Origin of the sequence: Jiangella sp. DSM 45060, assembly GCF_900105175.1 — a bacterium.
In the GTDB taxonomy this organism is placed as follows: domain Bacteria; phylum Actinomycetota; class Actinomycetes; order Jiangellales; family Jiangellaceae; genus Jiangella.
The window spans coordinates 3722828-3837522 of sequence record NZ_LT629771.1; the positions used below are offsets into that span (position 1 = coordinate 3722828).

The 114695-nt window shown below is 72.9% G+C and carries 105 protein-coding genes and 2 pseudogenes (2 of these 107 running past the window's edge); 47 read left to right on the forward strand and 60 right to left on the reverse strand.

Annotation, left to right across the window (positions count from 1 at the left end; genetic code table 11):
• Positions 1-1981 carry the 3' portion of an acyltransferase family protein gene (locus BLU82_RS16755; protein ID WP_370246322.1) on the forward strand. The gene continues 110 nt to the left of window position 1, outside the view, so only the last 1981 of its 2091 coding nucleotides appear in the window; its start codon lies off the left edge, out of view; the stop codon is at positions 1979-1981.
• 148 nt (positions 1982-2129) lie between these two features.
• Here BLU82_RS16755 and BLU82_RS16760 read toward each other — a convergent pair whose 3' ends face one another.
• Both BLU82_RS16760 and bla read right to left on the reverse strand, forming a co-directional pair.
• Complete coding sequence (locus tag BLU82_RS16760) at positions 2130-4148, reverse strand: penicillin-binding transpeptidase domain-containing protein (RefSeq protein ID WP_197682996.1); 2019 nt, start codon at positions 4146-4148, stop codon at positions 2130-2132.
• Between the two features lie 47 nt (positions 4149-4195).
• Positions 4196-5083 (reverse strand): class A beta-lactamase, encoded by an 888-nt coding sequence (bla, locus tag BLU82_RS16765; RefSeq protein WP_092622301.1) that lies wholly within the window; start codon positions 5081-5083, stop codon positions 4196-4198.
• Between the two features lie 114 nt (positions 5084-5197).
• Between bla and BLU82_RS16770 the strand changes: the two genes are divergently transcribed.
• Both BLU82_RS16770 and BLU82_RS16775 read left to right on the forward strand, forming a co-directional pair.
• The gene (locus tag BLU82_RS16770) at positions 5198-6088 is read left to right on the forward strand and encodes a LysR family transcriptional regulator (RefSeq protein WP_157741060.1); all 891 of its coding nucleotides are present in this window, start codon (positions 5198-5200) and stop codon (positions 6086-6088) included.
• Positions 6085-7005: a serine hydrolase gene (locus tag BLU82_RS16775; protein ID WP_157741062.1), complete on the forward strand. Its 921-nt coding sequence runs from the start codon at positions 6085-6087 to the stop codon at positions 7003-7005. The genes BLU82_RS16770 and BLU82_RS16775 overlap by 4 nt, the downstream gene beginning before the upstream one ends.
• Here the strand turns inward: BLU82_RS16775 and BLU82_RS16780 are convergent.
• A complete protein-coding gene (locus BLU82_RS16780; protein WP_092622303.1) occupies positions 7002-7409 on the reverse strand; it encodes a VOC family protein in 408 nt (135 codons plus the stop codon). The two genes, BLU82_RS16775 and BLU82_RS16780, sit on opposite strands and share 4 nt — an antisense overlap.
• 47 nt (positions 7410-7456) lie before the next feature.
• Entirely contained in the window at positions 7457-7612 is a 156-nt protein-coding gene (locus tag BLU82_RS34220; protein WP_157741064.1) for a hypothetical protein, read from the reverse strand.
• Positions 7613-7637: 25 nt separating this feature from the next.
• Between BLU82_RS34220 and BLU82_RS16785 the strand changes: the two genes are divergently transcribed.
• Positions 7638-8162, forward strand: coding sequence for a CGNR zinc finger domain-containing protein (locus tag BLU82_RS16785; RefSeq protein ID WP_172885628.1), 525 nt, complete (start codon positions 7638-7640; stop codon positions 8160-8162).
• A 109-nt stretch (positions 8163-8271) separates the two neighbouring features.
• On the opposite strand, the gene BLU82_RS16790 is transcribed toward BLU82_RS16785, so the two are convergent.
• Both BLU82_RS16790 and valS read right to left on the reverse strand, forming a co-directional pair.
• Positions 8272-10377: a heavy metal translocating P-type ATPase gene (locus BLU82_RS16790; protein ID WP_172885629.1), complete on the reverse strand. Its 2106-nt coding sequence runs from the start codon at positions 10375-10377 to the stop codon at positions 8272-8274.
• A 57-nt stretch (positions 10378-10434) separates the two neighbouring features.
• Positions 10435-12996 carry a valine--tRNA ligase gene (gene valS / locus BLU82_RS16795; protein WP_092622306.1) on the reverse strand — a complete coding sequence of 854 codons (2562 nt, stop codon included), beginning with the start codon at positions 12994-12996 and terminating at the stop codon, positions 10435-10437.
• Between the two features lie 380 nt (positions 12997-13376).
• Here valS and BLU82_RS16800 point away from each other — a divergent pair, with 380 nt between their 5' ends.
• The 3 genes from BLU82_RS16800 (at position 13377) to ngg (ending at position 18461) form a co-directional block, all read left to right on the forward strand.
• Positions 13377-14732: a trypsin-like serine protease gene (locus BLU82_RS16800; RefSeq protein ID WP_092622307.1), complete on the forward strand. Its 1356-nt coding sequence runs from the start codon at positions 13377-13379 to the stop codon at positions 14730-14732.
• A gap of 178 nt (positions 14733-14910) precedes the next feature.
• A complete protein-coding gene (locus BLU82_RS16805; protein WP_092622308.1) occupies positions 14911-16707 on the forward strand; it encodes an N-acetylglutaminylglutamine amidotransferase in 1797 nt (598 codons plus the stop codon).
• On the forward strand, positions 16641-18461 hold the full coding sequence (ngg, locus tag BLU82_RS16810) for an N-acetylglutaminylglutamine synthetase (RefSeq protein WP_370246301.1): 1821 nt from the start codon (positions 16641-16643) through the stop codon (positions 18459-18461). Before BLU82_RS16805 ends, ngg begins: the two co-directional genes overlap by 67 nt.
• A gap of 9 nt (positions 18462-18470) precedes the next feature.
• On the opposite strand, the gene BLU82_RS16815 is transcribed toward ngg, so the two are convergent.
• From BLU82_RS16815 to BLU82_RS16860, 10 genes are read right to left on the reverse strand one after another with little or no spacing between them, the layout of a single operon-like run.
• Positions 18471-18890 (reverse strand): nuclear transport factor 2 family protein, encoded by a 420-nt coding sequence (locus tag BLU82_RS16815; protein WP_092622310.1) that lies wholly within the window; start codon positions 18888-18890, stop codon positions 18471-18473.
• Positions 18877-20547 carry a DUF885 domain-containing protein gene (locus BLU82_RS16820; protein ID WP_092622311.1) on the reverse strand — a complete coding sequence of 557 codons (1671 nt, stop codon included), beginning with the start codon at positions 20545-20547 and terminating at the stop codon, positions 18877-18879. Before BLU82_RS16820 ends, BLU82_RS16815 begins: the two co-directional genes overlap by 14 nt.
• Complete coding sequence (locus tag BLU82_RS16825; protein WP_092622312.1) at positions 20544-21533, reverse strand: LLM class flavin-dependent oxidoreductase; 990 nt, start codon at positions 21531-21533, stop codon at positions 20544-20546. The genes BLU82_RS16820 and BLU82_RS16825 overlap by 4 nt, the downstream gene beginning before the upstream one ends.
• A complete protein-coding gene (locus BLU82_RS16830; protein ID WP_092622313.1) occupies positions 21530-21865 on the reverse strand; it encodes a TIGR04076 family protein in 336 nt (111 codons plus the stop codon). The genes BLU82_RS16825 and BLU82_RS16830 overlap by 4 nt, the downstream gene beginning before the upstream one ends.
• Positions 21862-23121, reverse strand: coding sequence for an amidohydrolase family protein (locus tag BLU82_RS16835; protein ID WP_092622314.1), 1260 nt, complete (start codon positions 23119-23121; stop codon positions 21862-21864). The genes BLU82_RS16830 and BLU82_RS16835 overlap by 4 nt, the downstream gene beginning before the upstream one ends.
• Positions 23118-24077: an ABC transporter ATP-binding protein gene (locus BLU82_RS16840; protein WP_092622315.1), complete on the reverse strand. Its 960-nt coding sequence runs from the start codon at positions 24075-24077 to the stop codon at positions 23118-23120. The genes BLU82_RS16835 and BLU82_RS16840 overlap by 4 nt, the downstream gene beginning before the upstream one ends.
• Positions 24074-25057 carry an ABC transporter ATP-binding protein gene (locus BLU82_RS16845; RefSeq protein WP_197682268.1) on the reverse strand — a complete coding sequence of 328 codons (984 nt, stop codon included), beginning with the start codon at positions 25055-25057 and terminating at the stop codon, positions 24074-24076. The genes BLU82_RS16840 and BLU82_RS16845 overlap by 4 nt, the downstream gene beginning before the upstream one ends.
• Before the next feature lie 2 nt (positions 25058-25059).
• Positions 25060-26007 carry an ABC transporter permease gene (locus BLU82_RS16850; RefSeq protein WP_197682269.1) on the reverse strand — a complete coding sequence of 316 codons (948 nt, stop codon included), beginning with the start codon at positions 26005-26007 and terminating at the stop codon, positions 25060-25062.
• The gene (locus tag BLU82_RS16855) at positions 26004-27056 is read right to left on the reverse strand and encodes an ABC transporter permease (protein ID WP_092622317.1); all 1053 of its coding nucleotides are present in this window, start codon (positions 27054-27056) and stop codon (positions 26004-26006) included. The genes BLU82_RS16850 and BLU82_RS16855 overlap by 4 nt, the downstream gene beginning before the upstream one ends.
• 19 nt (positions 27057-27075) lie before the next feature.
• Positions 27076-28695 (reverse strand): ABC transporter substrate-binding protein, encoded by a 1620-nt coding sequence (locus BLU82_RS16860; RefSeq protein ID WP_092622318.1) that lies wholly within the window; start codon positions 28693-28695, stop codon positions 27076-27078.
• A 173-nt stretch (positions 28696-28868) separates the two neighbouring features.
• Here BLU82_RS16860 and BLU82_RS16865 point away from each other — a divergent pair, with 173 nt between their 5' ends.
• Positions 28869-29405 (forward strand): helix-turn-helix domain-containing protein, encoded by a 537-nt coding sequence (locus tag BLU82_RS16865; RefSeq protein ID WP_092622319.1) that lies wholly within the window; start codon positions 28869-28871, stop codon positions 29403-29405.
• A gap of 68 nt (positions 29406-29473) precedes the next feature.
• Positions 29474-30640, forward strand: coding sequence for an osmoprotectant NAGGN system M42 family peptidase (locus tag BLU82_RS16870; protein WP_092622320.1), 1167 nt, complete (start codon positions 29474-29476; stop codon positions 30638-30640).
• A gap of 10 nt (positions 30641-30650) precedes the next feature.
• Here BLU82_RS16870 and BLU82_RS16875 read toward each other — a convergent pair whose 3' ends face one another.
• Positions 30651-31343, reverse strand: coding sequence for a 1-acyl-sn-glycerol-3-phosphate acyltransferase (locus BLU82_RS16875; RefSeq protein ID WP_092622321.1), 693 nt, complete (start codon positions 31341-31343; stop codon positions 30651-30653).
• Between the two features lie 115 nt (positions 31344-31458).
• Between BLU82_RS16875 and BLU82_RS16880 the strand changes: the two genes are divergently transcribed.
• Positions 31459-32241, forward strand: a complete 783-nt coding sequence (locus BLU82_RS16880) for a carboxylesterase (RefSeq protein WP_092622322.1) — start codon at positions 31459-31461, stop codon at positions 32239-32241.
• Positions 32238-32735 (forward strand): hypothetical protein, encoded by a 498-nt coding sequence (locus BLU82_RS16885; protein ID WP_092622323.1) that lies wholly within the window; start codon positions 32238-32240, stop codon positions 32733-32735. Before BLU82_RS16880 ends, BLU82_RS16885 begins: the two co-directional genes overlap by 4 nt.
• Here BLU82_RS16885 and BLU82_RS35710 read toward each other — a convergent pair.
• The 5 genes and pseudogenes from BLU82_RS35710 to BLU82_RS16910 all read right to left on the reverse strand — a co-directional run bounded on the left by BLU82_RS35710 (position 32732) and on the right by BLU82_RS16910 (position 36056).
• Positions 32732-33365, reverse strand: a pseudogene (locus tag BLU82_RS35710) (integrase core domain-containing protein). The gene BLU82_RS16885 and the pseudogene BLU82_RS35710 sit on opposite strands and share 4 nt — an antisense overlap.
• 213 nt (positions 33366-33578) lie before the next feature.
• Complete coding sequence (locus BLU82_RS16895; protein WP_092622324.1) at positions 33579-34256, reverse strand: endonuclease/exonuclease/phosphatase family protein; 678 nt, start codon at positions 34254-34256, stop codon at positions 33579-33581.
• Positions 34253-35188, reverse strand: coding sequence for an ROK family glucokinase (locus BLU82_RS16900; protein WP_092622325.1), 936 nt, complete (start codon positions 35186-35188; stop codon positions 34253-34255). The genes BLU82_RS16895 and BLU82_RS16900 overlap by 4 nt, the downstream gene beginning before the upstream one ends.
• Positions 35185-35631, reverse strand: a complete 447-nt coding sequence (locus BLU82_RS16905) for an SRPBCC family protein (protein ID WP_092622326.1) — start codon at positions 35629-35631, stop codon at positions 35185-35187. The genes BLU82_RS16900 and BLU82_RS16905 overlap by 4 nt, the downstream gene beginning before the upstream one ends.
• A gap of 41 nt (positions 35632-35672) precedes the next feature.
• Positions 35673-36056, reverse strand: a complete 384-nt coding sequence (locus BLU82_RS16910; RefSeq protein ID WP_092622327.1) for a hypothetical protein — start codon at positions 36054-36056, stop codon at positions 35673-35675.
• Positions 36057-36145: 89 nt separating this feature from the next.
• On the opposite strand from BLU82_RS16910, the gene BLU82_RS16915 reads away from it, so the two are divergent.
• The 6 genes from BLU82_RS16915 (at position 36146) to BLU82_RS36000 (ending at position 43079) form a co-directional block, all read left to right on the forward strand.
• Complete coding sequence (locus BLU82_RS16915; RefSeq protein ID WP_172885630.1) at positions 36146-37699, forward strand: cytochrome b N-terminal domain-containing protein; 1554 nt, start codon at positions 36146-36148, stop codon at positions 37697-37699.
• 21 nt (positions 37700-37720) lie between these two features.
• Positions 37721-39013 carry a serpin family protein gene (locus BLU82_RS16920; RefSeq protein ID WP_092622329.1) on the forward strand — a complete coding sequence of 431 codons (1293 nt, stop codon included), beginning with the start codon at positions 37721-37723 and terminating at the stop codon, positions 39011-39013.
• 21 nt (positions 39014-39034) lie between these two features.
• On the forward strand, positions 39035-40270 hold the full coding sequence (locus BLU82_RS16925) for a serpin family protein (RefSeq protein ID WP_092622330.1): 1236 nt from the start codon (positions 39035-39037) through the stop codon (positions 40268-40270).
• Positions 40271-40555: 285 nt separating this feature from the next.
• Positions 40556-42082, forward strand: coding sequence for a histidine kinase (locus BLU82_RS16930; protein ID WP_083289285.1), 1527 nt, complete (start codon positions 40556-40558; stop codon positions 42080-42082).
• An 11-nt stretch (positions 42083-42093) separates the two neighbouring features.
• A complete protein-coding gene (locus BLU82_RS16935) occupies positions 42094-42735 on the forward strand; it encodes a response regulator transcription factor (protein ID WP_069115275.1) in 642 nt (213 codons plus the stop codon).
• A gap of 209 nt (positions 42736-42944) precedes the next feature.
• Positions 42945-43079: a hypothetical protein gene (locus BLU82_RS36000; protein ID WP_255367077.1), complete on the forward strand. Its 135-nt coding sequence runs from the start codon at positions 42945-42947 to the stop codon at positions 43077-43079.
• A 177-nt stretch (positions 43080-43256) separates the two neighbouring features.
• Here the strand turns inward: BLU82_RS36000 and BLU82_RS16940 are convergent, their stop codons facing one another.
• The 4 genes from BLU82_RS16940 to BLU82_RS16955 form a co-directional block, all read right to left on the reverse strand.
• Entirely contained in the window at positions 43257-44237 is a 981-nt protein-coding gene (locus tag BLU82_RS16940) for an NlpC/P60 family protein (RefSeq protein WP_157741068.1), read from the reverse strand.
• Positions 44238-44366: 129 nt separating this feature from the next.
• Entirely contained in the window at positions 44367-44609 is a 243-nt protein-coding gene (locus BLU82_RS16945) for a hypothetical protein (RefSeq protein ID WP_092622332.1), read from the reverse strand.
• A 231-nt stretch (positions 44610-44840) separates the two neighbouring features.
• The gene (locus BLU82_RS16950; protein ID WP_092622333.1) at positions 44841-46133 is read right to left on the reverse strand and encodes an NYN domain-containing protein; all 1293 of its coding nucleotides are present in this window, start codon (positions 46131-46133) and stop codon (positions 44841-44843) included.
• Positions 46130-46366 carry a hypothetical protein gene (locus BLU82_RS16955; protein WP_053206007.1) on the reverse strand — a complete coding sequence of 79 codons (237 nt, stop codon included), beginning with the start codon at positions 46364-46366 and terminating at the stop codon, positions 46130-46132. The genes BLU82_RS16950 and BLU82_RS16955 overlap by 4 nt, the downstream gene beginning before the upstream one ends.
• A gap of 138 nt (positions 46367-46504) precedes the next feature.
• Between BLU82_RS16955 and BLU82_RS16960 the strand changes: the two genes are divergently transcribed.
• Positions 46505-48247 (forward strand): DEDD exonuclease domain-containing protein, encoded by a 1743-nt coding sequence (locus BLU82_RS16960; protein WP_092622334.1) that lies wholly within the window; start codon positions 46505-46507, stop codon positions 48245-48247.
• 44 nt (positions 48248-48291) lie between these two features.
• On the forward strand, positions 48292-48573 hold the full coding sequence (locus BLU82_RS16965; protein ID WP_053206009.1) for an Lrp/AsnC family transcriptional regulator: 282 nt from the start codon (positions 48292-48294) through the stop codon (positions 48571-48573).
• A 449-nt stretch (positions 48574-49022) separates the two neighbouring features.
• Here BLU82_RS16965 and trpD read toward each other — a convergent pair whose 3' ends face one another.
• The gene (trpD, locus tag BLU82_RS16970; protein WP_092622335.1) at positions 49023-50060 is read right to left on the reverse strand and encodes an anthranilate phosphoribosyltransferase; all 1038 of its coding nucleotides are present in this window, start codon (positions 50058-50060) and stop codon (positions 49023-49025) included.
• Positions 50057-50476, reverse strand: coding sequence for a hypothetical protein (locus BLU82_RS16975; RefSeq protein ID WP_092622336.1), 420 nt, complete (start codon positions 50474-50476; stop codon positions 50057-50059). Before BLU82_RS16975 ends, trpD begins: the two co-directional genes overlap by 4 nt.
• A gap of 208 nt (positions 50477-50684) precedes the next feature.
• Here BLU82_RS16975 and BLU82_RS16980 point away from each other — a divergent pair, with 208 nt between their 5' ends.
• The 4 genes from BLU82_RS16980 to BLU82_RS16995 are packed head-to-tail and all read left to right on the forward strand — an operon-like array spanning position 50685 to position 54914.
• Positions 50685-51332, forward strand: coding sequence for a heme-copper oxidase subunit III (locus BLU82_RS16980; protein WP_092622337.1), 648 nt, complete (start codon positions 50685-50687; stop codon positions 51330-51332).
• Positions 51333-51343: 11 nt separating this feature from the next.
• On the forward strand, positions 51344-52195 hold the full coding sequence (locus tag BLU82_RS16985) for a cytochrome c (protein ID WP_231947524.1): 852 nt from the start codon (positions 51344-51346) through the stop codon (positions 52193-52195).
• Positions 52192-53277, forward strand: a complete 1086-nt coding sequence (locus tag BLU82_RS16990; RefSeq protein ID WP_092622338.1) for a ubiquinol-cytochrome c reductase iron-sulfur subunit — start codon at positions 52192-52194, stop codon at positions 53275-53277. Before BLU82_RS16985 ends, BLU82_RS16990 begins: the two co-directional genes overlap by 4 nt.
• Positions 53274-54914, forward strand: a complete 1641-nt coding sequence (locus BLU82_RS16995; RefSeq protein WP_092622339.1) for a cytochrome bc complex cytochrome b subunit — start codon at positions 53274-53276, stop codon at positions 54912-54914. Before BLU82_RS16990 ends, BLU82_RS16995 begins: the two co-directional genes overlap by 4 nt.
• 637 nt (positions 54915-55551) lie before the next feature.
• Here the strand turns inward: BLU82_RS16995 and BLU82_RS17000 are convergent.
• Entirely contained in the window at positions 55552-56139 is a 588-nt protein-coding gene (locus BLU82_RS17000; protein ID WP_092622340.1) for a hypothetical protein, read from the reverse strand.
• Between the two features lie 9 nt (positions 56140-56148).
• Complete coding sequence (locus tag BLU82_RS17005; protein ID WP_092622341.1) at positions 56149-57267, reverse strand: DUF4192 domain-containing protein; 1119 nt, start codon at positions 57265-57267, stop codon at positions 56149-56151.
• Between the two features lie 129 nt (positions 57268-57396).
• On the opposite strand from BLU82_RS17005, the gene BLU82_RS17010 reads away from it, so the two are divergent.
• Positions 57397-58371: a DMT family transporter gene (locus BLU82_RS17010; protein ID WP_172885631.1), complete on the forward strand. Its 975-nt coding sequence runs from the start codon at positions 57397-57399 to the stop codon at positions 58369-58371.
• A gap of 533 nt (positions 58372-58904) precedes the next feature.
• Here BLU82_RS17010 and BLU82_RS17015 read toward each other — a convergent pair.
• The 4 genes from BLU82_RS17015 to coxB form a co-directional block, all read right to left on the reverse strand.
• Positions 58905-59117: a hypothetical protein gene (locus tag BLU82_RS17015; RefSeq protein ID WP_092622343.1), complete on the reverse strand. Its 213-nt coding sequence runs from the start codon at positions 59115-59117 to the stop codon at positions 58905-58907.
• A 159-nt stretch (positions 59118-59276) separates the two neighbouring features.
• Complete coding sequence (locus BLU82_RS17020; RefSeq protein WP_069115262.1) at positions 59277-59669, reverse strand: cytochrome c oxidase subunit 4; 393 nt, start codon at positions 59667-59669, stop codon at positions 59277-59279.
• Positions 59666-61387, reverse strand: a complete 1722-nt coding sequence (gene ctaD / locus BLU82_RS17025) for a cytochrome c oxidase subunit I (RefSeq protein ID WP_092622344.1) — start codon at positions 61385-61387, stop codon at positions 59666-59668. The genes BLU82_RS17020 and ctaD overlap by 4 nt, the downstream gene beginning before the upstream one ends.
• Positions 61384-62247: a cytochrome c oxidase subunit II gene (gene coxB, locus BLU82_RS17030; protein ID WP_092622345.1), complete on the reverse strand. Its 864-nt coding sequence runs from the start codon at positions 62245-62247 to the stop codon at positions 61384-61386. The genes ctaD and coxB overlap by 4 nt, the downstream gene beginning before the upstream one ends.
• 131 nt (positions 62248-62378) lie before the next feature.
• Here coxB and BLU82_RS17035 point away from each other — a divergent pair.
• A pseudogene (locus BLU82_RS17035) lies at positions 62379-63781 on the forward strand (cysteine desulfurase/sulfurtransferase TusA family protein).
• A 50-nt stretch (positions 63782-63831) separates the two neighbouring features.
• On the opposite strand, the gene BLU82_RS17040 reads toward BLU82_RS17035, so the two are convergent.
• Positions 63832-64179, reverse strand: a complete 348-nt coding sequence (locus BLU82_RS17040) for an iron-sulfur cluster assembly accessory protein (RefSeq protein ID WP_069115258.1) — start codon at positions 64177-64179, stop codon at positions 63832-63834.
• 68 nt (positions 64180-64247) lie between these two features.
• On the reverse strand, positions 64248-65369 hold the full coding sequence (locus BLU82_RS17045) for a glycerate kinase (RefSeq protein WP_092622346.1): 1122 nt from the start codon (positions 65367-65369) through the stop codon (positions 64248-64250).
• 191 nt (positions 65370-65560) lie between these two features.
• On the opposite strand from BLU82_RS17045, the gene BLU82_RS17050 reads away from it, so the two are divergent.
• The 5 genes from BLU82_RS17050 to BLU82_RS17070 all read left to right on the forward strand — a co-directional run bounded on the left by BLU82_RS17050 (position 65561) and on the right by BLU82_RS17070 (position 70457).
• On the forward strand, positions 65561-66754 hold the full coding sequence (locus BLU82_RS17050) for an N-acetylglucosamine-6-phosphate deacetylase (RefSeq protein WP_172885633.1): 1194 nt from the start codon (positions 65561-65563) through the stop codon (positions 66752-66754).
• A gap of 32 nt (positions 66755-66786) precedes the next feature.
• The gene (locus tag BLU82_RS17055; RefSeq protein ID WP_092622348.1) at positions 66787-67620 is read left to right on the forward strand and encodes a GNAT family N-acetyltransferase; all 834 of its coding nucleotides are present in this window, start codon (positions 66787-66789) and stop codon (positions 67618-67620) included.
• A 91-nt stretch (positions 67621-67711) separates the two neighbouring features.
• Positions 67712-68896: a quinolinate synthase NadA gene (gene nadA, locus BLU82_RS17060; RefSeq protein WP_092622349.1), complete on the forward strand. Its 1185-nt coding sequence runs from the start codon at positions 67712-67714 to the stop codon at positions 68894-68896.
• Positions 68897-68927: 31 nt separating this feature from the next.
• Positions 68928-69812: a helix-turn-helix domain-containing protein gene (locus BLU82_RS17065; RefSeq protein ID WP_370246185.1), complete on the forward strand. Its 885-nt coding sequence runs from the start codon at positions 68928-68930 to the stop codon at positions 69810-69812.
• Positions 69813-69878: 66 nt separating this feature from the next.
• On the forward strand, positions 69879-70457 hold the full coding sequence (locus BLU82_RS17070) for a dihydrofolate reductase family protein (protein WP_092622351.1): 579 nt from the start codon (positions 69879-69881) through the stop codon (positions 70455-70457).
• 11 nt (positions 70458-70468) lie between these two features.
• Here BLU82_RS17070 and BLU82_RS17075 read toward each other — a convergent pair whose 3' ends face one another.
• The 4 genes from BLU82_RS17075 to BLU82_RS17090 all read right to left on the reverse strand — a co-directional run bounded on the left by BLU82_RS17075 (position 70469) and on the right by BLU82_RS17090 (position 73152).
• Positions 70469-71035, reverse strand: coding sequence for a hypothetical protein (locus BLU82_RS17075; protein ID WP_092622352.1), 567 nt, complete (start codon positions 71033-71035; stop codon positions 70469-70471).
• A gap of 7 nt (positions 71036-71042) precedes the next feature.
• Positions 71043-71942 (reverse strand): zinc metalloprotease HtpX, encoded by a 900-nt coding sequence (htpX, locus tag BLU82_RS17080; protein ID WP_092622353.1) that lies wholly within the window; start codon positions 71940-71942, stop codon positions 71043-71045.
• Between the two features lie 125 nt (positions 71943-72067).
• A complete protein-coding gene (locus BLU82_RS17085) occupies positions 72068-72361 on the reverse strand; it encodes a hypothetical protein (RefSeq protein ID WP_092622354.1) in 294 nt (97 codons plus the stop codon).
• Positions 72358-73152 (reverse strand): PspA/IM30 family protein, encoded by a 795-nt coding sequence (locus tag BLU82_RS17090; RefSeq protein WP_092622355.1) that lies wholly within the window; start codon positions 73150-73152, stop codon positions 72358-72360. The genes BLU82_RS17085 and BLU82_RS17090 overlap by 4 nt, the downstream gene beginning before the upstream one ends.
• A gap of 122 nt (positions 73153-73274) precedes the next feature.
• Here BLU82_RS17090 and BLU82_RS17095 point away from each other — a divergent pair, with 122 nt between their 5' ends.
• The 3 genes from BLU82_RS17095 to BLU82_RS17105 are packed head-to-tail and all read left to right on the forward strand — an operon-like array spanning position 73275 to position 75385.
• On the forward strand, positions 73275-73862 hold the full coding sequence (locus BLU82_RS17095) for a DUF3043 domain-containing protein (protein ID WP_092622356.1): 588 nt from the start codon (positions 73275-73277) through the stop codon (positions 73860-73862).
• Positions 73859-74365 (forward strand): GNAT family N-acetyltransferase, encoded by a 507-nt coding sequence (locus tag BLU82_RS17100; RefSeq protein ID WP_231947525.1) that lies wholly within the window; start codon positions 73859-73861, stop codon positions 74363-74365. Before BLU82_RS17095 ends, BLU82_RS17100 begins: the two co-directional genes overlap by 4 nt.
• A gap of 18 nt (positions 74366-74383) precedes the next feature.
• Positions 74384-75385, forward strand: a complete 1002-nt coding sequence (locus BLU82_RS17105; protein WP_092622357.1) for an aldo/keto reductase family protein — start codon at positions 74384-74386, stop codon at positions 75383-75385.
• Positions 75386-75672: 287 nt separating this feature from the next.
• On the opposite strand, the gene BLU82_RS17110 is transcribed toward BLU82_RS17105, so the two are convergent.
• Together BLU82_RS17110 and BLU82_RS17115 are read right to left on the reverse strand one after the other, a co-directional pair.
• Positions 75673-76572: an IS982 family transposase gene (locus BLU82_RS17110; protein WP_092625941.1), complete on the reverse strand. Its 900-nt coding sequence runs from the start codon at positions 76570-76572 to the stop codon at positions 75673-75675.
• Positions 76573-77227: 655 nt separating this feature from the next.
• The gene (locus BLU82_RS17115; protein ID WP_092622358.1) at positions 77228-77449 is read right to left on the reverse strand and encodes a hypothetical protein; all 222 of its coding nucleotides are present in this window, start codon (positions 77447-77449) and stop codon (positions 77228-77230) included.
• A gap of 272 nt (positions 77450-77721) precedes the next feature.
• On the opposite strand from BLU82_RS17115, the gene BLU82_RS17120 reads away from it, so the two are divergent.
• A complete protein-coding gene (locus tag BLU82_RS17120) occupies positions 77722-78975 on the forward strand; it encodes an MFS transporter (protein ID WP_157741070.1) in 1254 nt (417 codons plus the stop codon).
• Here BLU82_RS17120 and gcvT read toward each other — a convergent pair whose 3' ends face one another.
• Complete coding sequence (gcvT, locus tag BLU82_RS17125; RefSeq protein WP_092622360.1) at positions 78976-80082, reverse strand: glycine cleavage system aminomethyltransferase GcvT; 1107 nt, start codon at positions 80080-80082, stop codon at positions 78976-78978.
• 25 nt (positions 80083-80107) lie between these two features.
• Between gcvT and BLU82_RS17130 the strand changes: the two genes are divergently transcribed.
• Together BLU82_RS17130 and BLU82_RS17135 are read left to right on the forward strand one after the other, a co-directional pair.
• Complete coding sequence (locus BLU82_RS17130; protein ID WP_092622361.1) at positions 80108-80869, forward strand: metallophosphoesterase; 762 nt, start codon at positions 80108-80110, stop codon at positions 80867-80869.
• 43 nt (positions 80870-80912) lie between these two features.
• Positions 80913-82409 (forward strand): leucyl aminopeptidase, encoded by a 1497-nt coding sequence (locus BLU82_RS17135; RefSeq protein ID WP_092622362.1) that lies wholly within the window; start codon positions 80913-80915, stop codon positions 82407-82409.
• Between the two features lie 32 nt (positions 82410-82441).
• Here the strand turns inward: BLU82_RS17135 and BLU82_RS17140 are convergent, their stop codons facing one another.
• Complete coding sequence (locus BLU82_RS17140) at positions 82442-82765, reverse strand: hypothetical protein (RefSeq protein WP_092622363.1); 324 nt, start codon at positions 82763-82765, stop codon at positions 82442-82444.
• A gap of 153 nt (positions 82766-82918) precedes the next feature.
• Between BLU82_RS17140 and lpdA the strand changes: the two genes are divergently transcribed.
• From lpdA to BLU82_RS17155, 3 genes are all read left to right on the forward strand, one after another.
• Positions 82919-84301, forward strand: a complete 1383-nt coding sequence (gene lpdA / locus BLU82_RS17145; protein WP_092622364.1) for a dihydrolipoyl dehydrogenase — start codon at positions 82919-82921, stop codon at positions 84299-84301.
• Between the two features lie 69 nt (positions 84302-84370).
• The gene (sucB, locus tag BLU82_RS17150) at positions 84371-86215 is read left to right on the forward strand and encodes a 2-oxoglutarate dehydrogenase, E2 component, dihydrolipoamide succinyltransferase (protein WP_092622365.1); all 1845 of its coding nucleotides are present in this window, start codon (positions 84371-84373) and stop codon (positions 86213-86215) included.
• 4 nt (positions 86216-86219) lie between these two features.
• Positions 86220-87110 carry a TIGR01777 family oxidoreductase gene (locus tag BLU82_RS17155; RefSeq protein WP_092622366.1) on the forward strand — a complete coding sequence of 297 codons (891 nt, stop codon included), beginning with the start codon at positions 86220-86222 and terminating at the stop codon, positions 87108-87110.
• Between the two features lie 383 nt (positions 87111-87493).
• Here the strand turns inward: BLU82_RS17155 and BLU82_RS17160 are convergent, their stop codons facing one another.
• Positions 87494-89329, reverse strand: coding sequence for a protein kinase (locus BLU82_RS17160; RefSeq protein WP_172885634.1), 1836 nt, complete (start codon positions 89327-89329; stop codon positions 87494-87496).
• A 485-nt stretch (positions 89330-89814) separates the two neighbouring features.
• Here BLU82_RS17160 and BLU82_RS17165 point away from each other — a divergent pair, with 485 nt between their 5' ends.
• Both BLU82_RS17165 and BLU82_RS17170 read left to right on the forward strand, forming a co-directional pair.
• Entirely contained in the window at positions 89815-90336 is a 522-nt protein-coding gene (locus tag BLU82_RS17165; protein ID WP_092622368.1) for a DedA family protein, read from the forward strand.
• Positions 90333-91049: a peptidase E gene (locus tag BLU82_RS17170; protein ID WP_092622369.1), complete on the forward strand. Its 717-nt coding sequence runs from the start codon at positions 90333-90335 to the stop codon at positions 91047-91049. Before BLU82_RS17165 ends, BLU82_RS17170 begins: the two co-directional genes overlap by 4 nt.
• A gap of 3 nt (positions 91050-91052) precedes the next feature.
• Here the strand turns inward: BLU82_RS17170 and BLU82_RS17175 are convergent, their stop codons facing one another.
• On the reverse strand, positions 91053-92795 hold the full coding sequence (locus BLU82_RS17175; RefSeq protein WP_092622370.1) for a BCCT family transporter: 1743 nt from the start codon (positions 92793-92795) through the stop codon (positions 91053-91055).
• A 130-nt stretch (positions 92796-92925) separates the two neighbouring features.
• A complete protein-coding gene (locus BLU82_RS17180) occupies positions 92926-93939 on the reverse strand; it encodes an LLM class flavin-dependent oxidoreductase (RefSeq protein ID WP_092622371.1) in 1014 nt (337 codons plus the stop codon).
• A gap of 59 nt (positions 93940-93998) precedes the next feature.
• On the opposite strand from BLU82_RS17180, the gene lipB reads away from it, so the two are divergent.
• From lipB to BLU82_RS17200, 4 genes are all read left to right on the forward strand, one after another.
• Positions 93999-94649 (forward strand): lipoyl(octanoyl) transferase LipB, encoded by a 651-nt coding sequence (gene lipB, locus BLU82_RS17185; RefSeq protein ID WP_197682276.1) that lies wholly within the window; start codon positions 93999-94001, stop codon positions 94647-94649.
• Positions 94650-94658: 9 nt separating this feature from the next.
• Positions 94659-95588: a lipoyl synthase gene (gene lipA, locus BLU82_RS17190; protein WP_092622373.1), complete on the forward strand. Its 930-nt coding sequence runs from the start codon at positions 94659-94661 to the stop codon at positions 95586-95588.
• Between the two features lie 41 nt (positions 95589-95629).
• Positions 95630-96391: a hypothetical protein gene (locus tag BLU82_RS17195; RefSeq protein WP_092622374.1), complete on the forward strand. Its 762-nt coding sequence runs from the start codon at positions 95630-95632 to the stop codon at positions 96389-96391.
• 68 nt (positions 96392-96459) lie between these two features.
• Positions 96460-96795, forward strand: a complete 336-nt coding sequence (locus BLU82_RS17200; protein WP_197682277.1) for an Abi family protein — start codon at positions 96460-96462, stop codon at positions 96793-96795.
• 99 nt (positions 96796-96894) lie between these two features.
• Here BLU82_RS17200 and BLU82_RS17205 read toward each other — a convergent pair whose 3' ends face one another.
• The 7 genes from BLU82_RS17205 to BLU82_RS17235 all read right to left on the reverse strand — a co-directional run bounded on the left by BLU82_RS17205 (position 96895) and on the right by BLU82_RS17235 (position 105572).
• Positions 96895-98046: a PA2928 family protein gene (locus BLU82_RS17205; protein WP_092622376.1), complete on the reverse strand. Its 1152-nt coding sequence runs from the start codon at positions 98044-98046 to the stop codon at positions 96895-96897.
• Positions 98046-99032: a PA2928 family protein gene (locus BLU82_RS17210; protein WP_092622377.1), complete on the reverse strand. Its 987-nt coding sequence runs from the start codon at positions 99030-99032 to the stop codon at positions 98046-98048. The genes BLU82_RS17205 and BLU82_RS17210 overlap by 1 nt, the downstream gene beginning before the upstream one ends.
• Positions 99029-99835, reverse strand: a complete 807-nt coding sequence (locus tag BLU82_RS17215) for a hypothetical protein (RefSeq protein WP_092622378.1) — start codon at positions 99833-99835, stop codon at positions 99029-99031. The genes BLU82_RS17210 and BLU82_RS17215 overlap by 4 nt, the downstream gene beginning before the upstream one ends.
• A 118-nt stretch (positions 99836-99953) precedes the next feature.
• Complete coding sequence (locus BLU82_RS17220) at positions 99954-101231, reverse strand: CHAT domain-containing protein (protein WP_092622379.1); 1278 nt, start codon at positions 101229-101231, stop codon at positions 99954-99956.
• Positions 101225-103276 (reverse strand): hypothetical protein, encoded by a 2052-nt coding sequence (locus BLU82_RS17225; protein WP_092622380.1) that lies wholly within the window; start codon positions 103274-103276, stop codon positions 101225-101227. Before BLU82_RS17225 ends, BLU82_RS17220 begins: the two co-directional genes overlap by 7 nt.
• Positions 103273-104286 (reverse strand): hypothetical protein, encoded by a 1014-nt coding sequence (locus BLU82_RS17230; protein WP_092622381.1) that lies wholly within the window; start codon positions 104284-104286, stop codon positions 103273-103275. Before BLU82_RS17230 ends, BLU82_RS17225 begins: the two co-directional genes overlap by 4 nt.
• Positions 104283-105572, reverse strand: a complete 1290-nt coding sequence (locus tag BLU82_RS17235) for a hypothetical protein (protein WP_092622382.1) — start codon at positions 105570-105572, stop codon at positions 104283-104285. Before BLU82_RS17235 ends, BLU82_RS17230 begins: the two co-directional genes overlap by 4 nt.
• Before the next feature lie 87 nt (positions 105573-105659).
• Here BLU82_RS17235 and BLU82_RS17240 point away from each other — a divergent pair, with 87 nt between their 5' ends.
• A complete protein-coding gene (locus BLU82_RS17240; protein ID WP_092622383.1) occupies positions 105660-106361 on the forward strand; it encodes a DUF4191 domain-containing protein in 702 nt (233 codons plus the stop codon).
• A gap of 6 nt (positions 106362-106367) precedes the next feature.
• Here the strand turns inward: BLU82_RS17240 and BLU82_RS17245 are convergent, their stop codons facing one another.
• Positions 106368-106781 (reverse strand): RDD family protein, encoded by a 414-nt coding sequence (locus BLU82_RS17245; RefSeq protein ID WP_092622384.1) that lies wholly within the window; start codon positions 106779-106781, stop codon positions 106368-106370.
• A 188-nt stretch (positions 106782-106969) separates the two neighbouring features.
• Between BLU82_RS17245 and glnA the strand changes: the two genes are divergently transcribed.
• A complete protein-coding gene (gene glnA, locus BLU82_RS17250; protein ID WP_092622385.1) occupies positions 106970-108394 on the forward strand; it encodes a type I glutamate--ammonia ligase in 1425 nt (474 codons plus the stop codon).
• A gap of 99 nt (positions 108395-108493) precedes the next feature.
• On the opposite strand, the gene BLU82_RS17255 is transcribed toward glnA, so the two are convergent.
• The 5 genes in view from BLU82_RS17255 to BLU82_RS17275 are tightly spaced (at most 23 nt apart) and all read right to left on the reverse strand, a layout consistent with a single transcriptional unit that may run on beyond the window.
• Positions 108494-110326: a sugar-binding domain-containing protein gene (locus BLU82_RS17255; RefSeq protein WP_092622386.1), complete on the reverse strand. Its 1833-nt coding sequence runs from the start codon at positions 110324-110326 to the stop codon at positions 108494-108496.
• Complete coding sequence (locus BLU82_RS17260; protein ID WP_092622387.1) at positions 110326-112020, reverse strand: hypothetical protein; 1695 nt, start codon at positions 112018-112020, stop codon at positions 110326-110328. Before BLU82_RS17260 ends, BLU82_RS17255 begins: the two co-directional genes overlap by 1 nt.
• 23 nt (positions 112021-112043) lie before the next feature.
• Positions 112044-112955 (reverse strand): carbohydrate ABC transporter permease, encoded by a 912-nt coding sequence (locus tag BLU82_RS17265; protein ID WP_092622388.1) that lies wholly within the window; start codon positions 112953-112955, stop codon positions 112044-112046.
• Entirely contained in the window at positions 112952-113998 is a 1047-nt protein-coding gene (locus BLU82_RS17270) for a carbohydrate ABC transporter permease (RefSeq protein ID WP_157741074.1), read from the reverse strand. The genes BLU82_RS17265 and BLU82_RS17270 overlap by 4 nt, the downstream gene beginning before the upstream one ends.
• A protein-coding gene (locus tag BLU82_RS17275; RefSeq protein ID WP_092622390.1) for a sugar ABC transporter substrate-binding protein crosses the window boundary here: on the reverse strand, positions 113985-114695 show its 3' portion. The gene runs 651 nt beyond the window's last position; the window shows 711 of its 1362 coding nt (coding positions 652-1362); the start codon falls outside the window, past its right edge; it ends in the stop codon at positions 113985-113987. The genes BLU82_RS17270 and BLU82_RS17275 overlap by 14 nt, the downstream gene beginning before the upstream one ends.

Consider the following 114695-nt stretch of genomic DNA (forward strand, 5'->3'; position numbering starts at 1 on the left):
CACCGGGCTGATCCTGCGCGAGGTCGAGTCGACCGGCCGGCTGCGGCTGGGCCGGTTCTACGCCCGCCGGATCCGCCGGCTGCTCCCGGCGACGGCGGTCGTGCTGGCCGCGACCGCGGCGCTGACGATGCTGCTGCTGCCGCCGCTGCGCTGGCCGTCGGTGGCCGGCGACATCGCGGCGTCGGCGACGTACGTCGTCAACTGGCGCCTCGCCGCCGACTCGGTCGACTACCTGGCCGCGGGCGACGCGCCCAGCCCCGTGCAGCACTTCTGGTCGCTGGCCGTCGAGGAGCAATTCTACCTGCTCTGGCCGGTGCTGATCCTCGCGCTGGTGTGGTGGCGGCGGCGCCGCCGCGGCGGGTCGGTGCGACGGACGCTGCTGGCCGGGCTCGCGGTGGTCGCGGTGCCGTCGTTCGCGTGGTCGGTGCACCTGACGGCGGCGTCGCCCGGCGCGGCGTACTTCGTGTCGACGACACGGGCGTGGGAGCTGGCCGCCGGCGCGGCGGTGGCGATCGGCGCGCGGCGGCTGGAGCGGCTGCCGGTGTGGCTGGCCGGCGCGCTGGCGGGCGGCGGTCTGGCGGCCGTCGGCTGGGCGGCGCTGAGCTACGACGCGGCGACGGCGTTCCCGGGCGCGGCGGCGCTGGTTCCGGTGCTCGGGACGGCCGCGGTGATCGCGGCGGGTGTGGCGACGCCGTCCGGGACGGTGCCGGGGCGGCTGCTCGGGAGCGCACCGTTGCGCGTGTTCGCTGGCGGGCTGGCGTCCACGCTGCCTACCCGTCTGCTCGGGAGCGCACCGTTGCGGTGGGTGGGTGGGCTGTCGTACTCGCTGTACCTGTGGCACTGGCCGTTGCTGCTGGCCGCCAGCGCGCTGTGGGGCGCGCTGTCGCCGTCGCAGGGGACGCTGGTGGTGCTGGCCGCGTTCGGGCCGGCCTGGCTGACGCACCGGCTGGTCGAGGCGCCGATCCACCACGCCCGCGCGCTCGCCGTCCGGCCGCACCGGGCGTTCGCCGTCGGGGTGGCGGCGACGGCGACGGCGCTGCTGGCCGCGCTGGTCACCGTCAAGGCGGTGCCGGAGTACGCGACCGCCGACGAGGCGCCCGGCGCCGCCGTCCTCGCCCCCGACCCGGCCGGCGACCCTGACGGCGAGCCCGTCGACCAGGTGCCGGCGATGACCCCGGACCCGATCGACGTCCCCGAGGACAACCCGGACATCTACCCCGACGGCTGCCAGCAAAACGCCGAGGACGCCGACCTCGCCAGCTGCGCGTACGGCGACCTCGACGCCGGGCGCGTCATCGCGCTGGCCGGCGACTCGCACGCGGCGCAGTGGCAGCCCGCGCTGGACGTGCTGGGCGAGCGGTACGGCTGGCGGATCGAGACGTACACGAAGTCGTCCTGCGGGTTCTTCTCGGTGGAGGTCACGACGGCGGCCGGTGCGCCGTACACGTCCTGCCGCGACTGGAACGAGGCGCTGCTGGACCGCCTGACCGGGCCGGACAAGCCGGAGCTGGTGGTGACGTCGGGCAGCAACTCCTACCGGGTGTGGGAGGACGGCCGCGAGCTGGGCGACGACGCCAGCGCCGACCGGCTGGCCGACGGCCTGCGCGAGAGCTGGCAGGCGGTGCGCGACGCCGGGGTCGAGCTGGTCGTGCTGGAGAACACGCCCTGGCTCGACCAGGACCCGGCCGAGTGCGTCAGCGCGAAGCCGGACCGCCTCACCGAGTGCGCCCAGCCGCGCGCCGACGCCGTCGAGAAGGCCGGCGACGAGCAGCGGGTGGCGGCCGGCGAGCTGGGCGACGTCGACGTCGTGGACCTCAACCGGGCCATCTGCCCGACCGACGAGTGCCCCGCGGTCATCGGCAACGTCGTCGTCTGGCGCGACGACCACCACCTCACCGCGACGTACGCGCGCAGCCTCGCCTCGCACCTGGAGACCCAGCTGCGCCCGTACCTCGCCGCGGCCCGGCGGTCAGCCGCCTAGGGGGTGCGTGACGGATATTGGTGGATGCGGGCGGCGTCCAGGGGCCGGTCCAGCAAGGCGGAGGAGAAGGTCGATGCGGAGCCATCGGCCGACGACGACAACGCCGCTGGTCGGTTCCTGGGCGTCGATCCGCGCCGCCGAAGATCCGTCAGGTACCCCCTAAGAAGGCCTCGAGCAGCGGGCCGGCGGTGCGGGAGCCGGACTCGCCGTCCTCGACGAACGCGGCGACGGCGAGGTCGCCCTGGGTCGCGATCATCCAGGCGTGCAGCCGGATCTCGCCGTCGGCCTCGTACTCGGCGGTGCCGGTCTTCGCGCCTACGGGGCCGGGGACGTCGCCGAGGAACGCGCCGCTGCCGTCCTCGACCACGGCGCGCATGAGGTCCTGCAGGACGGCCGCCTCGTCGGCCGTCAGCGTGCTCTCGGGCGCCGCGGCGGGCGGGTCGACCAGCGTCGGCGCCACGGTGTGCCCGGCGGCCACCGACGCGGCCACCGTCGCCATGGCCAGCGGCGACGCCAGTACCTCGCCCTGGCCGATCATCGACGCGGCGTGCGCGGTGCCGTCGGCCTCGGCCGGGACGGCGCCGAGGAAGACCGGCGCGCCGGCCTGGTACTCGGCGCCGAGCCCCAGCGACGCCGCGGCCTGCGCCAGCGCGGCCTGGTCGGCGACGCCGTTCTGGCTGATGAACGCGGTGTTGCAGGAGTTCGCGACGGCCTGGCGCAGGGTGATGTCGCCGATGGCGCCGGACGGGTAGTCGTCGTAGTTCTCGAACGCGCGGCCGTCGACGGTGACCGTCGGCGTGCACGGCACGGTGGACTCGGCGGTCAGCCCGGCGCGCAGCAGCGCCAGCGACGTCACCACCTTGAACGTCGAGCCCGGCGCGTACTGCCCGAGCGTCGCCGTCGAGTAGCCCTCGCCGCCGGGCCCGCTGGCGGCGGCCAGGACGGCGCCGGTGGACGGCTGGACCGCGACGATGGCGCTGGCCGGGCCGACGTCGGCGAGGATGGTCTCGGCGCGGGTCTGCAGATCGATGTCGAGCGTTGTCGCGAGCGGGGTGCCGGCCACCGGCTCGCGCTCGAACAGCACCTCCGGCTCGGCCGGCGCGGGCGCGTCCGCGGGCGCGTCCGAGGCCGGCGACGCGGTGGCCGTGGGGTCCTCGGCCGGCGCGGGCGGCACCAGCTCGACGGCCAGCCCGGGCGTGCCGCCGAGCTGCTCGTCGTACTGCGCCTGCAGCCCGGACAGCCCGACGACGTCGCCGGCGACGATGCGCCCGCCGGACTCCTCGACCAACTCGGCCGTGGCGTCGCCGACGGTGCCGAGGATGGGCCGGGCGAAGTCGCGGGTCGGGGCCAGCGCGAGCGTGTCGTCGATGGCGACGGCGCCCTCGATGGCCGCGATCTGGTCCAGCAGCGGCGCGGCGTCGCCCTCGCGCAGCGTGATGGCGTCGACGAAGGCCCGCTCCCCCGCGTTCTGCACGCGCTCGGCGAACCCGGCCGCGTCGACACCCACCAGCTCGGCCAGCGACGCCGCCGACTCGGGCGCCAGCGCGGCGTCGACCCGGGTCTTGTCGATGCCGATGCGGTACACCGGCCGCTCGGTGACGACGACCGCGCCGCCCGCGCCCAGGATGTCCGCGCGCGGCGCCTGCGTGCGCGAGAGGTCGAGGGTGGCGCCGTCGGTGAGCTGCGGGTGCAGGACCGCGGGCGACCAGTCGACCGTCCACCCGGCCTCGGTGTCGTCGGCGACCCGCAGTGTGGCCGTCGTCTGGTAGGTCCAGTCGGGGGTGTCCGGTGTCGCACTGGCCGTCGGGGTGGCCGCTGGTGTCTCGGTGCCCGTGGTGACCGGCGGCGCCGCGGAGCCGTCGAGGTCCCAGCCGACGTCGAGGGTGACCTCGCGGGTGTTCTCGTCGTCGGTCCGGGCGAGGTCGGCGACCGTGACGGTGCGGGTGGCCTCGCCCATGCCCGCGACCATGGCCTCGACGGCGGCGTTCGCGTCCTCGGCGCCGGTGTCGCCGAGCGGGACGCCGCCGAAGTCGCCGGACGCGACCGCCTCGGCCAATTGCTCGGCCACCGGCGTGGCGTCGGGTCGGTCGTCGCCGCTGCACCCCGCCGCCGTCGCCACCAGCACGCCCCCGGCCATCGCCGCGAGGGCCCTGTTCTTCCCGATCATCGCTCCCCGTTCCGCCCGTCGTCCCGCATACCCTAGTCCCAATGCACTCAGCCCAGCCGCCGCACCACCAGCCGGGCCACGTCGGCCAGGGCGGCGTCGACGCGCGGGGCGTCGCGCTCGTCGCGGCGGCTCATGGCAACGATGACGATCGGCTGGCCGGCCGGGTTCCATGCCACCCCGGCGTCGTTGTTCGTGCCGTAGTCGCCGGCGCCGGTCTTGTCGGCCAGCCGCCAGCCGTCCGGCAGCGCGTCGCGGAAGCGCGGGCCGGACGTCGTGTTCGCCAGCATCCAGTCGCGCAGCCGCCGCCGGTCCCGCGGCCGCAGCAGGTCGCCGACGAGCAGGCCGGCGAGCGTGCGGGCCAGCGCCGCGGGCGTCGACGTGTCGCGGACGTCGCCCGGCTCGGCCGAGTTCAGCTCGATCTCCCAGCGGTCCAGCCGGGTCGCGTCGTCGCCGATCGACCGGGCGAACGCGGTCAGCCCGCGCGGGCCGCCGAGCTCGCGCAGCAGCAGGTTCCCGGCGGCGTTGTCGCTGAACCGGATCGCGGCGTCGCACAGTTCCGCGACGGTCATGCCGGTGTCGACGTGCTCGGCGGTGATGGCCGAGTTCAGCACGATGTCGGCCGGCGGGTACCAGACGCGGTGCTCCAGCCGCGACTCGTCGAGGTCGCGCAGGACGGCGGCCGCGGCGATCGACTTGAACACCGACAGGATCGGGAACCGGTCGCCGGACCGGTGCGCGAGCCGGGCGCCGGTCGCGAGGTTCGTCGCGCTGACGCCGAGCGTGACGTCGTGGGCGCGCTCCAGCTCGCGGACCGCCGGGTCCGGGCCGGGGCTCGCCGCGCCGGCGCCGCCGCCGGCGAGCAGGCCGGCCGACGCGGCCAGCGGGACGGCCAGGCCGGCCCGCAGAACGGTGCGGCGGCTGAGCGGACGGGTCATCGGGGTTCCTCCTCGAGGCGGTGCGGCCAACGCCGTCACCGTCGCAAGGCGGCCGCAGCGATGTCCAAGACGCAACCGCCACCGATCCATGCCGAATGGGTATGGTGGCTGCCCGTGGACCTGTTGCGGCACCTGGAGGCGTTCGTCGCGGTGGCCGAGGCCCGCAGTTTCACCCGCGGCGCCGACCTCTGCGGCGCCCCGCAGCCGGTGGTCAGCCGGCGGGTCGCGGCACTGGAGCGCGACCTCGGCGCCACACTGCTGCACCGCTCGTCCCGGCAGGTCGAGCTGACCGACGCCGGCCGCACGCTGCTCCCCCACGCCGCCGACCTCGTCGCCCGGGCCGGGCACTTCCGCGAGCTGGCCGCCGCGGCCCGCGCCGCCGGCCTGAGCGCCGGCATCCCGGCCGGGCCCGACCCGCGTGCACTGGTGGCCGCCCGCCGCCTGGCCGCCGCGGCCGGTGTCACGCTGAGCTTCGCCGAGCAGCCCGCCGCGGAGCGGGCCGCGCTCGTCCGCCGCGGCCGGCTCGACGTCGCGCTGCTGCCCTGCCCGCCGGACGAGGAGGAGATCGGCGCAGAGCTCGGCGCGGGCACCGCGACCGAAGACCTGCGCGGGCGGCGGCTGCACCTGGACCAGCTGCGCCGTTCCGCCGGCGACGACGGCCGGCCGCGCGCGCTGCACCTGTCCGCCGAGGACGACGTGCCGTGGGTGCGCGACCCGGTGCGCCGCGCCGGCCGGCTGGCCGGGCTGCTGGACGGCCAGCTGCGCGTCGGCACCCCCGACACCGAGGCGCTGACCTGCGCGCTCGAGTACGGCGACGCCGTCCTGTGCACGCCCGCGTGGGCCGCGGCGCACCGGCTGCGCTGGCGTCCGCTCGGCGACGTCGCGGTGCGCCGCGCGTACGCCGTCGCCGGCCGGGCGCGGGTGCCGCGCGAGCTGGCCGGCGCCGTCCTGCCGGCGCTGGCGCGCGCTGCCGGGCTGGTCAACGACCCGGAGGAGCGGCGGTGACGACGACCGACGCGTTCGGGTTCTCCGGCGAGGCGGTGCGCACGGCGCACGACATCCGCGCCGACTGGGCCGCCACCGGGCTGCGCGGCGCCCTGTACGCCCGCAACGTCGACACCGGCGAGGATCTCGGCTTCGACGTGCACGCGCCGTACGCGCTGGCGTCGGTGAGCAAGCTGCCACTGGCGCTGGTCGTGCTCGACCTCATCGCGGCCGGCTCGCTGGACGCGTCGACGCCGGTCGATCTCGTCCCCGGCCGGATGACCGCCGGCCCGACCGGCGCGGCGCTGTTCCGGCACCCGAGCCGCATCGCGCTGGAGGACCTGCTGCTGCTCATGCTGTCGGTGAGCGACAACGCCGCCGCCGACGCCGTCTTCGCGCTGGTGCCGCCGGAGCGGGTCACGGCGACGCTGCAGGGCTGGGGGTGCGACGGCATCGTCGTGCGGCACCCGATGCGGCGGCTGTACGAGGCCGCGGCGGCGGTCGCGCCGGACGATCCCGTGCTGGCGCTGGAGCTGGCGGTGCGCGCGACCACCGACGGCGGCGGGCACGTGCTACCGACGCTGGACGTCGCGGCGGCCACGAGCGGGACGGCGGCCGGGCTGGTGGCGCTGGTCGAGCGCGTCTGGACCGACGACGTCAGCGTCCCGGCGGCGACGGCGCGGCTGCGCGAGCTGCTGGGCCACCAGGTGCGCCAGCGGATGGGCGCCGAGCTGGCCGCCGACGCCGTCACCGTCAGCAGCAAGACCGGCACGTTCCTCAACCTGCGGCACGAGGCCGGCATGATCACCACGTCGACCGGCGACCGCATCGCCGTCGCCGCCCTCACCGCCTCGACGGTCGCCGCCCGGTCCCAGCCCGAGGCCGACCGCGCGATCGGCCGGGCCGCCCGCGCCGCCCTCGACGTGCTGCGGGTCTAGCGGTCGCCTTCGATCGAGAAGAGGTTGCCGTCGGGGTCCTTGAACCAGGCGACCTTGCCGCCGCCGGCGCGGGCCGAGATGCCCTTCTCGTCCGTCCCGTAGTCGAAGCCGCTCTCGAGCACGCCCTCGTACTGCTCGAACGTCACGCCGTTCGCGGTCAGCTCGTCGACCGTCCGTTCGACGTCGTCGACGTACCAGGCGACCAGGGTCGCGGTCGAGCTGCCGGCGTGGTCCGGTGACGGGTAGACGACCAGCGACTCGTGACCGCCCGACGCGTAGACCTTGCTGCCGTCGGCGTCCGTTCGCGTCGCGGAGAGACCGAGCCGTCCCTCGTAGAACTCCGTCGCCCGGGTCATGTCGGTGACCGCGACCTGCGCGGTCAGGCGGAAGCTGCTCAAGCCCATGGGGTCCTCCCTCGACGAGGCGATCCGCCGATTCTCCTCCCGGCTCACTACCCCGGACGCACCACCACCAGCCCGCCGCAGCCGCAGCGGGCGTAGCCGACGAACCCGTCGCCGGTGCGGTGCCAGGACGTCACGCGGTCCGGCTGGACGGCGGCGCCGCACCGGCCGCACGCGCGGACCACCTCCAGTGCTCTTCCCTTCATGAGCCAAGGGTGCTGTCATGGCATTGTGCATTTCAACCATTACAGCGACGAGGGCGCGCTGCTCGCCGCCGCGGTGGTGAACGCCCGCTTCGACTCCCCCGCCGACGTCGCCGCGCTGGCGGCCGAGCACGACCTGCTGCTGGAGCGCTCTCCCACCAAGGAGGACGTGACCGGGCTGCGACGCTGGCGAACGGCGCTCGCCGGCGTCGTCGACGCGCAGACGCCCGGGGAGCGCATCGAGGCGCTCAACCGGCTGCTCGCCCGCGGCACCGCGCACCCGCGCATCAGCCTGCACAACGGGCCGCCGCACGTGCACTTCCGCCCCGACGACGTGCCGCCGGAGCGGCAGTTCGCGGCGATCACGGCGTTCGGGCTGGCGTGGTTCCTCACCCAGCGCGGGCTGCACCGGCTGGGCCGCTGCGCCGCCCCCGACTGCACCGTCGCCTACGCCGACGTCACCCGCAACGGGCGGCAGCGCTACTGCTCGTCCCGCTGCGCCAACCGCCAGGCCGTCCGCCGGCACCGCCTCCACCGCGCCCCCTTGCAATGAGCACCCAGACGCATCGATGCGCAGGGGTGCTCATTGCAAGGGCAGGGCGACGCGGTCCAGCGGGGCGACGCGGCCCAGCGGGGCGACGCCGTCCAGCAGGGCGACGCGGTCAGCGAGCTAGCTGGTCCGGCCGCAGGTTCAGCCGCCGCAGCAGCTGGGCGTTGGCCGCGACGATGACCGTCGAGGCGGTCATGGCGACGGCGGCGGCCGCGGGCGGGAGCACGAACCCGATCGGCGCGAGCACGCCGGCCGCGAGCGGCACGGACAGCAGGTTGTACCCCGTCGCCCACACCAGGTTCTGCACCATCTTCCGGTAGCTGGCCGTCGACAGCCGGCGGGCCGAGACGACGCCGCGGGGGTCGTCGGAGGCCAGGACGACACCGGCGGACTCGACCGCGACGTCCGTTCCGGCGCCGATCGCCACGCCGACGTCGGCGCGGGCCAGCGCGGGCGCGTCGTTGACGCCGTCGCCGACCATGGCGACCGACAGGCCGCGCTGCTGCAGCGACGTGACCGCGGCGTCCTTGTCCTCCGGCAGCACCTCGGCGAACACCTCGTCGATGCCGACCTTGGCCGCCACCGACTCCGCCACGTTGCGGGCGTCGCCGGTGATCATCACCGTGTGCACGTTCTCAGAGCGCAGCAGCGCCACCGCCTCGCGCGACTCGGGCCGGATCTCGTCGGCCAGCGCCAGCGCGCCCAGCACCTCGCCGTCGCGGACGACGTGGAGGACGGTCGAGCCGGCGCCGGCCCACTCGCCGACCTGCGGCTCGATCGACGACGGCACGGACAGCTCCAGGTCGCGCAGCAGGCCGGGCCCGCCGACCGAGACCTGCGCGCCGCCGACGACCGCGCGGACGCCCTTGCCGGTCAGCGAGCGGAACTCGGTCGCCGCCGGGATGTCGCCGCGCTGCGTCGCCGCCGCCACGACGGCCGTGGCCAGCGGGTGCTCGGAGTCGCGCTCGGCCGCGGCGGCCAACGCCAGCAGCTCGTCCTCGGACACGGGACCGGCGGCCGCGACGCCGGAGACCGCCGGGCGGCCCATCGTCAGCGTGCCGGTCTTGTCGAACAGGACGGCGTCGACCTGGCGCATGCGCTCCAGCGCCAGCCGGTCCTTGACGAGGATGCCGGCCCGGGCGGACATCGCCGTGGAGATCGCGATCACCAGCGGGATGGCCAGCCCGAGAGCGTGGGGGCAGGCGATGACCAGCACCGTCACGGTGCGTTCGACCGCGTCCGACGCCTCGCCCAGCAGCGCCCACACGACGAACGTCAGGGCGCCGACACCGAGAGCGAACCAGAACAGCCACGCGGCGGCGCGGTCGGCCAGGACCTGCGCCCGCGAGCTGGACGCCTGCGCGTCGGCCACCAGTCGCTGGATGCCGGCCAGCGCGGTGTCGTCGCCGACGGCGTCGACCTCGATGCGGATGGCGGTGTCGGTGGCGACGGTGCCGGCGACGACGCGGTCGCCCGGCCCGCGGCTGACGGTCTTGGACTCGCCGGTGACGGTGGACTCGTCGACCTCCGCGGTGCCCTCGGCGACGACACCGTCGGCGGGCACCCGGCCGCCGGAGCGGACCAGGACGACGTCGCCGACGGCCAGCTGGGCCAGCGGCACCTCCGTCACCGCGCCGTCGGGGCCGACCCGCTCGGCGGTGTCGGGCAGCAGCTCGGCCAGCGCCTGCAGCGCACCCGACGCCTGCCCGAGCGCGCGCATCTCCAGCCAGTGGCCGAGCAGCATGACGACGATCAGGAGCGCCAGCTCCCACCAGAAGTCGAGGTCGAGGCTGCCGATCTCGAGCGTGGTCAGCCCGCTCGCGACGAACGCGACGGTGATGGCCAGCGAGATCAGTGTCATCATGCCGGGCAGCCGGTCGGCGAGTTCGGCCTTGGCGCCGGCGAGGAACGGCCAGCCGCCGTAGAAGAACAGGAACGTACCGAGGACCGGCGGGATCCACGTCGACCAGCCGGGCACCTCGTACCCGATCAGGTCGGCGAACATCTCACTGAACCCGACGACCGGAACGGCCAGGACCAGGCTCACCCAGAACTTGTCCCGGAACATGCTGCCGTCGCCGTGCCCGGCGTGCTTGTCGTGTCCGGAGTGCGCGGAGTGCCCACCGGCGTGGCCCGCGGGCGCACCCGCGTGACCGGCGTGGTCGTGAGCACCGCGATGCTCCGTCGCGGCGACGTGCTCGTGCTGTTCCATGGTCATTTCACCTCTCGTTGCCTCAGACCATGGAACCAACATACCCCCTGGGGGTATTCCTCGTCAGGTGAGCGCGACGATGACCGTGTCGGCGCCGGGGTCGGACTCGACGTCGAGGACGGCGATGCGACCGGCCGCACTGACATCGCCGAGCAGCGTGGCGGCCGCCTCGGCAGCGCCGGGCAGCACGCGCGCGACCGCCCGCGGCACCTCCGTCCGCAGCGACAGCCGCGCCTCCGTCTTCGCCTTGCGCACCGCCCCGATCAGCGCCGACGCCGTCGCGAACAGCTCCGCGTCGCCACCGGCGGCGGCGGCCTCGGGCCACGGCGCCCGGTGCACCGAGCCGTCGCGCCACCACGACCAGACCTCCTCGGTGACGAACGGCAGGAACGGCGCGAGCAGCCGCAGCAGCGCCGTCAGCGCCTGCCGCAACGCCGCCCGGGCCGACGCCGCGCCCGCGTCGTCGCCGGAGTCGCCGTAGGCACGGGCCTTCACCAGCTCGACGTAGTCGTCGCAGAAGTCCCAGAAGAACCGCTCCGTGACCTCGAGCGCGCGGGTGTGGTCGAAGTCGTCGAGGGCGCGCGTGGCGGCCGCGACGGTGTCGTCGAGGGCGGCCAGGACGGCGCGGTCCAGCGGCGCGGTGACCTCGGCGTCACCGGCCACCGGGCCGAGGCCGAGCACGAACCGGCTGACATTGAGGACCTTCATCGCCAGGCGGCGCCCGATCTTCATCTGGCCGGGGTCGAACACGGTGTCGGCGCCGGGCCGGCCGCTCGCGGCCCAGTAGCGCACGCCGTCGGAGCCGTATTGGTCGAGGAGGTCGAGCGGGGTGACGACGTTGCCGACCGACTTGGACATCTTCTTGCGGTCGGGGTCGATGATCCAGCCGGAGATGGCCGCGTGCCGCCACGGCAGCACGCCGTTCTCCAAGTGGGCCCGGACGACGCTGGCGAACAGCCACGTGCGGATGATCTCGTGCGCCTGCGGCCGCAGATCCATCGGGAACACCCGGGCGAACAGGTCGTCGTCGGCCTCCCAGCCGCCGGCGATCTGCGGCGTCAGCGACGACGTGGCCCAGGTGTCCATGACGTCGGGGTCGCCGGTGAAGCCGCCGGGCACGCCGCGCTGCTCCTCGGCATACCCGGGCGGTGCGTCGGAGGACGGGTCGACCGGCAGGCCGTCCTCGCCGGGCACGATCGGCGTGTCGTACACCGGCTCGCCGGCGTCGTCGAGCGGGTACCAGAGCGGGATCGGCACGCCGAAGAACCGCTGCCGGCTGACCAGCCAGTCGCCGTTCAGCCCGCCGACCCAGTTCTCGTACCGCACCCGCATGTGCTCGGGGTGCCAGCTCAGCTCGCGGCCGCGCTCGAGCAGCGCCGCACGCAGGTCGTCGTCGCGGCCGCCGTTGCGCAGGTACCACTGCCGGGTGGTGACGATCTCGAGCGGGCGGTCGCCTTTCTCGTAGAACTTCACCGGGTGGGTGATCGGCCGCGGCTCGCCGACGAGGCCGCCGCCGGCGCGCAGCAGCTCGGCCACCCGCTGCCTGGCGGTGTGCATCGTCGCGCCGGCCAGCTGCTCGTACGCCGCGCGCCCGGCGGGGTCGTCCAGCCACGGCGGGACGTCGCGCAGCATGCGGCCGTCGCGGCCGACGACCGGACGGGTGGGCAGCGCCAGCTCGCGCCACCAGGTGACGTCGGCGGTGTCGCCGAACGTGCAGATCATCGCCGCGCCGGTGCCCTTCTCAGGGTCGGCCAGCCGGTGCGCCACCACGGGCACGTCGACGCCGAACAGCGGCGTGCGGACGGTCGTGCCGACCAGCGCGGCGTAGCGCTCGTCGTCGGGGTGCACGACGACGGCGACGCAGGCCGGCAGCAGCTCGGGGCGGGTGGTCGCGATGAGCAGCGGCTCGCCGCCGGCCCGGGCGAAGGCGAGGTCGTGGTAGGCGCCGGGCCGCTCGCGGTCCTCCAGCTCGGCCTGCGCGACCGCCGTGCGGAACGTGACGTCCCACAACGTGGGCGCCTCGGCGAGGTAGGCCTCGTCGCGGGCGAGGTTGCGCAGGAACGCCCGCTGCGACGCCCGCCGGGCCGCGGCGTCGATGGTCTGGTAGCCGTGCGACCAGTCGACGGAGAGCCCGAGCCGGCGCCACAGCTCTTCGAACGCCCGCTCGTCGTCGGCCGTCAGCCGCTCGCACAACTCGATGAAGTTGCGCCGCGACACCGGCAGTTGGTCCTTCGCCGCGCGCCCGGCGCCGTCGGCCGGCGGCTCGAAGCCCGGGACGTACGGCAGCGACGGGTCGCAGCGCACGCCGAAGTGGTTCTGCACCCGGCGCTCGGTCGGCAGGCCGTTGTCGTCCCACCCCATCGGGTAGAAGACCGCCTTGCCGCGCATGCGCTGGTACCGCGCGACGACGTCGGTGTGGGTGTAGGAGAAGACGTGCCCGACGTGCAGCGAGCCGCTCACCGTGGGCGGCGGGGTGTCGATGGAGAACACCTCGGCCCGCGGGCGGGTGCGGTCGAAGCGGTAGACGCCGTCGCGCTCCCAGCGCGCCGCCCATACCTCGTCCAGCCCGTCGACGGTAGGCCGTTCGGGGATGACGGGATCGGTGCGCGAGATGTCGGTCACCATCCCGACACTAGTGGCGGCACCCGGGTGCCATCGGGGGAATTTTCCCGTGCCGATCCGGCGCGACACGCCCGGCATCGCGGCAATTCATGCCATCCTTCTCCTGCCGGTGGTGTCGGTCGTGGCCGCCACCCGGCCCGGAACACGCCCCTGACCTGCGCGGATGGTGCGGCGACGGCGCGTGCTCCGGCCTTGCGTGGCACCGGTCGGCAGGGGCTTCCGGGGGCCGGAAACGCGTTAGACGCGATTCACCCCCCGTTGGTTCCCGCGGATCCCAGCCTCGTGTAGCATTCCCAGCATTTCGGGCCCTCCTGTCGTCCGCGGGCACGCGCGGTGGCGGGGGGCTCGATGCTGAACTGACATTCATGTGAATTGGAGACAGTGTGAAGACCTTCCGCGCGCGCGTCCGCGCTGCGGGCGCGCTGGCGGCGGCCCTGGTCACGGGCCTCACCGTCATGAGCGCCGCCGGCACCGCAGCCGCGGCCGAGGAGATTCCGCAGGAGTCCCTCATCGTCCAGAGCTCCCCGGCCGACTTCGAGACGAAGATCGTCGGCGGCGCTCCCGCCCCCGAGGGCGAGTACCCGTTCGTCACCTACCTGGTGATCGACGACCAGTTCGCCTGTGGCGGCTCGCTGATCGAGCCCGACGTCGTCCTCACCGCCGCTCACTGCGTCAACGGCACCGGCCCGACCGACGGCATCGTCGCGCACTTCGGCTCCGTCGACCTCACCAGCCCCGACATCCAGACGTTCACGTCGGAGTCCGTGAGCTCGGGCAACATCTCCGGCATCCCGAACGACTGGGCGCTGGTCCAGCTGAGCGAAGAGGTGCCGGCCGAGGTCGCGACCCCGATCGACATCGTCTCCGACGACTCGTTCGACGCGTCCGAGACCTTCCGGGTCATCGGCTGGGGCGCCACCTCCGAGGGTGGCGAGGCCAGCGAGGTGTTGCTCGAGGTCGACGTGCCGGGCGTCAGCGACGAGGACTGCGTCGCCGCCTACGAGGCCATCGACATCCAGACCAGCCCCGAGGTCGAGCTGTGCGCCGGTGACCTCGAGCAGGGCGGCGTCGACTCCTGCCAGGGCGACTCCGGTGGCCCGCTGCTCGTCGAGGAGAACGGCGAGTACCTCCAGGTCGGCGTCGTGAGCTGGGGCGAGGGCTGCGCCCGCCCGGGCATCCCGGGTGTCTACACCCAGCTGAGCGCCGTCACCGACAGCATCGCCGCCGTTCTCGACGGCAACGCTCCGGCCGAGGTCGCCGACGTCCAGATCGAGACCACCGCCGGTGAGCCGGTCGAGATCACCCTGACGGCCGACGACGCCGACGGCGACGACGTCACGTTCAAGGTGAGCGAGGCCGAGTCCGGCTCGCTGACCACCGACGACGAGACCCTCACCACGCTGGTCTACACGCCGGCCGAGGGCTTCACCGGTGAGGACACCTTCCTGTACCTCGCCAACGACGGCCACACCGACGGCATCCCCGCCACGGTCACCGTCACGGTGACGGAGGCCGAGGAGCCCACCCCGACGCCGACCGAGACCCCGACCGAGGAGCCGAGCGAGACCCCGTCCGCGACGCCCACCGAGGACCCGGGTGACGACGACGGCGACGGCGAGGAGCTGCCCGACACCGGTTCGAACACCACCACCATGATCGGCCTGGCCATGCTGCTGGCCGCTGGTGGCGCCGGTGCGGCCTTCGCGGCCCGCCGCCGCGTGAACGGCTCGAACGTCTGAGCCGAGCACCTGGCTAGATAGCACAGATCCACCGGTTCGGCGGTGGCGCATCTCACGGAGAGCGCCGCCGCCGAACTGCGTTTCGGGGCATGAACTGGGGGTACCCCTCCCCAGAAGGGGAATCGGGGGCGCCCGTTCCCCGCGCCCGGGAGCGGAAGGGTGGGTAGGCTCGAAACACATGTGCGGTCTCACCGGAGAATTCAGGTTCGACAACCGCCCCGCCGACCTCGCCTCGGTCGGCCTCATGTGCGACGCCATGGTGGCCCGAGGGCCCGACGACTCCGGCGCCTACGCGCACGGGTCGCTGGCGCTGGGCCATCGCCGGCTGTCCATCATCGACCTCTCCCCACACGGCCACCAGCCGATGATCGACGCCGAGCTGGGCCTGGCCGTCGTCTTCAACGGCTGCGTCTACAACTACCGCGAGCTGCGCGACGAGCTGAGCGGGTACGGCTACCGGTTCTTCTCCACGTCCGACACCGAGGTCATCGGCAAGGCGTACCACCGCTGGGGCGAGGACTTCGTCGACCACCTCATCGGCATGTTCGCGCTGGCGATCCACGAGCGCGACACCGGCCGGCTGGTGCTGGCCCGCGACCGCCTCGGCATCAAGCCGCTGTACCTCGCCGAGACGCCCGAGCGGCTGCGCTTCGCCAGCACGCTGCCGGCGCTGGTCCGGGCCGGCGGCGTCGACACCTCCATCGACCCGGTCGCGCTACACCACTACCTGTCCTGGCACGCCGTCGTCCCCGCACCGCACACGATCCTCGCCGGCGTCCGCAAGCTGCCGCCGGCCACCGTCCGCGTCGTCGAGCCCGACGGCGCCAGCCGCGAGCGGGTGTACTGGGACCCGTCCTTCACCCGCGACCCCGCGAAGGCCGGTTGGTCGGACACCGACTGGGAGGAGGCCGTCCTCGAGTCGCTGCGGGTGGCCGTGCGCCGCCGGCTGGTCGCCGACGTCCCGGTCGGCGTGCTGCTCTCCGGCGGCCTCGACTCCAGCCTGGTGGTCGGGCTGCTCGCGCAGGAGGGCCAGACCGGCCTCAACACGTTCAGCATCGGGTTCGACGCGGTCGGCGGCGAGGAGGGCGACGAGTTCAAGTACTCCGACGTCATCGCCCGCGAGTTCGCCACCGACCACCACCGCATCCGCGTCGGCGCCGACCTGCTGCCGTCGCTGGGCGACGCGATCACCGCCATGAGCGAGCCGATGGTCAGCCACGACGCCGTCGCCTTCTACCTGCTCAGCAAGGAGGTCAGCCGGCACGTCAAGGTGGTGCAGTCCGGGCAGGGCGCCGACGAGGTGTTCGCCGGCTACCACTGGTACCCGCCGCTGGCCGGTGTCGGCCGCGCCGACGCCGTCGGCACCTACGCGAAGGCGTTCCTCGACCGCGACCACGCCGCCATGGCCGAGGTCGTCGCGCCCGCCTACCTCACCGACGGCGCCGTCAGCCTCGACTTCGTCCGCGAGCACTTCACCCGCGACGGCGCCGAGACCGCCGTCGACGCGGCGCTGCGGCTGGACACCCAGATCATGCTCACCGACGACCCGGTGAAGCGGGTCGACAACATGACGATGGCGTGGGGGCTGGAGGCGCGGGTGCCGTTCCTCGACCACGAGCTGGTCGAGCTGGCCGCGCAGTGCCCGCCGGAGCTGAAGCTGGCGCAGGAGGGCAAGGGCGTGCTGAAGGAGGCCGCGCGCCGGGTCATCCCGCACGAGGTGATCGACCGGCCGAAGGGCTACTTCCCGGTGCCGGCGCTGAAGTACCTGCAGGGCCCGTACCTCGAGCTCGTCGAGGACGCCCTGCACTCCGCCGCCGCCCGCGACCGCGGCCTGTTCCGGCCCGAGTACGTCGACCGGCTGCGGCAGGATCCGAACGCCGACCTCACTCCCCTGCGCGGGAACCGGCTGTGGCAGCTGGGCCTGCTCGAGCTGTGGCTGCAGACGCAGCTGCCCGGCGAGGGCGTGACCCGGTGACCGATCCCCGGCGAAGGGGCCAGCACTCGCTGTGGAGCACGCCGTGGAAGGAGGCGCCGGAACACCTCGTCCGGGACATGAAGCGCGACGTCCTGGTCGACCTCGCGTGGGGCCGGCTGGTGTTCGCGCAGACCTTCGAGGACCCTCGGCACGTCATCGACCTGCTCCGGGCCGAGGAGGAGGGCCGCCGCGACATCGCCATGTACGTCGCCGATCCGCACGTGCTGGTGTCGCACGCGCCCGGCGAGCTGTTCATCGACCCGTCGCTGACGTACCGGCTGGAGCTGCACCGCTACCGGCCGCGGCGCAACCCCGTCAGCGGCGTGTTCGTCCGCAAGATGAGCGAGCTGGCCGACGCCGACGAGATCAACCGGCTGTACGCGGCCCGCGGCATGGTCACCGGCGACACCGCGCTCATGTGGGGCAACCAGCGCACGCCGACGTTCACCTACCTGGTGGCGCAGGACGAGCGCACCGGCGCCGTCGTCGGCACCGTCACCGGCGTCGACCACGTCCGCGCCTTCGACGACCCCGACAACGGCGCCAGCCTGTGGAGCCTCGCCGTCGACCCGCAGAGCACCATCCCCGGCGTCGGGGAGGCGCTGGTGCGGGTGCTGGCCGAGCGGTACATCGGTCGCGGCCGCGACCACCTCGACCTCTCCGTCCTACATGACAACGACCCGGCGATCAGGCTGTACACGAAGCTCGGGTTCCAGCGGGTGCCGGTGTTCGCGGTGAAGCGGAAGAACCCGATCAACGAGCCGCTGTACGTGGCCGGGCCCGCGGAGACCGAGCTGAACCCGTACGCGAAGATCATCGCCGACGAGGCGCGGCGGCGCGGCATCCTGGTCGAGATCACCGACGCCGAGAGCGGCGAGCTGCGGCTGTCGCACGGCGGGCGGCGCATCGTCACCCGCGAGTCGCTGTCCGAGCTGACGACGGCGGTCGCGATGAGCCGCTGCGACGACAAGCAGCTGACCCGGCGGATCTTCCAGCGGGCCGGGCTGTCGGTGCCGCGCGGCGTCAGCGCCTCCTCCGCCGAGGCCGACGCCGCGTTCCTCGCCGAGGTCGGCGAGGCGGTGGTCAAGCCGGTCCGCGGCGAGCAGGGCCGCGGCATCACCGTCGGGGTGACGTCCGCGGACGCGCTCGCCTCGGCGGTGTCGCTGGCCCAGACGTTCTGCCCCGACGTCCTCATCGAGGAGTGCGTCGACGGTGAGGACCTGCGCATCGTCGTCATCGGCCACGAGGTCGTCGCCGCCGCCGTCCGCCGCCCCGCGACGGTGTACGGCACCGGCCGGCACACCGTCGCCGACCTGATCGACGCGCACAGCCGGCGCCGCTCCGCCGCGACCGGCGGCGAGTCGCGGGTGCCGGTGGACGCCACGACGGTGGCGACGGTGGCCGCCTCGGGCTACGACCTGGGCGACGTGCTGCCCGAGGGGGTGGCGCTGCGGGTGCGGCGCACGGCCAACCTGCACACCGGTGGCACGATCCACGACGTGACGGCGTCGCTGCACCCGACGCTCGCGGCGGCCGCGGTGGCGGCCAGCGAGGCGATCGACATCCCGGTGACCGGGCTGGACATGATCGTGCCCAGCCCGGAGGGTGAGGAGTACGCGCTGATCGAGGCGAACGAGCGGCCCGGCCTGGCCAACCACGAGCCCCAACCCACCGCCGCCCGCTTCGTCGACCTCCTCTTCCCCGCCACGCGAACGACGCCGAGGGCGTGGCAGCCGCCGTCGGCGCCGCAGTGACTCGATCCGTCAGCCGGAGATCTCGTCCTTCCTAGGAACCGGCGCTTCGGTGACGGCCTCGGCGTGGTGGTGCACGATGCGCCAGCCGTCCGGCCCGCGGCGCATCACGTCGGTGACCCGGAAGGTGTCGTCGGGCCGGTCGCCGTGGTAGCGCGCACGCAGGATGTACCGGGCCACGGCCGTCCCAGCCCAGACATCGGCGACCAGCTCCTCCGGTCCCAGCTCGGCCAGGGTCGCGGTGCTCGGGCGCGCGGCACGGGAGTCGCGGAGGTCGTCCAGGTCGGCCAGACCGCGCAGTAGGCCCGCGGCGTCGGACTCCCAGATCGTGATGCCTGGGTCGAGGTGCGCGTCGAAGCGGCGACGATCGCCGATGGAGGCGTAGAGATCGGCCACGAACTCGCCGACCGTGGGGTCGTCATGACCGTCCATGCGCACCCCGCTCGGCCAGGATCTCGCGCAGCGGCCCCAGCCCGAGCGGGCCCAGCCGCAGCGCGTCCATGTGGAAACGCTTGAGATCGAAGGCCGCGCCGTCGCGCCGCTCGGCGTCGGCCCGGGCCTCACGCCACAGCCGGGCGCCGACGCGGAAGGCCAGCGCCTGCCCCGGCCAGCCGAGGTAGCGGTCCACCTCGAACCCAGCCGTTTGAGGATCGACGCCGGCCAGCCGGACCAGGACGTCGCGGCCCAGGTCCGGCGTCCACCGCGTCTCGTGCACCAGGCCGTTGGCGGGCGGGATCGGCAACTGGAGGTGCAGGCCGAGGTCGATGACGATGCGGGCCGCCCGCCACAGCTGGCCGTAGATCATGCCCATCCGCTCGCCGGGGGTGCGCACCAGGCCGAACTCGTCAGCGAGCGTCTCGGAGTAGTGTGCCCAGCCCTCCGCATAGCCGTGGACGTGACACAGCGAGCGCTGCCACGGGTGCAGACCGGGCAGCGTCATGGTGATCGCGTGCTGGAGGTGGTGCCCCGGCACGCCCTCGTGGTGCAGCGTGTTGACCTCGCGCCAGGTCTGCGCGCTCCGCACGCCGTCCGGCAGGGTCCACCACACCCGGCCGGGCCTCGTCAGGCCGGGATCCGGCGGGGTGTAGTACATGACGCCGGCGGCCGCGGGCGTCACCCGGCACTCGACCGTCCGGGTGCGGGCCGGGACGTCGAACCACACCCCGTCGACGGCGGCCATGGTCTCGTCGGCGCGCTGCTGCAGCCAGCGTTCGAGCGCCTCGACGCCGTCGATCCGGCCGGAGGGATCGGCGTCGAGCCGCGCGACGGCGGCCGCGACCCCGTCGGGCGAGACCTCCGCCGCGACCCGGCCCAGCTCCTCGGTCAGGGCGGCGAGCTCCGCCCAGCCGTGGGCGTAGGTCTCCCGCAGATCGATCCGCGCGCCCAGGAACGCGGCCGAGGTGACCTGGTACAGCTCCTCGCCGACCGCGTCGCGCTCGCCGGCCCGGGGCAGCAGGTCGTCACGGAGGAACCCGGCGAACCACGTCGTCGCCTCGGCCGCCGCGAGGGCGGCCGCCTCCAGCTCCTGCCGCAGCGACGGCGGCACCTGCGCGCTCGCCACCAGCCCGGGGTAGAACCCGTCGGCGACCCAGCTCTCGCACTGCGCGGCCACGGCCAGCACCTGCCGCCCGGCCACGACGTGCCCGCGCCCGGCGGACCCGTCCAGCGTCGCCGCGTACTGCCGCAACGCGACCGGTACCCGGGCGAGGTCGGCGGCCACCGTGGTCCAGTCGTCCGCCGTCCGCGTCGGCAGGTTGTCGAAGACCTGCCGGACCAGGTGCACGGGCGTCGCCAGCGGTGCCAGCAACGCCGTCGTGAACCCGGCCTCGTGCAGCGCGATATCGCTGGCCAGCCGCTCGGCCAGGGCGGAACGCAGCACCTCGTCGGCCGGTGTGCCGGTGGTCGCCGCGTCCAACCGGCCGGCCGCGCGCCGGGCGATGGCCAGCCGCTGGTCGTACGACTCCGGCGAGAGGTCCGGAATGGCCGTCACGTGGTCGCGGCCCAGCGCCTCGGCGGCCCGCGGCTCGACCTCGGCGAGCTCGCCGAGGTAGGCGTCGGCGACGGCGGTGACGGTCTCGTGATCGGTCATGACAACTCCCTCAGCGCCGGCAGCACCGTCCGGCCCAGCAGTTCGACGCCGTGGACATCGCTCAGCCCGTGCGGGGTGCCGAACTCGACCCGGCTCGCCCCGGCCTCGAACAACGCCGCGGCCTGTTCGATCACGTCGCCGGGGGCGCCGGAGAAACAGAAGCGGTCCAGGACCTCGTCCGGGATCAGCCGGCCGGCGTCCTCGGCCCGGCCGGTCGCCAGCAGGCGGCCGAGCCGGGGCACCAGGTCCGGCGGCAGCTCGACCGTGGGGTCGAGGGCGGCGACCACCTCGAGGTACATGGCGGCTTCCGCCCGTGCCCGGGACCGGGCGACGGCGCGGTCCTCGTCGACGACGGTCACCGCGCCGGCCACGACGCCCACGCCGCTGTCGCCGAGCCACTTGGTCATCTGCCGCACCATGTCGGGGTTCGCCGAGCCACCCAGCTTGACCTCGTGGGCGACGGAGGCGGCCTCGCTCGCGCCCTTCGGGCCCCAGATGCCGAACATCGTCTCGACGTGCCGGCGGGCCGGACGGTACTGGAGGCGCATCCCGGGCTGCAGCGTGAACGTCTCGCCCTGGAAGCCGGAGTCGTCGCCCGCCAGCAGCCTGCTCACCACCTGCACGGTCTCGGAGAGCGCCCGGACCGGCCGGCTCCCGGTCACGCCGACGCGTTCCAGCCAGGCACCCCTGGTCAGTCCCAGGTAGGCCCGGCCCGCGGAGGCGAGGTCCAGCGTGGCCAGCTGCCCGGCGATCTCGACCGGGTGCTGGAGGAACGGGTTGAGGCAGGCCGGCCCGAGCCGGATGCGGCGGGTCACCCTCGCCATCTCGAGCAGGGCGAACTGCGGCGGCTGGAAGCCGAGGTCGCTGAAGACCGAGACACCGTCGAACCCCAGGTCCTCGGCCAGCACGGCCAGTCGCTGGTAGTCGGCCGCCGACTTGTCCGACTGCAGGCCCAGGGTGACCCGGCCACGTCCCTCCGGCGTCACGTCAGCTCCCTCGCGTCGTAACCGCGCCGCCGGCCCCGCTCGATCCGCATGACGAGTCGTTCGTCCGGGTCCGGGCAGGCGACCTCGCTGTCGCGGGCCAGCCAGTCATGCGGGTCCAGGTCGCGCTGCTTGGCGGGCAGCAGCGGCAGCACGGCGCCCAGCGCGTAGAGGCAGAAGTGGCGGCCGGCCGGCAGGCTGACCTGGCTGCTGGAGGTGACGTCGAAGTAGTCGCCGGGACGCAGCCCGCAGACCGGACGCCCCTCGATCCGGTCGACCACCACCCGCAGGTCGCACAGCCCGAACGTCGAGCGGTCGTCGTCATCGCCGGTCATGGCGTCGTCCTCGCGGTCAGCCCGCGGTCGTCGCGGTACACGATCCCGTCCTTCATCACCAGGTGCAGGGTCCGCAGCGCCGAGATGTCGCGACTCGGGTCGCGGTCGACGACGATGAGGTCCGCCCGTTTGCCCGGCTCGAGGGTCCCGAGGTCGTCGAGGCGGCCGAGCCACTCGATGGGACGGACCGTCGCCGAGCGCAGCGCGTCGAGCGCCGGCATCCCGGCCTCGACCATGAACTCGAGCTCGCGCACGGTCGCCGTGGTGCCGTCGTACTCCGCGTGTGGCGGCATGTCGGTGCCCAGGGCGATCGGCACACCGTTCGCCAGCGCCAGCCGCAGGCTCTCCCAGTGCCGCGGCCCGGCGGACAGCGCACGGTCCATCAACCAGCGGGGCACCCCGCTGGCCTCGAAGAACTCCTTGCAGCGGCTGACGACGATGGTCGGCACGTACCAGACGCCGCGCTCGGCCATCAGCCGGGTGACGTGGTCGTCGAGCTCGTAACCGTGCTCCACGCAGTCCAGGCCGAGCTCGACGGCCCGCCGGATGGAGTCGGCCGGGCCGGCGTGCGCCGTGACCTTGCGGCCCCAGTCGTGCGCGACACCGATGACGGCGGCCATCTCGTCGTCGGTGAGCTGTGGCGTGTCGATCGCCTCGTGCTCGCCGGCGATCCCGCCGGAGATGCACACCTTGATCAGGTCGGCGCCGGCCCGGATCTGCTGCCGCGTCGCCCGGCGGAACCCGTCGGCGCCGTCGGCCTCGACGGCGTCGGCGTCCCAGCCGTGCCCGCCGGTGCAGCACAGCGCCTGCCCGGCCGTGAAGATGCGCGGACCGTCGACGGCGCCGTTGTCGATGCCCTTGCGCAGGGCGAAGTCCGCGCCCCGGCTCTCGCCGACCAGCCGCACCGTCGTGACGCCGGCCAGCAGCGCGCGGCGGGCGGAGTCGGCCATCAGCAGGGTCAGCTCCGCCAGGTTCGCCCGCTGGACGGCCGAGCCGAGCTTGCCGGGCAGGCCGAGACTGAGGTGCACGTGCATGTTGGCCAGCCCGGGCAGCACGACACCACCGCCGAGATCGACGATCTCCGGTCCCGCCGGACCGGCCGAGCGGGCCTCGGCCAGGACGTCGTCCGGCGGGCCCACGGCCCTGATGCCGCCCCCGGCGTCGACCCAGACGGCGGCGTCGTCGCGGGGTGTGTCGGTGACGGCGTCGAAGACGGAGCAGTTGAGCAGCACCGTCTCTCGGGGTTCGGGGGTCATCGGGGCTCCTCGCGGATCGCGGCCGGTTCGCGGCCGGTTTCCAGCCAGCACATCACCTGGCGGTCGCCGGCGGTCACGAGCGGTGGCTGGTCGGTGCAGACGTCCATGGCGTGCGGACAGCGCGGCCGGAACGAGCAGCCGCCGGGAACGTTCGCCGGATCGGGCACCTCACCGGCGAGCACGGCGGGCAGCCGGCCCGTCCTCGTGATCGTCGGCACGGCGTCGATCAGGGCGCGGGTGTACGGGTGGCGCGGCTCGGCCCAGAGCCGTTCGGTGGGCGCGGACTCGACGATGCGGCCCAGGTACATCACGGCGGTCCGGTCGGCGATCTGCCGGACCAGCGCGAGGTCGTGCGAGATGAACAGCATGCCCATGCCGAGCTCGCGCACCAGTCCCACCAGCAGGTTGACGACCTGGGCCTGCGAGGACGCGTCGAGTGCGGTCACCGGTTCGTCGGCGACGATCAGCTGCGGATCGGGGGCCAGTGCCCGGGCGATCGCCAGCCGCTGGCGCTGCCCGCCGGAGAACTGGTGCGCGTAGCGATCGGCGGCCGCCGCGTCCAGGCCGACCCGCTCCAGCAGCTCGGTGACCCGTTCCCGCCGGTCGGTGGCGCCCGGGCCGAGACCGTCCGCCAGCTGCTCACCCACCGTCCGGCGCGGGTTGAGCGACGCGTACGGGTTCTGGAACAGGATCTGCAGCCGCACCTGCGCCGGGTCGCGACGGCGCCAGCCCACCGGAGCGACCGGCCGGCCCTGGAACTCGACACTGCCGCCGGTGGGCGCGGCCAGCCCGACGGCCACCCGGGCGAGCGACGACTTCCCGCACCCGGACTCCCCCACCAGGCCGACGATCTCCCCGGCGGCGACGTCGAGGCTCACACCGCGGACCGCCCGCACCGTCGCGCGGCCGCGCTGGTGGTAGTCGACGACGACGTCGCGCAGGTCCAGGACGCTCATCGGGTGACCTCCGCTGCCGGATCGCCGACGTGGGCCGCGACGCAGGCGATCAGCCGGCCGTCGCGGATCGGCCGCAGCGCCGGCACGGCGGCGTCGCAGGCGTCCCGGTGCAGCGTGCACCGGGGACCGAAGGGGCAGCCGGCCGGCGCCTCGCCGGGCGTCACCGGGCTGCCCGGAATCGGCACCAGCGACGCCCCGTCCTGCGGCCGGGCCCGGAGCAGCGCCGTCGTGTACGGGTGCCGGGGATCGAGCAGCAGCGATCCGGTCGGCCCGGTCTCCATCACCCGGCCGGCGTAGAACACGTAGGTCCGGGTGCTCAGTGCCGACAGCACCCCGAGGTCGTGCGTGATGAACAGCACCGACAGCCCGGTCTCCACCCGCAGCCGGTCCAGCAGCGCCAGGATGCCCGCCTGCACCGTGACGTCCAGTGCGGTGGTCGGTTCGTCGGCGATCAGCAGCTTCGGGCGGCACGCCAGGGCGATGGCGATCGCCACCCGCTGCCGCATGCCGCCGGAGAACTGGTGCGGGTAGGCCTTCAGCGCCCGCTCCGGATCGGGGATGCGCACGTCGTCGAGCAGCTCGGCGGCCCGGCGCCGGGCCGCGACCCGGGTCATGCCGAAGTGCGCCCGCATGTGCTCGGTGAGCTGCCGGCCGACGCTGAGCATGGGGTGCAGCGCCGCGCTCGGGTCCTGGAACACCATGGCGATGCCGTTGCCCCGCACCTCGCGCCAGCCTCGGTCGTCCAGGCCCAGCAGGTCCCGTCCGGCGAAGTCCGCGCGGCCGGTGACGCGCGCGCCGTCGGGCAGGATGTTCAGCAGCGCCTGCGCGGTCAGGCTCTTGCCCGACCCGCTCTCGCCGGCCAGCCCGACGATCTCCCCCTCGCCGACGGTGAGGGTCGCGTCGTGGACCACCGGCACCAGGCCGGCCGGGCCGGGCAGCGCGACGGCCAGCCGGTCGGTCTCGAGGACGACGTCACCCATGGTCATCGCCCCCTCGCGTAGCGCGGATCGAGCCGGTCCCGCAGGGCGTCACCGAGCAGGTTGAACGCCAGCACGACGGTCAGGATCGCCAGGCCGGGGAAGACGCTGACCCACCACATCGACAGGTCGTTCGAGCCCAGCGCGATCATGGCGCCCCACTCGGCCGCGGGCGGGCGCGGGCCGAGACCGAGGAACGACAGCGCCGCGAGCATCAGGACGGCGTTGCCGAGCTCCAGCGTCGCCAGCACGACCGCCGGCCCGACGCTGTTCGGAACGACGTCGCGGCGCAACGCCGTCCACGGGCCGACGCCGAGCAGCCGCGAGGCGTACAGGTAGTCCGCCCCGCGGATGGTCAGCACGGCGCTGCGGATCACCCGCGCGTACACCGGCCACGACACCACGACCAGGGCGAGCACCGCGTTGCGGGTGCTGGGGCCGAACGTCGCCGTCACCGCCATGGCCAGGATGATCTGCGGGAAGGCGAAGACCAGGTCGGTCACCCGCATCACGACGTCGTCCACGCCCCGGCCCAGGTAACCGGCGAGCAGGCCGAGCAGCCCGCCGATCGAGAGCGCGAGCACCACCACGGCCAGCGCCAGTGGGATCGACAGCCGCGCTCCGTAGATGACCCGGCTGAGGATGTCGCGGCCGAGCTCGTCGGTGCCGAACGGGTGCTCCCCGGACGGCGGCGAGTACGCCTCGCCGTCCAGCGCGAGCGGGTCGTGCGGGGCGACCAGCGGGGCGAACAGGGCCAGCAGCAGCCAGGCGATCACCACCGTCCCGGCCACCACGACCACCGGCTGCCGCCAGATCGGCCGTGCCGCCGGACCCCGCACGCGGCCCAGCCACCGGCGCCGGTCCAGTGCCTTGCCGACCCGGGGGTCGCCGAGGTCACCGGGGTCGCCGCCCACGACGGGCGCGGCCGGGCTCGGCATCGACGACTCGCTCACGACAACCTGATCCTCGGGTCGATGACTCCGTACAGCAGGTCGACGACGAGATTGACGATGGTGTAGACGACGGCGACCACGAGCGAGACGCCCATGATCGCGGGCAGGTCCAACGTGCTGGCGCTGCGGTAGGCGTACTGGCCCAGCCCGGGCCAGCCGAAGATCTGTTCCACGAGGACGGTGCCCGACAGCAGCGACGCGAACGCCAGTCCGCTGACCGTGATGACCGGGACCAGACCGGCTCTGAGCAGGTGGCGACGCAGGACGATCCGCGTCGGCAGCCCCTTGGCGTAGGCGGCCCGGATGTAGTCCTGTCCCAGGACGTCGAGCATGGCGGAGCGGACGAACCTGATCAGCAGCGCGACGGTCAGGCTGGTCAGCACCAGGACGGGCAGGGTCAGGTGCTGCGCGGCGTCCCACGCCACCGTCCACTGCCCCGCGAGTGCCGCGTCGACGGTGTACATGCCGGTCACGTTCGGCGGCGGGGCGAACTGCGGGCTCAGCCGGCCCCCGCTCGGCGTCAGCCCGAGCAGGTAGAAGAACACGTACAGCACCACCAGCGACAGCCAGAACGGCGGCGTCGACAACCCCAAGAGGGCGCCGATCCGCACCAGGTGATCGGTCAGCCGGCCGTGCCGCACCGCGGCGACCATGCCCACCGCGGTCCCGATCACCAACGCCAGGACCATGCTGGGCACGGCCAGTTCCAGCGTCGCCGGAACGTACGAGAGCAGGTCGTCCAGCACCGGCCGTCCGGTCTGCTGTGACACCCCGAGGTCGCCCTGCGCGAGGTTGGCCGCGTACCGCCCGTACTGGACGGGCAGCGGGTCGTCCAGGCCCCACTTCGCCCGGTAGGCCTCGACGACCTCGGGGTCGTTCAGGGCCTGCTCGGACAGGTTCGCCGTCGCGGCGTCCCCGGGCACGGCCTGGACCAGACCGAACGTCACGATCGTCACGCCCACGAGCAGTCCCGCGGTGATGGCCAGCCGGCGCCCCAGGAAGCGCAGGAGCGGATGCGCCGGCCGCCGGTCGGTGCTCGACGTCGTCATGCGCCCGCGTGAGCCCGCATCAGTCGCGGCCCACCGCGGCGATGTCGACCTGCCAGCCGGCGGGCGAGTACTCGGCGCCGGTCAGCTCGGCCGTCGCGACCACGAACCCGGAGTTGTAGGCGAACGGGATGAAGGGCGAGTGCTCGTTCATGACGCGCTGCCACTCCTGCACGGCTGCCTGCTGGGCCTCCGGCTCGAGGCTCGACTGTACTGCCGCGGCGGCGGCGAGGACGGCCGGGTCGGCCCGTTCCACCGTCCATCCCGTGGTCATGGCGGTCCCCTGACCAGGCAGGTAGTTGTTCACCAGCGACGCCGCGACCGGGTAGTTCAGGCTCTGCGGGCTGAACCGCAGCGGCACCTGCCCGCCGCGCTGGGCGTCGAGGAACGACGAGAGCGGCTGCGGGTCCAGCTCGAGCGTGATGCCGGCCGCGGCGGCGTCGGACTGGATCTTGGTGGCGACCGTCCCGAGGTCGACGCCGCGATAGGTGATCGACGGGTACATGAAACTCACCGTCGGGTTCACGAGGCCGGCGTCGGCGAGCAGTTGCTCGGCGAGCGCGACGTCCTGCTGCTGGGCCTCGGACTCCGGCAGCGTTCCGGGGAACGCCGGAGGCACGACGCCGGCCGCCGGCAGGCCGTCCGAGCCGAACAGCTCCGCCACTCCCTGGTAGTCGATGGCGGCCCGCAGGGCGCGCACGAAGGCCGGGTCGGCGGTGATCTCGGACACCGCGGGGTCGGCGTTGAGCGTCAGGAAGTAGAAGGTGTCCTGCACGCCGGACACCTGCAGCTCGTCGGGCAGGTCCTCCAGGAGCTTGCCGGACAGGTCCAGCGCGATCTCGTCGCCGCCGGACCGCGACATCGTCAGCTTCTGGTTCTGGATGTCCATGTTGCGGATCACCACGCGGGGGTACGCGGGCTGCTCGCCCCAGTACTCCGGGTTCGCCTCCAGCACGATCTGCGACGCGGGGTCGAAGCTCGTCAGGACGTACGGCCCGCTGCCGGCCGAGTTGGCGTCGAGGTAGGCGGTGGCCGAGTCGGTCTCGGCGGCGTCCTCGGCGTCGGTCGCCCCGTTCTCGGCCGCCACGGCCGAGTTCAGGATGCCGGTCGCCGGCGCCGCCAGGATCGTCGGGACGTTGGGGTTGGGCTGCGCGCTGGTCACGACGACGGTGTGGTCGTCGACCTTGCTGGCCGTGAGCTCCGTGACCGTGATGGACGGGCTGCCCTTGAGGTTGCGCAGCCGGTTGAGGCTGAACACGACGTCGTCGGCGGTGACCGGGCTGCCGTCGGAGAACACCGCGTCGTCGCGCAGGGTGAAGGTGAACGTCGTCGCGTCCGCGGACATCTCGTACGACTCGGCCAGCTCGGGCACCGGCGTGCCGACGTCGGCGCCCTCGAACGTCAGCAGGGTGTCGTAGAGGGCGTGGACGGTGGTGTTGCCGGTCGCCTCGTACACCTGCCCCGGGTCGAGACTCTTCACGACGAACGACGTGTTGATGGTGAGCGTGCCCGGCTCGTCGCCGCCGCCGCTCGCATCGCCGCCTCCGCCGCCGGAACCACCCGCGGTGCAGGCCGTGACCGCCAGCGCGAGCCCCGCGATGATCGCCCCGAACGAACGGGCCCGGCGCAACGTGACCGACATGGGCGGTTCCCCTTCCGGCGCGGATAGGCTCGGCGACCCGCCGCGCCGTCGCGGCAGGCCGCTCCGATGTTCAGCAGAAGCGAACAGACGAGCCCAATGTTCGGTCACCCTAGACGGCGTCTGTAACCTGGTCAACCATCGAGGAACAGCGGCTCGACAAGGGGGCATGCGACATGCTGGGAGATCGCCTGCGAGAGCTGCGCCAGCATCACGGCCTGTCGCTGCGCCAGCTGGCCGCGGCCGCCGACGTGTCCCCCGCCCTGCTGAGCCAGATCGAGAACGGCGCCACCAACCCCAGCCTGACCACCTTGCGCAAGCTGGCCGGCGTCTTCGACGAGTCCATCGCGAGCCTGTTCACCGAGCCCGACGCCCCCGCCGTCCATGTCAGCAGGCCCGGCCGGCGCAACCGGCTGTCCGCCCCCGCCGGGCAGGTCTCCTACGAGCGGCACACCCCCGGACGCGGCGAGCTCGAGGTGCTCGAAGCCCTGATGCAGCCCGGCGAGGCGAGCTCGATCGAGCCGCGCGGCCATCCGTCCACCGAGTGCGCCCTGGTGATCGACGGCACGGTCACCGCCGAGGTCGACGGGGCCAGGTACGAGGTGGTCGCGGGCGAGTCGATCACCTTCGACTCGCGCCTGCCACACCGATACGTCAACGACACCGACCGCACCGTTCGCCTCGTCATCGCCGTCACTCCTCCGACGCCCTAGACCCGGCGCGGCCTCCGTCCGCCACCGGCCGCCGGACCGCTGCCGATCGGGCGTGCGAAGGTAGAGCCATGAAGACGCTGCCCATCGACGAGGAGTACCTGCGCGACGTCCTGCTCGAGCTGCTGCGCACGCCGAGCCCGTCCGGCCGCACCGACGCCGTCATGCAGATCGTCGGCGACCGCCTGACCGAACTGGGCGTGCGCATCCGGCTGACCCGGCGCGGCGTGCTGCGAGTGACGCTGCCCGGCGAGGGCGGGCCGGGCGGGGCGAGCCGGGCGGTCGTCGTGCACGCCGACACCATCGGCTGCATGGTGAAGCGGCTCAAGGAGAACGGCCGGCTCGAGGTCGTGCCCGTCGGCACGCACAGCGCCCGGTTCGCCGAGGGCGCCCACGTCACCGTCTTCACCGACGACCTCAGCGACCTCCACACCGGCACCGTGCTGCCGCTGATGTCCAGCGGGCACAACTTCGGCGACGCCGTCGACACCCAGGGCGTCGGCTGGCACCAGGTCGAGGTGCGGCTGGACGAGCCGGTCGAGAGCCGGCAGGACCTCCTCGACGTCGGCATCTCGGTCGGCGACTTCGTGGCGCTCGACGCCGCGCCGCAGATCACCCCGAACGGCTACGTCAAGGCGCGGCACCTCGACGACAAGGCCGGCGTCGCCGCCTGCCTGGCCGCCGTCAAGGCCCTCCTCGACGACGGCCGCTCCCGCCCGGTCACGGCGCACCTGCTGGTGACCATCGGCGAGGAGGTCGGCATGGGCGCCACACACGGCCTCGACGAGTACGTGGCCGAGCTCGTCGCCGTCGACAACGCCGTGGTCAGCGAGGGGCAGGAGTCGCGCGAGGACACCGTCAACATCGGCATGCTCGACTCCACCGGCCCGTTCGACTACCACCTGACGCGGCGGCTGATCGGCCTGTGCGAGAGCAACGAGCTGCCGTTCCGCCGCGACGTCTACCGGTTCTACCGCTCCGACGCCGCGCCCGCCATCGAGTCGGGCCTGGAGTGCCGCACCGCGCTGATCGGCTTCGGCGTCGACTCCAGCCACGGTCACGAGCGCACCCACCTCGACGGCATCAGGCGCACGGCCGAGCTGCTGACGGCGTACCTCACCAGCCCGCTGACGTTCAGCGAGTGGGACGACCGTCCCACCGGCGCGCTGGCCGACTTCCCCAGCCACAGCGTGCAGCCGGCCGAGCCCGAGCCCGACCGCTACCCCGGCCGGCACTGAGCCGGCGGCGTCAGGCGTCCTTCGCCTCGGCGGCCCGCGCCTTCACCGTCGCCGCGTAGACGTCGACGTACTCCTGGCCGGACAGCTCCATCAGCGCGTACATGATCTCGTCGGTGACCGACCGCAGCACGTGGCGGTCGGTCTCCATGCCGTAGTAGCGGCTGAAATCCAGCGGCGGGCCGAACTTGATGCCCGGGCGCATGCGCTTGGGGATGACCCGTCCGGCCGGCTGCATCTCCGCCGTCCCGATCATCGCCACCGGGACGACGGGGACGCGGGCCTCCAGCGCCATGCGGGCGACGCCGGTCTTGCCGCGGTAGAGCCGGCCGTCGGGTGAGCGGGTGCCCTCGGGGTAGATGCCGAGGAGGTCGCCGCCCTCGAGGATCTGGACGGCCGTGCGCAGCGCCGCCTCGCTGGCCCGCCCGCCGGAGCGGTCGACCGGGACGTTGCCCATCCCGCCGAAGAACACGCGCTTGAACCACCCTTTGACACCGCGTTCGGTGAAATAGTCGCTCTTGGCGAGGAAACTGACCTTACGGTCGAGAACGAGCGGCATGAAGAAGGAGTCGACGACGGTGAGGTGGTTGCCCGCGAGGATCGCGCCGCCCTCGGCGGGGACGTGCTCCACACCCTCGGCCCAGGGCCGATAGATCAACCGCAGGATCGGCCCGAGGAAGACGCTCTTCATCAGCCAATAGAACACGTCGGAACACTACCGCCAAAGCGCGCGGCGGACGACGGGCCTCGCCCGCGCGGCCGGATCGGGCGCATGCGACGATGCTGGTTGCGAGGGCCGGCGCGGGAAAGGGAGGGACGCGATGCTCTCTGAGGGCGAGGCGGTCGACTCGATCGAGCCGTACCGGCACGACGGCGGCCCCGTCGGCGTGCTGCTCTGCCACGGCTTCACCGGCTCGCCGGCCTCCCTGCGCCCCTGGGCCGAGCAGCTGGCCGGGCTCGGCTACAGCGTCGAGCTGCCGCGGCTGCCCGGCCACGGCACCACCTGGCAGGACCTCAACGTCACCGGCTGGCCCGACTGGTACCGCCGGGTCGAGCGGTCGCTGCTCGACCTCGCCGAGCGGTGCGAGCAGGTCGTCGTCGCCGGCCTGTCGATGGGCGGCTGCCTGGCGCTGCGGCTGGCCCAGGAGCACGGCCCGCTGGTGCAGGGGCTCGTCCTGGTCAACCCGGTCGTCACCAGCGCCGACAAGCGGCTGCTGGCGCTGCCGCTGCTGCGGCTGATGCGCCCGTCCGTGGCGGGGTTGTCCGGCGACATCGCGATGCCCGGGCAGGACGAGCGGGCCTACGACCGCACCCCGCTGCAGGCGCTGTGGTCGCAGACGAAGCTGTGGCAGCTGGTCCGCCGCGACCTCGCCATGATCACCCAGCCGCTGCTGCTCTACCGCAGCGCCGACGACCACGTCGTCGACGCCACCAGCGCGCCGGTCATCCTCTCCGGCGTCTCGTCCACCGATGTCGCCGAGGTCGTCCTGCGCCGCAGCTACCACGTCGCCACCCTCGATTACGACGCGCCGGAAATCTTCTCCGGCGCCGCGGCGTTCGTCGAACGAGTGACATCGAAGAGGAACCGGGGCCTGCCGCGATGAGCCGAGACGACGACCAGACCTGGGCCGAGCTGATCGACTCGTTCCACGCCTCCCCCAGCGACGGCGACCAGCCGTGGCCCGCGGCCGAGGAGCTGGGCCCGGACGAACGTCTCGACGAGCCGCGCCCCGACGACTTCCGCGACGCCTCCGTCACGCTCGGCCCGCTGGCCGGTGGGCGGGGCGGCCCCGGTCCCGATCCCGATCCGGCGGCGCCCGCGCCCGGCATCGACGACGCCGCCGCCGAGGAGGCGGCCAACCATTTCGTCCCGCCGCCGCCGGCCCCGATCCCCCGCGGCGACCGCGTCCAGCAACTGGCCTGGGCCGGAGTCATCGTGCCGCCGATCGCGCTGATCATCGTCGCGATCATGTCCTGGCGCCCGTCCGACGAGATCGTCTTCCTCGCCGTCGTCGCGTTCGTCGCCGGCTTCGTCACACTGGTCGCCCGCATGCGCGGCCACCACCCCAACGACCCCGACGACGGCGCCGTCATCTAGCTGTGATGTCCAGGCAGGTTGTCCAACCGGCTGATGGGTGGAAGGCCACCGAGGGCTGAGTGGGGCCTGTGGTGGTTGTACTGGTGCAGCCATCCTGGCAGTGCGGCTCGGCGGGCGTGCTCTGAGCGGTAGAGCTTCTTGTAGGCCCAGCTGTCGGACAGGACCCGCTCGATGGTGATACCGCGGTCGGCGGTTCCGGTCACCTCGCTGTCGACCGAGGTAGCGCCACCCGCCGCCGTCGGGGATGTTCCCGAACTTGGTGACATCGACATGGATCAACTCGCCCGGCTGCTCACGCTCATACCTGCGAGCTGGTTCGCCGCTCACCCGGTCGATGTGGGAGAGCCGGCACCGCCTCAGCACCGCATGCACGGTCGATGCCGCCATGTTGAGCTTCGCGGCGATCGGGACCGTCCCGAGCCGCTGCTTCCACCGCAGGTGCACGATCTTGCGCACCACCGGGGCCGGTGTCCTGGCGTGCTGGGTGTGCCGGGCCGAGGATCGATCGGCCATCCCCGCCAGCCCCTCGTCTCGAAGGCCTCCTCGGAAGTGAAGCGGTTCCTCGACAGCTCCACTCCACAACCGGGAGGCCTTCACCCATCTACCACAACGCCGTAACCGATCGCACAACCTGCCTGGACATCACATCTAGCGCGGCAGCGTCAGCTCCGCCACCACCGGGAAGTCGTCGCAGGCCGCGCCACCCACCTGACGCCCGGGCACACCGAGAGCGCCCCCGCGGCCCGACAACCATGTCCGCGGGTTGACATCAGGGCCAACGGTTGGCGCTCAGGTCAACCCCGCGAACCCAACCCTCCCCGGCCCCGCGGACCCAGCGGCCGGTCACCTGAGCAGCAGCTCCGCCACCACCGGGAAGTGGTCGCTGGCCGCGCGCACGTCCGGGGTGTCGACGACGCGGTAGGAGGTCACCTCGGCGCCGCGGACGAAGATGCCGTCAACGCGGCGCCGCGGCCGCGCCACCGAGTACGTCGGCGTCGGGTCCGACGCGCCCGCGTCGGCGTACTGCGAGGCCAGCCGGGTCCACGTCGACGCCTCGGGCGGCTCGTTGAGGCCACCGCCGAGCACCGTCACCGGCAGGTCGAGGCGGTTGACCAGGCCGGTGAGGTCGGTCAGGTGCCGGGCCCGCTCACCGGCGTCCAGGCCGAGGTGCAGCGAGCCGGCCCCGAACGCGACGCCGTCCTTCTCCAGGCGGGCCAGCACCAGGCCGCGGCGGGTCAGGCCGGGCGTGCGCCGCAGCCGGTGCTCCTGCACCTCGCGCAGGTCCACCCGGACGGCCGTGAACAGCGCCGTCCCGCCGGTGGAGCCGCCGCCGGCCGCGTACAGCAGGTCGGCCCGGCGGGCGAACGACGCCGCCCGGCCGCGCCACAGCACGACCCGGGGCAGCTCCTGGATGAAGACCACATCCGGGTCCAGCTCCCGCAGCACCCGCGCGACGGCGGCGCCGTCGTCGCGCAGCCCGCGGACGTTGTAGCTGACGACCCGCAGCTCGACGCCGGTCACACCCGGGCGAGGTCGGCCGCGCCGATGACGCCGGCGTCGTTGCCGAGCGTCGCCACCCGCACCTCCGGCTCCGGCCGGTGACCGGCGCCGGTGGTGTTCTTGCGCAGCGCCTCGACGGCCGGGCGGAGCAGGAGGTCGCCGGCCGCGGACACGCCGCCGCCGATGACGAACGTCGCCGGGTCGAAAACCGCCGTGAACGAGCCCATCGCCTCGCCCAGCCAGCGCCCGACCTCCGCGATCAGCACGATCGACAGCTCGTCGCCGGCCTGGGCCAGCTCGGTGACCATGGGGCCGGTGATGCGCTGGACGTCGCCGCCGGCCCGCTCGAGCAGCCGCTCGGCCGACGGCAGGCTGGCCGCCTCGCGCGCCTCGCGGACCAGCGCGGTGCCGCTGGCGTACGCCTCGATGCAGCCGCGCAGCCCGCAGCCGCAGAGGTGGCCGTCGGGGACCAGCCGCATGTGCCCGAGCTCGGCCGCGATGCCGTGCGCGCCGCGGTAGATCTTGCCGTCGAGCACCACGCCGCCGCCGACGCCGGTGCCGATGGTCAGCAGGATCATGTCGTCGACGTCCTCGGCGGCGCCGAAGCGGAACTCGCCCCAGGCGGCCGCGTTGGCGTCGTTCTCGACGACGGTCGGCAGGCCGGTCGCCGTGGCGACCTGGTCGCGGACCGGGATGTCGCGCCAGGCGAGGTTCGGCGCGAACAGCACCCGGGAACGGGCGGAGTCGACGAACCCGGCCGACCCGACCCCGACGGCGTCGACGTCGTGCTGAGCGGCCAGCTCCTTGGTCACGTCGATGATCGTCTCGACGATCGCACCTGGATCGTGCGACGGCGTCTCGCGCCGTGCCCGCGCCCCGATGACGCCCTTCTCGTCCACGACACCGGCCGCGATCTTGGTGCCGCCGACATCGACCCCGATGGTGAGGCTCACTCGTTCACTCCCTCGACCCGCTTCTTCAGCTCTTTCAGAGCCGTGTCGATGATGACCTTCTCCGCCTTGCGCTTCATCAGCCCGAGCATCGGGATCGAGACGTCGACCGTCAGCTGGTATGTCACCTCGGTGCTCGCGTCGTCGACGGCGGCCAGCGCGTACGAGCCGTCCAGCTCGCGGATCAGCCCGCCCTCGACCAGCGTCCACCGGACCTCGTCGTCGCCGTCCCACTCGTAGGACAGCGTGTAGCGGTCCTTGATGGGGCCGGCGTCGAGGACGAACTTCGCCTCGCCCGGCCGCCCGGTGTCCTCGTAGACCGTCAGCACCTCGACCTCGCGCACCGACGCGGTCCATTCCGGGTACGCCTCGAGGTCGGCGATCACGGCCATGATCGCGGCCGGGGTCGCGGCGACGACGATGCTCGACGTGGTCTGCGCAGCCATGTGTGAAAGTGTCCCATCAGCCGGACGGCGGAGATCGCAGACTATCGAGCCGGCGGCAGCCGCGGCACGCCGGCCGGTCGTCCGTGCTCCAGCCGGTCCTTCAGCTCGTGGACGCGCGTCTTGAAGGCGACGGTGTACCGGCGGGCCAGGCGCTCCGGCCGGGCCCGCGGCGACGTCGGGTCGGCGCGCAGGAACCAGTGCACCAGGACGCCGTCGCCGTACCGTTCCAGCCACAGCTCGGTGCTGCCGGCCAGCTCGCCGCCGATCGTCCAGCGGACGCCCTCGAGGCCGCGGTCCTGCTGGACGGCGAGCGTCAGCCGCGGCCACCAGGCGCGCGCGACGGCGGGGTCGCGGACGTACGCGGCCAGCTCGGCCCGCTCGGCGACCACGAACGTGTCGTCCATGAGATCGATCGCCGGGGCCATCAGCGCAGCCTACGGACGTGATGGAGGTCATGTCACAATCCGTGCCGCGCATCGGTCCTAGTAGTAGGAGCGATCGCGAGGAGTGCGACATGCCCGACCTGACGAGACACCGGCTGGTCACCGCGGTGGTCGGCCTGGCCGACCGGCACGGACGACCGGCCCGGATCCGCGGCCCGCGGCGGTGGACGGACCTGTTCGTCCCGCTGGCCGTGGTCAGCTTCCTGCTGGTGCTGGTGTCCGGAATGCTGCTGGCGTTCTGGTTCGAGCCGTCCATGCGGCCGGTCGTCTACGCCGGCGACTACGCGCCGCTGCGCGGCGTGACGATGTCCGAGGCGTACGCGTCGACGGTGCGCATCTCGATGGAGGTGCCGGGCGGCCTGCTGGTCCGCCAGGTGCACCACTGGGCGTCGCTGGTGTTCATCGCGGCGCTGTCGGCGCACCTGCTGCGGGTGTTCCTGGCCGGCGCGTTCCGCGGCTACCGCCGCCTCGTCTGGCTGATCCTGCTGGCGCTGCTGGTGCTGAGCATCGCCGAGGCGTACCTCGGCCACTCGCTGCCGGACGACCTGCAGTCCGGCACCGGCCTGCGGGTCACCGAGGGGTACCTGCTGGCCACGCCGGTCGTGGGCACCTGGCTGTCGTGGCTGGTGTTCGGCGACGAGTTCCCCGGCGACCAGATCATCGGCCGGCTGAACACTGTGCACGTGTGGGTGCTCCCGGTGCTGATCGTGGGCCTGGGCGCCGCCTGGGCGCTGCTGGCGTACCGGCGCTGGCGTGCCGCGCCGCCGGCCGACGGCGACCCGCCGCGGCGGTACGCCGTCCGCATGGGCGGGCTGGCGCTGGTGGTCTCCGGCGCGATCGTCGCGATGTCGGCGCTCGTGCAGGTCAACCCGGTCTGGCTGTGGGGGCCGTTCGACGCCTCGCAGGCGCCGGCCGGCAGCCGTCCGCCGTGGTATCTCGGGTTCCTCGACGGCGCGGTGCGGCTGATGCCTCCGTGGGAGGTGGACGTGTTCGGCTACACGCTGACGCTGAGCGTCCTGATCCCGGTCATGGTGCTGCCCGGGGTGCTGCTGGGGACGCTCGCGCTGTACCCGTGGTTCGAGCAGTGGGCCACCCGCGACCGCCGCGACCCCGACGTCCTCGACCGGCCCCGCGACCTGCCGGTGCGCACCGCGCTGGTGGCGGCGTTCGTCGCGTTCTACCTGGTGCTGTGGATCGCCGGCGCCACCGATGTCGTCGCCACGCTGCTGCACGTCCCGCTCGACCCGCTGGTCCGGTTCCTGCAGGTGGCCGTCGTCGTCGTGCCGCCGCTGGCGTTCTGGGTGACGAAGCGGATCCTGCTGGGGCTGCGGCTGCGCGACCTGGACGAGCTGCGGCACGGGCACGCCACCGGCATCGTCGTCGTCAGTCCCGAGGGCGGGTTCAGCGAGCTGCACCGGCCGCTGACGGCTCAGGAGGCGCAGCGGCGGGCGCCGCACGAGGCACTGGTGCCGGCCGGCGCCGTCGCGGCCTCCGACGAGCACGGCGTCCCGAACCCGCGCTACCGAGCCGACCGGCCCCGGGCGCTCGCGTCGCGGTTCTACTTCGCCGATCTTCCCGGCAACCGACCCGTCTCCGGCGACGTCCAAGTGAAGGAGCATGGTTGACTCGTCCCCGGAGGTGCGCTCATGTCCCTGCCCCGCGTGGCCGGCGCGGTGCTCGCCGGCGCGTTGCTGCTGGCCGGCTGCGGTTCCGCGGCCGACCACGGGACTGACGACACATCCACCGGCACCCCCGCGGCCGGCGCCCCGTCCACCGAGGCGCCGGCCGCCGATCCGGGGCCGGCGCCGCGCATCGACGTCGTCGCCGACCTCGCGCCCGCCGACGCCGGCACCGTCGCGGCATCGGTCAACCAGTTCGGCTTCGACCTGCTCGGCCAGCTGAGCGACGGCACCCAGAACACCGTCACCTCCCCCGTCTCGGTGGCGTCGCTGCTGGCCATGGTGCTGGCCGGAGCCGGCGGCGACACCGCCTCCGCCATGGCGGGCACCCTGCACCTCGACGACCCGCGTGACGTCCGGGTCGGTGCCCTGCTGGACCAGCTGGCCGACACCACCGACGTCACGCTGGCGCCGGCCAACGCGCTGTGGACGCAGCAGGGCGTGCCGTTCGAGGCCGACTACCTGTCCTTCGTCCGCGACTCCTTCGGCGCGACCATCGACGAAGCCGACCTCGGGTCGCAGGACACCGCCGACGACATCGACGCCTGGGTGCGCGACGCCACCGAGGACCGCATCGACGGCATCGCCGCCGACCTCGGCCTGCCCGACCCCGAGGCGGCGCTGGTGCTGGTCAACGCGGTGCACTTCCTCGGCACGTGGACCACGCAGTTCGACCCCGCCGACACCCAGACGCAGGCGTTCACGCTGCCCGACGCGAGTACCGCCGACGTGCCGCTGATGTTCCTGCGCGAGCAGACACTGCCGTTCGTCCAGCGCGACGGCTATTCCATGCTGCGGCTGCCCTACGGCGCCGACGGCCGCTACGGCATGGAGATCCTGCTGCCCGACGACCCCGCCGGCCTGCCGCGGCTGCTGTCGTCCCTCGACGCCGCCGAGTGGTCGGCCGCCGTGGGCGCGCTGGCGCCACTGGAGCTGCAGACCGTCGCGGTGCCGAAGTTCGAGCTCGAATGGGACGCCGACCTCGGCGACGCGCTGACGGCGCTCGGCATGGGCCCCGCCTTCCAGAACGCCGACTTCCGGCCGATGTCGGCCTACCCGCAGGCGCTCGACACCGTCGTGCACAAGACCTACATCCGGGTCGACGAAGCCGGCACCGAGGCCGCGGCCGTCACCGGCGGCGTCACCCGCAGCTCGGCCGGCCAGAGCTTCCGCGCCGACCGTCCGTTCGCGTTCACCATCTCCGACAGCCAGACCGGCGCCATCGTCTTCCTCGGGGCGGTGACCGACCCGCGCGGCTGAGGCACCACGGTTGGGGGCGACATGTCGTACACCCGGTTGATCGCTGGCCTGCTGGCCGGCGGGATCCTGGCCACGGCCTGCGGTACGGCCACCGCACCGGACACGCGGCCCACCGGCGGCCCCGCGTCGCTGCGGCTGGTGGCCGACCTCGACCCGGCCGACGCCGGCGCCGTCGGCGCGTCAGTCAACCAGTTCGGTTTCGACCTGGTGGCCCAGGTCGGCGACGGCACCGAGAACATCGTCACGTCGCCGGTGTCCGCGGCCGCGCTGCTGGCCATGGTGCTGGCCGGGGCCGGCGGGCCGACGGCGGACGAGATGGCCGCAGTCCTGCACCTGGAGGACTCCCGCGACGTCCGGGTCGGCGCGCTGCTGCGCGAGCTGGCCGACACCGACGACGTCACGCTCTCCGTCGCCAACGCCCTGTGGGCACGCGACGGCTATCCGTTCACCGACAGCTACCTCGCGTTCGCCCGCGACTCCTTCGGCGCCACCGTCGACGAGGCCGACCTCGCCTCGCAGGACACCGCCGACGAGATCGACGCCTGGGTCCGCGAGCAGACGGAGGACCGCATCGACGACATCGCCGCCGACCTCGGCCTGCCGAGCGGCGACGCCGTCCTCGTGCTGCTGAACGCGGTCTACTTCCTCGGCACCTGGACCACTCAGTTCGACCCCGAGGACACCCGCGACGGCGGCTTCCGGCTGGCCGACGGCACCACGGTGACGGTGCCGATCATGCATCTCCCCTCGACCTCCCTGTCGCTGGCTCAGCGCGACGGCTACTCCATGCTGCGGCTCCCCTACGGCGAGGACGAGCGCTACGCCATGGAGATCCTGCTTCCCGACGACGACAGCGCGCTTCCGGACCTACTGGCGTCGCTCGACGCCACCGAGTGGGCCGCCGCCGTCGGCGAGCTGCGGGAGCAACACGTGAGCGAGCTGGCGCTGCCCCGCTTCGAGCTGGAATGGAAAGCGAACCTCAACGAGCCGCTCCGCGCCCTCGGCATGCACGACGCGTTCGGCGGGGGTGACTTCACACCGATGTCGCCGGAGAACCCGTTTCTGGCCACCGTCGTGCAGAAGACCTACCTATGGGTCGACGAGGCCGGCACCGAGGCGGCCGCCGTCACCGGCGGGATGATGGCGGAGTCGGCGGGCAGTGGGTTCCGCGTGGACCGGCCGTTCGCGTTCACCATCTCCGACAGCCAGACCGGGACGATCCTGTTCCTCGGTACCGTCGCCGACCCGCGCGGCTGACGGCCGCGATGTCCGTTTCGACGGCGGAATGGCACTGCCCGAATCGCGCCTATAACGTACTTCCGGCGGGTGCGCGACCCGAAGCGAAGGCGGCGTCACAGCGTCACAGTCAGTTTCCGACCCGTCACTGCCAGTGACGGACGGCCCTGTGGCCCGGATCACGTTTTTGCCATCTCGAACTACGGGCACATGCCGCGATTCGGAACTCGTGGATCGAAGTTTTACGGCAAACTGCCGCCTGTGAGTGTGTGGGCCCCCGATTCCGTCCAGCGTCATTGGCATGGCGTGGCCGTCGCGCGCCCCGGCATGCTCGCACTCGTCATCGCCCTGACCGGGTCGGCCCGCAGCGTCGTCACCGACTGGTGGTGGCTGGGCGCACTCGCCCTCGTCGCGCTGGCGGCGGCCATCTCCGAGCGCATCCTGCCGCGCACCCGCGTGCGCGTGGCCGCGGAGATGGCGCTCGCGTCGATCATCGTCGGACTCGGGCTGCCCGAGGCCTACCTCGCCCTGCCCTACCTGCTGGTGCCGGCGTTCGCCGCCGGGCTGGCCGGCAGCATCATGGGCACCGCCATCACCACGCTCACCGGCGCGATCGGCCTGGCCATCGGCAACGTACTGGCCGGCGGCAACCTGATCGAGCTGCCCACGTTCGGCAGCGTCTCCGTCTGGGTCGTCATCATCTTCGCCACCGGCGCCATCGGCGCGTGGGTGCTGCGGCTCGACAGCATCCAGGTCGCCGACGGCGGACGCTACGCCGCCGCGTACCGGCTGCTGTCCGAGCTGCGGGTGGTGTCGCGCCGGCTCTCCGTCGGCCTCGACCCGGGCACGCTGGCGGAGGGCCTGCTCGACAACGTCGCCGGGCCGCTCGCCGTTCGCCGGGCCGCGCTGCTGGTGCGGCGCGAGGGCGGCAACCTGTTCCCGCTCGCCCACCGCGGCGAGGACGACGGCTGGCTGCTCGGCGCCGAGCGCGACCCCGTCGTCCTCGAGGCGTGGAGCAGCGAGACACCCGCCTGGACCCCCAACGGCCGCCGCGGCTACCGCGTCGTGCTGCCGCTGCGGGTCGGGTCGCGCACCATGGGCGTCATCGTCGCCGACGTGCCCGACCAGGTCTCGTCCGACGAGCTGCAGGTGCTCGTCGGGTCCACCGACGAGGGCGCGCTGCGGCTGGAGACCGCGCTGCTCTTCGACGAGGTGCGCGAACTGGCCACCCGCGAGGAGCGGCGCCGGCTGGCCCGCGAGATCCACGACGGCATCGCCCAGGAGCTGACCTCGCTGGGCTACCTCGTCGACGACCTCATCGCGCGCACCACCGACGCCGACGCGAAGTCGCTGTCGACCACCCTGCGGCAGGAGCTCACCCGCATCCTGTCGAACCTGCGGCACTCGATCTTCGACCTGCGCAGCGACCTCGACCACGACGGCGGCCTCGGCACGTCACTGTCGGCCTACGCCCGTCAGGTGGGCGCCCAGGCCGGGCTGAAGGTCCACCTCGTGCACCAGGAAGAGCACGATCGCCTGCGCCCCGAGGTCGAGGCCGAGCTGCTGCGCATCGGCCAGGAGGCCATCACCAACGTCCGCAAACACGCCAAGGCGAAGAACCTGTGGGTGACCGTCGCGGTCAGCCCGCCCAACGCGCAGATTCGCGTCGTCGATGACGGCATGGGCATGCGAGAGCAGCCACGTGGCCGCTACGGTCTGGAGATCATGGCCGAGCGGGCCCGGCGAGTCGGCGCAAAGCTCGAGATCACAGACAGGCCCGAGAGCGGTACGGTCGTCGACGTATCCCTCGGCAACGTTTCTGGAGAGGGGTAACAACCGTGCCCATGTCGGTCATGCTCGTGGACGACCATGAGCTCATCCGCCAAGGCCTGCGCCGCGCCTTCGAGCGAGACGCCGGATTCACCGTGGTCGGCGAGGCGGCCACCGTCGCAGAGGCGGCGAAGCTCGCTGAGGCCACACAGCCCACGGTGGCGGTCATCGACATCCGGCTGCCCGATGGCAGCGGCCTGGAGCTGGCTCAGCGGCTCCGGGAGACCCGCGGCGACATCGGCCTGGTCATCCTCACCATGTACGCCGGCGACGACCACCTGTTCGGCGCCCTCGACGCGGGCGCCTCGGCGTTCGTGCCGAAGAGCTCCCCCAGCGACGACGTCGTCGCCGCAGCCCGCCACGCCGCCGCCACCCCGTCCGCCTTCGTCGCCGACGGCCTGGCCGAGGCCATGCAGCGCCGCCTGCACCCCACCGGGCCGCAGCTGACCCGGCGCGAGCGCGAGGTACTCGACCTCCTCGCCGACGGCCTCGGCGTGTCGAGCATCGCCCGCAAGCTGTACATCAGCGAGTCGACCACGAAGACCCACGTCTCGAAGCTCTACGACAAGCTCAACGCGTCCAACCGGGCCCAGGCGATCATGGCCGCCGTACGAGCTGGGCTGTTGAGCCATGGCGAAGAGGCGCAACCGGGGTAATGTGACACCAGGACGCGCTTCCGTGACATCGAGGCGGTTCCTGTGACACTCCGTGACGCGCAGTCACCGACTGTGACGGACGTCCCCCGTTCGGTCGATACGTAAGTAGACGCTCGCTCCATCGACCCCGAAGTCATCTGACCTCATCCTTGATGTAGGCCGGTATAGACCTGCCGGTTTGAGGTTGAGAAGTCCGGGGGTGATCGACCATGCGTGACGCACTACGGGAACGGAGTTCTCTACGCATCGAGAGCGCTCTGATGCGGCTGGCCGTGTTCGCTGTGATCCTGGCCGGCACGTGGTTCATCAGCTGGCAGTTGGCGCACGCCATCAGCGTCGGCTGACGTCGCATCGATCAGCGGTTGCACCGCGAGAGCAACCGGTGGAGCGAGCGCCCGTGACAACGGCGTCACGGGTGCCTCGTCCGGTCCTCTGGCCTGGAACGAATAGAGCCGGACGCCCGTGGGGGCGCCCGGCTCTCGCTGCGTCTGGGGTCTTGGGCGCGTTCGGGTCGTTCTCGGTCAGCCCGGCCGGGTGGCGCCCGCGAACGGCATGAGGTCGACGTCGTCGACGCTCACGACGTCACCCGGGTGGGTGGCGTGCACGATCTCGCCGCCACCGATGTAGATGCCGACGTGGCTGATGGGGCTGTAGTAGAAGACGAGGTCGCCGGGCTCGAGCTGGCTCTTCGAGACGCGGGTGCCGACGCCGATCTGGGAGCCGGACGAGCGCGGCAGGCTCACCCCGGCCTCGGCCCAGGCGGCGGACGTCAGGCCGGAGCAGTCCCAGCTGCCGGGTCCGTTGCCGCCCCACTCATAGGGCTCGCCGAGCTGCGCCAACGCGAAGTCGACCACGACGCCCGCGCGGCCGGACACCGGCGGCGGGTCGGTCGGGGTGTCCTCGTCTTCCTCGGCCTCGTCGTCCTCGCCGCGGTCGGGGATCTCGGCGTTCTCCTCGCGGTCCTCTTCCAGCTGCTCGAGCTCTTCGGCCTCGAGCTGGTCGAGGATCTCCTGCGCGTCGGCCAGCAGCCCTTCGACGGTCGCCTTCTCGGTCTCCAGCGTGGCCTCGACGGCCTGCTGGCGGGTCAGCTCTTCGTCGGCCATGAGGCGAGCCGTCTCGTAGCTGCGGCTCACGTCGGCGGCGCTGGCCAGGCTCTCGGCCTGCTGGCCGGCGAACGCGTTCATGACCGACGACTGCGCGAGGAAGTCTTCGGGGCTCTCGGCCAGCAGCGTCTGCAGGGTGGGGTCGACGATGCCGCCGGAGCGGTACGTGGCCGCGGCATACGCGCCGATCTGCGCCCGCACGGCGTCGACGGCCGCCTGTTGCCGCTCGACCGACGCCTGCGCCCGCTCGATGCGGCGCTTCACCTCGGTGAGCTCGTCAGTGGCGGCGTTGTACCGCTCCGTCGCCTGCTCCGCCTGGTGGTACAGGCTGTCGACCTGTTCCCTGACCTCGGAGATCGTCGGCTTCGGGTCGGCGTTGCTCTGGTTGATGAAGGCCATGCCCCCAGCGACGCTGACCGCGGTGGTGCACAGCACGACAAGCGCGCGGCGCGGACGGCGGGGGTGACCACCTGGCTCAGGCACTCTGGTCCTTCCTCGGGGCGGGATACAGGCACCTGGGCCGGGAGCCTAGCCAGCCTCACGCGCCTCCCGCAAATCCCTGGCGGGGGTTTCGGTCGAATTTCTCGCCGGGGTGTCACTCTCTGTCACGACCAGACGCAACGGCGGCACCAGGCCCGCGTCGGCGAGCACACCGAGCGCCTGGCGCTCCTCACCACCCAACTCGGTGTCGATGGGCCCCAGGAGCACCGAGACCACGCAGTCAGAACACGCCAGGCCGCGCATCTCGCAACGGTCGCAGTCGATGTGCATGACGTCCCTCCCATTCGCGCCTTCGCGGTGAGCCGTCCTCCCCGCTGATCAAGAACGTTAGGGGCAGGGTCCGACAAAGTCGGTGTGCGACCGGTGTCTGCGCTGGTGGGGCCCGTGTTACCAGAGTGATTTCTGCGGCTCGTGAGGATCGCTGAACCATCTGGCTGGCAGGTTGGTGGGCCCAGGACACCAGTGATCCGCCAGCCATCGGCGGCCACGCTCCAGGCCGGTCTACTGCCGGAGCAGGCCGATCAACGCGACCGCCTCGACGCTGCGCACGCCGGGTCGGCGGACGCCGTCGGCGACCTCGCGGTCGGACGAGACGACGATGACGGGGCGGCCCTGCGGCTCGGCCCGCACCAGGCGCCGGATCAGCTCGTCCGCCGTCTGCCCGACCGGGCTGAACCGGACCCGGATCCCCGTCCCCGCGACCGGCGGCGGCACCGTCACGTCCGCCCCGTCGAAGACCAGGGTGACCTCGGCGCCCGTCCGCGCCGACACCGCCGCGAGCCCCTGCGCGAGCCGTGACCGCTGGGCGTCCAGCGGCATGGTCGGCCACGCGGCCTTGGTGACGTTGTACCCGTCGACGACGAGGTGGACGCGCGGCAGGGACAGCAGCTCGTCGAGGTAGCCGGGCTCGTCGGCCGCCCGGGCGCGGCCCACCGCGCCGCCGTCCAGAGGGCTGCCGGGGACCACCGCCTCGACGGTGTCGGCGGGGGCCAGCGTGGAGGCCGGTAACGCCAGCTCGCGGCGCAGCCCCGCCGCGGCGTCGCCGAGGGTGTCCAGGAGGAGCGCCAGGCGGGCGGTGCCGAGGCCGCGTTCGGCCCGTCCGCTGCGGCGGGCCGCCTCGAGGGCTGCCTCGGCGTCGGACAGGCGGGTGCGCAGCCGGCGGACCTCGGTCTCGGCGGCGCGGAGGGCGGCGCGGGCGTCGGACAGCTCGCGGCCGGCCTCCTGCTGCTCGTCCTGTTCCTGCTGACGGGCCTCACTCAGCCGCTCGCGGGTCTCCTGGATGCGCCGCCGCAGCATGGTGTTCTCGGCCTTGACGCGGTCGATCTCGGCCCGCATCGTCGTGCGCAGCTCCCGCGTGGCCGCACGGGCCGCGTCGAGCTGTTCGCGCAGCCGCTCGGCCGCGGCCGCCTCGCGGGTGAGCCGGGCCGCGTCGTCGCCGTGACGGACGGAGGCGGCGGCGGTCTCGACCATGGCCTCCCAGCCGTCCGGCCGCAGCAGGTAGGCGAGGACGGCGACGTCGACGGGGTCGGCGGCGGCCGGCGCGGTGCCCGACTCCAGCGCCTTGGCGAGGGCGGGGTCGGCGGTGCACGCGGCGTCGAGGACGCGGCGGCGAAACCCCGGCTCGGTGTCGAGGGCCGACGCGATGGCGCTGCCGCCGAGGCGGGCCCGTTTGGCCGCCGCGAACTTCGCGACCGGCCGCAACACCGCCGGGACGTCGCCCGCGGGCAGCACGCCCAGCACGTCCGACCCCAGTGCGACCAGCCGCGACCGCACCGCGTCGGGCAGCGTGCTCACGCGGAGTCTGGGCGCGCGACGAGCTCCACCGTTCCCTCACCACCGCACCACCGGCAGACCACCCGCTCGACGGACTCGGCGAGCACGTCGGTCTCCTCGACCTTCGGGTCGCCGGCGAGGTCGACGTGGACGAACTCGCGCACGCGGCTGGACCGCACGACGTCGAACCGGGTCAGGTTGCCGCACTGCGCGCAGCGCCACCGGGTGGTCTCGGACGGCTGGGGAACGGGCATGGGCTGCTCCTCGGCGTCGGGTCGTCGGACGTGTTCCCGCCCAGCGTAGGCCGTCCGACGGCGGGTCGTGCCCGGAGATTGTCAGTGCCGGTGCCTACTGTGCGCATCAGGTGGCCGACCGACCGAGAGGGGTGCGACATGACGGCCGTGGCCATCCAGGGCACGCTCGACGAGATCGGCATGCCGCTGGTCTCCACCACGTTCGTCGTGGTCGACCTCGAGACGACGGGCGGCGGGCCCGACGGCAACGAGATCACCGAGATCGGGGCCGTGAAGGTCCGTGGCGGCGAGGTCGTCGGCGAGTTCGACACGCTGGTCCGCCCGGCGTCGTCCATCCCGCCGTTCATCGCCGTGCTCACCGGCATCACCGACTACATGGTGGCCGGCGCGCCGCGCATCCAGTCGGCGCTGCCGGCCTTCCTCGAGTTCGCCCGCGGCAGCGTCCTCGTCGCACACAACGCGCCGTTCGACGTCGGGTTCCTGAAGGCCGCGTGCGAGGTCACCGGCACCCTCTGGCCCACGTTCCAGGTGCTCGACACCGCGCGGCTGGCCCGCCGGGTGCTGTCGCGCGACGAGGCCCGCGACTGCAAGCTGTCCACGCTGGCCCGGCTGTTCCGCGCCTCCACCACGCCGAACCACCGGGCGCTGGCCGACGCCCGGGCCACGGTCGACGTGCTGCACGGGCTGCTCGAGCGGCTCGGCAACGTCGGCGTGCACACCGTCGAGGAGCTGGCGCTCTGGCAGAGCAAGGTCACGGTGGCGCAGCGGCAGAAGCGGCACCTGTCCGAGCAGCTGCCGCACGCGCCCGGCGTCTACCTGTTCACCGCGCCCGACGGCGAGACCCTCTACGTCGGCAAGAGCAAGGACATGCGCACCCGCGTGCGCACCTACTTCACGGCGTCCGAGACCCGGCCGCGGATGACCGAGATGGTCTCCATCGCCACCGGCGTCACCGGCATCCAGTGCGCCACGCCGCTCGAGGCCGAGGTCCGCGAGCTGCGGCTCATCGCCGAGCGCAAGCCCCGGTACAACCGGCGGTCGCGGTTCCCCGAACGCGGCAGCTGGCTCAAGCTCACCGTCGAGGCGTTCCCGCGGCTGTCGCTGGTCCGGCAGGTCCGCGACGACGGCTCGGCCTACCTCGGGCCGTTCGGGTCGCGGCGCATCGCCGAGGCGGCCATGACGGCGGTCCACGAGGCGGTGCCGATCCGCCAGTGCACGCAGCGGCTGTCCGCGTCACCGTCGTCGGCGGCGTGCATCCTGGCCGACATGGGCCGTTGCGGCGCGCCGTGCACGGGGGCGGAGTCGGCGGCGGAGTACGCGGTGCACGTCGACCAGGTGCGTACGGCGTTCACCGGCGATCCCGGCCCGCTGGTGCGCCGGCTGCTGGAGCGCATCACGGTGCTGGCCGGCCAGGAACGCTACGAGGAGGCCGCGGTCCGGCGCGACCGGCTGGCCACGCTGGTGCGGTCGCTGGTGCGATCGCAGCGCATGGCGTCGCTGGCGTCCGTGCCGCAGCTGGTGGCGGCGCGGCGACGTGAGGTGGGTGGGTGGGAGCTGCACGTCGTCCGTCACGGCCGGCTGGCCGGCGCCGAGGTCACCCCGCCCGGCGTCGACCCTCGCCCGGCCGTCGAGGCCCTCGTCGCGACGGCCGAGACGGTGCAGCCGGCGCCGTCGCCGCTGCCCGCCGCGACCGCTGAGGAGACGGAGTGCGTGCTGCGCTGGCTCGAGACCCCCGGCACCCGGCTGGTCCGCGTCGACGGCGTCTGGACGCTCCCCTGGCCCGGCGCGGGCGCCTACACCGCCGTCGCCGACGCCCGCGACGACGATCAGCGCGCCGCCCGCCCGTTCGCCGACCGGCGTCCCCTGCGGCCACTGCGCTAGCGGTAGTGTCGGCGCCGTACCGGTACACCCCGAGGAGACATCACGTGATCACCGCCATCGTGTTCATTCAGGCCGACGTCGCGCGCATCCCGGAGGTCGCGACGGAGATCGCCGCCCTCGACGGCGTCAGCGAGGTCTACTCGGTCACCGGCGACATCGACCTCGTCGCCCTGGTCCGGGTGCGCACCCACGACGCCATCGCCGAGGTCGTCGCCGACCGCCTCAACAAGGTCGACGGCGTGCTCAACACCGAGACCCACATCGCCTTCCGCACCTACTCCAAGCACGACCTCGAGGCCGCGTTCGCCCTCGGCGCCGAGGACTGACGAGGTCCGCCGCCGGACAGCCGGTCAGCGGCCGGTCGCCGGCGCGCGGCCGGCCGCTCCGGGGCTGACGTGTGGGTCTGCCCTCGTTGCGAGGCGGCTTTCGCGCCGCGGTCCGGTGCGCGCCGATCTTCCGCCGCGCTCGCGCCCTCGACGGCCGTGCTTGTGGTCGGCGCGGCGCGTCCGCCGGTTCATTCCGGCGAGCGCGTTCGCCGGTTCAAGCCGACGCGCGCGGCCGCCGGTTCAAGCCGACGCGCGCGGCCGCCGGTTCAAGCCGACGCGCACGTTCGCCGGTTCAAGCCGACGTGAGCGCGTGTCCCGTACCAGTCGACCGTGGTAGGCATGACCCTCCCGGCCCGGGTGGGGCCCACCCTAGGGGCGGGCACCGACAGACTCGGCGGAAATCCGGCTGACCAGTGGTTCCGGCTCACCGGCGCCAGAAGCGGCCGGCGTCAGGCGGAGGCGGCCGTCACCCAGCGGTCCAGCACCCGCGCGGCCGCACCGGAGTCGATGGCGGCCGTCGCCTTCTCCAGGCCCGCCGCCAGCCGGGCGGTCAGCGACGCGTCGAGGGCGTCGTACGCAGCCAGGCCCGCCGCGGCGTTGAGCAGCACCGCGTCGCGCACCGGACCCTTCTCGCCGCCGACGAACCGCCGGGCCACGCCGACGTTGTAGGCGACGTCGCCGCCGCGCAGGGCCTCGGGCGGCACCGGCGCGATGCCCAGCGACGTCGGGTCGAACCGCTCCTCCGTCACGTCGCCGTCGCGCACGACCCACACCCGCGACGTCGTCGTGGTGGTGAGCTCGTCGAGGCCGTCGTCGCCGCGGAAGACCAGGGCGGAGGTGCCGCGTCCGGCCAGCACTCCGGCGATCAGCGCCGCCACTCGCGCGTCGGCCACGCCGACGGCCTGGGCGCTGGGCCGGGCCGGGTTGGCCATCGGGCCGAGCATGTTGAACGTCGTCTGGATGCCCAGCTCGGCGCGCGCCGTCGACGCGTGCCGCAGCGACGGGTGGAACGCCGGGGCGAAGCAGAACGTGATGCCGGCCTCGACGGCGATCTCGGCCACCCGCGCCGCCGGGAGGTCCAGCCGGACGCCGAGCCCTTCCAGCAGGTCGGCCGACCCGCACAGCGACGACGCCGCGCGGTTGCCGTGCTTGACGACGCGCGCACCGGCCCCCGCCGCGGCGATGGCCGCCATGGTGGAGATGTTGACGGTGTGCGCGCGGTCGCCGCCGGTGCCGACGATGTCCAGCGCGGGGCCGGGGTCGGGGAACGGCGTCGCGACCTCGTACATGGCCTGGACCAGGCCCTCGAGCTCGGTGACCGTCTCGCCCTTGGCGCGCAGCGCGACCGCGAACCCGGCGATCTGCACCGGCGTCGCCTCGCCGCGCATGATCTCGCCCATCGCCCAGGCGGCCGCCTCGGTGGAGAGGTCGTCGCCCGCGACCAGCGCCGTCAGGACGGCGGGCCAGGTCTGCTGCGTCTCGCTCATGAGGTGGCGGTGACGTCGGATGTGCGGCGCCGCATGAGGCCGGCCACGGCGGACGCGACGGCGATGGGGTCGAGCGGGTGGGACACGACCGCCTCGGCCCGCGACCACGTCGCCAGCCAGGCGTCCTGCGGGCGGCCGATCAGCACCAGCACGGGCGGAGCGTTGTAGATCTCCTCCTTGATGGTGCGCGCCAGGCCCATGCCGCCGGCCGGGACGGCCTCGCCGTCGAGCACGGCGATGTCGATGCCGCCGGCGTCGAGCGTCCGCATGACGACGGCTGGCGTGGCGACCTCGACGAACTCGACCTTCGGCAGGTCCGCGGCCGGACGCCGGCCGATGGCCAGCCGCACCTGCTCGCGCGTGGTGCGGTCGTCGCTGTAGACGAGGATCGTCGTGGTCGGCTCGGTGCTGCTCATCCTGCGGGTCCTCGCTGGGATCTCTCGGCTGGCTGGCTGGTCGAGACGATGGTACCGGTGCGCGCCCGCCGCGCGGCGAGGCCCGTCCCGCCGTCCGATCACTCAGGTAAGGCTTGCTTAACTTTCCGCGACCGCGCAGGATGGAAGGGACACGCCGGGAACTCTCAACCCCGGGGTCCTGTCGTGCTCGCGAAGTGCGACCGACATAATGACGGGCGTGGCTTCTGCAACCGCCGTCGACGCTGCCCACACGCGGCAACCCGAGCGACCGAATCTCGTCGCCGTCGGGGTGATCGTGTGGCTGTCCAGTGAGCTGATGTTCTTCGCGGCCCTGTTCGCGATCTACTTCACGCTCCGGTCCAACGCCCCTGCCCTCTGGGAACAGCAGTCCGAGCTGCTCAACGTCCCCTTCTCGCTGGTGAACACCACCGTTCTGGTGCTGTCTTCGGTCACCTGCCAGTTGGGCGTGTTGCGGGCCGAGCGAGGCCAGGTGGGCCGCCTGGGCGGCCTGTGGCAGGTCGGCAAGTGGGGCATGCGCGAGTGGTTCGTGCTGACGTTCCTCATGGGCGCCTTCTTCATCGGCGGCCAGGTGTTCGAGTACGCCGAGCTGGCGATGCACGAAGGCCTGACGCTGTCCAGCGACCCGTACGGCTCCATCTTCTACCTCGCCACCGGGTTCCACGGCCTCCACGTCACGCTCGGCCTCATCGCGTTCCTGTTCCTGCTCGGCCGCACCTTCATGACGCGCCGGTTCACCCACGAGCAGGCCACCAGCACGATCGTCGTGTCGTACTACTGGCACTTCGTCGACGTCGTCTGGATCGCCCTGTTCCTCACCATCTACGTGGTCAAGTGACGAGGAGAGACGTGCCCAGATCGTTGCCCGGCCGACCCCGCGGCTCGCGGATCGGGCGGCTGCTGTCCACCCGGCGCAGGCACCCGCTCGCCGCGATCGCCGTGCTGGTGGCCGTCCTGTTCACCGCCGGCGGCGCGTACGCCGCGCTGGCGCCGTCGACGTCGCAGAACGTCCAGGCCGCCTCCTCCACGCAGATCGAGGAGGGCCGGCAGCTGTTCGCCGTCGGCTGTTCCTCCTGCCACGGCCTGAACGGCGAGGGCCAGATCAACGCCAACGGCGACGTCCTCGGCCCGTCGCTGATCGGCGTCGGCGCCGCCTCGGTCGACTTCCAGGTCGGCACCGGCCGCATGCCGCTGGCCGCGCCGTCCGCGCAGGCCATCCGCAAGCCGGTCTCGTACACGCAGGACCAGATCGACGCGCTCTCCGCGTTCGTCGCCTCGCTGGCGCCCGGCCCGGCCGAGCCCGACGAGCAGTACCTCGACCCGTCCCAGGGCGACGTCGCGCGCGGCGGCGAGCTGTTCCGCACCAACTGCTCCCAGTGCCACAACACCACCGGTCAGGGTGGTGCTCTGACGATGGGCCAGTTCGCGCCGAACCTCACCGGCGTCGAGCCGAGGCACATCTACGAAGCCATGCTCACCGGCCCGCAGGCCATGCCGGTGTTCAACGACGCGACGGTCACCCCCGAGGACAAGCGCGACATCATCGCGTTCCTCGACAGCGTGCAGAACGAGGCGGACCCGGGTGGCCTCGCCATCGGCCGGGCCGGCCCGGTCGCCGAAGGTCTCTGGGCGTGGCTGGTCGGTATCGGCCTGCTGATCGGCATGGCCACCTGGATCGTGACGAGGTCGTCGAAGGCATGAGCACGCACAACGTGAACCCCAACGGTGACGAGCACGCGGTCGTTCCCCACGGCGAGCACGCCGTGGTGCCGGCCGACCCGATCGCCGACCCCGGACTCCACCACGAGGACACCCGGCTCACCGACGTCGACGACAAGGCCGAGCGGCGCGCCGAGCGGCAGGTCGCCGGCATGTTCACGCTGGCCGCGCTGCTGACCGTCGCGTTCATCGTCTTCTACGTGGTCGTCGGGATCCACCCCGACGACCCCGAGAACGGCGTGAACATCGGCGACGTCCAGGTGTCGAACCTGACGCTCGGACTCACGCTGGGCCTCGCGCTGTTCCTCGTCGGCGCCGGCGCCGTCCAGTGGGCGCGGTCGCTAATGACGTCCCCCGAGGTCGTGCACGAGCGGCACGAGCTGCGCAGCGACGACGAGACCCGCGCGGCCGCGCTGAACGACTTCGAGGTCGGCACCGAGGAGACCGGCTTCGGCCGGCGCAAGCTGATCCGCAACTCGCTGCTGGGCGCGCTGGCGCTGCTGCCGCTGCCCGCGGTGATCATGCTGCGCGATCTCGGCCCCAACACCGGCGGGACGCCGGCCCAGCGCAAGGAGCACACCATCTGGGCCGAGGGCGTGCGCGTCCTCACCGACGTCACGTTCATGCCCATCAGGGCCGCCGACCTCGAGATCGGCCAGTTGGTCAACGCCATGCCGGCGACGTTCGAGGACCTCCCCGAGCACGGGCCCGAGCGCATCAACGAGCGGGCGAAGTCGCCGGTCATGCTGGTGCGCATGCTGCCCGAGGACATCCACATCGCGCCGGGCCGCGAGAACTGGGGCGTCGACGGCATCCTCGCGTACTCCAAGATCTGCACGCACGTCGGTTGCCCGATCAGCCTCTACGAGCAGACGACGCACCACATGCTCTGCCCGTGCCACCAGTCGACGTTCGACCTCTCGGACAACGGCAAGGTGATCTTCGGCCCGGCGACGCGGAGTCTCCCGCAGCTGCCGATCGCCGTAGACTCTGAGGGCTACCTGATCGCACAGAGCGACTTCACCGAGCCCGTGGGGCCGAGCTACTGGGAGCGCACGCGATGAGCGCCATCGTCAACGGTGCAGGCAAGGTCGTCGACTTCGTCGACCAGCGGATCACCGCGTCCAACTGGCTGAAGCGCAACATCCGCAAGGTCTTCCCCGACCACTGGTCGTTCCTGCTCGGGGAGATCGCGCTGTTCAGCTTCATCATGATCCTGCTGTCGGGTGTGTTCCTGACGCTCTGGTTCAAGCCGACCATGGCGCACATCGCCTACGAGGGCGCCTACCTCCCGATGCGCGGCGTCGGCATGTCCGAGGCGTACGCGTCGACGCTGGAGCTCTCGTTCGAGGTGCGCGGCGGCCTGCTGATGCGTCAGGTGCACCACTGGGGCGCGCTGATCTTCCTGGCCGCGATGTCGGCGCACATGCTGCGGGTGTTCTTCACCGGCGCGTTCCGCAAGCCGCGCGAGATCAACTGGCTGATCGGTGTGGTGCTGCTGGTCCTGGGCGTGGCGGCCGGCTTCACCGGCTACTCGCTCCCCGACGACCTGCTGTCGGGCACCGGCCTGCGGATCATCGAGGGCGGCATGCTCGCCATCCCGATCGTCGGCACCTACATGTCGTCGTTCCTGTTCGGCGGTGAGTATCCGGGCGACGACATCATCGCCAGGCTCTACCCCCTGCACATCCTGCTCGTTCCGGGGCTCATCCTGGCGCTGGTGACGGCGCACCTGATGATCCTCTGGTACCAGAAGCACACCCACTGGGGCGGCCCGGGCAAGACGAACAACAACGTCGCCGGCGCGCCGTTCTTCCCGATCTACGTGGCCAAGGCCGGTGGCTTCCAGTTCATCGTCATGGGCGTCATCGTCCTGCTGGCGGCGACGATCCAGATCAACCCGGTCTGGCTGTGGGGCCCGTACGATCCATCCGTCGTCTCGGCCGGCACCCAGCCCGACTGGTACGTCGGCTTCCTCGACGGCGCTCTACGTGTCATGCCTCCATGGGAGTTCTACGTCTTCGGTCACCCGGTCACGATGAGCGTGCTGATCCCGGCGATCCTGCTGCCCGGCATCATCCTGACGCCGCTCGCGCTGTACCCATGGCTCGAGCAGAAGGCGACCGGCGACACCCGCGAGCACCACGTGCTGGACCGGCCGCGCAACGTGCCGGTGCGGACGGGCATCGGTGTGGCGTTCATCGTCTTCTACATCCTGCTGTGGATCGCCGGCGGTAACGACTTCTTCGCGACGATCCTGGAGATCCCGGTCAACTGGATCACCTGGTTCATCCGCATCGGCATCTTCGTCCTGCCACCACTGGCGTTCATCATGACGAAGCGGATCTGCCTGGGTCTGCAGCGCCGCGACCGCGACAAGGTGATGCACGGCCGCGAGACCGGCATCGTCATGGTCAGCCCCGACGGCGAGTTCTCGGAGCTGCACGCGCCGCTGTCGCAGTCGCAGGCCTACCAGCTGACGTGGCACGAGCGGCAACTGCCGTCCGACCCCGGCCCCGCGACGGACGTCAACGGCATCCCGAACCCGGACTACCGCGCCAAGCGTGTGCAGGCCCGTCTCTCCCGCTTCTACTTCGGCGACGTCGTGCAGAAGCCGACGCGGGAAGAGCTCGAGGCCGCCCACCACGACGGGCACGGCTCCGACTCTGCCCGCGACGAACTGCCGAGCGGTCAGCAGTAGCAGCCTTCCGTTCCACGGTCCACCGGAGCGCCCGGGTCGTCCACACGGACGTCCCGGGCGTTCTGCGTTGCCCGGCGACGTCCTTGCCTGCGCCGTGTGCGTGCCCGGCTAAGGCGTGTGCCCGGCGCGGCCACGCACCCGCTGCGGCACGGGCACACGCCCGGCGGCACGGGCACACGCCCGGCGGCGCAGGCACGTGTCCGGCTCAGGCCCACCCGCTGCGGCACGGGCACGCGCCCGGCAGCGCAGACACGCGCCCCGCAGCGCAGACACGCGCCCGGCAGCGCAGGCACGTGCCCGGCTCAGGCCCACCCGCAGCGACACGGCCGCGCGCCGGCGCAGGCACGAGCCCGGCTCAGCCACGCACCGGTCGCAACCCACCCGTCCGGTGCGGCACAGCCGTGCGCCCGACGCAGCCACCCGCCCGGCTCAGCCACGCACCCGGCGCACCCACGCGTCCGCTTCGGCACGGCTATGCGGGCGCCAGGCTCAGTCACACACGGAGCAGCCACGCCTTCGACGCCGCCACGTGCCCCGCGCACAGCCACGGGCGGCCGATGCGGCACGGCCGAGCCCTGCAGGCGACCCATTGCCGGCGCCAGGCGTGGTCGCCCGTTCAGTCGAGCGCGCGGTGCTTCTACCCCGGCAGCTCGGCACCCGTCGCCGGACGATCGGCGGCGCTGCCCTGCACGCGGGCGTCCGCCGCCGATCCCGGACTACCGCCGCGCTGCCCCTGCAGGCCAGCGTCCGCCACCGGCCCGTCGAGGACCCGCCGCAGACCACGTTCGCCCCGGCGCATGATGGCGCGGTGGCCGTACCGGAACAGCGGGCCGAGCAGCGGACCGGCGACGTTCATCCAGGTGCGGGTCGTGACGACGCGCAGTTCGATGTCCAGGCGGGCACCACCCGGCGCGGAGGCGAACCGCACCCTGCTGGTGCCGGCCAAGTCACCGTCAGCGGCGTGGACGACCAGGCGGCCCGGTTCGCCCCCGGTCAGCGTCAGCGTCAGCGTCAGCGCGAACGTCAGCCGATACCCGGCCGGGCTGCGCCAGGTGCACGTAGCTGCACTGCCCACGAGCCCGTCCGCCCGCCGCACATCGGCCGGCTCGAGGGCGGGCCACCAGTCCACCCAGCGCTGCCCGGGCGACGTCAGGAACGTCCAGGTCTCGTCGCGCGAAGCGCCCACCCACCAGCTGGTGACGAACACGTAGCGCCGTGGGCCCACGCCCCGACTCTAGGCCGCCCCAGCTCCGCTCACCTCCTTCCGCGCACGATCCGCCGCCTCGACGGCCTCGCGGGTCAGGGCGGCGATGTGGCCGGGGCTCACCTGACCCTCGAGACAGTCGCGCAGCAGCTGGGCCATGGTGTGCTGGGGATCGATGGACTGCACGCGGTCGAGCGCGACGTTCGCCAGCGCGCCGTCGCCCTGCTGGTACGCCACCCAGGCGACGAGGCTGCAGATGGGCGCCGCCCGGGCGTCGGGGGCACGCCGGGCCAGCGTCGTCAGCAGGCCCAGCCAGGCGACTGGGTCGGCGACCTCGAACGCGAGGAACCGATCGCGCACGAGGAGATCGGCCGCGCCGAGGCTCAGCCGCGCCACGTCGTCATCGGTCGGCGCCGGCCCGCCCTCAGCCGTCCGCGCCAGCAGCAGCCGCGCGAGCACCAGCGTCCGGCCCCGCACCACCTCGACGCCCTCGGTCAGCGCCTCGGCCGCCAGCTCGCGGTCGACCCGCTCGAAGACCTCGACCATCGCCTTCTCGTCCGCGCCGGACGGCCCGCGCACGGCGTCTTCCAGCTCACGCCGCGACGCGAGCGTCCGCCGTCCGGCCAACGCCATCAGCGCCTCGAGATCTGCCGCCGCACCGACGCCGGGATCGGGCAACGGCACGCCCTCAGCCGGGCAGCAGCCCGGACGGTCGCAGTCGTACGTCCACCACCGCCCGCCGTCGACGTACGCCGTTCCCAGGACCGCCACAGGGCCGCACGCGAGCAGCGCCACGACGCGCTCGACCACGTCCTGATGCGGCAGCGTGCGCAGGAACACGCCGTCGGGCGGGTGCCGCGGCGCCGCCCGGGCACCCGGCGGTCCGCCACCGTCGCCGTAGCAGACGAGGAGGACGGCGTCGGGCTGCCCGTGTTGGATGCGCGTGGCCACCTCCGCCGCGAAATCGTCGAGATCGTCAGTGGGTAGGTCGAAGCGCAACAGCGTGCCGGTGCGCTGCTGCTCCAGGTCGACGTGGACCGCCACCAGGCTGGACTGCGGCTTGAAGCCGATGAGGTGCGGGACAGCGGCCAGGAGCTCGCCGGGGTTGCCCGCCGTGACAGTGGTGTTGTGGGGTTCGCGTATCTTCATGGGGGCGACACTCCTCTGCGAGGCCCTTCGGCTCAACCGCCGATCGCCGAAATGTGGACAACTGCCGCCGCCAGGAGTCGCTGTGGACAACGCGTTCCAGTGGGGCGCGCGATGGTCGAGGAGGCCGGTGTGTCCCGTCGAGGGTGGATGCTCTTCGTCGCGCTGGGGATCATCTGGGGTATCCCCTACATGCTCATCAAGGTCGCCGTCGACGAACTGTCGCCGGCCTCGATCGTGCTGGCGCGGACGGCGATCGGCGCGGCGCTGCTGCTGCCGCTGGCGGCACGGCGCGGGTACCTGCGTCCGCTGCTCCCCCACTGGCCGATGCTGCTGGCGTTCACGCTGATCGAGATCTGTATCCCCTGGTATCTGCTCGGGTATGCCGAGCAGGAGCTGTCCAGCTCGCTGACCGGCCTGCTGGTCGCCGCGGTGCCGTTGGTCGGCGCCGTGCTGGTGTGGGCGATGGGGACGGAGCGGCCGGGTAGGCGGCGGCTGGCCGGCCTGCTGGTGGGCTTCGCCGGCGTCGCGGCCCTCGTCGGCTTCGACGTCGAGGCGAGCAGCCCGGCTCCGGTCCTGGCGGTCGCCGGGACCGCGGTCTGTTACGCCGTCGGGCCGATCATCCTGGCGCGCTGGCTGTCGCAGCTGCCCGGCCTCGGCGTGATGGCGGCCTCCCTGACAGCGTCGGCGGTGCTGTACCTGCCGCTCGGGCTGGCGCAGTGGCCGGGCGAGTCGCTGTCGGGCGAGGTCTGGCTCAGTGTCACCGGCCTCGGCGTCGTGTGCACGGTGGCGGCGTTCCTGGTGTTCTTCGCGCTGGTCGCCGAGGTCGGGCCGAGCCGGGCGACGGTCATCACGTACGTGAACCCGGCGGTGGCGCTGCTGCTCGGCGTGGCGGTGCTGGACGAGCGGATCACGGTGTTCACGGGGGTCGGGTTCGGGCTGATCCTGATCGGCTCGGTGCTGGCGACGTCGAAGGACAAGGAGCCGGAACCGGCGGTCGTGCCCGCGGCGCCGGCGACGGATCGGGCGACGGGCGACGGGGCGCGGTCCCGGGAGGCGCTCGACGTGACGTGCGACGACATCGCGCGGCCGGTCCCGGAGCCCTGAGCCTGAGCTGACCTTCGCTTCGGGGCACGAACCACGCCGCGCCGGCCGTTGCATCGATCAGGTCTGGTGCTGGTGGAGGGCGCTGATCGGCTGACGGTTCGGGCAGCGGATCGGTGGCGGTGACGGCGGGGCTCGCTGCGGGTAGGCGGTCGCCGGGGCGGCGGTCCTTGGGTGCTGGGCGCTGGCCCGATGGTGCGGCCGGCGGCAAGGGGTGCCGTGGGCGCGGGGGCGGCGGTGCGGCGGCCCCCGGCGATGCGGTGGGCGGCCCGACGGTACGGCCGGCGCCCCCGGCGATGCGGTGGGTGGCCCGACGGTGCGGCTGGCGGCAAGGGGTGCCGTGGGCGCGAGGGCGACGGCGGCCCGACGGTGCGGTGGGCAGCCCAACGGTGCGGCTGGCGGCAAGGGTGCCGTGCGTGAGGGCGGCGTTTGCGGTGGGTGGGACGATCTAGGCGCGTGGGCGGCCGTGAGGCGGGTGTAGGCCAGGCGGAGCGGCGCAGTCGGCGAGGGTCGGACAGGGGCCGGGACGCGACGGTTCAGCGGCCCTGGTCGGTGGTGGCGAGGCCGGACTCGCCGTCGCGGGTTTTCATGAGGGCGAGGCGTTCGTCGAGCCAGTGGTCGATGGATTCGGCCGCGCGCAGGATGTCCGCAGGGTCGTCGCTGTGGTCGCGTTCGTCGACGAGGGTGCGAAGGGCGTCGTCGACGCGGCGAAGTTGGGTGGTGAGGGGGCGAGTCGACATCACGACCACCTCCGAGAGGATGTCGGGCGAGCCTCCACCTTCAGGTCTACACCACCAGCGGCCTCCCGTCGAAGCCGTCTGCGGGGCGAGCTGGCAGAAACCACCCGCGAAACGCAGCGCCGCCCGCGAAGTCCACAGGGACTCGCGGGCGGCGCCGGAGAGCAGCCCTCAGTGGGCGAATTCGCCCCGGTAGTACTCGAACACCCAGCCGATGGCGGCCATGGCGGACAGCGCGACGCCGATGATGAAGATGAACCAGGCGAACACCAGCCCGAGGAACACCATCGAGACGGCGCCGGCCGCAGCCAGCGGCCACCACGAGTGTGGGCTGTAGAAGCCGTACTCGCCGGCCAGCTCCTCGACCTCGCCGTCGCGGTCCTCGGGACGGGGCGCGATGCGCCGCGACAGCAGCAGGAAGTAGAACGCCACCATGGCGCCGAGGCCGAACGTGAGGACGAGCGCCGTGGTGCCGGTCGGGTCCTTGGACATGAACCAGTAGATCGGGGTGACCACCGCGAAGAAGACCGTCACGATGGCGAAGATCAGGCCTTCGATCTTCACTTGGTGTCCTCCTCGACGTCAGGCGGGCCGAGTACCTCGGTGAGTGGTCCGGCATGCACGGGTTTCTTCTCGGCCAAGCCGGCGACCTCGGGGTACTTGAGGTCGAACGCCGGCCGCTCACTGCGCACCCGCGGCAGCGAGGTGAAGTTGTGCCGCGGCGGCGGGCACGACGTCGCCCACTCCAGCGAGTTGCCGAATCCCCACGGGTCGTCGACCTCGACCTTCGGGGCCAGGCGGGTCTGCCAGACGTTCCACAGGAACGGCAGTGTGGACGCGGCGAGAACGAACGCGAACACCGACGAGAACTGGTTGAGGAAGGTGAAACCGTCTTCGGGCGCGTAGTCGGAGTAACGACGCGGGAAGCCCTCGACACCCAGCCAGTGCTGCACCATGAACGTGCCGTGGAAGCCGATGAACAACAGCCAGAAATGGATCTTGCCGAGGCGTTCGTTCAGCATGCGGCCGGTGAACTTGGGCCACCAGAAATAGAACCCGGAGAACATCGCGAACACGACGGTGCCGAACACCACGTAATGGAAGTGCGCCACCACGAAATAGGTGTCGGACACGTGGAAGTCGAGCGGCGGCGACGCCAGGATGACACCGGTCAGGCCACCGAACAGGAACGTCACGAGGAACCCGAGCGCGAACAGCATGGGTGTCTCGAACGTGATGGACCCACGCCACATGGTGCCGATCCAGGCGAAGAACTTCAGCCCCGTCGGGATGGCGATGAGCATGGTCATCGCCGCGAAGAAGGGTAGGTTGACCGCCCCCGTGACGTACATGTGGTGCGCCCACACCGCGATGGACAGACCGGCGATGGACAGGGTGGCGAACACCAGGCCCTTGTAACCGAACAAGGGTTTTCGACTGAAGACCGGTATGACTTCGGTGATGATGCCGAAGAACGGCAACGCGATGATGTAGACCTCGGGATGGCCGAAGAACCAGAACAGGTGTTGCCAGAGGACCGCGCCACCGGCGGTGGGATCGTAGACGTGCGTGCCGAGGATGCGGTCGGCCAGCATCCCGAACAGCGCGGCCGCGAGCAGCGGGAAGGCGATCAGCACCAGGATGCTGGTGATGAGGATGTTCCAGGTGAAGATCGGCATCCGGAACATCGTCATGCCGGGCGCGCGCATGCACACGATGGTGGTGATGAAGTTGACGGCGCCGAAGATGGTGCCGAAACCGCTCATCGCCAGACCCGCGACCCAGAGGTCACCACCGACGTTCGGGCTGTAGACGGTGTTGTGCAACGGCGCGTAGGCGAACCAGCCGAAGTCGGCCGCACCGCCAGGCGTGATGAAGCCGGCGCAGACGATCAGCCCGCCGAACACGAACAGGTAGAAGCTGAACATGTTCAGCCGCGGGAACGCGACGTCGGGTGCGCCGATCTGCAACGGCACGATGATGTTGCCGAACCCGATGAACAGCGGCGTCGCGAACAGCAGCAGCATGATCGTGCCGTGCATGGTGAACAGCTGGTTGTACAGCTCGTCGCTGACCACCTGACGGCCGGGCGAGTACAGCTCGGCCCGGATGAGCAGCGCCAGCACGCCGCCGAACAGGAAGAACCCGAACGACGCGATCAGGTACATGTACCCGATGATCTTGTGGTCGGTGGACGTGATCCACCGGACCACCACGTTGCCCTTGCGCTTCGGCCGGGCGACGGCGCCCGCGGCGGCGGTGCGCTCGAGATAGGTCGTCACTCGTGGTCACCGCCCGTGGGGCCGGTGTTCTCGTCGTCCAGCACCTTGTCGTCGAAGGCGCCGCGGATGGGCGGCTCGATGATGCCCTCCTGGCCGGTCTCGCGCAGCTGCTCGATGTGGTCCTGGTACTCCTGCTCGGAGACGACCTCGACGTTGAACAGCATGGATTGGTGGTAAGCGCCGCAGAGCTCGGCGCAGCGGCCCGCGTAGGAGCCCTCGCGGTCGGGCGTCACCTGGAACGCGTTCGGGTGGCCGGGGACGACGTCCATCTTCATGTAGAACGCCGGGACCCAGAACGAGTGGATGACGTCGGGCGACTCGAGGTCGAAGCGGACGGTCTGGTTGACCGGCAGGTACAGCGTGGGCCGGTCGTTGATGGTGCCGACGTCGTGGACGTCTTCGTCCATGTAGTTGAACGTCCAGGACCACTGCTGGCCGATGACGTTGACGACGAGGTCGGGCTCCTGCGACGTGTCGGTGAGCTGATCCTGGTGGTCGGCCGTGTAGTAGAAGAGCGGGACCAGCACGAACAGCGGCGCGACCGTGTAGAGGAACTCGATCGGGATGTTGAACCGTGTCTGCTTCGGCAGTTCGTCGCCGCGGCGGCGGTAGGCGATGACCGCCCAGATGATCAGGCCCCAGACCAGGGCGCCGACCGCGAACGCGGCGATCCAGGCGCCGATCCACAGGTCGCCGATCAGCGGCGTCTCCTTGGTGGCGCCCTCGGGGAGCGCCAGCCGCGACCACTCGTCGCGCTGCTGTGCCGAGCAACCACCCAGCACGAGGATCGTGCCGAGGAGGAGAACGGCGGCGGTCGCAGCCCGGCGACGCGCCGGTCGGACCCTGCCAGACTGACTCACGAGGCGCCCTTCTCTTTCGACCCGCTCGCCAGGGCGGGCGGATTGGCAACCGGCACCGTGGCGAGAGCAAACTTCACCTGTCGCGCCCAACCCTAGCGGTAGCCCTTCGCCGTCTTTCCAGGAGGTACACGATGACCACGCGCGGCGTGTCGGAGCGCTCCGACGCCGCTCCGGCGGGGTACTTCGACGCGGCCTCGACGGAGCCGCTGCATCCCGCGGCCCGCGAGGTCCTGCTGGCCGCCGCCGAGGAGGGCTGGGCCGATCCGGCCCGCCTGTACGGCGCGGCCCGTCGCTCCCGGCTGCTGCTGGACAACGCCCGCGAGATCGTCGCCGCGGTGGTCGGCGCGCGGCCGGACGAGGTGACGTTCACGGCCAGCGGGACGCAGGCGGTGCAGCTGGGGGTGCTGGGCACGACGCTGGCCCGACGGCGTCAGGGTGACGGCCCGCGCGTGGTCGCGGTGTCCGCCGTCGAGCACTCCGCCGTGCTGCAGTCGGCCGCCCACCTGGCCAGGCACGAGGGCACCACGACGACGGAGGTGGGCGTCGACCACGACGGCCTGGTCGACGCCGCCGCGTTCGCCGGCGCCGTCGGCGACGACACTGCGCTGGCCTGCCTGCAGGCCGCCAACCACGAGGTCGGCACCGTCCAGCCGGTCGACGAGGTGGGCGGGCACTGCGCCGAGCGCGGCGTCCCGCTGCTGGTCGACGCCGCGCAGGCAGTGGGCCGGGTGGCGCTTCCGCGGCGCTGGTCGGTGCTGACGGCCAGCGCGCACAAGTGGGGCGGGCCGGCAGGTGTCGGCGTCCTCGCGGTGCGCCGGAACGTCCGCTGGCGCTCGCCGCTGCCCGACGACGAGCGCGGCGGCGGCCGGGCGCCGGGGTTCGAGAACGTGCCCGGCGCGCTGGCGGCCGCGGCGGCGCTGCGGGCCCGCTGGGAGGAGGCCGAGGCCGTCGCGGCCCGGCAGAACGAGCTGGTCGAGCACCTGCGGGCGCGCATCCCGCAGCTGCTGGCCGACGTCGAGGTGGTCGGCCACCCGACGCTGCGGCTGCCGCACCTGGTGACCTTCTCGTGCCTCTACCTCGACGGCGAAGCGCTGGTCAGCGAACTGGATCGGGCCGGGTTCGCGATCTCCAGCGGGTCGTCGTGCACGTCCAGCACGCTGCGGCCGAGCCACGTGCTGGCGGCGATGGGCGCGCTGACGCACGGCAACGTGCGGGTCTCGCTCACCCGCGACGCCACTCGCCCCGACGTCGACCGCTTCCTCGCGGCGGTGGTGGACGTGGTCACCCGGCTGCGGTCCGGACTGGAGGCACTGTGACGGACGCGACACTGGTTCTCGACTGCCGGGGCCTGCGCTGCCCGCTGCCGATCATCGAACTGGCCCGGCGCATCGGCGACGTGGAGGTGGGCCGGACGGTGACGGTGCTGGCCGACGACCCCGCGGCGGCCTCGGACGTGCCGGCGTGGTGCCGCATGCGGTCACACGAGTACGTGGGCGCCGACGGCGACGCCTACACCGTCCGCCGCCTGCGCTGACGCATGCTAAAGCCCCCGCCGTGGCGTGACGGCGGGGGCTTCGGCGTGGGTCAGTGGAAGGAGTCGCCGCAGGCGCAGGAGCCGCCCGCGTTGGGGTTGTCGATGGTGAACCCCTGCTTCTCGATGCTGTCGACGAAGTCGATGGTGGCGCCGCCGAGGTACGGGGCGCTCATGCGGTCGACCACGACGTTGACGCCGCTGAAGTCCTTGACGACGTCGCCGTCGAGCGACCGCTCGTCGAAGAACAGCTGGTAGCGCAGGCCCGAACAGCCACCCGGCTGAACGGCGATGCGCAGCGCCAGGTCGTCGCGGCCCTCCTGGTCGAGCAGCGCCTTCACCTTGGAGGCCGCGCCGTCGGTCAGCACGACACCGTCGGTGACCTGATCCTGAACCGTCATCTCGTTCTCCTGCTCCGAGGTCGACTACGTCTCCACGCTACAACGCGACCCGGCAGAAACCCATTCCTTCACCGGCTCCAGGTCCGCGCGACCCGTTCGGCGACGGCGGCCAGGCTCTCCCGCGGCCGGCCGAACGACGCGTCGGCGCCGACGATGTCGACCATCGCGTACGCGGCCTCGATGCCGTTGGCGCGCAGCTCACGGTTGCCGACCTGCACGGCGCCGGCGAACGCGAGGCACGGACGCAGCGCCGGCCCGGCCAGCGCGGCCAGCCCGGACACGACCTTGCCGCTCATCGACTGCCAGTCCAGCTTCCCCTCCCCCGTGATGACGAGGTCGACGCCGGCGACCAGGTCGGGCAGCCCGACGGCGTGCGCGACGGTGTCGAAGCCGGGCTCGCGGACGCCGCCGAGCAGCAGCAGCCCGTACCCCAGCCCACCCGCCGCGCCCGCGCCCCGGTGGTCGGCGACCCGCCGGTCGGCGAGCTCGGCGAACGTCGTCAGGGCGCCGTCGGCGGCCAGCCGGTCGGCGTCGGAGACGAGCCCCTTCTGCGGCCCGAACACGTTGGTGGCGCCGCGCAGCCCCAGCAGCGGGTTGTCGACGTCGGACGCGGCGACCAGCTCGACGCCGTCCAGCCGGGCCTTCGCCGGCGCGAGGTCCAGCGTCGTCAGCCCGGCCAGGGCCTCCGGCCCGGCCCGCAACGCCTCGGACGGCGTCGCCACCGCGCCCAGCGCCGCGAGCAGGCCGGCGCCGCCGTCGTTCGTCCCCGACCCGCCCAGGCCGACGACGACCCGCCGGGCCCCCGCGTCGACGGCGTGCGCGATCAGCTCGCCGACGCCGTACGTGGACGCCCGCGCCGCGACGCCCGGGACCGGCGTGCGGCCGTCGTCGCCCAGCGGCAGCAGCGCCAGCCCGCAGGCCTGCGCCGACTCGATGTACGCGACGTCGCCGGCCAGCAGGAACGTCGCCGGGACCGGCTCGCCGAGCGGCCCGCTGACGGTGGCGGCCAGCAGCTCGCCGCCCAGGCTGGAGTGCAGGACGTCGACGAAGCCGGGCCCGCCGTCGGCCATCGGGATCGTGACCACGTCGTCGCCGGGCGCGTGGCGCCGCCAGCCCTCGGCGATGGCGTCGGCGGCCTCGACGGCGGTGAGCGTGCCAGCGAACTTGTCCGGTGCAACCAGGATCCGCATGACCCAGAAGCATGCCGCATCGGGCATCCGGCCCGCCGGACCGGATCCACCGGGTCCCGCTGGTTAGGCGGGCGACTATGTCGGGTATCGTCCGGGCAAGTGACGTGACCAGCCCCTACGGGAAGCGGGGCCGCGCTGGTGGAGTCTGGGGCAGACAACGAGGTCGTCGCCGGGCGGCGCGGAGGTGCGCCGTGACGGCCCCGGCCGGAGGCGAGTCCTGGCCGGGCGATCTGCCCGAACGCGAGCAGCCCGCACCGCGGCCGAAGAAGCCGGTGCGCACCGCGCTGACCGGCGGCACCCTCCTGTGGTCCGACGGCCGGCTGGCGCCGGGCACGGTGGTGTTCGGCAACGGCGTCGTCCAGACCATCGCGGCCGGCGAGGTCCCCGCCGGCACCGAGCCCACCGACGCGGTCCGCGTCGACATCGTCCACGACGTCACCGGCCACGTCATCGCGCCGGGCTTCGTCGACACCCACGTCCACGGCGGCCCGGGCGCGAGCTTCATGACCGCCGACGCCGCGTCCGGCACCCGCATCTCACGCTGGCTGGCCGCCGGCGGCGTCACCGCGTGCCTGGCCACCACGACCAGCGCCGAGACCACCCGGCTGCACCAGACGCTGGCCGGGCTGGCGGCGCTGCGCGGCCGGCTGGCCGGCGGGCTGGGCATCGAGCTGCTCGGCATCCACGCCGAGGGACCGTTCCTCTCCGACGCGCGCCGCGGCGCGCACCAGCGCGAGCACCTGCGGCTGCCGTCGCCGGAGGCGGTCGACGCGCTGCTGGAGGCCGGTGACGGCGCCGTCCAGGTGGTGACGCTGGCGCCCGAGCTGCCCGACGGCATGGACACCGTCGCCCGGCTGGCCGACGCCGGCGTGCACCCGTCGCTGGGCCACTCCGCCGCCTCGTTCCAGCAGGCCAAGGCCGCCATCGGGCGCGGGCTGGACCGCGCCGCCCATCTGTACAACGCGCTGCCGCCCATCCACCACCGCGCGCCCGGCCCGGTTCCGGCGCTGCTCACCGACCCGCGGGTGCGGTGCGAGCTGATCGGCGACGGCGTCCACGTCGCGCCGGAGATGCTCCGGTTCGCCCTCGACGTCGCCGGCTGGGAGCGGCTCATGCTGGTCAGCGACGGGTGCGAGAGCGAGGGCAGCGTCCCCCGGCTCGGCGACGCCGTGCGCACGATCGTCCGCGACGGCGGCATCTCCCTCTCCGACGCGCTGCGGATGGCATCGGCCGTCCCCGCGGACTCGCTCGGGCTGGCCGACCGCGGCCGGCTGACCCCCGGCCGGGTCGCCGACATCGTCGTGCTGGACGCCGACCTGCGGGTCCGCACCACCTACGTCCGCGGCGAGATCATCTTCGACCGCGAGGAGATGGGCCCGGCGTAGCGCTGCGGCGCCGGACCTGGTGGTGTGGGGTCATGCGGATCCGGCCGATGCGCCCCGACGACGTCGACGCGGCGGAGCGGCTGACGGCGCTCGCGTACGGCGTCGAGCGGACCGACGCGGCGCGGCGACGGTGGTCCGGCCGGACCCTGCACCTGCTGACGACCGACCCGGGCGGCTGCTGGGTGGCCGACGGGGACGGCACGGTCGTGGGCGTGGCCGTCGCGCTGCGCCGCGACCTGCTGTGGGTGCTGTCGGCGTACGCCGTCCACCCCGATCACCAGCGCCGCGGCATCGGCGCCGCGCTGCTCGACGCCGCCGTCGGCTACGGCGCCGGGTGCCTGCGCGGCCTGCTGACGGCGCGTCCCGACCCGCAGGCGCTGCGGCGCTACCGCCGGGCCGGGTTCACGCTGCACCCGACCATGCGCCTCTCCGGCGTCGTCGACCGGTCCGCGCTGCCGGCCGTCGACGGTGTGCGCGGCGGCACCGCGGCCGACCTCGACCTCGTCGACTCCGTCGACCGGCGGGTGCGCGGCGCCACGCACCGTCCGGACCACGCGTTCGTGCTGGCCAGCAGCCGGTTGCTGGTGTGCGACCTGCTGACCGGCAGCGGCTACGCGTTCGTCGCCGACTGGGGCGTCGAGCGGCTGGCGGCGACGAACCGCGCGGTGGCGCAGCGGCTGCTGTGGGCGGCGCTGGCCGCGACGACGCCGGGCTCCCCCGTCGACGTGCGGAATCTCACATCCGACCAGGAGTGGGCCGTCGACGTCGGATTCGCCGCTGGTCTGCGCCTCGACCACGACGCCTACCTGGCGCTGCGGCACCTGCGACCGCCCACCCCGTACGTCCCGTCCACCGCGTTCGGCTGACGGCGTGGGACGATTGTCGGTACGGCGCGCGTTGTCATCAGCGCCGAGACGACGCGTCCGTGAGGACCGCTGGAGAAGGGGCTGACCAGCCGTGACCGTCACTCAGACTTCGTCGACACCCGTCCCGCTGCTCCTGCTGGGACGCGGCGCCGACCCGCAGAGCGAACGCGGCGTGGAGTGTCCCGGTGACCTCCCCGCCGCCAGCGACCCCGGCCTCGTCGAGCGGGCCCGGGCCGCCAAGGCCGCGTTGGGCGACCGCGTCTTCGTGCTCGGGCACCACTACCAGCGCGACGAGGTCATCCAGTTCGCCGACGTCACCGGCGACTCCTTCAAGCTGGCCCGCGACGCCGCCGCCCGCCCCGAGGCCGAGTTCATCGTCTTCTGTGGCGTGCACTTCATGGCCGAGTCGGCCGACATCCTCACCGGCGCCGGCCAGCAGGTCGTCCTGCCCGACCTCGCGGCCGGCTGCTCCATGGCCGACATGGCCCGCATCCTGCAGGTCGAGGACGCGTGGGCGCGGCTGGCCGAGGCCGGCGTGGCCGACGTGACGGTCCCGATCACGTACATGAACTCGTCGGCCGACATCAAGTCGTTCTGCGGCCGCAACGGCGGCGCCGTCTGCACGTCCAGCAACGCCAAGCAGGCCCTCGAATGGGCGTTCGAACAGGGCGAGAAAGTGCTGTTCCTGCCCGACCAGCACCTGGGCCGCAACACCGCCGTCCTGCAGCTGGGGCTGTCGCTGGACGACTGCGTGGTCGTCGACCCGCACAAGCCGGGCTTCGGCGTCACCGACGAGGAGTTGCGCGCGGCGAAGATGCTGCTGTGGAAGGGGCACTGCTCGGTGCACGGCCGCTTCACCGCCGAGTCGGTCGCCGACGTCCGCGCCCGCATCCCCGGCGTCAACGTGCTCGTGCACCCCGAATGCCAGCACGAGGTCGTCGTCGGCGCCGACCACGTCGGGTCGACGGAGTACATCATCAAGACCATCGCGGCCGCGCCGGCCGGTTCGGCCTGGGCCGTCGGCACCGAGCTGAACCTGGTCAAGCGGCTGGCCGACGAGCACCCCGACAAGACGGTGGTGTTCCTCGAGAAGACGGTCTGCTTCTGCGCCACCATGAACCGCATCGACCTCCCTCACCTCGTGTGGGCCCTGGAGAGCCTGGTCGAGGGCCGCGTCGTCAACCGCATCGAGGTCGACGGCGACACCGCCCACTGGGCGCGGGTGGCGCTGGACCGCATGCTCGCCCTCCCCGGCAGCGGCGCCGTCAAGGACTGACGGCTCGAAGCGGGTCCGGGCGCCGGCCCCAATGCCGGCGTCAGCGCGGCCGGCCCATCCCGGCGATACTGTGGGCGTGGAGTACGTGTCCAGAGTGCCGCGACCGCCGCTGGACGGGCTGATCGACGACCTCTACTACCTGGAGGGCGCGCCGCCGTACGCCCGGCTGACGCTGCCGCCGGCGCCGTCGGCGCTGCTCATCGTCAACCTCGGGGCGCCGTTCCGCATCCGCGGCGGCGCCGACGTCGAGGCGGCCGAGTACGCCGACGGCTGCGTGGTCACCATCCCGACCCGGGCGTGGGAGTTCGGCTACCCACGCCGGACCCGGTCCGTCGGCGTGCACGTCAAACCGTGGGGGCTGGCGCCGTTCCTGCCGATGCCCGCGAGCGAGCTGTGCGACCGGCCGGTCACGATGGAGCAGGTGTGGGGCCGGCCCGCCATTGCCGAGCTGCGAGACCGGCTGGCCACGGCGGGCGGACCGCACGAGATGCTGACGCTGCTCGAGGAGGAGCTGATGCAACGGCTGTGCGAGACCGCCGGCCTGGGGCTGGTCCGCCATACGACCGGCGTCATCACGGCGGCCAGCGGGGCGGTGGCGATCGGCGACCTGAGTGTGGCAGCCGGTGTCAGCAGCACTCATCTGGCACAGCGGTTCAAGAAGCTGATCGGCGTCACGCCGAAGCGGCTGGCCCGCACCCACCGCTTCACCGCCACCGTCTTCGCGATCGACCCCGCCGGACCGATCGACTGGGCCGACCTCGCCCATGGCGCGGGCTACTTCGACCAGGCCCACTTCGACCACGAGTTCCGGGCGTTCACCGGGCTCACGCCGACCCGGTACGTCGAGGTCCGGCGGCGGTTCCTGCGCGAACATCCCGGTCACGCGCTGGAGGGCTGGCCGCTGCCGGCCGATTGATTTCTTACAAGAGCCACAGCTCGTGACGACGCTAGTTTGGGAGCACCCAGAGCAGAGGAGGCCCCCGTGGGCAAGGTCGTCGTGTACGCATCGGTGTCGGTGGACGGCTTCATCGCTGACGAGAACGACCAGCCCGGACCGCTGTTCGACTGGTTGCTCAGCGGTGACGTCCCGTTGGACAAGAGCGGTGTGGTGAAGGTGTCGCAGACGTCCTACGACTACACCCGGTCGTACTGGGACCAGGTCGGGGCGACCATCGCCGGCCGCCACGTCTTCGACCTGACCGACGGCTGGGACGGGACACCTCCGGCCGGGATCGACCACGTCGTCGTCGTGACCCATCGGGGCAGGCCCGAGGGCTGGCATCCCGGGGCGCCGTTCCACTTCGTCGACGGCGTCGAGGCAGCCGTGGCCAAGGCGCAGGAGCTCGCGGGTGACCGCATGGTCGAGGTCGCCGCCGGCGACGTCGGTGGCCAGGCACTTGCCGCGGGTCTGGTCGACGAGGTGCGCATGGACGTCGCACCCGTCGTGTTCGGATCCGGCAAGCGCTATTTCGGGTCGGTCGACGCGCAGCACCTGTTGGAGGATCCTGACGTGGTTCAGGGCGACCGGGTACTTCACCTGCGCTATCAGGTGCGCCGCTGACCGGCCCGGCATCAGACGCCGGGGGCGCCCCAGACCGGGAACCAGCGGCTGACGTCGGGCTCAATCGGGAGGTCGCCGCCGACGAGCGCGCGCACCTGCAGCTCGAGCGCGTTGTCGCGGTCCTGCCGCTGGGCGTCGAGCGGCGCGAACGGGTAGAACGTGCCGCGCTTGTAGAGGTACACCAGCGCGACCCGGCGGCCGTCGTCGTCGCGCAGGCCGATGGTGGTGCACAGCAGCGACGGGCCGAAGCCGGCCTCCTCGAGGGTGGAGTTCACCGCGTGGAGGTCGGTGCACAGCTCGGACATCTGCGACGGCTCGCGCCGCACCACCAGCCAGGTGTAGCCGTAGTCGTCGTGCACCTCTTCCGGCTCGGCGCCGCCGAGCAGCGTGGTGACGTCGGCCTTGAGCCGGGCGAACGGGCCGCCCTCGACCTGCCGGAAGCACACCGCGCCGACGCCGGTGGGGTGCTGCTGGGCCGACGCCTCCAGCGTCAGAGCCGCCGTGGGCAGCGCGAACAGCGCGTCGAGATTCGGCTGGACCTGCTTGGAACGCCCGAAGATGGCGTCGAGGATGCCCACGTAGGTGTCACTCCCGGCCCAGCTCGACGGAGATGCGGCTGAGCTGATCGAGCCGCTTGTCCAGCGGCGGGTGCGAGGCGAAGAGCGAGGCGATGTCGAGCTTGCCGGTCAGCGCCGGGACGAAGAAGAACGCGTTGTACGGCTCGGCCGCGCGGAGGTCCTTCTTCGGGATGCGGGCCATGTCGCCGGAGATCTTGGTCAGCGCGCTGGCCAGGGCCGACGGCTGGCCGGTGAGGATGGCGCCGGCGCGGTCGGCGGCCAGCTCGCGGTAGCGCGAGAGCAGCCGGGTGAGCAGGAAGCTGACACCGTAGACCACGGCCGCGACGACCGTGACGACCAGCACCATGATGGCGGCGTTGTTGTTGTTATTGTTCCGGCTGAGGCCGGACCACAGCAGCATGCGGGTCATGAACCCGGCCAGCACGCCCACCACCGACGCGATGGTCATGACCAGGACGTCGCGATGGGCCACGTGCGACAGCTCGTGCGAGAGCACGGCCTCGAGCTCGCGCTCGTCGAGGCGGCGCTGAAGCCCGGTGGTGACGGCGACGACGGCGCGCTCGGGGCTGCGGCCCGCCGCGAACGCGTTGGGGATGTCGGTGTCGGCGATGGCGACCTTCGGCTTGGGCATGTCGGCCAGCGCGCACAGCCGGTCGATCATGGCGTGCAGTTCGGGCGCCTCCTGCGGCGACACCTCACGCGCGCCCATGCCGGCCAGCGCCAGCTTGTCGGAGAAGTACCACTGGCCCCAGAACACACCGAGGCCGATGATGACACCCAGCCAGATGCTGCTGGTGCCATAGGAGATGGCGCCGATGAGCACCACGTAGAGCAGAGCCAGGACCACCATCGTCAGGCCCATCCGGGCCGACAGACCGCGGTCCGGGGCGAACCTCGAGCGGGCCAACGCGTGTTTCCTTTCCTACCTGCGGCGGCGGTACCGCATTCACCGTGTACAACGCCGCACGGGCGGCCGTTCGTTCCCGTGGCCGCCGGGGCGGGCCCGACGCGGACCCACCCGGCGGCACCGGGTCACTTGGCCGGCGGCTCCGACGGGACCAGGCCCTCGTCGGTGAGCAGCTCGCGCACCTCGTCGATGTGCGCCTCGTCGTACGGAAGCACGAGGTCGCTGTCGACCAGGACGTCGTCGGCGACCGCGGTGCCCGCCCGGCGGACCTCGTCGAGCAGCGCCTTCAACGCCGCGCGGAACGCGTCGTCGTCGCCGCCCTCGATGGACTCGCCCAGCGCGTCGTCGAGGCGGTTGAGCTCGTCGAGGTGGGTCTCGTCGACCTCGAACTGGCCCTCACCCATGATGCGGATGATCACAGCTGGCCCTCCTCGCGCTGCCGCTGCGGCTCGGCCGCCTCGGCCGCCGGGGCCGCGCCGTTGCCCTCGAGCTGCTTCGGCGGCTCGGCGCCACCGGTCAGCTCGCCCTTCATGCGGGCCAGCTCGAGCTCGACGTCGCTGGTGGACGCCAGCCGGTCGAGCTCGAGCGAGATGTCGTCCTTCGACGTGCCGGTGGGGTCGTCGAGCGCGCCCGACGCCAGCAGCTCGTCGATGGCGCCGGCCCGCGCCTGCATGTTCGCCGTCTTGTCCTCGGCGCGCTGCACGGCCAGGCCGACGTCGCTCATCTCCTCGGAGATGCCGCTGAAGGCCTCACCGATGCGCGTCTGCGCCTCGGCAGCGGTGTAGCTGGCCTTGATGGTCTCCTTCTTCGTGCGGAAGGACTCGACCTTCGCCTGCAGCCGCTGGGCGGCGAGCGTGAGCTTCTCTTCCTCGCCCTGCAGCGACTGGTGCTGCGCCTCGAGGTCGTTGATCTGGTTCTGCAGACCGGACCGGCGGGTCAGCGCCTCGCGGGCGAGGTCCTCGCGGCCGAGCGACAGCGCCTTCTGCGCCTGCTCCTGCAGCTTGCCGGACTGCCCCTGCAGCTGCGTCATCTGGACCTCGATGCGCTTGCGGCTGGTGGCGACGTCGGCGACGCCGCGGCGCACCTTCTGAAGCAGTTCGAGCTGCTTCTTGTACGAGTAATCGAGCGTCTCCCGGGGGTCCTCGGCGCGGTCGAGCGCCTTCTCGGCCTTCGCCCGGAAGATCATGGACATTCGCTGGAGGATCCCCATGAGGCCAGGTATCCCTTTCTCGAGCTGGTAAGCACTGCCACACACAGTGTTTCCACCCAACCCTACGGCGTATGGCGGCAGCGTGGCAGGGCCGGTAGGAATACTGTCCTACCCTGGTAGACGTGTTCCGTCGCCGAACTTCTCCCGAGACCGCCGACGTCCCCGTCGATGCCGACGCCGACGACGCCGCCCGCACCTCCGGAAAGGGCCGCCCGACGCCCAAGCGATCGGAGGCCGAGAAGGCCCGCAAACAGCGGGTCCGGCCCGCGCTGAACCGGCGCGAGGCCATGCGCCGCGAGCGCGAGCGCATGCGTGCCGACCGCGCCAAGACGCGCCAGGCCATGAACACCGGCGACGAGAAGCACTACCTCGCCCGCGACCAGGGCGAGGTGCGGCGGTTCGTCCGCAACTACGTCGACTCCCGGCGCACGGTGGCCGAGTTCTTCCTGCCGCTCATCCTGGTCATCCTGCTGACCAGCCTCATCGGCATCCCGGTCGTCCAGTTCGCGTCCACCATCATCTGGCTCGGCGTCATGGTGCTGCTCATCGTCGACTTGACGATTCTCGGCACACGGGTGAAGCGTGAGGTGCGCAAGCGCTTCCCCGACGACCCCGGGAAGGGACACGTGCTGTACGCCGTCACCCGCGCCACCCAGCTCCGCCGGCTCCGGCTGCCCAAGCCCCAGGTCAAGCCCGGGACGCTCGTGTGAGCACGGCGCCCACGGCCGACCGTGACGACACCGGCCTCTTCATCCGCGCGCTGCGCTACTCCGACCCCGTCGTGCGGGCGCTGGAGAGCGAGCTGCAGCTGGAGTACGCCGAGCGCTACGGCGACCCCGACGAGGGCCCCATCCTCCCCGAGCAGTTCACCCCGCCCGAGGGTCTGTTCCTCGTCGGCTTCGTCGGCAACGAGCCGGTCGCCACCGGCGGCTTCCGCAAGCACGACGACGGTGTCGCCGAGATCAAGCGCATGTACGTGGCGCACGAGCACCGCGGCGGCGGCCACGCCCGCCGGCTGCTGGCCGAGCTCGAGGCGCAGGCCGTCCGGGCCGGTTACCGCCGCGTCGTCCTCGAGACCGGGCTCAAGCAGCCCGAGGCGATGTCGCTCTACCAGTCCAGCGGGTACACCGAGACCGAGCCGTACGGCTACTACAGCGAGGCCGAGTTCAGCCGCTTCTTCACCAAGGACCTGGACCTCGCCTCCGGCGACTGAGCCGATAGATTCCCGTGCATGGAATTTCGCACCCTCGGCCGATCCGGCCTCAAGATCAGTGAGATCGCGTACGGCAACTGGATCACCCACGGCTCCCAGGTGCAGGACGACACCGCCGTCGCCTGCGTGCGTGCGGCCCTCGACGCCGGCATCACCACGTTCGACACCGCCGACGTCTACGCGGCCGGCCGCGCCGAGGAGGTCCTCGGGCGGGCGCTGGCGGGCCTGCGGCGCGAGTCGCTGGAGATCTTCACCAAGGTGTTCTGGCCCGCCGGGCACGACGGCCCCAACGACCGCGGGCTGTCGCGCAAGCACATCCTCGAGTCCGTCGACAACTCGCTGCGCCGCCTCGGCGTCGACTACGTCGACCTCTACCAGGCGCACCGGTGGGACGCCACCACGCCGCTGGAGGAGACGATGGAGGCCTTCGCCGACGTCGTCCGGTCCGGCAAGGCGCTCTACATCGGCGTCTCGGAGTGGACCGCCGACCAGCTCAGGCAGGGTCACGCGCTGGCCCGCGAGCTGCACATCCCGTTCATCTCCAACCAGCCCGAGTACTCCATGCTGTGGCGGGTCATCGAGTCCGAGGTGATCCCCGCCGCCGAGGACGTCGGCGTCTCCCAGATCGTCTTCTCCCCCATCGCCCAGGGCGTGCTGACCGGCAAGTACCGGCCCGGCCAGGCGCCGCCAGACGGCTCGCGCGGGGCGCTCACCAGCGGTGGCTCCGACATCGGGCGGCGCCTGCTGACCGACGACATCCTCGGCCGGGTGCAGCGGCTGCAGCCGCTGGCCGACCAGGCCGGGCTCTCGCTGGCCCAACTGGCGGTCGCGTGGGTCCTGCAGAACCCGAACGTCGCAGCCGCCATCGTCGGCGCGTCGCGGCCGGAACAAGTCACCGAGAACGTCGCCGCCAGCGGCGTCACGCTGGACGCTGACCTGCTCAAAGCCATCGACGACGTCCTCGGCGACGCCGTCGTGACCGACCCGGCCGAGACCGCCAAGAGGTCGCCGAAGCCCTGAGGGGGTTCGCCCGCGGCGGGCCGGGTCCGGTGTGGTCCGGCCCGCTGGGGCGGGCGGCCGTGGCAGGTGGCCGTCGGCCCGGTTCGCCGCGGCGGGTGGCCGCCGGCCCGGTTCGCCGTGGCGGGTGGCCGCCCGTTCCTCAATGGTGGGTTGCAGGTGGTCGCCGGTTCCGCGGTGGCGAGCGCCGGGCCGGGGCTGAACGTGGGTATCGGCGCAAAGTCGCGTGGTAGGCATGACCCGCCCGGCCCGGGTGGGGCCCACCCTAGATGAGTGAGTCCGATTGATCGTTAGTGGTCGTAGGCGATCAGGGATCGTTTGGTGAGCGCGCCGGTGTGCCAGTTGTGCCAGATCGCGGTGGCGAGGGCGAGGAGTCGTGCGGCGATGCGGGCGTAGAGGCCGGGCAGGGTGCGCGCGCCGTGGGCTTCGAGGGTGAGTTGACCTTTGAGCGAGTCGAAGACGGCTTCGATCCACTGCCGGACCCGGGCCAGCTTGCCCAGTCTGGTCGGCTCATCCCTGCGGTCGGGGCGGATCAGGTGCGCGCCCAGGCTGGTGACGAAGGTCTGGAAGTCGCGGCCGGAGAACCCCTTGTCGGCGAGAATGACCTGCCCGGATACGACGAGGTGGTGGTCGTGTTCAAGCAGTGCGGTCACGACCTCGCGTTCGCCGATCTTGGGGTGGGCCAGGCCCCAGATGATGGGCATGCCCTCGGCGGTGCAGATCAGATACAAGCGGAAACCCCAGAAGAACCGCGAGTGGCTGGCGCAGTAGCCGTAGCCGGCGTGCCCGGCCAGGCCCGAACGCTTCACCGTCTCCCGCGACGCCGCGCACGGCAGCACGGTGGAGTCCAGCAGCCGCAGGTCGTCGTGCCACGACGGCGTGTCCCGGGCGAGTTCGGTGATGACCGCGGCCAGCAGCCCTCCCAACGACCGAAGACGTTTGCCGTATCCGGATTGGCCGGGCAGGTAGGGGAACAACCCACCCAACCGGGCGCGCGCGAACCGGATCCAGCGGCGTTCGCTCGCCACACCGAGCAACTGCTGCGCCACCGCCAGCGTGATCAGCTCGCCGTCGGACAGCCCTGGCTTCCGCCCGGGCCGGTGATCACGCGACCACCCCAACGCCGGGAAGACACGATCCTCGACATGGACATAGAGTGCGGTCAGGAGGGCGTCAAGATCATTGCTCACACACTGATCCTCGACGCCCTCCACCCATGTCTATCGGCAGCGACACACCCACAAGATCAATAGGACTCACTCATCTAGGGGCGGGCACCGACAACGTCGCCGCGCGTTTCCGGCGCGCCGCGGCCGGCCTTCGGTCCGTTCCGCCGTGGCGGGAGCTGCCGGGTCCGCCGTGCCGGGTCCGGTGTGGTCCGGCCCGCTGGGGCGGGTGGCCGTGGCTGGTGGAGGCGGGCCCGGTCCGCTGTGGCGGGTGGCCCGCCGGCCCGGTTCGCCGTGGCGGGTGGCCGCCCGTTCCTCCGTGGTGGGTGGCGGGTGGTCGCCGGATCCGCGGTGGCGATCGGCGGGCCGGGGCGAACGTGGGTATCGGCGCACAGTCGCGTGGTAGGCATGACCCTCCCGGCCCGGGTGGGGCCCACCCTAGGGGCGGGCACCGACAAGGTCGCCATGCGCGAGTCGTGCCGCCCGCGCCCACCCCGCCGAGACCACCGCAACCGGCCACCCGCCGGGACCACCGCAACCGGCCGCTCGCCCAGACCACCGCGACCGATCGCCCACCGGGACAGCCCGCGGCGGCAGCGACCGGCCGCTGCCGGTCGGCCGGCCGAGACCGCCCGCAACCGGCCGGCCGCCGAGACCACCGCGGCCGCCCGCCCGCCGGTCAGTCCGGCGGGGCGAGGCTCATCGGGCCGTAGACCTCGCGGCCTTCCTCGACCAGCACGACCGAGTCGACGCCGGCGTCGACGAGTTCGCGCCAGTGTTCGCCGAGCCAGCTCTCGGCGTCGGACTGGGTCGGGAACCCGGCCTCGGAGCGTCCCGCGCCGTCGTCGACGCCCGCGGCGGGCGTTCCGTCCGGTGCCAGGAACCGCCACGTCCAGCTCATCTTCGCCTCCCGATCGACGCCTTCACTCCGCCTGACAGTACGGTCCGCCGTTCGCGGACCGGCGACCGGCCCGATGTGCGCCACGTCACATCGATCGCGGCGTCATGACTCGGCGGCTGCTCTGTCTTGACGGGTACAAGGGCGCGTCGTTGCCGCGCAGGGGACGGCAACGACGCGCCCTCGGCCTGTGCTCAGGGCTTCTTGACAAGACACGCGTCATGCTGTTGCCTTCCGCGTAAAGTTCAGTTCGCGGGGGGCGGGAGTTCATCGACGTGGGTAGTTCAGCGCCCGCAAGGCGCGAGCGTCTGCTCAGCGACCCGGACGTCTTCCGGTACGTGGCGGCGCGCATCGTTTCACTGACCGGCTCGGCAGTCACCTTCATCGCCATGCCGGTCCTCATCTACGGCATCACCGCGTCGGCCACGTGGACGTCGCTGGTCATCGTCGCCGAGGCCGTGCCGTACCTGCTGTTCGGCCTGTGGGCGGGCGCGCTGGCCGATCACGCCGACCGGCGCCGGATGATGGTCGGCGCCGACCTCCTGGCGGCGATCGCACTGGCCACGGTGCCGATCGCGTTCTGGCTCGACTCCCTGACGGCCGCCCACGTGCTGGTGGCCGCGTTCGTCGTCCGCACCATCTACGTGTTCTTCGACGCCGCGAACCAGGGGGCGCTGCCCACGCTCGTCGGGCGCGAACGGCTGCCCGCGGCGAACGCGCTGGTGGCGGGCGGCAGCACGGTCGCCGAGACGGTGGTGCCGATGATCGCCGGCGCCCTCATCGTGATCATCTCCCCCGCGTCGATCATCGCCATCGACGTGCTGACGTTCGTCGCGTCGGCGCTGCTCATCCGCGGCATCGTCCGGCCGCTGACCGGGGCGCGGACGGCCGAGAGCACGCTGCGGCTGTCCGCCGTCGCCGAGGGCACGCGGTTCATCCTGCGGCACGAGATCATCCGGGTGATGATCATCATCGGCGTGCTGGTGGCGTTCAGCGCCGGGTCGCTGATGGCCATCCTCGTCGTCTGGGCCGACCGCACCCTCGGCGTCCAGGAGGGCGACTGGCGCCTCGGCATGCTGTTCGGCGCCTGGGGCATCGGCGCCGTCGCCGGCAGCATCCTCATGCCCCGGCTGATGCGCGCCTTCGGCGGGGCGAGGTCGGCGCTGATCGTGCTGCCGTTCGCGGCCGCCGCCGGCGTCACCGTCGCGCTGGCGGAGACCTGGCTGACCGGCGCCCTGTCGATCGCCGGGTGGTCGCTGATGTACCTCGTCATCGCGACGATCTCGGTGACGCTGCGCCAGCAGGTGACGCCGGAGCGGCTGATGAGCCGCGTCATGACGGCCGGCCGCATGGCCACCTTCGGCGTCGGCTACCCCCTGGGCGCGGTCGCGGCCGGCGCGCTGGCCGGCGCGTTCGACACCGACGAGGCGGTGCTGGTCTGCCAGCTGTCGCTGGTGCTCGCGGCGGTCATCGCCTGGCTGTCGCCGCTGCGATCCGCGCCGAAGCGGCTCGACGTCGCCGAGGGCTGATCAGCCCGTCTTCGTCGACGGCTGCACGAACGGCGGCTTGACCACCTCGAACGTCTCGGCCCGGCCGCGGACGTCGACCTGGACGTCGGCGCCGTCGGCGACGTCGGGCGGCAGCAGCGCCAGCCCGATGCCCTGCTTCAGCGTCGGCGAGAACGTCCCGGACGTCACCGTGCCGGCCGGCTCGCCGTCGACGGACACCGTCATGCCCGGACGCGGAATGCCGCGGCCGCGCGCCTTGAGGCCCCGCAGGCGGCGGGCCGGCCCGGCCGCCTTCTCGGCCAGCAGCGCGTCGCGGCCCCAGAAGGCCGGCTTGGACCAGCCGACCGCCCAGCCGGCCCGCGCCTGCACCGGCGAGATGTCCAGCGAGAGGTCCTGGCCGTGCAGCGGGTAGCCCATCTCGGTGCGCAGGGTGTCGCGGGCGCCCAGTCCGGCCGGCGCGATGCCGAACCCGGAACCGGCCGCCAGCAGCGCGTCCCACACCCGCCCGGCGTCGTCCCACGGGACGAGCAGCTCGTAGCCGCGCTCGCCGGTGTACCCGGTGCGGCAGACGGTGAGCGGGACGCCGTCGTGCGTGGCCTCGGCGAACGACATGTACGCGTGGCCGGTCGGCAGCCCGAGCGCGTCGAGCACCTCGTCGCTGTTCGGGCCCTGGACGGCGAGGACGGCGAAGTCGCGGTGCCGGTCGCGCACCTCGACGCCGGCGGGCGCGGCGGCCGCGAGCCGGCGGACCACCTCGGCGTTGTTGGCGGCGTTGGGCACCAGCAGGAGGTCGTCGTCGGCGCGCAGGTACACGATGAGGTCGTCGACGACGCCGCCGGACTCGTCGCAGCACAGCGTGTACTGCGCCTCCCCCGGCCCGATCTTCTCCAGCGCGTTCGTGAGGCACGAGTCGACGAACGCCCGCGCGCCCGGCCCGGTGACCGACGCCTTGCCGAGGTGGCTGACGTCGAACAGGCCGGCCCGCTCGCGGACGGCCGTGTGCTCGTCGACGATGCCGGTGTACTGCAGCGGCATCGACCAGCCGCCGAACTCGGCGAACTTGGCGCCCAGCGCCACGTGGCGGTCGTACAGAGAGGTCCTGGCGAGGTCGTCGGTCGTCACGGCCACACCCTACGGGGTCTACCCTCGGCGCATGGTCGCCTCGGTCGCCGTCCTGTCCGATGTCCACGGCGCGCTGCCCGCGCTCGACGCGGTGCTGGCCGAGCCGGACGTGCGGTCGGCCGAGCGCATCGTGCTGACCGGCGACATCGCGGCCGGGCCGATGCCCGTCGAGACGCTGGACCGGCTGGTCGCCGAGGGCGACCGGGTGGTGTGGGTGCGCGGCAACGCCGACCGCGAGCTGGTCGCCGTCGCGCGCGGCGCGACGTCCGGCATCGACGTCTCGAACTGGGCCGGGAAGCAGCTGCGAGCCGATCAGGTCGACCTGCTGGCGAACCTGCCGCACCCCGTGACGCTGGACGTCGGCGGGTTCGGGCCGGTGCTGTTCTGCCACGGCACACCCCGCGACGACGACGAGGTCGTCCTGGTCGACAGCTCGCTCGCCCGCTGGGCCGAGGTGCTCTCGACGGTGCCCGCCGACGTGCGCACCGTCGTCTGCGGGCACACCCACATGCCGTTCCAGCGCCTCGTCGACCGCCGCCTGGTGGTGAACCCGGGCAGCGTCGGCATGCCCTACGGCCGGCCCGGGCCGCACTGGGCGCTGCTGCGCGACGGCGTGGTGTCGTTGCGGCGCACGGCGATCGACCCGGACGCGCTGGGCGACGCGGTCGTGGCGGCGAGCGGGTATCCGGACCGGGCGGCGTGGGCGGACGAGTACGCGCGCGCCGTCCACTCCGACGCCGAGGCGCTGACGGTGTTCGCACCGCGGGCCGGACACGGGGTGACCCGGCGGTAGCATCGGGCGAATCGACTGAAACACGCGCGACGTCAGGAGAACCGTGACCAGCATTGCCCTGTCCTCCGCCGCCCCGACGGGCCTCAAGGTCGACGCCGTCGTCGTGGGTGTGGCCCCGGGCGACGACGACGTCGTCCTGCTGCCGGGCAGCGAATCCCTCGACAAGGCCCTGAAGGGCTCGCTGGCGAAGCTGCTGGGTCAGCTCGGCGCCACCGGGAAGGCCGACGAGGTCACGAAGCTGCCGGCGATGGGCGCCGCGAAGGCCGGCCTGCTGGTCGCCGTCGGGACCGGTCCGCTGGCCGAGGCCGGCACGCCCGCCCGGCACGAGTCGCTGCGCCGGGCCGCCGGCGCCGCCGCCCGCGCCCTGGCCGGCCGGCAGTCCGCCGCCGTCGCGCTGCCGGTGCTCGACGATGCCGACGCCGCCGCCGTCGCCGAGGGCATCACGCTCGGCGCCTACACGTTCGACCAGTACAAGAGCGGCGACCCCACGACCCCGGTCGGCTCCGTCACGCTGATCGGCCCCGGCGTCAAGGCCAAGGGCGTCAAGGACGCCGTCGCCCGCGCCGAGACCGTCGCCGTCGCCGTCAACCGCGCCCGCGACTGGGTCAACGTCCCGCCGCGCGACCTCACACCCGCCACGTTCGCCGACGCCGCCACGAAGCTGGCCAAGAGCGCCAAGCTCGACGTCGAGGTGCTCGACGAGAAGGCGCTGGCCAAGGGCGGCTACGGCGGCCTCATCGGGGTCGGCCAGGGCTCGGCCAACCCGCCGCGGCTGGTCCGCGTCGCCTACCGGCCGTCGCGGGCGAAGAAGCACGTCGCGTTCGTCGGCAAGGGCATCACGTTCGACTCCGGCGGCCTGTCGCTCAAGCCGGCCGACAGCATGGTCGAGATGAAGAGCGACATGAGCGGCGCCGCGGCCGTCATCGCCGCCGTGCACGCCATCGCCCAGCTCGGCACGAAGGTCGCCGTCACCGCGTACGCCGCGATGGCCGAGAACATGCCGTCCGGCAGCGCGCAGCGTCCGTCCGACGTCATCACCATCTACGGCGGCAAGACCGTCGAGGTGCTCAACACCGACGCCGAGGGCCGCCTGGTGCTGGCCGACGGCATCGTGCGCGCCGCCGAGGACGAGCCCGACCTCATCGTCGACGTCGCCACGCTGACCGGCGCCGCCGTCGTCGCGCTGGGCAAGCGGGTCTCCGGCATCATGGCCAACGACGACGACCTCGGCGCCCGCATCCACGATGTCGCCGGCCGGGCCGGCGAGGCCATGTGGCCGCTGCCGCTGCCGGTCGAGCTGCGCGAGAAGCTCGACTCCCCCATCGCCGACATCGCCAACATCGGCGACCGCTGGGGCGGCGCGCTGCAGGCCGGGCTGTTCCTGCAGGAGTTCGTCGCCGACGGCATCGGCTGGGCGCACCTCGACATCGCCGGGCCGGCGTTCAGCGACAAGCCGTTCGGCTACACCCCGAAGGGCGGCACCGGCGCCGCCGTGCGCACCCTGGTGCACCTGGTCGAGGACGTCGCCGCCGACATCTGACGGCTCCGCTCAGGACGGCGGTCGCGTAGCGCTCAGGCGCCGCGGCCGCCGTTCTTGCGATTCCACTCGCGCATGCGCTGCGGGTAGCCGACGACCTGCGCGTCGTAGGCCGGGATGCCCAGCTTGCGGGCCAGCCCGTGCGCCGCGGCGGCGTCGCGCACCCGCCGCCGCGTCCACTCGCCGTCGTGGGCGACGAAGACGACGGTGGTGGCCGTCATGGTGGTCGGCGGCTCGACGAACGCCTCGACGCCGCGGCGGGTGCGGGCGAACTCCTCGAGGTGCTTGACGTCGGCGGAGTCGGCAGCGCGGTCCAAGCTGCCGTCGGCGCTCTTCCGCCGTCGCCGGAACAACCCCATTGCCTCGACCTCCGAGTCCGTTCGCCGGGTGGACACCAGACACTACCTGCTCACAGTGCAACGTCCCGGTCCGGTGAATGGTGTCGGAACAGCGAATGGAAGGATGCTGTTGACGCGGTAGAGCGCACAACGACGACACCGAGGAGCACCACCGTGGCCGACACTGCCGGTTTCGACGTCATCATCCTGGGCGGCGGGAGCGGCGGCTACGCCGCGGCGTTCCGCGCCAGCGAACTGGGCATGAAGGTCGCCCTCGTCGAGAAGGACAAACTCGGCGGCACGTGTCTGCACTACGGCTGCATCCCCACCAAGGCGCTGCTGCACGCCGCCGAGATCGCCGACAACTCCCGCGACAGCGAGCAGTTCGGCGTCAAGACCACCTTCGACGGCATCGACATGCCCGGCGTGAACACGTACAAGGACGGCGTCGTCGCCCGCATGTACAAGGGCCTGCAGGGCCTGTTCAAGGCCAACAAGGTCACCGTCATCGAGGGCGAGGGCAAGCTCGCCGGTCCCAACGCCGTCGAGGTCGGCGGCACGCGGTACGAGGGCCGTCACATCGTCCTGGCCACGGGGTCGCGGTCGCGGTCGCTGCCGGGTCTCGACATCGACGGCACCCACGTCATCAGCAGCTACGAGGCGCTGCGGCTCGACCGCGTCCCGAAGTCGGCGGTCGTGCTCGGCGGCGGCGTCATCGGCGTCGAGTTCGCCAGCGTGTGGCGCTCCTTCGGCGCCGACGTCACCATCGTCGAGGCGCTGCCCCGGCTGGTGCCGGCCGAGGACGCGTCCGCCTCGAAGGTCGTCGAGCGGGTCTTCCGCAAGCGCGGCATCGGCTTCAAGACCGGCGTGCGGTTCGCCGGCGTCGAGAAGCACGACGGTGGCGTCACCGTGTCGCTGGAGAACGGCGAGACCCTCGACGCCGAGCTGCTGCTGGTCGCCGTCGGACGCGGCCCGGTCACCGAGAACCTCGGCTACGAGGAGAACGGCGTCACGCTCGACCGCGGCGTCGTCGTCACCGACGAGCGACTGCGCACGTCGGTGCCGAACGTGTACGCCGTCGGCGACATCGTCCCCGGCCTGCAGCTGGCGCACCGCGGCTTCGCGCACGGCATCTTCGTCGCCGAGGAGATCGCCGGCCTCAATCCCGTGCCCGTCGACGACCTCGGCATCCCCAAGGTCACCTACTGCGACCCCGAGGTCGCCTCCGTCGGCCTCACCGAGGCGCAGGCCAAGGAGCGGCTGGGCGACGACAAGGTCGAGACGCTCGAGTACGGCCTCGGCGGCAACGGCAAGAGCCAGATCCTCAAGACGCAGGGCTTCGCCAAGCTCGTGCGCGAGAAGGACGGCCCGGTCATCGGCGTGCACCTCGTCGGCGCCCGGGTCGGCGAGCTCATCGCCGAGGCACAGCTCATCTACAACTGGGAGGCCATGCCGTACGAGGTCGCCCAGCTGATCCACCCGCACCCCACCCAGAGCGAGGCGCTGGGCGAGGCGCACCTCGCACTGGCCGGGAAGCCGTTGCACGTCCACGGCTGACCTGCCGGGGCATAAGCTTGCCTCTGCCCAGTAGCGACGGACCGTACGTAGGACTCGAGAGGACATTCGATGGCAACCTCCGTCACCTTGCCCGCACTCGGCGAGAGCGTCACCGAGGGCACAGTGACCCGCTGGCTCAAGCAGCCGGGTGACACGGTCGCCGTCGACGAGCCGCTGCTCGAGATCTCCACCGACAAGGTCGACACCGAGATCCCGTCGCCGGTCGGCGGCACGCTGCTGGAGATCAAGGTCGCCGAGGACGAGACCGTCGAGGTGGGCGCCGAGCTGGCGGTCATCGGCGAGGCGGGCGAGTCCGCGGGCGACGGCGGCAGCGGCGGCCAGGCGGCTGCCGAAGAGGCCGCCCCGGCTCAGGCCGAGGCCGCTCCGGCTCCGGCGGAGGCCGCGCCCGCTCCCGAGGCTGCTCCGGCGGCGGAGGCCGCTCCCGAGGCTGCTCCGGCTCCTGAGGCCCCGGCGGAGGCGCCGGCCGCTCCGGCCGCGTCGTCCGGGTCGTCCGGCGAGGGCACGCCGATCACGCTGCCGGCGCTGGGCGAGAGCGTCACCGAGGGCACGGTCACCCGCTGGCTCAAGCAGCCGGGCGACACCGTCGCCGTCGACGAGCCGCTGCTCGAGATCTCCACCGACAAGGTCGACACCGAGATCCCGTCGCCGGTCGGCGGCACACTGCTGGAGATCAAGGTCGCCGAGGACGAGACCGTCGAGGTCGGCGCGGTGCTCGCGCTGGTCGGCACGGGCGACGGCGCGGCCGCACCGGGTCCGGCTCCCGCCGCCCCGGCGCCGGCCCAGGAGGCGGCGCCCGAGCCCGCCCCCGAGCCGCAGCCCGCCCCGTCGGCCCCCACGCCCGCCCCGGTCCCGCAGGCGCCGCAGACCCCGGGCCCGCAGGCGACCGCCACGCAGGCTCCGCCCGCTTCGGCTCCGACCCCGGCGGCCCCCGCCGCGGCGCCGTCCGGCAACGGCACCCCGTACGTCACGCCGCTGGTGCGCAAGCTGGCCGGCCAGCACGGCATCGACCTCGCCACCGTCAAGGGCACCGGCATCGGCGGCCGGGTCCGCAAGCAGGACGTGCTGGCCGCGGCCGAGGCCGCGAAGGCCGCCGCCGCGCAGCCGGCCCCGTCCGCCGCGGCGCCGGCGGCCCAGCCGGCCGCCGCGCCCGAGACGGTCGAGCCGTCGCCGCTGCGGGGCACCACCGAGAAGCTGACCCGCATGCGCAAGGTCATCGCCAAGCGCGTGCACGAGTCGCTGCAGGAGACCGCGCAGCTCACCAGCGTCGTCGAGATCGACATCACGACGCTGGCCCGGCTGCGCAACCGCGTCAAGGCCGACTTCGCCCAGCGCGAGGGCGTCAAGCTGTCGTTCCTGCCGTTCTTCGCGAAGGCCGCGGTCGAGGCGCTCAAGCAGCACCCGAAGATCAACGCCTCGATCGACGTCGAGAAGGGCGAGGTCACCTACCACGACCGCGAGAACCTCGTCATCGCCGTCGACACCGAGCAGGGCCTGCTCGTGCCGGTCGTCAAGGACGCCGGCGACCTCAACATCGCCGGGCTGGCGCGCAAGATCGCCGAGGTCGCCGAGAAAGCCCGCACCGGCAAACTGACGCCCGACGAGATCACCGGCGGCACGTTCACGCTGACGAACACCGGCAGCCGGGGCGCGCTGTTCGACACGCCGATCTTCTTCCAGCCGCAGGTCGCGATCCTCGGCACCGGCGCCGTCGTCAAGCGTCCGATGGTCATCGACGACCCCAACCTGGGCGAGACCATCGCCGTCCGGCACATGGTGTACTTCGCGCTCAGCTACGACCACCGGCTGGTCGACGGCGCCGACGCCGCCCGCTTCCTCACCACGGTGAAGCAGCGGCTCGAGGGCGGACGGTTCGAGGCCGACCTGGGCCTCTGACCCCGTGCGGGTCGCTGTCGCGGGCTCCAGCGGCTTCGTCGGGTCGGCGCTGGTCGCCGGGCTGGAGTCCGCCGGACACGAGGTCGTGCGGCTGGTGCGGCACGCTCCGGCGGCCGCGAACGAGGCGCGGTGGGACCCCGAGCAGGGCGTGGTCCCGCTCGCCCGCCTCACCGACGTCGAGGCCGTCGTGCACCTCGGCGGCGTCAACGTCGGCTCGCACCGCTGGACCCGCCGGTTCAAGAAGGAGCTGCACCACAGCCGCATCCGCTCGACGACGGTGCTCGCGTCCGCGCTGACGGGTCTGTCCGTGCGGCCGCGGGTCTTCGTCTGCGCGTCGGCCATGGGCTACTACGGCCCCGACCGCGGCCGCGAGCTCCTGGACGAGGAGTCCGGTCCCGGCGACGGCTTCCTCGCCGGCCTGTGCCAGGACTGGGAGCACGCCGCCCAGCCCGCCCGGGCCGCCGACATCGCCGTCTGCCACTCGCGCTTCGGCCTCGTGATCGGGCCCGGCGGCGGGGCGCTGAAGCCGTTGCTGCCGCTGTTCCGGCTCGGGCTGGGCGGCCACTTCGGCAACGGCGAGCAGTTCTGGAGCCCCGTCTCCCTGCACGACACCGTGCGGGCCCTCCGCTTCCTCGTCGAGCAACACGGCTGCGTCGGCCCCTACAACGTGACGGCGCCCGAGCCGGTGTCGAACGGCGAGTTCAGCCGGGTGCTCGCGGCGGAACTGCACCGGCCGCGGCTGCTGCCCGTGCCCGGGTTCGCCCTGCAGATCGCCATCGGCCAGGCGTCGTCCGAGCTGCTCGGCAGCCTGCGGGTCGTGCCGACGCGGCTCAGTGAGGCCGGGTTCGAGTTCGAGCATCCGGAGGTGCGGGCGATCATCCGCTCCGCTCTCTGATCTCTCGGTTCGCCGGGCCGCTGGTTGGCTGAGTGGCCGCGTTGGCCAGCCCCCTGCTGCTCTCGATCGTCGGGGGCCGGCCGGAAAATGGGCCCGGGCTTCTAGGTCTGCTGCGCTTCTTCTCCGTTGGCCGCTCACTGGCCGTGGGTGGCGTTTCGGCTACCGGCTCCGCTGCTGGGCCCGGTCCGCTGGCCGCCTCTGGCCGCTTCGGGTAGGGCTACCGGCTCCGCTCGGCTCGTCCATCGCTGGCCGCTGACGTGGCATGGAAGCGGCGCTGCTCGAGCGTCGCGTCGCGCCGTGGTAGGTCGACCCCTCCCGGCCCGGGTGGGGCCCACCCTACGGGCGGGCACCGACAACGTCGCTGCGCCGCGACGCCGCGCGGGCTAGCCGAAGCGCCAGGAGCTGGTGCCGTCGGGGTTGGCGACCGCGACGAGGTCGGCGTCCCAGGTCTGCTCCTCGAAGCCGTCCATCTCCTGCTCGACCCCGCCGTCGTCGTTGACGAGGGTGTAGGGGGGCGTGCGCTGCGTGATGGTGACCGTCGCCCGGCCGCCCTCCTGGGACACCACCTCGGCGTTGACGACCTCGAAGGTGAGTCCGTCGGTGTGGACGCCGGCGTCCTCGTACTCCTGGAGCAGCTCGGCGTCGTCGGTGAGGGTCGGGTTGGTCGGGGCGTGCACCTGGCAGAGCAGCTCGGGGTCGCTGTCCTCGAACGCCTGCGCCCGCAGCGAGTACAGCCGCTGCACCTCCTGGGTCCAGTCGGTGACGGTGGGCGGCGGGACGGTGGGCGCGGGCTGCGGGCCGCCGCAGAGGTCTGTCGACGCCTCGGAGTCGGGGCTGGAGCCGCTGGCCGGGCCGTCGGTCGGGGTGTCGTCGCCGAAGATGCGCCAGCCGACGATCGCCACGCCGGCGACCAGCAGGAGCGCCACCAGGGTGCTGACGATCCAGAGGCGGTCCTTGCGCTTCGGCGGGGCGTCGTCGTCAGGGGGCGGTGGGGCGCCGCGGCGGGACTCCTTCGCGGCCGGAGCGGCAGCCGGGCGGCCAGCCGGAGCCGCGCCCGCAGGGGCTGCAGCAGGACGGCGGGCGGCGGGCGGACGCTCGTCGGGCGGCGGGCCCGAGGGCGGAGCCGACGCCGGGCCCGTCGGCGGACCCGAGGGTGGGCCCGACGGCGGCGGCTCCTCGCTGCGGCCGCGGCGCCCGCGCCGCGGGGTGCGGATGGGCCCGGTCGGCGCCGTGGGGCTCGCCCCGGCCCCGCCGGGCACCGTGGCCGGCCCGGCCCCCGCGGGCGCCGTCAGCCCGCCCACGGCGCCGGACGCGAGCGACTCGGACGGCGGCTCGGGAGCCTCCGTGCGACGGCGGGCGCGGCGGCCGGTGGCGGTGGAGCGGCGCATGAACGCGGCGACGTCGTCGTCGGCGCCCATGACGGGGGCGTCGATGACGGGCCGCATGGTGCCGGTGGTGGCGTGGTTCTCCTCGAGGACCAGCTCGACGGGCGCGGGGTCGGCCACGGCGAAGAAGACGTTGCCGATGCTGCTGACGGGCGGGCGCCGGTTCGGCGCGGGGTCGAGCGCGCTGGCCAGCAGCGCCTGCGTGGCCGGCGGGACGGCGGGCAGCGCCAGCCGCGCGGACGGCAGATACCCCGTCAGCGCGACCACGGCGGCCGTGACCAGCCCGTACACGTCGGCCGGCGGCCCGGGCGGCGAGCCGGCCTGGACCTCGGGCGGCACCGGCCGGGCCCGCTGGCCGACCCGCAGCGGCACCCCGGCCTGCACCAGCCCGACGCCGGCGACCATGGGCCGGCCGTCGAGGCTGAAGACGAGGTCGTCGAGGGTGAGGTCGCCGTGGACGATGCCGCGGCGGTGGATCTCGGCCAGCCCTTCGGCGACCGGCGCGCACGCCGTGACCACCTCGCCGGCCGGCAGCACGCCGCGGGCGCCGATGATGCCGGCCAGGCTGCCGCCCTCGGCCGCGCCCAGCACGACGACGATGCCGCCGGGACCGTCGACGACGTCGAGGAACGGGATGACATGCGGGTGGTCGACGGCGCGCAGGGCCTGGGCGGCCAGCCGCAGCCGGTCGCGCACCTGCGGGCCGACCTGGCCGATGAAGCGCAGGGTCACGGACGCACCGGTGGCGTCCTCTCGCGCGAGGTACATGGCCGACGCGTCGGAGCCGAGCCGCCGGGTGATCGTGTAACCCGCGGGAGTCTCGAGACCCTGCATCCGCTTATCGTTGCAAACCTCGCGCCCGGATGCCGCATCGGCCGTGTCACAACTCGCGTCACACGACATCCTCAGGCCCCGGATCCGCGCCACCACCCCAGGCAAACCTCGCGCCCGGATGCCGCATCGGCCGTGTCACAACTCGCGTCACACGACATCCTCAGGCCCCGGACCCGCGCCACCACCCCAGGCAAACCTCGCGCCCGGATGCCGCATCGGCCGTGTCACAACTCGCGTCACACGACATCCTCAGGCCCCGGACCCGCGCCACCACCCCAGGCAAACCTCGCGCCCGGATGCCGCATCGGCCGTGTCACAACTCGCGTCACACGACATCCTCAGGCCCCGGACCCGCGCCACTACCCCAGGCAAACCTCGCGCCCGGATGCCGCATCGGCCGTGTCACAACTCGCGTCACACGACATCCTCAGGCCCCGGGCCCGCCGTATCTCGGCCGCGTCGCCGAGCTGATTACGATCGGAGCCATGGACGGGGTCACGCCGCTCGCTGCGCCCGAGAGCCCGTTCGGCCTGCCGCTCTGGCTGGGCATCGCCGTCATGTTCGGCATCGTCGTCGCCCGGGCTCAGGCGACGTACTGGCTGGGCCGGGCGGCGGGGACGGGCATCGCGCGGTCGCGCTGGGGCGAGCGCCTCGGCCGCGACCGGCTGCACCGCGCCGAGCGGGTCGTCGGGCGCTACGGGCCGGTCGCCGTCACGCTCTCGTTCCTGACCATCGGCGTGCAGACGGCGGTCAACGCGGTCGCCGGCGCCACCCGCATGCCGTTCGGCCGCTACCTGGCCGCCATGCTGGTCGGGTCGGCCCTGTGGGCGGTCATCTGGACGGTCGGCGGCCTGGGCGTGATCTGGGGCGCGGTGACGGTGGCGTCGGCGGCGCCGCTGGCGGCCGCGGCGGTGCTGGTCGCGGCCGTCGCCGTCGTGACGGCGGTCATCGGCTACCGTCGTCGGCGCACCCGTCGCCAGCTCGTCCCCGACCAGGAGGCCCGATGACCCGCACACCGACGATCCTCGCCACCAGCGGCGGGTTCTCGTACGACGCGCGCGAGAACCTCCGCCCGGCCGGGCTGGCGCGGCTCGCGCTGCGGCTCACCGAGGCCGAGCGGCCGAAGCTGTGCTTCGTCCCCACGGCGTCCGGCGACAGCACGCTCTACGTGCAGCGGACGTACGCGGCGTTCGCCGGCTGGTCGGTCGACGTGTCGCACCTGAGCCTGTTCCCGATGCCGAACGTCGAGGACATCCGGGCGCACGTGCTGGCGCAGGACGTGCTGTGGGTCGGCGGCGGGTCGGTCGCCGGGCTGCTGGCGATGTGGCGGCTGCACGGCCTCGACGACGTCATGCGCGAGGCCTGGGATGCCGGCGTCGTGCTGGCCGGGGTGTCGGCCGGGTCGATCTGCTGGCACGTCGGCGGCCCCACCGACTCCTTCGGCCCGCGGCTGCGCGCGGTCACCGACGGCCTCGCGCTACTGCCGTACGGCAACGGCGTCCACTACGACTCCGAGGAGCAGCGCCGCCCGCTGCTGCACCGCATGGTCGCGAGCGGTGAGCTGCCCACGTCGTTGGCCACCGACGACGGCGCCGGCGTGCTGTACCGCGGCACCGAGCCGGCCGGCGTGTTCACCGAGCGCGACGGCGCCGGTGGCTACCTGGTCGAGGCGTCCGGTGGGGAGGCCAAGGAGACCGCCCTCCCCGCCGAACGCCTCTGAGCCTCAGCGGCGCGGGTCCGGATCGTCGCGCGGCGCCATACCGTCGACGCCGCTCTTCACCTGCAGGTGGAACTCGCCGTCGTAGCGTTCCAGCCCGTAGTCGACGGCCTGCTCGACGGCCTCGACGCCGCGGTCCTCGCGCAGCATCATCGGATCGGTGCGCAGGTCCTTGGCCAGTGCCACGCACACGCCGACCATCACCAGCATGAACGGCGCCCCGGCCAGGATGGTGATGTTCTGCAGGCCTTCCAAGGCGGTCGCACCGCCTTCGCCGATCATCAGCATGATCGCCGCCACGGCGCCCATGAGCAGCCCCCAGAAGACGACTACGCCCTTCGACGGCTCGATCGACCCGCGCTGCGACAGCGTGCCGGTGACGATGGACGCGGCGTCGGCGCCGGACACGAAGAAGATCGCCACCAGCAGCATGACCAGCACGCTCGCGATGGTCGTGATCGGCAGGTGTTGCAGCACGGAGAACAGCTGTTCCTCCTGCCCGGTCGGGTTCTCCGCGGTGCCGGCGATGTCCTCGCCGCCGCGTTGCAGGTCGATGGCGGTGCCGCCGAAGATGCAGAACCAGATCACGCTGACGACGCTGGGCACCAGCAGGACGCCCACGACGAACTGTCTGATGGTGCGGCCGCGGCTGATGCGGGCGATGAACATGCCGACGAACGGGGTCCACGACATCCACCAGGCCCAGTAGAAGATCGTCCAGCCGGACACCCACTCCTGCATGGCGTCGCCGCCGCTGGCCTCGGTGCGGGCGGCCATCTCGGCGAGGTCGGCGAAGTAGTCGCCGATGGCCGTCGGGAGCAGGTTGAGGATGAAGATCGTCGGGCCGGCGACGAACACGAAGAACGCCAGCGCCGCGGCCAGCACCATGTTCGTGTTGGACAGCCACTGGATGCCGCGCTCGATGCCCGACACCGCGGACGCGACGAACGCGAAGGTCAGCACGGCGATGATCGCCACCAGCAGCCCGGTGCTCACGTCGTTGAGCCAGCCGACCTCCTGCAGGCCGCTGCCGATCTGCAGCGCGCCCAGGCCCAGCGACGCGGCCGTGCCGAACACCGTCGCGAAGATCGCGAAGACGTTGATCGCCCGGCCGAAGCCGCCCTCGATGCGCCGTCGTCCCAGCAGCGGCGTGAACACCGAACTGATCAGCTGGCTGCGGCCGCGCCGGAACGTGCCGTAGGCGATGGCCAGGCCCACGACGGCGTAGATGGCCCACGGGTGCAGCGTCCAGTGGAACAGCGTCGTGGCCATGGCGGTGTTCATCGCCTCGATGCTCTCCGGCTCACCCGTCCCCGGCACGGGGTCGGTGGTGAAGAACGTCAGCGGCTCGTTGACGCCGAAGAACATCAGGCCGATGCCCATGCCGGCGCTGAACATCATCGCGACCCAGGAGGACGTGCGGAACTCCGGCCGCTCGTCGTCGGCGCCGAGCGGAATGCGTCCGTACCGGCTGAACGCCACCCAGAGGATGAAGACGACGAACCCGGTGGCGGTCAGCGCGAACGCCCAGCCGGCGTTGTGCGTGATCCACGACAACGCCTCGGACGAGGCGCTGGCCAGCGAGTCGGTGTCGACGAAGCCCCAGATCACGAACGCGAGAACGATGCCGCCGGCGATGCCGAAGACGATCTTGTCGGTCGGACGTCTCTCCGCGGCGGCGGGCGCGTCGGATCCGGGTCCTTGGACGCCGGCCTTGCGGGCTTGTGTCGTTCCTCGTTCAACAGTCACGTCGGATGGCGTACCCCGGTGGGGCACTTCTCCTCTCTTCACCCACAGCAATGACGCGATTCAACGTAACGGCCGGGGCGCGCCGGGGCACGTCGATCAGTGCTGCCGGTGGGTCGCGTCGAGGAGACGGTCAGGGCTGCAGGACGCTCAGCAGCTCGTACGAGCGCAGCCGGTCGGCGTGTGGCGTCACCGTGGCGACGACCATCAGCTCGTCCGCGCCGGTCCGTTCCACCAGCGCGGACAGCTCCCGCCGGACGGTGTCGGGGCCGCCGGCGATCTGGCCGCCGAGGAACGGCGCGAGCATGTCCAGCTCGGCCGGGGCGAACTCGTGCGCCGCGGCCTCCTCCGGCGTGGGCAGCGGGCCGGGCGCACCCGTCCGGAGCCGCAGCATCGACAGCTTCATCGGCCCGGCCAGCCACTGCGCGCGCTCGTCGTCGTCGGCGAGGATGACGCTGACGGCGACCATCGCGTACGGCGCGGGGTGCGCGGCCGACGGCTGGTACCCGTCGCGGTACAGCGTCAGGGCCGGGACGGTGTTCGCGGCGCTGAAGTGGTGGGCGAAGGAGAACGGCAGCCCGAGCGCCGCCGCTGCCCGCGCGCTGTAGTCGCTGGACCCGAGCAGCCAGACGAGGACGTCCTCGCCGCGGCCCGGCGTCGCGGTGATCGCGGCGTACGGGTGATCGTCCGGCCACTCCCCCGAGAGGAACGCCCGGACCTGGGCCAGGTGCTGCGGGAACTCCTCGACCAGCCGGGGGTCGCTGCTGCCGCGCAGCGCGTGCGCCGTCAGCCCGTCGGTGCCGGGCGCGCGGCCGATGCCGAGGTCGATGCGGCCCGGATGCAGCGCCGCCAGCGTGCCGAACTGCTCGGCGACGACCAGCGGCATGTGGTTCGGCAGCATCACCCCGCCCGACCCGACCCGCATCGACGTCGTCGCCGCGGCCACCGCCGCGATGAGGACCGGCGGCGACGAGCTGGCGATGCCCGGCATGTTGTGGTGCTCGGCCATCCAGTAACGGCGAAAGCCGAGGTCATCGGCGTGCCGGGCCAGCTCCAGGGTCTGTGCCAGCGCGACGGACGGCGTGGAGCCGGTCACGACGGGCGCGAGGTCGAGGACGGACAGGGGTACTCCGCGGAAGGTCGCCACGACAGGTCCCAACCGCGCGGTTGCCGCAGGACTTCCCGGCGGGCGTAGGCTCGACGTCCGTGGGCGAGCTACGGATCATCCGGCATGACGGGTTCGTGCCGTATCAGGAGGCGTGGGACGAGCAGCGGCGCCTGCACGCCGCGCGGGTGGCCGGCGAGATCGGCGACACCGTCGTCCTGCTGGAACACGAGGCGGTCTACACCGCGGGCAAGCGCACCACGCCCGAGGAACGGCCGCTGCTGGATGCCGGTGCGCCGGTCATCGATGTCGATCGCGGCGGCAAGATCACCTGGCACGGGCCAGGGCAGCTCACCGGCTACCCGATCCTGCAGCTGCCCGAGCCGTACGACGTCATCGGCTACGTCCGGCGGGTCGAGCAGCTCATGCTCGACGTCTGCCGCGACTTCGGCGTCGACGCGGTCCGGGTCGACGGCCGCAGCGGCGTCTGGATCCAGCCCGGCGACGGCTCCCCCGACCGCAAGCTCGGCGCCGTCGGGCTGCGCGTCGCCCAGGGCGTCACCATGCACGGCTTCGCCCTGAACTGCGACAACGACCTCGGCTGGTACGACCGCATCATCGCCTGCGGCATCAGCGACGCCGGCACCACCACGCTGTCGCGGGAGCTGGGCCGCCGGGTCACCGTCGCCGAGGCGCTGCCGTATGTCGAAGGTCACCTCGACGAGCTGCTCGCGCTGCAGCCGCAGACGTAGGGTGGAGGGGTGACTGTCGCGCCGGAGGGACGTCGGCTGCTGCGCCTCGAAGTGCGCAACGCCGAGACGCCGATCGAGAAGAAGCCTTCCTGGATCAAGACGAAGGCGACCATGGGCCCGGAGTACCGCGAGCTGCAGTCGCTGGTGAAACGCGAGGGCCTGCACACGGTCTGCCAGGAGGCCGGTTGTCCCAACATCTTCGAGTGCTGGGAAGACCGCGAGGCCACGTTCCTCATCGGCGGCGACCACTGCACCCGCCGTTGTGACTTCTGCCTCATCGACACCGGCAAGCCCGACGACCTCGACCGCGACGAGCCCCGCCGCGTCGCCGAGTCCGTCCAGGCCATGGGGCTGCGCTACGCCACCGTCACCGGCGTCACCCGCGACGACCTCCCCGACGAAGGTGCCTGGCTGTACGCCGAGACCATCCGCGAGATCCACAAGTTCAACCCCAACACCGGGGTCGAGATCCTCACCCCCGACTTCTCCGGCAAGGCCGACCTCCTGCAGCAGGTGTTCGACGCGCAGCCGCAGGTGTTCGCGCACAACGTCGAGACCGTGCCGCGCATCTTCAAGCGCATCCGGCCGGCGTTCCGGTACGAGCGCTCGCTGGACGTCATCTCCATCGCCCGCGCCGCCGGCATGATCACCAAGTCCAACCTCATCCTGGGCATGGGCGAGACCCGCGAGGAGATCTCCCAGGCGCTGGCCGACCTCCACGGCGCCGGCTGCGACCTCATCACCATCACGCAGTACCTGCGCCCGTCCGTGCGTCACCACCCGATCGAGCGGTGGGTGAAGCCCGAGGAGTTCGTCGAGCTGCAGGCCGAGGCCGAGGAGCTGGGCTTCGCCGGCGTCATGTCCGGGCCGCTGGTGCGCTCGTCGTACCGCGCCGGACGGCTCTACCGGCAGGCCATGGAGGCCCGCGCCGCCCGCTGACCCGTGATCGGTAGGCGCCGCCATGGCGCGAGGCTGCCCGCATGACGCAGCAACCGTGGCCCGGCGACCCCGCGGCGGCCTGGCGGCGTGCACCGATCGACGGCCCGGCCCCGCCGTCGAGGCGCCCGGCTCCGCCCGACCTGTCCGACTTCGAGACCTTCACCAGGCTGCTGCCGCACCGTGGCGAGTACCTGGCGATGCCGCTGATGTACGGCATCGGCGGCGCGTTCTGCGTCGCCGTGGGCCTGCACCTCATGCGCTACCAGAGGCCGCTCGACCCGTTCGACGGCACGCTGCCGGGGTGGCTGGGGCTGATCGCGTACTGGCCGCCGTGGTTCCTGGTGCTCGGGCTGGGCGTGGCCTGGCTGTGCTGGGCGCCGATGTCGTACGTGCGCGGCAAGCGCGACCACCCGCGCCGCCTGCGGGAGCTGTACGAGCGGATCAACCGCGACGGCATCATGGTCCAGACGTTCCTGAGCACCCTGCGACTGGAGGCGCACGAGGGCACCGACCCGTCCAGGATCGCCATCGAGACCCGAATCGGCGATACCCAGGCGGGCCGGCTGCACGCCGCCTTCCACCACTGGCTGGACGCGCTGCGCGACGACGGCGACGCGCGCACAGCCGCGCAGGAGCGCATCGGCGAGCGCCGGGTGCTGCCCGCCACCGAACTGTTCGGCCCCGAGGCGCAGGGCGGCTACCTCATCCGCGCCACGTCCATCAACCCGTGGCAGGTCCTGCTGCCCGAGACGGGCGACGACGGCACCGTGCGATGGACCATCGAAGGAGTCCGCGACCGCTGAGGTCCGCGCGGGGCACGACGCCGTTGCGAATCCATGAACAGCAGGTCGACCTCCTGAGTCGACGTGGAATGGACGTCGGCGACCGGAACGACGAGGCCGGGCGAGCCGACGAGTTCTACCCGGGCACTCGGCTGTCCGACGTGGTCGCACTGGACGACTTCGATGCCAGGCTGAGAGCCGCCACCTTCTCCGTCCTCGCACCGACCGAGCTGGCACTTCGCGCGCCGCTCGGTCATGAGCTCGGCCGCGTGGACCCATGCGTGCACCTCGATCCCAGCAAGCTGTCGACAAGGGCCCAGCGAGGCGAGACCTATCGCAGATGGCTCGCTCGTTACCGGGCCGAGCTGAGCTCCTCGCGGGAGGACTTCGGCTCGGACGAACCACGCTTCTGCCTGCCGTGGTGAGGTCGTTCCCCGCCTTCCGAGCCGTACCGCTGGCACATCTGGGTGCACAAGACAACTGGCAGGTCGCAAGTCGCCTCTGGCGGCGCTGACCCCGATCGGTCAGAGGCCGAACCAGCCCTTCTCCGCCACGACGATGTCGCGCGCGGCGCCGTCGGTGCCGACGATCACCACGTGGTCGGTGGGCGACGGGCCGCCCGGTGAGCCGAACGGTCCCTCCCAGCCGGCCTCGACGATCAGGACGACCTCGCCGGACGGGGCGGTGGAGGCCGACTCGACGCCGCCGCGCACGTCGAGGGTCGCGGTGATCTCGCCGGACTCGACGTCGACCACGGTGAGCCGCCGGTTCTCCTCGTCGTTGGGGCCGGCGCTGCTCTGGACGATGACGTGGCCGCTCGCCAGGCCGGCGGTCGTCAGAACCGCCTCGTCGCCGGGTTCGAAGAGGTCGTACGGCCAGTCCAGGCCGACGCAGGACCGCTCCGGCGGCAGCCGCGGCACGACCTCCTGGACCAGCCCGGCGGCGTAGAAGTCGACCGGCGACAGCTCGCGCCGCACCCCGTTCTCGACGACGTTCAGCCGCGTGATCGCCAGCCCGGCCGGCGTGCCTTCCGGCGGCACGAGGCCGATGTCGCCGGTCTCGGCCACCTCGCGGGTCTGGTCGTACGTGACGTGCGCGGCGCCGCCCTCGCGCCCGAGCTGGCACCCCCACGCGTCGCGGGTCGCGTCGTCGGCGGCCGTCGCGGCGGTCTCGTCGAGCGGGAACAGCCGGGTCTCACCGTCGTCGGTCGCGAACAGGACGGCCTCGCGACGCGGGTCGTACACGTAGTTGTCCCACCGGCCGTGCGGCACCTCGTCGCCGAGCCCGTCGATGTCCTCGTCGCTCGCCACGGTGTCGCCGTCGTCCAGCTCGATGATCGCCACACCGAACGTGTGCCGCACGTACACGTACCGTTCGCCGGCCGCCACGACCTCCGGACCCCACGTCGCCTCCGGCAGGTCCGCGTCCCAGACCGTCTCCCCCGTCGCGACGTCGACGGCCAGGACGCCCGTGCCCAGGCCGCCGGGGCGCAGGCCCGGCATGCCGTTGTCGTCGTACCCGATCAGCGCGACGTCGCGCCCGTCGATGGTGGTGAGGAACGGCGGGCCTTCGATCGACGCGGTCGTCCGGATCACGAAGCCCGGCACGACGTATGCGCCGAGGAGGAGGACGAGCAGCATCAGGCCGGATACGACCGCGCCCAGGCGTTTGAGCATCAGAACCACCGCATTCCGGGAGCGCCGACCGGAAACTCGGTGAAGCCGCCGGCGGTGACCACGACCAGCAGGCCGGTCTCGTCGCCGGTCTCGGTGAGGATCAGCACCCGGTCGCCGGGCGCGTTCACCACCTGCCGAAGCGATCCGGGCAGCCGGTACGTGTGGGCCGGTTCGTAGGTCGCCGGGTCGACGATCGACAGCATCGAGTGCGGCTGTTCCAGCGCCTCCAGGACGTAGAACCCGGACCCGGCGGCGATGCCGTACCGCTCGGCGCCGGTGTCGAGCAGGAAGAAGTCGGTCCGGGTGGCCCAGGTGTTGAGGTCGATCGAGCTGCCGTCGGCCGCGAGGGCGCTCTTCGACGTCGTGCCCGACTCGTCGCCGTAGAGGTCGCGGACGGTGTCGACGTTCAGGGCGTCGCGCCACCGGTCGGCGGCGTCGGGGTCGGCCGGCTGCGCCGTCATGGTCCCCACCGGCACGGCGAGCACCTCGCCGCCGGACGTGAGGGTGACGACGGCGTCCGTCGCGGCGTCGTAGGCGTACGCGGTGAGCGACGCCAGGTACCCCGCGCCGAGGCCGTCGATGCCGTCGCCGCGGGCCACCACGTCGCCGTCGCCCAGGTCGACGATCACCAGGCCGTCGTCGGTGGTGACGTACGCGTACCCGTCGCCGGCCGCCAGCACACCGGCTTCGATGGCCGGGTACGCGGCGGAGAGCTGGCGGTCCCAGAGGTGCTCGCCGGTCTCGAGGTCGATCGCCGCCACCCGGACGGTGATCTCGCGTGCGAAGGCCCACAGGATCGCGCCCATGGTCCCGCCCGCCTCGTGCCGGTACGCGACGACGGCGACGTCGCGGCCGTCGATCGTGGTGACCGCGAGGTCCAGCGACGGCCGCGTGGGCCCGTCGACGCCGTCGACGGCGAGGGCGGTGACACCGGCTCCCAGCACGGCGACGACCAGCGCGAGCACGACGAGCAGCCGGCGCCTCATGCGCCACCACCTCCGCCGTCGCCGCAGGGCTGGCGATACTCGTCGGCCCGCGGGTCGAACGCGACCGGCCCGTCGCCGTCCAGCTCGATCAGGGCGTCGGAGCCGCCGGGGACCGTGTGCACCCACAGCCGGGCGCCCGGCAGCGGCACCCGCTCGGGGTCGGTCACCAGCCGGGCGGTCAGCCGCTGCCCCGCTCCGTAGCCGACGACCACCTCGAACTCCGGCAGCGACGACGGCCACGACTTCAGGAACCGCACCGACTCCAGGACACCGGCGTCGCGCCGGCCGCGAGCGCGCAGCTCCCGCATACCCGCCTGACGGCGCATCGCGCCCCGCGCCAGCACGACCCCGCGGCCGGTCAGGATCGCGCCGGCCAGCGCGACCGAGCCCGGGAAGGCGGCGCCGATCAGCACCGGGACGTTCGAGCTGTGGTCGGACCACGCGTGCCTGAGGGGCGCCGTCAGAGCGCCGCCGAACCCCAGCAGCCCGAGTCCCAGCATGAGCCGCGTCCCCGCGCTAGACCGGCCGGTCAGCCACTCACCCATCGCGTTGACGGCGACACCGCCGGCCAGCGCCACGACCGCCGGCGGCCCGGCCCACAGGGCGACGGTGCCGAGCCCGTGGCCCGCCATCATCACGTCCATGAGCACCACGGTCGTGACCGGGACGGCCGCCGCGTAGACCAGGCACACGAGGACGAACAGCGTCCAGGCTCCGGCGCTGCGACGCGGCCGCTCCCGCACGATGTGGTCGCCGGTGTCGTGGACCGAGAACACGACGTCGGAGTAGTCGGTGGTTCCCATGCGCCCGACGTTGTCAGGCGCGTCGTCCCTACCGATCACGGATTCGGCCGACGTTGTCGGTGCCCGCCCGTAGGGAGGGCACCCTCCCTCGAGGGGCGGGCCATACTCCGGCTCGCGTTCATGTCGCCGTCCCTGCGGTCGCGGGCGCGTACGCCGTCGAGAAGGCGCCCCAGAACAGCGGCGAGCAGGACGGGTCGCCGGTGCGCCACCAGCGGGCGGCTCGGTCGCGCTGCCAGGCCACCTGCGCCGCCACCGGGTCGGGCGCCTCGTGCGCGTCGTTCACCGCGACGACGGCGTCGGCCAGCCCGCCGCCCGGCAGCCCGGCGTCGGTCGGCAGCGGCCAGCGCGCGGCCGTCACGTGCTCGGCCCCGCCTTGCACCATGGCCGCGACCAGCCCGGACGACTCGGCGAAGCGGGCGTCGCCGCCGCTTTCGCAGGCGATCAGGGCGACCCGGGCGGGCAGCCGCCACGGCCGCGGATCGTCGGTGCGGTGCCCGAAGGCGAGGTCGGCCGCGGTGAGCGGACGGTGCGCGCCGACCGGCGCCGCGCGGCCGGGCGCCGACGCCGGGCAGGAGAGGTGCAGTGCGGCGCCGAGCCCGTGCTCGGCCGTCGTCACGTGCCCGACGTAGAGGAACCGGGCGGCGGTGGCCAGCTCACCCTCCAGCCGATCGCGGTCGACGTCGTCGCGGCGGAACGCGTCGGTGGCCGACGAGACGGCCGGGCGCAGCCGCGGCCTGAGGGCGTCGGCCATCGCCGCCAGCGTGGACCCGGCCTCGACCGGCCCGAGCACCGAGCCGAGCGCGGACCCGTCCGGGAAGCCGGGCACCCGCGGGTCCAGCGCCGCTGCCAACGGACCGTCCGGGTCCCACGGCGCGACCCGGCGGCCGATCGCGTGGCGCACGGTCGCGGGCGGCAGCACTGAGACGTCGACGAGATCGGCGACCCGCTCCCCCGCGTCGCCGGGCAGCGCCTCCCAGGGCACCTGCGCGGTCGACGGCGACGGCTGGACGCGCAGGTGCGGGCGGACGCCGCGGACGCCCAGTTCGTTCAGCTCGGCCGCCAGGCGGAACGGCAGCAGCGTCTGCGCCAGCCGGGTGCTGAGGGCGTGCTCGCGCTCGCGGTCCAGCAGCGGGCCGCCGAGCGCACGGGCGAGCGCCGCGGCCGAGTCCTCGCCGGGCAGCGGCGACGGCAGTGCCCGGGCGAGGTCGTCGAGGGCGGGCTGGACGCGGGAACGCTCCAGCGCCGTGACGCGCGGCTCGCCCGGCGCGTGCTCCCACCGCCACGTCACATACAGGTCACCGGCGTCGACGAACTTCACCTGGACGACCGGCCGCGCGGCGCCGAGGCCGTCGAGCACCCGCAGGTCGACGGCGGGCCGGCGGCGCAGGCTCACCATGCCGGCACCACCTCGGCGGAGCGCACCGGGAACCCGTAGCGCTCCTCGGCGGCGTCGATGAAGCCGTCCAGCACGCCGTCGCCGGACGGCAGCATCCGCAGCCGCGGCGGCAGCGCCAGCAGCTCGGTGTCCGGCGGAGCGAACCCGGGGCCGTCGGTCGCGGCGGCGCTGAGCGCGGCCCAGGCATGCCCGGCGAACGCGTCGTCGGCGTCGAGCAGCCGGGGCGAGTCGGCGGACGGCGTCAGGGTCACCGTCGCGGCCGCGTGTTCGACCAGCTCGAACGCCAGAGCCGTCCACTCCAACCGGGTGACCAGCTCGAACGCCAGCGTCAGCGCGGGCGCGGCGACGGAGCGGGCCCACCGTTCGCGCACCGGCCCGGCGGCGAAGCCGTACCGGATCGCGTCGGTCGCGAGCGCGGCGGGCAGCACCAGGCCGAGCGCGGCCTCGCGGCGGCGGACGCGTTCCTTGCGGCGCGGCGTGATGCGGGTCGAGGCGGCGACGATCATCGCCCGGCGGACGTCGACGCGGGCGGTCTCGTGCCGCAGCCCGAGCCGTTCGCACCGCTCCCGGGCGGCCAGGTAGACCTCCTCACCGGCGGCGAAGCCCTGGACGACGGTGGTGAGGTCGCCCTGCAGCAGCAGGCACTCGGTCAGCTGCGCGGCGTCGCCGGCATCGGCCAGCACCGTCACGGCGGACGACAGCAGCTGCTGCGCCGCACCCGGCCGCGCGCGGCGCAGCGCGACCGCCGCCCGCCCCACCTGGCAGCCGGCGACGTCGTGGACCCGGCCGAGCCGCTCGTACGCCTCCTGCGCGGCGGCGAACCCACGCTCGGCCGCCGCGAGGTCGCCGCGACCCAGCGCCTGCCGGGCCTGGTTCTCCAGCGCGAGGGCCTGTGCGGCCTCGTCGCCGGTCAGCGCGTGCAGTTCGGCGGCCAGGCCGAGCTGCTGGGCGGCGGCCTCGTGGTCGCCGACGCGGGCGGCCAGCGCCGCGAGGTTCGCGTGCGCGTGCCCGGCCAGCCCCGGGTCGCGCTCGTGCGCGACGGCGAGCGCCCGGCGCAGCGCCGCCTCGGCCTCCGCCGCCCGGCCCAGGCTCAGCAGCGAGACGCCGCGGCTGTTGTGCAGCGCGAAGACGAGGACAGCCGGCGCCTCAGGAGCGGCGCCGGGCGCGGGACCGGCCGGGAGGTCCGCGGCCGCGGCGCCGTGCCGGGCGACCTTGTCGGTGCGCGCCCCTACAGTAGGTGGCCCACCCGGCCGGGAGGGGTGGGTACTGTCCGGCTCCGGCCCGCCGTCCACGTCGGCGGCGGCCGGGTCGTCCGCGGCCGCGGCGCCGTGCCGGACGACCTTGTCGGTGCGCGCCCCTACAGTAGGTGGCCCACCCGGCCGGGAGGGGTGGATACTGCCCCGCTCCGCCCCGCCGTCCACGTCGGCGGCGGCCGGGTCGTCCGCGGCCGCCGCGCCGCGCCGGACGACCTTGTCGGTGCGCAGCCCTACAGTAGGTGGCCCACCCGGCCGGGAGGGGTGGATACTCCCCCGCTCCGCCCCGCCGTCCACGTCGGCGGCGGCCGGGTCAAGGACCGCGACGGCAGCCGGGTCGTCCGCGGCCGGGTCGCCGATGGCGGCCGCGGCGGCGTCCAGGTCGCGCAGCGCGTCGGCGCTGCGGCCCAGCCGCTCCAGCGTCTGCGCCCGGTTGACCAGCGTCGCCGCCCGGGTGGCCGGGCCGCCCGCGGCGAGGCTCTCGTCGGCCAGCGCCAGCGCGGCGGCGAGGTCACCCTGGTCGTCGGCGACCATGGCGAGCAGGTGCAGGGCGCGGGCCCGCAGATCGCGGCCCTCGGCGTCGTCGCAGCCCTCCGTGGCGGCACGGATCGCGGCGAGGATCGCCTCGGCCGCCTCCGGCCGGCCCGCCGCCAACTCCGCCGCGGCGGTGGCGAGCTCGCGCCCGTGCTCCGCCCAGCGCGGGCCGTACGCCGCCGCGGAGCCGAGCCCCGCCCGGGCGGCGGAGCCGAGCCCCGCCCGGGCGGCGGGGCCGAGCCCGGCCCGGGCGGTCACGTGGCCGCCCGCTCGGTCAGCGTGGCGTCCGGCGCGGCCGGCCGGGCCCGCGCGGCGGCGACGATCGCAGCCCGGCGGGCGAGGTCGTCCGGGCGCACCGGCTCGGGCGCGGTCGTCAGGGCCGGCACGTAGACGAGCGCGGCCCGCTCGGCGGCCGGCAGCAGCAGCGCAGACGCCGGGATCGTCGCCGTCCCGGCGAACAGTCCCTCGCGGGTCGGCGCGAGCACGACATCCGCCGGGCCGAACCGGGCGCGCAGCGCCGTCGCGGGCGCCCATGGATCGGGCGCGGCCGGCACCGAGACCTCCACGACGGTGTCGTCGGCGCGGCGGATCGTCCAGCTCGCCTCCGCGGCGGCGTCGACGAGGCCCGGCGGGACGTCCGTCCAGCTCACCGGCGTGGACCCGCGCGCCACCAGCACGCCGGCGCCGTCGCCGGGACCACCGGCGGCAAGCGCGAGGCCGGCCCGCTCCGGGGTGACGACGGCGGCGGGCAGCGCGACGCCGTAGTCCTCGGCGACGGCGACGAGCGCCGCCGCCAGCTCGGGGTGCCCGTGCGGCGGCGCGGCGACCGCGAGCGCCCGCTCCACCGCCTCGTCGTCGTCCAGCAGGTGCTCCGCCGCGGCGGCCGCGACGGCACGCTCGGCCCGCAGCAGGCCGCGGTCCAGCGCCAGCACCCCGGCGGCGGCCGACGCGGGCCACCAGGCCTCGGCCCAGGTCAGCCGCGCGAGCGTGCGGACGGCGTCGAGGACCCGCCGGTCCGCGGGCACGGCCGCGACGTCGATGCCGTCCGGTGTCGCGTCCTGAACCGCCGCGGCGACGTCTACGCCGTACAGCTCCCAGAGCCACCCGGCGGCGCGGCCGGTGTCGTGGACCGTGGCGGACGGCAGCTCCGTCGGCGCGACGACGTCCCAGGTCAGCAGCGCGCCAGCGGCCTCGACCAGCGCCGTCCGCTCCGGGTGCGCGGGCGGCGGCCCGACGCTCACGCCGTCGGCCGTGCGGGTGACGATCACGGCCGGGCCTCCGCGTCGCGGGACAGCGCGGTGCGCAGCCGGTCGCGCTGGTCGAGGATGACCGAGCGCAGCACGCCGTCCAGCAGGTCCCAGCACTGACCGGCGTCGACGTCCTGACCGCGCAGCTCACGGCCGTGCAGCCGGACCCACAGCCGGCGCAGGTACGCGGCCCGCACGTCGCGCACCTCGGCCCGCAGCTCGTCCGGGACGGCGGCCGCCTCGGCCGGAGGCAGCCGCAGCACGCGGTGCACGTACGCCTCGCGCCGCCAGCGCGACCGCAGCCGGGACCGCGCGTCGTCCGGCGCCCGTCCGGTGTCGTCGTCCAGGGCCGCGGCGGCGGCGCGGCCCAGCGCCAGCAGCACCCGGCCGGGCTCGCCGGCCAGCTGCCACGGCCGCGCGGACCGGCCGATCTCGGCGCCGACCAGCGCGGCGACGTCGCCGTCGATCGGGTGCCCCGTCGCGACCCCGGCGAACAGCCGCTCCAGGACGGAGCGGTCGAACGGCTTCGGCAGTCCCCGCTTCGACGCGGCGTCGCCGAGCCCGGGCGGCGTGACGGACGCGCGGTCGGTCAGGCCGTGGTGGCGGGCCGCGCCGGGCGGCTCCAGGTGCGCGGCGTCGCAGCTGCCGTGCCCGCCGTCGACGAGCGCCGCCCAGGCCCGCGGATCGGGCGCCGTGGCGCAGGTCGCCAGCACCTCGTCCAGCTGCGGCGCCGGTTCGGACGGAGCGGCCGGCGCCTCGCGCGCCGTCCAGGCCGCGTCCAGCCGGCGGGCCAGCTCGGCGGCGTGCGCGGGGTCGGTGACGTAGGCGCGCACGGCGGCCGCCGTCACCCGTCCGTCCGCCGTCCGAGCCGCCGCGACGGTGGCGGCGGCCAGCTCGGCGGCGCCCGCGACGTCGTCGGGGTGACCGTGCCGGTGGGCCAGCTCGTAGCAGCGCTGGAAGTACCGCTCCTGCGGATTGCCGTCGGTGACCCCGGCGCGCCGTCGCTCCCGCTTGACCAGCACGAACCAGGCCGCCGTCGCCGTCAGGACGGGTCCGGCGGCGGCCACGAGCCGGGTGAGGTCCGCCGCGTCGGCCGCGGCGACCGTCGCGCCGGCGAACCGCGGGTTCTGCGCCGGCCGCAGCACCAGGGGGTCGAGGATCAGCCGGACCGTGCGGACCAGCGGCCGGCCGGAGGCGTTGCTCAGCGGAGTGACGCCGTCGCCGAGCCCGGCCCAGGCCTGCGCCAGCAGCTGATCGCGCGGGACTCGGGTGGCCGCGTCGAGGGTGGTCCCGCCGCGGCTGCTCACGGTGTCGGATTCTACCGGCCGCCCGTTGGCCGACCTCGGCGTTCACCCGGTCGGGCGAGCGGCCCGCCAGGAAGTACTCTTCTCCCCATGGCACGCAACGACGACCAGGGGACGCCCGAGAAGACCGGGCGCATCGCGCAGATCCGCCAGACGTACAAGATGGCGCGCCGGTCCGACCGCTGGGTCGGCTGGATCACGCTGGGCATCCTGCTCGGCGTCCTCGCGCTCGCGGTCGTCGTCGGCATCTTCGTCGGCCCGCTGTGGCTGTGGATCATCGTCGGCCTGCCCATCGCGCTGCTGGGCGCCGCCATCGTGTTCGGGCGGCGGGCCGAGCGGGCCGCGTACTCCCAGATCGAGGGGCAGCCCGGCGCCGCCGCGGCCGCGCTCGGCACGCTGCGCCGCGGCTGGGAGACCACCCCCATGGTGGGCGCCAACCGCTACCAGGACGTCGTCCACCGCGCCGTCGGCCGGCCCGGCATCGTGCTCATCGGTGAGGGCAGCGTCCCCGGCCGGGTCGCCAACCTGCTCGCGCAGGAGAAGAAGCGGCACAGCCGGGTCGCGCCGGAGATGCCGGTCGTCGAGGTCATCGTCGGGCGCGAAGAGGGCCAGGTGCCGCTCCCCCGGCTCACCCGGCACCTCAACAAGCTGCCGAAGAACATCCGCCCGGCCGAGGTCACCGAGCTGCGGGCGCGGCTGCGCGCGCTCGGCAGCACGCCCATCGGCATCCCGAAGGGCCCGCTGCCCAAGGGCGCCCGCATCCCGCGCGGCACCCAGATGCCCGGGCGCTGAGCCCGGTCAGCGGGCGTTCACGACCACCGTGTTCGACGCGAGGTCGTGCAGGCCGCGGCCGTCGCGCAGGGCCACCACCGGTGGGATGATCAGCGCGATCATCAACGTCCGCACCGCCGCGATGAGCGGGCTGATGCGCCGTCCGCCCAGGTGAGCGACGCGCAGCCCGAGCATCAGCTGCCCGAGGCTGCCGCCGGCCAGCGTCGTCGACGCCACCACCAGCAGGTACCAGCAGATCAGCGGCAGCCAGAACACGTCGCTCTGCGCGTCCCACACGCCGGTGTTCCCGCCGGTGACGATGAACGCGACCAGGTTGCCGGCCAGCCAGTCGAGCAGCAGCGCGGCGAACCGCCGTCCCCAGCCGGCGGCGGAGCCGGGGCCGTGGTCGGGCAGCTGCAGATCGGGGGACGTGGAGCTCACCCTGTGAGCCTAGGCGGTGGGCGCCGCGCCGCGCGGACCGCCTCCACATCGCACGTAACACTGGCGAAACACTCGGGACACGGCCGGGAAATCCCGGGAATCTAGCGTCCCGACCACGAGGGTCATACGGTCAACGCCGACTGTGACGGATGCGGATACTGCGCCGCCGAGGCGCGAAGGAGATGCGGATGTTCACCAACCCGGACGAGCTGCTGAGGTTCGTCAAGGACGAGGGCGTCGAGTTCATCGATGTCCGCTTCTGCGACCTGCCAGGCGTCATGCAGCACTTCAACGTGCCGGCCTCGGCCTTCGACGCCGACGCCATCGCCGAGGGCCTCATGTTCGACGGCTCCTCGATCCGTGGCTTCCAGGCCATCCACGAGTCCGACATGAAGCTCATGGCCGACCCCGCCACGGCGTTCGTCGACCCGTTCCGCAAGGCCAAGACCCTCGCGCTGAACTTCTCCATCGTCGACCCCTTCACCAACGAGCCGTACAGCCGCGACCCCCGCAACATCGCAGCCAAGGCCGAGGCGTACCTCGCCAGCTCCGGCATCGCCGACACCGTGTACTTCGGCCCCGAGGCCGAGTTCTACGTCTTCGACGACGTCCGCTTCGAGACCAAGGCGAACGCCGGCTACTACCACATCGACTCCATCGAGGGCGCCTGGAACACCGGCCGCGTCGAAGAGGGCGGCAACCGCGGCTACAAGACGCGGTACAAGGGCGGCTACTTCCCCGTCCCGCCGGTCGACCACTACGCCGACCTGCGCGACGACATGGTCAAGGCGATGACCACCGTCGGCATCGAGATCGAGCGGGCCCACCACGAGGTCGGCACCGCCGGCCAGGCCGAGATCAACTACAAGTTCGACACCCTCAAGCACGCCGGCGACCGCCTGATGCTGTTCAAGTACATCGTCAAGAATGTCGCCTGGGAAGCCGGCAAGACCGCCACCTTCATGCCGAAGCCGCTGTTCGGCGACAACGGCTCGGGCATGCACTGCCACCAGTCGCTGTGGAAGAACGGCGACCCGCTGTTCTACGACGAGCTCGGCTACGGCGGCCTGTCCGACATGGCGCGCTGGTACATCGGCGGCCTGATCAAGCACGCCGACTCCCTGCTGGCCTGGACCAACCCGACGGTGAACTCGTACCACCGCCTGGTGCCGGGCTTCGAGGCGCCGGTCAACCTGGTCTACTCGCAGCGCAACCGGTCGGCGGCGGTCCGCATCCCCGTCACCGGCACGTCGCCGAAGGCCAAGCGCATCGAGTTCCGCGTCCCGGACCCGTCCAGCAACCCGTACCTCGCCTTCTCCGCCATGCTCATGGCCGGCGTCGACGGCATCCGCAACAAGATCGAGCCGCCCGAGCCGGTCGACAAGGACCTGTACGAGCTGCCGCCCGAGGAGCACGCCAGCATCGCCACCGTCCCGGCATCGCTCGGCGAGGCCCTCGACGCCCTCGAGTCCGACCACGACTACCTCCTCGAGGGCGGCGTCTTCACCGATGACCTGGTCGAGACCTGGATCGACTGGAAGCGCACCAACGAGATCGACCCGATCCGGCTGCGTCCGCACCCGCACGAGTTCGAGCTCTACTTCGACATCTGATCGCAGGGCACTCCCCTGACGGGAGCCGCCGGCCGCCTGCCTCGAGGCGCGGCCGGCGGTTCTCTTTTTGGAGCCGTCCGCCGGGCCGAGACGTCCGGGTCACGGCCGGCCGAAGATCGCCCGGAGACTCTCGATCGGGACCTTGGGCACCCGGTCGGCGGAGGTCAGGCCGTTCTGTTCCTGGAGGGTGTCGGTGAGCTGGGTGTAGCAGTAGCCGGCGAGACCGCTCGAGAGCGTCGCCGCCACCAGCGCACTCAGCTGCGACAGGAAGTCCTGCTCGTCCTCGGCGTCGCCGTACCCGCTCCACGCCTCGTCACCGTTGTGCAGGTTGATCCCGCCGAACTCGGTGAGCACCATCGGGCGACGCGGCCCGTCGCCGTGGCCGGCGAGCAGCAGCCGGCGGCCGCCGGAGCGCTCGGTCCGGACGGTGTTCCGTGCCGCTTCGAGGCTGCCGAAGCGGCCGCGGAGGGCGGCCGCGTCGTGGGTGTAGTCGTGGATCCCGACGACGTCGCCGGCGACGTACTCCCAGCCGTCGTTCCCGAGCACGACGCGCGTGGGGTCCAGCGCCTTGAGGAGTGCGTGGACGCCGGCGACGGCCGAGCGCTGCGCCGCGCTGTGCTCGAGGTGGGCGACGCCCCAGCTCTCGTTGTACGGCACCCACGCGACGACGCACGGGTGGTTCCGATCGCGTTCGACGATCTCGAACCACTCCTGGGTGAGCCGGCGCAGCGACCGAGGGCTGAAGGCGTAGCTCGCCGCGGTGTCCGCCCAGACGACCAGACCGAGGCGGTCGCACTCGTACAGGAACCGGGGGTCGGCGACCTTCTGGTGCACCCGCAGCCCGTTGAACCCGAGGTCCTTGATCAGTTCCGCCTCGGCCCGCAGGGCCTGCGGAGACGGCGCCGCGAGATGGGTCGCCGGCCAGTAGCCCTGCTCGAGCACCATGCGCAGGAAGTAGGGGTGTCCGTTGAGGATGAAGTGCCGGTCGTCGACGCCGACGGTGCGCAGCCCCAGATAGGACGTCACGTGATCGACCCGGTCCGCGCCTCGCGCCACGACGACCTCGACGTCGATGAGATGCGGGTGTTCGGGCGCCCATCGCAGGTCGTTCGGTTCGATGTGCAGCTGCGGATCGACCAGGTGCACCCGGGTGGTCAGCGTGGCGCCCAGGAGCTGGTGCCGTGACCGGCTCAGGGTCCGGCCGCCGAACGAGAACACCAGCTCGACGTCGATGCCGTCCCACGGTCCGGTGACCTCGACGGTCGTCTCGACGGAGTCGTCCGCGGCGACAGCGAGGCCGAGCCGGCTGACGTGGGTCCGCGGGACGTGCTCGAGCCAGACCGAGCGCCAGATGCCGGAGGTGCGCCGGTACCAGATGGCGTGCGGCTCGGCCTGCCAGTCCTGCTTGCCGCGGGGTTGTTCGAGGTCCTCCGCGGCGTCGTAGCTGCGAACCGTCAGGATGTTGGCGCCCCGCGGGCTCAGGCTCTGGGTGATGTCGAAGCTGAAGCGCGCCTGCCCGCCTTCGTGGAAGCCGAGGTACTGGCCGTTGAGCCACACGTGCGCGTGGTAGTCGACGGCCTCGAAATGCAGCAGGACGCGCTGGTCAGCGGGGATGTCGATGGGGCCGAGGTCGCGCCGGTACCACAGCACGTTCGCGACGTCGCGGCCGATGCCCGAAGCGGTGGACTCCGGCGGGAACGGCACGGTGATCGTGTCCGCCGCGCCCCAGTCGCTGCCGGCGTCGAAGAGCCGGAGGTCGACGCCACGGTCCGCCGCGTCCTCCAGGAACGACCACGGGCCGTCGAGGAGAACCCAGCCCGTCCGGCGCAGTTGCGGCCGGGGGTAGGCGTCGTCGTTCTCAGCTCGGCCGCCGGGCGCCCAGCCGGCGCGGATCGTGGCGGTCGGGGCGGCGGGCGTGATGCTGGTCGTCATCAGGTGGCATCTTCCGGTGCGAGGACCCACTGGGTGTCAGGGGTCAGGGACGAGAGGACGAAGGTCAGCCGGGTCGTGCCGGGTCGCCGCGCCCGTGGTGGCTCGCCGGTGACGGGGCAGCGGGCCGGCGCTCCGCCGAGCTGTTCGCGGGTGGTGTCGTCGTCGGTCTCGACGATGAGGTGGATCGTCGGCGTAGCGGTGTCACCGGGTGCCCCGACCAGACGCCACATGCTCGCGGCCAGGCCGGGCGCCGCCGTCTCGATGCGCACCACCCGGCAGGCGGGCGGCCGGGTTCCGGTCCCGACGTGAACGGTCCCGGTGGCCTCGTCGACGTCGGCCCATCCGTCGTCGTCCCGGTTCGGGCGCTCGAGGATGGACGTGCAGCGCCGCGGCCGGCGATCCCGCACCGGACCGAAGCCGAGGAGGGCGACCGCACCCGCCTCCAGGTGGACGGCGCCGGCGGCGGACGAGTCCACGTCCCGCGTGTGGGTTCCGGTGGAGTCGACGACGGTGAGCCGTCCCGGTGCATCGGCGGAGCCGGTGAGGAGGATCGTGGTGTCGACCGCATTCTGGGCCCGGTTCCAGACCAGCACGGCGCTGCTGGGTCCGTCGGCACTCGCGATGGCGCCCATGCCCACGGGACCATCGACCTCGACGGCGACCCGGGTCAGCGGCATCTGCTGGTAGAACTCGTAGACCTCGTAGATGGGCTTGGGCCGGCCGTCGATGTCGATCATCCCGGAGAAGTTGCCCTGGCCGCTGTCGAGGAACTGGGCCCAGTGCGTTCTGGTGATCGCCCGATGAGACAGCAGGCGGGGGATCTCCGCGGCGAACGAGGACGCCAGCCAGTGCGTGTCCTGCATGCCGCCGCGCGGGTAGTCGATCGTGAAGGAGTTGTACTCGTTGAGGTGCAGCTCGAGGTGTTCGAAGCCGGAGAACCGGTCGAGGACGTCGTGGACCAGCCGGATCGTGTTCTCGGTGCCGAAGTGCCCGTAGTGGTGGAACGAGAGGAAGTCCAGCGGCAGGTGCTCACGCTGGACGACGTCGAGGAACGCCGCCAGCCAGTGCGCGTTGATCGAGGTCACCGCGAGCGCGGGGCCGCCGATCTTCGCGTGCGGGTCGGCGGCACGGATGGCCGCCGAGGTCGCGCGGTAGAGGTCCAGGTAGTCGTCGAGATCGCCTTCGTAGAAGTGCGGGGCGCCGGTGCGCTCGTCGCGCAGGTCGGGCTCGTTGTAGACCTCGTGGTACCCGACGTCGACGCCGCGTTCTCGCACCCCGGCGACATAGCTGCGGACGGTGTTCACCCAGACGCTGTCGTCGGCCGCCATGCCCATCCAGCCCTGCCCGGGCCGGCGCGCGGCGGCGGGCACGTAACAGTAGGACCAGTAGGGGCGGGTCGCGGTGCTCGTGAGGAACGTCGCGAGAGCGTCGGTCTCGTCGAAATGGTAGGTGTAGCCGCCGCCCCCGTCAGCCTGGACGACCTCGACGGTGCGGGGCATCCACTCCGCGCCCCAGCCGAGATCGATGCGCAGGGACTCCGCGCCGGCGCGGACGAAGTACTCGCGGTCGCGTTCGTACCGCTCGATCGGGACCAGACCGGAGTTGTAGATCGCGATCCTGTCCTTGGACAAGGGTGGGCCGTCGGGGCGATCGGTGGCGACCCGAATGGTGGCCTCGGTGCGTGGCGTCCGCATGGTCCAGCCGCTCCTTCGGTCGGTCAGTTGGCGAGGCCGGTCATCGAGATGCCGCGCACGATCCAGCGCTGCACGATGACGTAGGCGACGAGGATGGGCAGGGACGTGAGGGTGACGCCGGCCATGATCTCGCCGTACTGCGCGTTGTAGCGGCCGATCAGGGACTGCAGCGCCTGGGTGAGCACCCAGCTGTCCTGGGTGCTCAGGTAGATCGAGTTCACGAAGAAGCTGTTCCACAGGCCGACGAACGTCAGCAGCCCGAGCGCGAGGTATGCCGGCCCGGCCAGCGGCACGATGATGGAGAAGAAGGTGCGCCCGGGCCCGGCCCCGTCGATCGCCGCCGCGTCCTCGAGTTCGCGCGGCAGCGTCAGGAAGAACTGACGGAAGAAGAAGGTCGCGAACGCCGTCCCGAACAACATCGGCACGATGATCGGCAGCGGTCCGTTGAGCCAGCCGAGATTGCGGAAGATGACGTACTGCGGGATCAGCGTCGCGTGCACCGGCACCATCAGCGTGAGCAGGAGCGTCACCAACAGCGGGGTCCGGCCGGGAAACCGGAACCGGGCCAGCGCATAGCCCGCGAGCGAGCTCGAGAACAGTGTGCCGGCGGTCCCGGCCACGGCGATGACGACCGTGTTGAGGAAGTAGCGCCACAAGTCGGGCAGCACGTCGAACAGGTTCGCGTAGTGCTCGAAGGTGATCGGGTGCGGAATCAGCTGGTCGGAGCGGAACATGTTCGCGTCGGTGCGCAGCGACATCGACACCGCCCACAGCGCGGGGAACACGTAGGCGACGACCAGCACGATCATGAGCGCGTGGTAGGTGGCGGTGGTGACCCGGCCGGACATCCGGCGCGAGACCCGGCGGCGGGACTCGACGGGATCGCCCGGGCCGGCGGCAGCGGCAGCGGGCTGCTGCGGCGGTGCGAGTGTCATGGGCGTCGACGCCCCCTTCCGGTGCGCCCGGCCGGGGCGTCGGTGTAGTGGACCCAGCGGCGGCTGACCGCGAACTGGACGGCGGTGATGAAGAACGTGAGCAGCGCGAGCATCCAGGCCAGCGCCGCGGCGTAGCCGAGTCCGGAGAGCGACTCGTTGTAGTTGAACATCTGGTTGTACAGGTAGAGGACCAGCGTCCGGGTGGAGTTCTCCGGCCCGCCCGCGGTGGACGGACCGGACGTCGAGGAGGTCATCGCGACGACGGGGTCGAACAGCTGCAGAGCGCCGATCAGCGACGTCACGACCAGGAAGAAGACGGTCGGCGAGATCATCGGGACGGTGACGTGGCGGAACCGTTGCAGCCAGTTGGCGCCGTCGACGGTCGCCGCCTCGGTCAGCGTGGCCGGAACGCCCTGCAGCGACGCGATGAACAGCGTCATGCCGAAGCCGAGGGCCTGCCAGGTGGTGACCAGCGCGATCGACGCCATCGCGGTGGCGGGGTCCAGCAGCCAGTCCGGACTGTTGATCCCGAACAGCTCGACGCCGAGCGTGATCGGACCCGACTGGCTGTTGAACATCCATCGCCAGATCACGCCGATCGCGATCTGGGACAGGACGTACGGGAGGAAGATCGCCGCTCGGTACAGGCCCACGCCACGCCTCGGCACGTAGGTCATCAGCGCGGCCACGAGCGAGAACAGCAGGAAGCTGCTGGTGCCGATCAGGACGAACTTGGCGGTGTTGAGCAGGACCGTCGGGACCCGGTCGTCCTGCAGCAGGTACCGCCAGTTCTCCAGGCCGATGAACTCCGGCGACGGGGCGATCAGGTCCCAGCGGGTGAACGAGTAACCGAGCGACACCACGAGCGGCACCGCCGTGAAGGCGAGCAGGCCGATCACCTGCGGCAGCACGAACCAGTAGGCGACACGTGCCTGCCGCCGTCCCAGCGTCCCGTTCCGGGATCGGTTGCGCGCCCTGCGCGCGTTCCGCTCCGGCATCGCTCGGTTGCTCTCGTTCACCAGCGCGTTGTCAGCCTGCGGCATTGAGGATGGGGTCGATCTTGGCTTCGCAGACGCCGTCGAGTGCCTCGGCGGCGGTCTTCTTGTTGGTGATGATCTCCTCGATGGCCGGGCCGATGCCGTCCTGGCTGGAGACCCCGCTCCACACCACCGACGGGTCGGTGTTGGTGAAGGCGAGCGGCCAGCCGGCCGGGTCGAGCTGCGCCTCGACGAGCCCCTCGGGCTCGCCCTCGGCCTCGGCGAAGTCGGGGCCGAGCGCCCGGTCGCCATAGGCGGGGATCAGCCCCATCTGGCCGCCGGAGCCCTCGGTCGCCATGTACTTGATGAACTCCCAGGCTCCGTCCTTCACGTCGGAGTCGTCGAGCATCGCCCAGGTGTGGATCTGGAACAGCGTCGCCTGCCCCGCGGGCCCGGACGGTAGCGCCGCGATGCCGTAGTTCAGGCCGGGGTTCTGCTCACGCACCGCGAGCACCTGCTCGTGGGAGCCCTGTTGCATGGCGACCTGGCCGCGCACCCAGCGGGTGTGCCCCGGCTCCTCCTGCTGCAGCTGCGGAGTGATGGCCGAGTGGTCCACCCACATCAGGTCCTGCAGCCACTGGAAGCCGGCCACGGTTCCGGGGTCCTCGGCCAGGCACTCGTTGCGCAGCTCGCCGCCGAGGATGCCGCCGCCGAACGCCCGGAGCACCGGCGCGTAGCCGGGCTCGATCGGCGCGGCCGCGAA

Coding starts and splice junctions, on each gene's coding strand:
- BLU82_RS16940 (WP_157741068.1), bottom strand. CDS start 44,237: ATGGCCTTCATCAACCAGAGCAACGCCGACCCGAAGCCGACGATCTCC.
- BLU82_RS16790 (WP_172885629.1), bottom strand. CDS start 10,377: ATGACCATGGAACAGCACGAGCACGTCGCCGCGACGGAGCATCGCGGT.
- BLU82_RS16870 (WP_092622320.1), top strand. CDS start 29,474: ATGAAGACGCTGCCCATCGACGAGGAGTACCTGCGCGACGTCCTGCTC.
- BLU82_RS17195 (WP_092622374.1), top strand. CDS start 95,630: ATGACGCAGCAACCGTGGCCCGGCGACCCCGCGGCGGCCTGGCGGCGT.
- BLU82_RS17140 (WP_092622363.1), bottom strand. CDS start 82,765: ATGGGGTTGTTCCGGCGACGGCGGAAGAGCGCCGACGGCAGCTTGGAC.
- trpD (WP_092622335.1), bottom strand. CDS start 50,060: ATGAGCGAGACGCAGCAGACCTGGCCCGCCGTCCTGACGGCGCTGGTC.
- BLU82_RS17005 (WP_092622341.1), bottom strand. CDS start 57,267: ATGAAGATACGCGAACCCCACAACACCACTGTCACGGCGGGCAACCCC.
- BLU82_RS17055 (WP_092622348.1), top strand. CDS start 66,787: ATGCGGATCCGGCCGATGCGCCCCGACGACGTCGACGCGGCGGAGCGG.
- BLU82_RS16990 (WP_092622338.1), top strand. CDS start 52,192: ATGAGCACGCACAACGTGAACCCCAACGGTGACGAGCACGCGGTCGTT.
- BLU82_RS16885 (WP_092622323.1), top strand. CDS start 32,238: ATGAGCCGAGACGACGACCAGACCTGGGCCGAGCTGATCGACTCGTTC.
- BLU82_RS17090 (WP_092622355.1), bottom strand. CDS start 73,152: ATGGGGATCCTCCAGCGAATGTCCATGATCTTCCGGGCGAAGGCCGAG.
- valS (WP_092622306.1), bottom strand. CDS start 12,996: ATGGTGACCGACATCTCGCGCACCGATCCCGTCATCCCCGAACGGCCT.
- BLU82_RS17265 (WP_092622388.1), bottom strand. CDS start 112,955: ATGACACTCGCACCGCCGCAGCAGCCCGCTGCCGCTGCCGCCGGCCCG.
- BLU82_RS16945 (WP_092622332.1), bottom strand. CDS start 44,609: ATGCACATCGACTGCGACCGTTGCGAGATGCGCGGCCTGGCGTGTTCT.
- BLU82_RS16960 (WP_092622334.1), top strand. CDS start 46,505: ATGACGGCCGTGGCCATCCAGGGCACGCTCGACGAGATCGGCATGCCG.
- BLU82_RS16995 (WP_092622339.1), top strand. CDS start 53,274: ATGAGCGCCATCGTCAACGGTGCAGGCAAGGTCGTCGACTTCGTCGAC.
- BLU82_RS16805 (WP_092622308.1), top strand. CDS start 14,911: ATGTGCGGTCTCACCGGAGAATTCAGGTTCGACAACCGCCCCGCCGAC.
- BLU82_RS16975 (WP_092622336.1), bottom strand. CDS start 50,476: ATGAGCAGCACCGAGCCGACCACGACGATCCTCGTCTACAGCGACGAC.
- BLU82_RS16905 (WP_092622326.1), bottom strand. CDS start 35,631: ATGGCTGCGCAGACCACGTCGAGCATCGTCGTCGCCGCGACCCCGGCC.
- glnA (WP_092622385.1), top strand. CDS start 106,970: ATGTTCACCAACCCGGACGAGCTGCTGAGGTTCGTCAAGGACGAGGGC.
- BLU82_RS17130 (WP_092622361.1), top strand. CDS start 80,108: ATGGTCGCCTCGGTCGCCGTCCTGTCCGATGTCCACGGCGCGCTGCCC.
- BLU82_RS17165 (WP_092622368.1), top strand. CDS start 89,815: ATGGACGGGGTCACGCCGCTCGCTGCGCCCGAGAGCCCGTTCGGCCTG.
- BLU82_RS17205 (WP_092622376.1), bottom strand. CDS start 98,046: ATGCTCAAACGCCTGGGCGCGGTCGTATCCGGCCTGATGCTGCTCGTC.
- BLU82_RS34220 (WP_157741064.1), bottom strand. CDS start 7,612: ATGAAGGGAAGAGCACTGGAGGTGGTCCGCGCGTGCGGCCGGTGCGGC.
- BLU82_RS16830 (WP_092622313.1), bottom strand. CDS start 21,865: ATGACCGGCGATGACGACGACCGCTCGACGTTCGGGCTGTGCGACCTG.
- BLU82_RS16860 (WP_092622318.1), bottom strand. CDS start 28,695: ATGTCGGTCACGTTGCGCCGGGCCCGTTCGTTCGGGGCGATCATCGCG.
- BLU82_RS16920 (WP_092622329.1), top strand. CDS start 37,721: ATGTCCCTGCCCCGCGTGGCCGGCGCGGTGCTCGCCGGCGCGTTGCTG.
- BLU82_RS16865 (WP_092622319.1), top strand. CDS start 28,869: ATGCTGGGAGATCGCCTGCGAGAGCTGCGCCAGCATCACGGCCTGTCG.
- BLU82_RS17220 (WP_092622379.1), bottom strand. CDS start 101,231: ATGGTGAGCCTGCGCCGCCGGCCCGCCGTCGACCTGCGGGTGCTCGAC.
- BLU82_RS16815 (WP_092622310.1), bottom strand. CDS start 18,890: ATGGACGGTCATGACGACCCCACGGTCGGCGAGTTCGTGGCCGATCTC.
- BLU82_RS17215 (WP_092622378.1), bottom strand. CDS start 99,835: ATGGGAACCACCGACTACTCCGACGTCGTGTTCTCGGTCCACGACACC.
- BLU82_RS16935 (WP_069115275.1), top strand. CDS start 42,094: ATGTCGGTCATGCTCGTGGACGACCATGAGCTCATCCGCCAAGGCCTG.
- BLU82_RS36000 (WP_255367077.1), top strand. CDS start 42,945: ATGCGTGACGCACTACGGGAACGGAGTTCTCTACGCATCGAGAGCGCT.
- BLU82_RS16855 (WP_092622317.1), bottom strand. CDS start 27,056: ATGACGACGTCGAGCACCGACCGGCGGCCGGCGCATCCGCTCCTGCGC.
- BLU82_RS17255 (WP_092622386.1), bottom strand. CDS start 110,326: ATGACGACCAGCATCACGCCCGCCGCCCCGACCGCCACGATCCGCGCC.
- BLU82_RS16840 (WP_092622315.1), bottom strand. CDS start 24,077: ATGAGCGTCCTGGACCTGCGCGACGTCGTCGTCGACTACCACCAGCGC.
- BLU82_RS17105 (WP_092622357.1), top strand. CDS start 74,384: ATGGAATTTCGCACCCTCGGCCGATCCGGCCTCAAGATCAGTGAGATC.
- BLU82_RS17200 (WP_197682277.1), top strand. CDS start 96,460: ATGGACGTCGGCGACCGGAACGACGAGGCCGGGCGAGCCGACGAGTTC.
- BLU82_RS16820 (WP_092622311.1), bottom strand. CDS start 20,547: ATGACCGATCACGAGACCGTCACCGCCGTCGCCGACGCCTACCTCGGC.
- BLU82_RS17240 (WP_092622383.1), top strand. CDS start 105,660: ATGGCACGCAACGACGACCAGGGGACGCCCGAGAAGACCGGGCGCATC.
- BLU82_RS16915 (WP_172885630.1), top strand. CDS start 36,146: ATGCCCGACCTGACGAGACACCGGCTGGTCACCGCGGTGGTCGGCCTG.
- BLU82_RS17260 (WP_092622387.1), bottom strand. CDS start 112,020: ATGCGGACGCCACGCACCGAGGCCACCATTCGGGTCGCCACCGATCGC.
- BLU82_RS17045 (WP_092622346.1), bottom strand. CDS start 65,369: ATGCGGATCCTGGTTGCACCGGACAAGTTCGCTGGCACGCTCACCGCC.
- BLU82_RS16910 (WP_092622327.1), bottom strand. CDS start 36,056: ATGGCCCCGGCGATCGATCTCATGGACGACACGTTCGTGGTCGCCGAG.
- BLU82_RS16780 (WP_092622303.1), bottom strand. CDS start 7,409: ATGGGCTTGAGCAGCTTCCGCCTGACCGCGCAGGTCGCGGTCACCGAC.
- BLU82_RS16880 (WP_092622322.1), top strand. CDS start 31,459: ATGCTCTCTGAGGGCGAGGCGGTCGACTCGATCGAGCCGTACCGGCAC.
- BLU82_RS16760 (WP_197682996.1), bottom strand. CDS start 4,148: ATGATCGGGAAGAACAGGGCCCTCGCGGCGATGGCCGGGGGCGTGCTG.
- BLU82_RS17170 (WP_092622369.1), top strand. CDS start 90,333: ATGACCCGCACACCGACGATCCTCGCCACCAGCGGCGGGTTCTCGTAC.
- BLU82_RS17065 (WP_370246185.1), top strand. CDS start 68,928: ATGCCGGCGTCAGCGCGGCCGGCCCATCCCGGCGATACTGTGGGCGTG.
- bla (WP_092622301.1), bottom strand. CDS start 5,083: ATGACCCGTCCGCTCAGCCGCCGCACCGTTCTGCGGGCCGGCCTGGCC.
- BLU82_RS17040 (WP_069115258.1), bottom strand. CDS start 64,179: ATGACGGTTCAGGATCAGGTCACCGACGGTGTCGTGCTGACCGACGGC.
- sucB (WP_092622365.1), top strand. CDS start 84,371: ATGGCAACCTCCGTCACCTTGCCCGCACTCGGCGAGAGCGTCACCGAG.
- BLU82_RS16980 (WP_092622337.1), top strand. CDS start 50,685: ATGACGGGCGTGGCTTCTGCAACCGCCGTCGACGCTGCCCACACGCGG.
- BLU82_RS16955 (WP_053206007.1), bottom strand. CDS start 46,366: ATGCCCGTTCCCCAGCCGTCCGAGACCACCCGGTGGCGCTGCGCGCAG.
- BLU82_RS17270 (WP_157741074.1), bottom strand. CDS start 113,998: ATGCCGCAGGCTGACAACGCGCTGGTGAACGAGAGCAACCGAGCGATG.
- BLU82_RS17160 (WP_172885634.1), bottom strand. CDS start 89,329: ATGCAGGGTCTCGAGACTCCCGCGGGTTACACGATCACCCGGCGGCTC.
- BLU82_RS16835 (WP_092622314.1), bottom strand. CDS start 23,121: ATGACCCCCGAACCCCGAGAGACGGTGCTGCTCAACTGCTCCGTCTTC.
- BLU82_RS17210 (WP_092622377.1), bottom strand. CDS start 99,032: ATGAGGCGCCGGCTGCTCGTCGTGCTCGCGCTGGTCGTCGCCGTGCTG.
- BLU82_RS16845 (WP_197682268.1), bottom strand. CDS start 25,057: ATGGGTGACGTCGTCCTCGAGACCGACCGGCTGGCCGTCGCGCTGCCC.
- BLU82_RS17115 (WP_092622358.1), bottom strand. CDS start 77,449: ATGAGCTGGACGTGGCGGTTCCTGGCACCGGACGGAACGCCCGCCGCG.
- BLU82_RS16925 (WP_092622330.1), top strand. CDS start 39,035: ATGTCGTACACCCGGTTGATCGCTGGCCTGCTGGCCGGCGGGATCCTG.